This window comes from Pseudomonas sp. MWU13-3659, assembly GCF_023757525.1.
Classification (GTDB): Bacteria; Pseudomonadota; Gammaproteobacteria; order Pseudomonadales; family Pseudomonadaceae; genus Aquipseudomonas; species Aquipseudomonas entomophila_E.
In genome coordinates, this window is the sequence record NZ_JAMSHW010000004.1 from 1 (window position 1) to 115343 (window position 115343).

The following is a 115343-nucleotide window of genomic DNA, read 5'->3' on the forward strand; positions in this document are numbered from 1 at the left end:
CCTGCGTGCGCAGGGCATGACGGTGGACATCCGCGTGCTGTTCGACAAACCCACCGTGGCGGCGCTGGCCGCCACCCTTGGCCAGGTGTTCGAGGCAGAGGTGCCGGCCAACCGCATCGACGATGACTGCACCCACATCACGCCGGACTTGCTGCCACTGATCGCGCTGGAGCAACAGGCCATCGACCGCATCGTCGCCAGCGTGCCGGGGGGCGCGGCCAATGTGCAGGACATTTATCCCCTGGGGCCCCTGCAGGCAGGTATCCACTTCCACCACCTGGCCAGCGAGGGGGCCGACCCCTATGTCCAGCAGGTCACGTTCCTGCTGGATGATGCCGGACGCCTGGCGACGTTGCAGCGTGCCTTGGACCAAGTGATCGCGCGCCACGATATCCTGCGCACCTCGCTGTATTGGGAGGGCCTGGCGCAGCCGGTGCAAGTGGTCTGGCGCCAGGCGCCGCTGGAGGTTGTGGCCATCGCTGACGGCCAAGCGCCGGCCCTGCGCCTGGACCTGACCCGCGCGCCCTTGCTGCGCCTGGTTCACCACCAGGCCCAGGGCAACGGTGCCATCGAGGCGACCTTGCTGTTCCACCACATGGTCATGGACCACGTTGCCCAGGACGTGCTGCGCGCCGAACTGCAGGCCTGCCTGCTCGGCGAAGCCCATCGGCTGCCCGCGCCGGTGCCGTACCGCAACTACATCGCCCAGGTGCTGCAAGGCGCGGACGAGGCCCAGCATGAGGCCTACTTCCGCGAACAACTGGGCGACATCGACGAGCCGACCTTGGCCTACGGCGCCCATCCACACCCACACCCGGATGCCGAGGCCGAGGTCCGGCAAATGCTCGACAATACGCTGTCACGCCAGCTGCGCGAGCAGGCCCGCCAGCTTGGCGTCGGCGCCGCCAGCCTGCTGCACCTGGCCTGGGGGCTGGTGCTGGGGCAGCTGTCGGGGCGCGACAGCGTGGTCTTCGGCACGGTGTTACTGGGCCGGCTGCAGGGTGGCGAGGGCGTGGAGCGGGCGCTGGGGATGTTCATCAACACCTTGCCGCTGCGCCTGAACGTCGGCGGCCTGCCGGTGCGCGAGGCGGTGCTCGACACCCATCGCCGCCTGACCGGGCTGTTGGTGCATGAGCATGCCCAGCTCGCCCTGGCCCAGCGTTGCAGCGCACTGCCCCCCGGGGCGCCGCTGTTCAGTACCTTGCTGAACTACCGCCACAGCGCCGTGGCAGTGCGTGCCGATGCACAGGCCGCGCAGGCCTGGGCCGGCATCCAGCTGCTGCAGGCCCATGAAGGCAGCAACTATCCGCTGGTGCTGAGCATCGACGACCTGGGCGAGGCCTTCTGCCTCAGCGCCCAGTGCGCGCCAGGCATCGACGCTCATCGTCTGTGCGGCTATCTCGAACACGCTGTGCAAGGGCTGCTGCACGCCCTGGAATCGGCTCCGGAGCAGGGCCTGGAGCAGCTCGATATTGTGCCGGCCGAGGAGCGCCAGCGCTTGCTCGTCGAGTACAACGCCAGCGACCGCGACTACCCGCGCGAAGAGCCGGTGCAGCGCCTGTTCGAACAGCGCGTGGCGCGTCATCCGCTGGCCCCTGCCGCCGTGCACGATGAACGCCAGTTGACCTACCGCGAGCTCAACGAGCAGGCCAACCAGCTGGCCCACTGGCTGATCGGCGAAGGCGTGGCGCCGTGTGACCACGTGGCGGTCCTGCTGCCGCGCTCGCTGCCGTTGCTGGTGGCCCAGCTGGCAGTACTCAAGTGCGCCGCGGTGTATGTGCCGCTGGACATCAACGCGCCCACCGAGCGCCAGGCGTTCATGGCGCAGGATTGCCAGGCGGTGGCGCTGCTGACCCTCGGCGGCATTGCCGGGGACCTGGGTGTGCGGCGCGTCGACCTCGATTGCCTGGCGCTCGACGACCAGCCCGTGCATAACCCGGGCCTGGCCGTGGACGCTACCGAGGTGGCCTACGTGATGTACACCTCCGGCTCCACCGGCACGCCGAAAGGGGTGCGTGTCGCGCACCGCGGCATCACCCGCCTGGTGCTGAACAACGGCTACGCCGACTTCAATGCCCAGGACCGTATCGCCTTCGCCGCCAACCCGGCGTTCGACGCCGCCACCATGGATGTCTGGGGGGCGCTGCTCAACGGTGGCCAGGTGCTGGTGATCGATCACCAGACGCTGCTGGAGCCGGCACGTTTCGGCGCCACTTTGCGCGATGGCGGGGCCAGCGTGCTGTTCGTCACCACCGCGCTGTTCAACCAGTATGTGCAACTGATCCCCGAAGCCCTGGCCGGGCTGCGCATCCTGCTGTGCGGCGGCGAGCGTGGCGACCCCGGCGCCTTCCGTGCCTTGCTGGCCCAGGCGCCGGCCCTGCGCCTGGTGCATTGCTACGGGCCCACGGAAACCACCACTTTCGCCACCACCCACGAAGTGCGGGCGCTGGCCGAGGACGCCGAGCATGTGCCGATCGGCCGCCCCATCGGCAACACCACGGTCTATGTGCTCGATCACCAGGGCCGGGTGCTGCCCGAAGGGGTGACCGGGGAGCTGTACATCGGCGGCGACGGTGTGGCGCTGGGGTACCTCGAACGCCCGCAACTGACCGCCGAGCGTTTCCTCGACGACCCGTTCAGCCCGGTTCCCGGCGCGCGGATGTACCGCACCGGCGACCTGGCCCGTTGGCGCCCGGACGGCCAGCTGGAATGCCTGGGGCGCAATGACGACCAGGTCAAGATCCGCGGCTTCCGCATCGAGCTGGGCGAGATCGAGCAGCACCTGGCCCTGTGCCCGGGGCTGGATGACGGGGTGGTCCAGGCCTTGCGCCTGGAACAGGGGCCGCTGCGCCTGGTGGCCTGGTTCACCCGTCACGACCCGGCGCTCGACGGCCTGAAGGTGCGGGCGTTCCTGCGCGAGCGGCTGCCGGAGTACATGCTGCCGGCGGCCTTCGTGGCACTGGAGGCGCTGCCGCTGACCAACAATGGCAAGGTCGACCGCAAGGCACTGCCGCTGCCCGGCGCACAGGACATGCTGGTGGCCGCCTTCGAAGCCCCGGCCAGCGCCCTGGAACACGCCCTGGCCGCGTTGTGGGCGCAGGTGCTGGAGGTGGAGCGGGTCGGTCGGCATGACAACTTCTTCGAGCTCGGCGGGCATTCGCTGTTGGCGATCCGCCTGGTGAGCGAGATGGAGCGTACCGGGCTGCGTACCACCCTGGCGGAGCTTTTCCAGCATCCGAACATCGCCGCCCTGGCCGAGCGCCTGGACGAACGTGAGCCAGGCGGTGACGACGACAGCCTGGTCACCGTGCGTGCCGAGGGCAACCTGCCGCCGCTGTTCCTGCTTCACGAGTTCAGCGGCCTGGACCTCTATTTCCCGGTCCTGGGCCGGCATGTGCCGGGCGACTTCCCGATCTACGGGTTGCCCGGTGTCCCCGTCGGCCAGCCGCAGCTGTACACCCTCGAGTGCCTGGCGGCGCGCCTGGTGCGGCGGATCCGGGCGGTACAGCCCCATGGCCCGTACCACTTGGCCGGCTGGTCGTTTGGCGGGGTGCTGGCGTACGAGGTGGCCGCCCAGTTGCTGGGGGCGGACGAAGCGGTGGCCTTCGTCGGCCTGATCGACACCTATGTGCCGCGCCTGGTCGACCAGGGCAAGGCGCGCTGGCAAGGCCCGCGGCAGGCCGAGGCGCAATTGCTGCAGCACTGCCAGCTGCACTGGCAGGAACAGGGGCAGGCGGGGGCTGCGCAGCTGGCGCAAGTCGAGGCGCTGCACACCGACGACAGGGCGTTCGATGCGCTGCTCGCCCATTGCCGCGAACGCCAATTGCTGGTGCCGGGCCTGGCCCAGGCCAGCGATGCGCAACTGCGCCACTTCTTCGAGCGCCATGTCGCCCATGGGCATGCCCTGGCCCATTACCACCTGGCGCCGCTGCCGCTGCCGTTGCACCTGTTCAAGGCCGAGCAGCGCGAGAACAGCGTCCCCTGCGACAGCCCGACCCTGGGCTGGGCCGAAGCGTTGCCGGGGCAGGTGTTGCATTGCCTGACGGTACCTGGCAACCACCAGAGCCTGATCCAGGCGCCCAACGCGGCCGTGCTCGGCGAGGCCATCGCCCAGGCCATGACGGCCGCGCAAGGCCACGCGTTGCCAGTCCACCAGCCGCTGCTGGCGATCCAGAGCGGCACGCCCGGGCATGTGCCGGTGTTCTGCGTGCCGGGCGCGGGGGACAGCGTCACCAGCTTCATCGGCCTGGCCGAGGCCCTGGGCCAGGATTGGCCGGTGCATGGGCTGCAAGCCAGGGGCCTGGCCGCAGGCGAGGTGCCGCACAGCAGCGTGGAGGTCGCGGCGGATTGCCATGTACGGGCCATCGAGGCGTTCTATCCCCAGGGGCCAGTGAACCTGGTCGGGCATTCGTTTGGCGGCTGGGTCGCGCATGCCATGGCGGCGCGCTTGCAGGCCAAGGGCCGCGAGGTGCGATCGCTGACCCTGATTGACAGCGAGGCGCCGGGCGGCGGTGGCGGTTGCGGCAAGCCGCACACCTTCACCGAAGCCCTGCAGCGGCTGGTCGAGTCGTTGCAGCTGTCCACCGGCAAGTCGCTGGGCATTGCCGCCGACGCCTTCGCCGAGGCGCACGACCAGGCGCAATTGAACCAACTGCATGGGGCCATGGTACGGGTCGGGCTGTTGCCGGCGCGCTCCACGCCCCAGGCCCTGGCGGGCGTGGTGCGCACCTTCGCCAGTGCGCTGCGCACGGTCTATCGGCCACAGGCGCAGTTCGACGGCCTGGCGCGGCTGGTGCTGGTGACGGACCCGGCCCTGGATGCCACCGGCAACCAGCGCGAGCATCGGGCCATGGAGGAGGGCTGGCGGCAACTGATGCCCAAACTGGAGGTATGGCAGGGGCCAGGCAACCACTTCAGCATCCTCAAGGTGCCGGATGTGTTCAGCCTGGCGGCGTGGTGGCATGACGGCCAGGCCTTGGCCTTGAAGACGAGGTTGTCGTGAAGCCAGGCGAAGGATTGTCTGTGGGAGCGGCCTTGTGTCGCGAAAGGGCCGCAGCGCGGCCCCTCTCTGATCAGTAGTGGGCACTCATGGAAAAGTCGAAGTTTCGCAAGATCACGCTGGGCGCCGCGGTGGCCCTGGTCGCCGGTATCGTGCTGTACGCGGTGCAGGCGCCGGCCAAGCCGCCGCAATACATCACCGCCACGGTCGAACGTGGCGACATCGAGAACGCGGTATTGGCCACCGGCACCCTGGAGGGCATCCGCCAGGTGGATGTCGGTGCCCAGGTGTCCGGGCAGCTCAAGTCGCTGAAGGTCAAGCTGGGCGACAAGGTCACCGAGGGCCAATGGCTGGCCGAGATCGACCCGCTGGTGCTGCGCAACACCCTGCGCCAGGCCGAAGTGGACGCGGAAAAGCTGCAGGCCGAACGCCGCTCGACCCAGGCCAAGCTCAAGCAGGCCAAGCGGGTCTATGAGCGCTATGAAGTGCTGCAGGAGGACGAATCGATCTCGCGCCAGGATTTCGACAACGCCGAATCGGAATACGAGGTGCAGCAGGCCAACCTGTTGTCGCTGGACGCGCAGATCAAGAGCGCCCAGGTGCAGGTCGACACGGCCAGGGTCAACCTGGGCTACACCCGCATCGTCGCGCCGATCAACGGCCATGTGGTGGGGGTCGTCACCCAGGAAGGCCAGACCGTGATCGCCAACCAGCTGGCACCGATACTGCTCAAGCTCGCCGACCTGGACACCATGACCATCAAGGCGCAGGTGTCCGAGGCCGACGTGATCCATATCAGCCCCGGCCAGCAGGTGTACTTCACCATCCTCGGTGACGACCAGCGTTACTACGCCAAGCTGCGTGGCACCGAGCCCGCGCCGCAGAACTACCTGGAGAGCAGCGACAAGAGCAGCGGTGCTTCCCGCCAGGCCAGCGCGGTGTTCTACAACGCGCTGTTCGAGGTACCCAACCCCGAGCACCGCCTGCGCATCTCGATGACCGCCCAGGTGCGCATCGTCCTCGACACCGCGCAAGGGGTGCTGACCGTGCCGGTGGCGGCGTTGGGCCCGCGCGACAAGGACGGCAGCTTCGCGGTGCGGGTGCTCGACGCCAAGGGCTTCGCCCAGGTGCGCAAGGTGCAGGCCGGGATCAACAACAACGTCAAGGTGCAGGTCAAGGCCGGCCTGGACGAGGGTGATCGGGTGGTGATCGGCGAACCTGTTACCGGTGAGTCGGGGGCGTGACCATGAACATGACTGTCGAGTTGTCGCCGCAGCGAACGCGGGCGACGGAGCAAGGCCAGGCGCTGTTGCGCCTGACAGGCGTGAGCCGGCGCTTCATGGCCGGCGACCGCGAGTTCCTGGCGCTCAAGGACATCGACCTGCAGATCCGTGCCGGCGAGCTGGTGGCGATCATCGGCGCCTCGGGCTCGGGCAAATCGACGCTGATGAACATCCTCGGTTGCCTGGACCACGCCAGCAGCGGCAGCTACCAGGTCAATGGCCAGGAGACCCGGGACCTGGACGACGACGCCCTGGCCGCGCTGCGGCGTGACCATTTCGGATTCATCTTCCAGCGCTACCACCTGTTGCCGCACCTGGACGCCCTGCGCAACGTGGAGATCCCCGCTGTGTATGCCGGCGTGCCCCAGGCCGGGCGCCATCAAAGGGCCCGTGAACTGTTGACGCGCCTGGGCCTGGCCGGGCACCTGGCGAACCGCCCCAGCCAGCTGTCCGGTGGCCAGCAGCAGCGGGTGAGCATCTGCCGGGCGTTGATGAACGGCGGCGAGGTGATCCTTGCCGACGAGCCCACCGGGGCCCTGGACACCGCCAGCGGCAAGGAGGTGATGAACATCCTGCTGGAGCTGCACGCCGCCGGGCATACGGTGATCCTGGTGACCCACGACCCCAAGGTGGCCGCCCATGCCGAGCGCATCATCGAGGTCAGCGACGGGCAGATCGTCGATGACCGGCGCACGGTGCGCGAAGCTGCTAAGCCGGTTGATGAGGTGCAGCCGGCCGCCGAACGGGCGCCACGGCGGTTGGTGGCGAGCCTGGGGCTGTTCCGCGAGGCCTTCAAGATGGCCTGGATCGCCTTGATTTCGCACCGCATGCGCACCTTGCTGACCATGCTCGGGATCATCATCGGCATCACCTCGGTGGTGTCGATCTCGGCGATCGGCGAGGGCGCCAAGGGCTATGTGCTCAAGGATATCCAGGCGATCGGCAGCAACACCATCGACATCTACTCGGGCAAGAGTTTCGGCGACAGCCGCGCCAAGGCCATCGAGACCCTGTCGCCGGCCGACGTCACCGCGCTCAACGAGCTGTACTACGTCGACAGCGCCACCCCGGTGATCGGCCAGGGTTCACTGGTGCGCTACCGCAACATCGACGCCGACGTGCAGCTCAACGGGGTCAGCGAGCAGTACTTCCAGGTGCGCAACATCCCCCTGGCCGAGGGCATCGTGTTCAGCGCCGACGACGCCCGGCGCCAGGCGCAGGTGGTGGTGATCGACCACAACACCCGCAAGCGCCTGTTCGCGCCCGGGGTCGAGGCACTGGGGCAGGTGATTTTGGTGGGCAGCCTGCCGTGCACGGTGATCGGCGTGACCGCCGAGAACAAGAACCTGTTCGTCGCCGGCAACTCGCTGAACGTATGGATGCCCTACGAGACCGCAGCCGGGCGCGTGCTTGGCCAGCGCCACCTGGACAGCATCAGCGTGCGGATCAAGGACGGCCTGCCGAGCAAGCGGGTGGAGGAGGAAGTCAACAAGCTGATGCTGCAGCGCCATGGCACCAAGGACTTCTTCACCAACAACCTCGACAGCATCATGCAGACGGTGCAGAAGACCAGCCGTTCGCTGACCCTGTTGTTGTCGCTGATCGCGGTGATCTCGCTGGTGGTAGGGGGCATCGGGGTGATGAACATCATGCTGGTGTCGGTGACCGAGCGTACCCGCGAGATCGGTATCCGCATGGCGGTGGGGGCACGGCAGTCGGATATCCGCCAGCAGTTCCTGGTGGAGGCGGTGATGGTCTGCCTGATCGGCGGGGTGATCGGGATCGGGCTGTCGTACGGGATCGGCTACCTGTTCGCGTTGTTCGTCAAGCAGTGGGAGATGGTGTTCTCGCTGGGGTCGATCGTGACGGCGTTCGTCTGTTCGACGCTGATCGGCATCGTGTTCGGCTTCGTGCCGGCGAGGAATGCCGCGCGGTTGGACCCGATCGAGGCCCTGGCGCGGGATTGAGGCCCGTTCGCCGGCAAGCCGGCTCCTACAGGTGCAAACGCGACGCTGTACCCGTAGGAGCCGGCTTGCCGGCGAAAGCTTTTCAGCTACAGCTCGGTATAAACGCAGGCATCCGCCACCGCCCAGCGCACCTTGACCCGGTCACCCGGCTGCATGGGCATGCCGGCCGCAGACAGCGCCTTGACCGTCAACTCCGTCCCGCCCTGGGTCACTACATGGCACGTCTGGCTTTCCCCCAGGAACAGCACCTCGCCGACACGGGCATCCACCTCGTTCCACCCTCCGGGCAGCGCTTCGCGTGCCGCTTGTTCAAGCGTCAGGGCCACTGCCTTCTCCGGCCGCACCATGACCTGAGCGTCCTGCCCGTTCGCCAGCCCCGGCGTCAGGCGGATCGCCACCGGTTGCCCCTCGAAACTGCCTGCGCCATTGCCGCTGGCCGTGATCCGCAGGAAGTTGGAGTTGCCCAGGAACGAGGCGACGAAGGCATTGGGCGGGTTCTGGTAGAGGTCGTAGCCGGTGCCCAGCCCGACGATCCGCCCATGGCTGAAGATGGCGATGCGCTGTGACAGGCGCATCGCCTCTTCCTGGTCATGGGTCACGTAGACGATGGTGATCCCCAGGCGCCGATGCAGCTGGCGCAGCTCGTCCTGCAGGTCCTCGCGCAGCTTCTTGTCCAGCGCCCCGAGCGGTTCGTCCATCAGCAGGATGCGCGGCTCGTACACCAGCGCCCGGGCAATCGCCACGCGCTGCTGCTGGCCGCCGGAGAGCTGGGCCGGGCGGCGGTGGGCGAACGGCTCCAGCTGCACCAGCTTGAGCATGGCGTCCACGCGCTTGGTGATTTCGCTGGCACTGTGCTTGCGGATGGCCAGGGGGAAGGCAATGTTGTCGCGCACGTTCAGGTGCGGGAACAGCGAGTAGCGCTGGAACACCATGCCGATGCCGCGCTTGTGCGGCGGCACGTTCACCAGCGACTGGCCCTGGACCAGGATCTCGCCGCTGCTCGGGGTCTCGAAGCCGGCCAGCATCGACAGGGTGGTGGACTTGCCCGAGCCGCTGGAGCCGAGGAAGGTGAGGAACTCGCCGTCCTGGATGTCCAGGTCGATGTTGTCCACCGCGGCGAAGTCGCCGTAGTGCTTGTTCAGGTTGCGCAGGCTGACCAGGGGCAGGCCGCGCGCATCGTCTTTCATCACTGCACTCATTGTTGTTGTCTCCGGGCGCTCAGGCGCTGACTTCGTTGCGCCGGCGCAGGGCGGCGGCGATGACCATGATCAGTACCGACAGGCCGATCAGCAGCGTCGAGGCGACGGCGATGACCGGGGTCAGGTCCTGGCGCAGGGTGGTCCACATCTTCACGGGCAGGGTTTGCAGTTCGGGGCTGGCCATCATCACGCTGAGCACCACCTCGTCCCAGGACACCAGGAAGGCGAACAGGCCGCCGGCGATCATCCCCGGGCGGATGGCCGGAAAGGTCACCTTGACGATCGCCTGCAGGCGCGAGGCGCCGCAGATCACCGCAGCGTCCTCGATCGACTGGTCGAACAGCTTGAGCGAGTTGATGATCGAGATGATGGTGAAGGGCAGGGCGACGATCACGTGGCTGACCACGAAGGCCACCAGCGTGCCGGTGTAGCCCAGCTTGAGGAACAGCGCTTACACCGCCACGGCGATAATCACCAGCGGCACGATCATCGGCAGGGTGAACAGCCCGTACAGCAGCTCGCGGCCGGGGAAGCGCCCGCGCACCAGGGCGAAGGCGGTGGGCAGGCCCAGGGCCACGGCGGCGAGGGTGGTCAGCACGGCGACCTTGAGGCTGGCCAGGGCGGCGTCCATCCACTCGGGGTTGGAGAAGAACTGGCCGTACCATTTGAGTGTCCAGCCCGGTGGCGGGAACACCAGCCACTGCGATGAGCCGAACGACAGCAGGACGATGAACAGGATCGGCAGCAGCAGGAACGCCGCGATCAGCCCGGTGGTCAGGTACAGGCCCGTGCGCAGTGGACGGCCCATGGCGTTGGGGGTCAGGAGCATGGTCGCTTACCTCGCGTTGCCGACCGGGGATTCCGGTTGCAGCTTCAGGTAGAAGTAGAAGAGCACCAGGGTGATCAGCACCAGCAATGCCGCGGCGGCGCTGGCCAGGCCCCAGTTGAGGAACGACTGCACCTGCTGGACGATGAACTCCGGCAGCATCATGTTCTGCGCACCGCCGAGCAGCGCCGGGGTCACGTAGTAACCCAGCGACATGACGAACACCATCAGCGCGCCGGAGAACAACCCCGAGCGGCAAAGGGGGATGAACACCTTCCAGAAGTTGGTCCAAGGGCTGGCGCCACAGATGGCGCCGGCCTGCAGCACCATCGGGTCGATGGCCTGCATGGTCGCCTGCAGCGGCAGGACGATGAACGGCACCATGATGTAGCTCATGCCGATCACCACGCCGGTGAGGTTGTGCACCATCTCCAGCGGTGCGTCGACGATGCCCAGCGCCATCAGGAATTTGTTGATCACCCCCGAGGCCTGCAGCAGCACCAGCCAGGAGTAGGTACGCGCCAGCAGGCTGGTCCACATCGACAGCAACACGATGTTCAGCAGCCAGCGGCCCCAGCCTCGAGGTACCAGGGTAATCGCCCAGGCCAGCGGGAAACCTAGCAACACGCTGATCAGGGTGACCAGGCCAGCCACCGAGAAGGTGTTGAACAGCACCCGGGCATAGGCCGAGTTGGCGAACAGCTGCTCGTAGTTGCCCAGGCCCGGCACGGGCTCCAGCACCCCACGCAACAGCAGGCCGATCAGCGGTGCGAAGAAGAACAGCCCCAGGAACAGCAGCGCCGGCAACAGGTTGCGGCTGCCGCGCCAGCGCTGGCCCAGCGGCTGGCGGCTCTGCGCAGTCGTGGGCGCGCCGGTGCCGCTGGGGGCCCCTTGCGCGTTGTGCAGGGCGTTGATGGCGACTTTCATTTGACCAGCCACTCATTCCAGCGGGCGGCGATGGCCTGGCCGTTCTTCGCCCAGTAGGCGAAGTCCAGGGTGACCTGGTCCGGGGCATGGGCGGTGGGCAGGTCGGGGGCCAGTTCCGGGTGCAGCTGGCTGACGCTGTCGAGGTTGACCGGGGCGTAGGCGGTGAGGTTGGCGAACTCGGCCTGGCCCTTGGCGCTGCTGGCGTTGGCCAGGAACTTCATGGCCGCGTCCTTGTTCTTCGCACCCTTGGGGATGACCAGGAAATCGGCCATGACCAGGTTCTGCTTCCAGCTCACCCCGACCGGCGCGCCGTCCTGTTGCAGGGCATGCACGCGGCCGTTCCAGAACTGCCCCAGCGAGGCTTCGCCCGAGGCCAGCAATTGCTGCGACTGGGCGCCGCCGCCCCACCAGACGATGTCCTTCTTGATGCTGTCGAGTTTCTTGAAGGCGCGGTCCAGGTCCAGCGGGTAGAGCTGGTCGGCGGGCACGCCGTCGGCCAGCAGGGCCAGTTCGAGCACGCCGGGGCTCGGCCATTTGTACAGGGCGCGCTTGCCGGGGTAGGTCTTGGTGTCGAACAGCGCGCTCCAGTCCACTGGCTTGTTGGCGCCGAGCTTGCCTTCGTTGTAACCCAGCACGAAGGAGAAGAAGAACGAGCCGACACCGTGGTCGGAGACAAAACGCGGGTCAATGCGCTCGCGCTGGATGGCGCTGAAGTCGAGGGGTTCGAGCAGGCCTTCGCTGGCGGCGCGCAGGGCGAAGTCGGCTTCCACGTCGACCACGTCCCACTGCACGTTGCCGCTCTCGACCATGGCCTTGAGCTTGCCGTAGTCGGTGGGGCCGTCCTGCACGACCTTGATGTCGGTGGCCTTGGAGAAGGGCGCGGCCCATGCCTGTTTCTGCGCGTCCTGGGTGGTGCCGCCCCAGCTGACGAAGTTCAGGCTGTCGGCCGCCTGGGTGGCCTGGCAGGCCAAAGTCAGCAGGCTGGCAGCCAGCACGGTGGTTACTCGTTTGCTCAACAGCATGGTTACGCCCTCGTTGCTTTTGTTATTCGAGGCGGGCTTCTGTCGCCCGCCAAATGTGTTCGGGGAGCAGCTACAAGCGGGTGATGCGTGGCCGTTTCTGAAGTGTAGGTGTGGCCGGCAGCCATCAAGGTGTATGGGATATCATATTATGGTATTCCAAGATTTTCGCAAGAGGACGGCGTGACCGGCCATCAGCGAATTGCCCAGGTATGGCGGCAAACCCTTGTAGGAGCCGGCTTGCCGGCGAACGTGCCAGCAGCCACACCCTCGGTGCCAGCGGGTTCAAGATGTTTGGCGTCAGCGTTGCAGCGCCTCCGAGATCGAGCGCCGCTTGCGCGGCGCATCGCGGATGAATCCGCTCCTACAGGGCGGTAGCGCCAATCGATAGATCGGACAACCATGGCCTGTCAGGCATAGGCACGTTGCAACCGATGTAGAAGCGGATTTATCCGCGATGCGCCGCGCGGGCGGCGCTCGATCTCAAGAGTACTGCCAGGCCATCGCCAGGCATGTGGCCGCCGCCACTCGAACCCTTGCCTTGCGCCCAAGGGCTTGTCGCATTCACTGACCTGTCCCGCGATTGCAGGCACCACAACTATCAGTTGCCCTCGAACGGAATACTCTGCACCACTTCCAGCTCATACCCCGCCAGGCCCGCGTATTTCAGCGGTGGCCCGAGGTGGCGCAACTTGCCCACGCCCAAGTCCTGGAGAATCTGCGCGCCGGTGCCGACTTCCGAATACACCTTCGACTGCCCGCGCTGGTAGGGCCGCATCGGCTGGGTGAGCTGCGGCACCCGTTCGAGCAGGGCTTGCGAAGACTCATGGTTGGCCAAAATCACCACCACCCCGGCGCCTTCCTCGGCCACCTTCTGCAACGCCGCCCACAGCGTCCAGTTGGCAGGGCCGGCATACTCGGCCCCCACCAGGTCGCGCAACGGGTCGATCACGTGCACCCGCACCAGGGTTGGCTGTTCGCGGCGGATATCGCCCATCACCATGGCCATGTGCACGCCGCCTTCGATGCGGTCCTCGTAGGTGACCAGGCGAAAGGTGCCGTGCACGGTGGGGAGTTCGCGTTCGCCGATGCGTTTGATGGTCTGTTCGGTGCTCAGGCGGTAGTGGATCAGGTCGGCGATGGTGCCGATCTTGATGCCGTGGCGGGCGGCGAACACTTCCAGGTCCGGGCGCCGGGCCATGGTGCCGTCGTCGTTGAGCACCTCGACGATGACCGACGCCGGGCTGAAGCCGGCCAGGCGCGCCAGGTCGCAACCGGCCTCGGTGTGGCCGGCGCGGGTCAGCACGCCGCCTTCGCGGGCGCGCAGGGGGAAGATATGGCCGGGCTGCACCAGGTCCTCGGGGCGGGCAGCGGGCGCCATGGCGGCGGCCACGGTGCGCGCCCGGTCGGCGGCGGAGATGCCGGTGGTGACACCGCTGGCCGCTTCGATCGACACCGTGAAGGCGGTGCTGAACACGCTGCCATTGCTGGGCACCATCTGTTCTAGGCCCAGGCGCTGGCAGTGCTCGTCGGTCAGGGTCAGGCAGATCAGGCCCCGCGCCTCGCGGGCCATGAAGTTGATGGCCTGGGCGTCGCAGCGCTCGGCGGCGATCAGCAGGTCGCCTTCGTTTTCCCGGTCCTCGTCATCCACCAGTAGGACCATCCTGCCCTGGCGGTAGTCTTCGAGGAGTTCTTCGATGCTGTTGAAGGCCATGCTGCACGCTCACGGTGATCGGGTGAAATTATGGTATACCATAATACATAATTCACCTTGCAACAGGAGCACGACGAATGAAGGCCTACTGGATCGCCCATGTGGACGTCACCGACCCCGAGCAGTACCAGCAGTACACCCAGCGCGCGCCGGCGGCATTCGCCGCGTTTGGCGGGCGTTTCCTGGCCCGGGGTGGGCGCAGCGAGGCGATGGAAGGCGGGGCGACGCCCCAGCGTAGCGTGGTGATCGAGTTCGATTCATATGAGCAGGCCGTGGCCTGCTATCGCTCGGCGCTGTACCAGGCGGCCTGCCGCCATCGCCAGGGAGTTGCCCAGGCGCGGGTGATCATTGTCGAGGGGGTTGCGCCCTGATCCGCGGCCTGTTCGCCGGCAAGCCGGCTCCTACGGGTACAACGCAAGCCTCGGTAGGAGCCGGCTTGCCGGCGAACAGGCCGTGGATCACTTATCTGCACTGGCTGAATCGGCCCGCTGGCCACGGGTACGCAACAGCGACAACAACACCCCACCCAGCAGCAACCCGAACGTCACCCCCAGCGACAAGGCCGCCGGCACCTTGCCCACCAACCCGTGGTAGAAGATCTTGCAGCCGATGAAGATCAGCACCATTGCCAGCGCGTACTTGAGGTAGACGAACCGGTGCATCAGGGCCGCCAGGGCGAAATACAGCGAACGCAGGCCGAGGATGGCGAAGATGTTCGAGGTGTAGACGATGAACGGGTCCTGGGTGATGGCGAAGATCGCCGGCACGCTGTCGACGGCGAACACCAGGTCGGCCAGCTCGATCAGCACCAGGGCCAGGAACAGCGGCGTCGCGTAGCGAATCGCCCTGGTCGCCCCGGGAGGCGTCAGGCGCACGAAGAAGCGCGGGCCATGGATCTGCTCGGTGACCCGCATGTGCCGGCGCACGAAGCGCAGCACCGGGTTGTTGGCCAGGTCCGGGTGGGCATCGTCCTTGGCCAGCGCCATCTTGATACCGGTGAACAGCAGGAAGGCGCCGAAGATGTACAGCACCCAGGCAAAGTGCTGCACCAGCGCCGCGCCCACGCCGATCATGATCGCCCGCAGCACCACCACCCCGAGGATGCCCCAGAACAGCACGCGGTGCTGGTAGCGGCGGGGGATGGCGAAGAAGCTGAAGATCATCGCCATGACGAACACGTTGTCCATCGACAGCGACTGCTCGACCAGAAAACCCGTGTAGAACTCCAGCGCCGACTGGGCGCCCAGTTCATGCCAGACCCATGCGCCAAACAGCACGCCCACGCTGAAATAGCCGGCATATAGCAGCAGGCTTTCGCGCATCTCGATCTCGCGCTCCTGGCGGTGCAGCACGCCCAGGTCGAGCACCAGCAAGCCGATGACGATGACGATGAACACCAGCCACAACCAAGTGCTGGTGCCGAGGAACGAATCGGTGAGAAATGTGTGCAGAGCTGTCATGAGCCCCTCCTTGATTGTCGACGTTGCAGGGCAACAGTGATTCCGACATGGCGGCGCAAACCGTCAGAGGGGCCCGGCATCACATGGCGTTGATACTAGATGTGAATGCAGGAGGTGCCTGGGCGAGGCTGTTACATTTCTTTGCTTCGGGGGCGGTCGGTTATCGGTAGTTCGCCGCGTAGGCCTGGCGCAAGCCGACTGCCCAACCATCGAGCACGGCCTTGACGTTGTCGGCGGTCATCGCCTGCGCATCGTTTTCCAGCGGCGTACCGGTGCCGCTGAGCATGGCTTCGGCGATGATCCGGCCACTGGTACCCGCCTCGAAGATCAGCTCGGTGGCGATGTCGCTGTCGCGGTCACGCATGCCCGTGGCGCTGCTGATCCCCGCCGCCACCAGGGTGACCGGCAACCATTCGTAGAAGCGCAGGCCCTGGGTATCGGCACTGACGCGGGTGATGGCCGGCCTGACCACCAAGGTGTTGGGGCCGGGCTTGTCGACCACGGTCATCACCTTGCCCAGCTCGCTGCGCAGCGTCGCGTCGTAGTAGTGGCTGATGGCACTGAGGGTGGCCTGGGGAATGCGCGTGCTGGGTGTCGGCGCGGGGTAGTACTGGCTCGGTTGCAGGTAGACCTCGATGTAGCGGCCCCGTGGCCATCTCGGGTCGACCCAGCTGAGCACGGTCTGGCCCGATGACGCCTGCTGCCGGGTGAGCAGGCTGTAGTCGCTGAGGAACCCGGACGGCGCCGGCTTGCTGCTGCACGCCGACAGGCCAAGGGTGCTGGTCAGCACCATGGCCAGCAGATGGCGGCGGCTCATGGGCGCGCGCCTTCTTGCGGCGTTGCCTGCCCGGCCTGAAGCGGGGCACCGTCCCGCGATTCGTGGATGTGCAGTTGCCCATGGGCCATCAGCCAGTTGACGAGGTCCCGGGTCGGCACGCTGTGACAGTACTCGACCCATTCACCCGACTCTGGGCCGTAGTGTTCGAAGTAGCGGCGCAACGTGATCCGGCTCTGATCGTCCGCAAGGTCCAGGCTCACCTGCTGCACCAGCAGCGAACCCGATTGCCCGCGATGCGTGGTGCGCGCGCTGAGCACCAGGGGGGCGATGCCCTCGTGTCGGTCGATGCGCTGGCGAGTGTCGGTGATCGTCATGATGAGCCCTCGAGTAAGTTGAAGGCCCGCAGGTTGTAGGACTATTTTTGCCAGGTGATGTCTGGAACATGTCGGGCGTGATGAAATGTTGCGTGATTGAAATATATGACCGGCGCTGTGCAATGGTTTTAGATACGCCTTTTTTCCTGGACCGGTATGACCGTGAGCAGATTGCTGATCGTCGATGACGACGTGGAAATCCTTGGCCTGTTGAAGCAGTTCTTCGTCCAGCAGGGCTATGAGGTGGACCTGGCCACCGAGGGCCAGTCGATGTGGGCGGCGATCGAGCGGCAGTGCCCGGACGCGATCATCCTCGACCTGATGACGCCGGGCGAGGGCGGCCTGAGCCTGTGCCAGAAGCTGCGGGCGCAGGTCGGGGTGCCGCTCATCATGCTCACGGCCATGGCGGAGCTGAGCGACCGTATCATCGGCCTGGAGCTGGGCGCCGATGACTATGTGACCAAGCCCTTCGACCCCCGCGAGCTGCTGGCCCGCCTGCGCGCCGTGCAGCGTCGTGCCGGTGAGCAGCTGCCGCGAGGCGAGGCCGCCCGGCCGGTGATCGGTTTCGCCGGGTGGCGCCTGGATATCACCTGCCGCGAGCTGCGCTCGCCCGAGAACGTGATGATTCCGTTGTCGGGTGCGGAGTTCGACCTGCTGGTGGTGTTTCTGGAGCACCCCCAGCGCATCCTCACCCGCGAGCAACTGATCGACCTGACCCGCGGCCAGGGCCATGACGCTTTCGATCGCAGCATCGACGTGCAGGTCAGCCGGCTGCGGCGCAAGATCGAGCCCGACAGCAAGCGCCCGGACCTGATCCGCACCGTGCGCAACGGCGGCTACCTGTTCACCGCCAAGGTGACCCGTTCGTGATCTGGCGCCTGCTCGGCCGCGACACGCTCAGGCGGCGGATCGCCCTGACCATCTTCATCGCGCTGCTGGCCTCGCTGGCGCTCAACGCCCTGTTCGTCCAGGTGGCCGGCAGCTGGGCGCGGCCGCCCATCGAACGCACCGGCCTGCTCGAGCAGATCGCCGTGACCACCCGGGTGATCGAGACCGCGCCGCCGTCATTGCGCCTGCAACTGGCACAGGCGGCGAGCACACCGACGCTGCAGGTGCGCTGGAGTACAGAGCGTGGTGAGCTCGGCTTGCCTGGCCCGGGCACGCAGCTCTATTCGCGGGAGGTGCCGGCCATGGCGCAATTACTGGGGCCTGAGCGCGCCATCGCGGTGTACAACCCGGGTGACTGGCCAGCGGGCAGCGCCGAGGCGCACTACGCGGCGCTGGTCGCGCTGGCCGACGGCAGCTGGCTGTCGTTCGTGCCGCCGGAGCGCAGCTGGGGCCTGAGCGTGACGGCGCGGCTGGCGGTGGTCATCGGCCTGGGGCTGGTGGCGACCCTGCTGGTCGCCTGGTGGGCCACCCGCCAGCTGGCCAACCCGCTGCAGCGTTTCGCCAGCGCGGCGCGGCGTTTCGGTGGCGACCTGCAGGCGCCGCCCATCGCGGTCGAAGGCCCCGAGGAGATCCGCCAGGCAATCATCGCCTTCAACACCATGCAGGCGCAGATCCAGCACTTCCTGCGCGAGCGCACCCACCTGCTCGCAGCCATCTCCCATGACCTGCGCGCGCCGTTGACGCGCATGCGCCTGCGCAGCGAATTCATGGAGGACACCGACCATCAACGCAAGCTGGTACGCGATGTCGACGAGATGCAGACGATGATCAACGCGGCCCTGGCGTTTTTCCGCGAGGGCACGCAACTGGAGCAGCGCACCGCCTACGACCTGGCCGAGCTGTTGCAGACCCTCGTCGACGACTACCGCGACCAGCAGGTTGCCGTCGAGTACAACGGCCCTGCGCACCTGGTGCATGACGGCCGCCCGCTGGCGACCAAGCGGGTAATCGTCAACCTGCTGGAAAATGCCATGAAGTATGCGCGTGAACCCCAGATCGCGTTGAGCCGTGGCCCGCACCAGATCGTGATCGAAGTCAGCGACCGGGGGCCGGGTATTCCCGAAGACGCGCTGGAGCGTGTGTTCGATCCGTTCTACCGGCTGGAGGGGTCGCGCAACCGCGACACCGGTGGCGTTGGCCTCGGCTTGTCGGCCGCCCGGGCCAGCGTGCGTGAACAGGGGGGCGAGCTGACCTTGCGCAATCGCAGTGGCGCGGGGTTGGTGGCCCGGGTCGAACTGCCCGATGACCGCTGAGGGGTCAGTACACCCAGACCTCGACACGCCGGTTGCGCAAGCGCCCCTGTTCCAGGTCGTTACCGGCCACCGGCAGCTCATCGCCCATGCCTGCCACGTCCTTGACCTCCACGCCGGCCCGCGCCAGTTCACGGCGCACCGCCATGGCCCGCAGGCGCGAGAGCAGGGCGGCGCGGCCCGGGGTTTCCTTGGGGTCGCCGAAACCCACCAGCACCGCCTGCTCGTGCAGCTTGCCCGCATGGCGCAGGTAGTCGCCGACCCGCTGCACATCACGCAGGGCCTTGTTGTCGAGGCTGGCGCTGCCTTCCTGGAAGCGGAAGTTCACGGTCAGGCGCCGGGCTTCACTGGCCAGGGCGCGATAGCGTGGTGGCATGCCGGGTTGGACGGGGACGGGCAGCGCCTTGATCTGCTGGGCGACGAAACCCTGCTCGGCGACGATGGCCTGGCCGGCGGGGCTCTGGGCGAATTCGGCCAGCGCCCGGGCCAGGGGCTTGGCGTTGCCGGGCAGGTAGAAAAACAGCCGGCGCGACACCGGGTAATCCTCGCTCGCCACCAGGGCGAGGCTGGGGGGCAGGGCGGGCGCATCGCCCTCGGCCACCGCCAGCACCTTGGCGCCGTGCACCGTGGCCAGGCCGCTGAAGCCGATGGCCTGGCGGTCGGCCAGGACCTGCCCGGCCAGCGCGTCGGCCGACTCGAAGCGCCGCGCCTGGGGCGACAGCTCGCCGTGCTGAGGGTCGAGCACCCGCGCCTTGAACGTCTCGAAGGTGCCGGAGCGGTCGTCACGGGCATACAGGTGGATGGCGCCGCCGGGCACGCCCAGTTGTTCCCAACGCTGAACCTGCCCGGAAAAGACCTGCGCCAGTTGCGTGGTGTTCAGCTGTGACAGCGGGTTGTCGGGGTGGACGATCACCGCCACGCCGTCCAGGCCGATGACCTGTTCGCTACGGGCGCCGCGCATGTCCCCCAAGGCCTGCAGTTGTTGCGCTTCGGCATTGCTGATCGGCCGCGAGGCGGTCGCCAGGTCGGCCTCGCCGCTGGCCAGGGCGGCAAAGCCGGTGCTGGTGCCATGGGCCGCGATGGCGATACGCAGCGGTTGGTTGTCGCGGTCCCGGGCGCTGACCAGCGTCTCGTTGGGCGCAGGCCCGGGCGTCACCTCGATCGCGCTGGCACCCTGGGCCTTCAGCAGGCCGCCGACCAGTGCCGGGGCCAGCGCGGTACCGATGGTGTTTGAGCCCTGGATGCGCAGTTGCAGGGGGGCGGCCATGGCCAGCACCGGGAGCAGGCAGAGCAGCAGTGGAATCAGGCGAGGCATGCCGGGGACCTTTGGCACGAAGTTGCGCCGCAGATTACGACAGTTGAGTGACGGTCAGATGACAGGCCTGCTGGTATCACGCCCGCAACAGGTGGACTGCCAGCCCGGTCAGGGCGCAGGCAAGCAACACTTGAATCACACCCCGCTTGAAGCGGAACAAGGCAATGGCTGCGGCAACTGCGATCATCGCCGAAGGCCAGTCGAATGCCCCACTGAAACCGTCCGGCCAAAGCACGTGGTAGCCGAAGAACAGGGCGAGGTTCAGGATCACGCCCACTACAGCGGCCGTGATCCCCGTCAGCGGTGCGGTGAATTTCATCTCGTTGTGAGTCGACTCCACCAATGGGCCACCGGCAAGGATGAAGAGGAACGACGGCAAGAAGGTGAACCAGGTGACGAGACTCGCCGCGACTGCGCCGGCAAGGAATGGGTGTTCCACACCGAACATCGGATGCACATACCCCCCCACGAAGCCGACGAAGGCGACCACCATGATCAGTGGTCCTGGCGTGGTTTCCCCCAAGGCGAGGCCATCGATCATCTGGGTCGGCGTCAGCCAGCCGTAATGCCCGACAGCGCCCTGGTAGACGTAGGGCAGCACCGCGTAAGCACCACCAAAGGTCAGCAGTGCGGCCTTGGTGAAGAACCAGCCCATCTGCGTCAGGGTTGCGCCCCAGCCAAACGACAGCGTCAGCAGCCCCATGGGCAGGACCCAGAGCGCAGCACCGACCAGCAGCAAGCGCACTAAGTGACCCCAGCTGAATCGGGCATGCTCGGGAGCCGGAGTGTCGTCATCAATCAGCGCCGGGCCATAGTTGCTCTTTGCGGCTCCATGACTGCCACCGATCACGAACTTGCCTGGGGCAAAGCGCCCTCCCACATAGCCGATGATGGCGGCAACCAGCACGATCAGCGGGAACGGCACATCAAGGGCGAAGATGGCCACGAACGAGGCGCCGGCCATGGCCCACAGCCAGCCATTCTTCAACGCGCGCGAGCCGATCCGATGGGCCGCGTGGACGACAATGGCCGTGACCGCTGGCTTGATGCCATAGAAAATCCCCGCGACGACCGGGACCTCACCGAAGGCGACGTAGACCCAGGACAAACCGATCAGGATGAACAGCGAAGGCAGCACGAACAAGGCGCCAGCAATCACACCGCCCCAGGAACGGTGCATGAGCCAGCCGATGTAGGTGGCGAGCTGCTGGGCCTCGGGGCCAGGCAACAACATGCAGTAGTTCAGCGCGTGCAGAAAGCGTTTCTCGCTGATCCACCGCCGGCGCTCGACCAGCTCCTGGTGCATGATCGCGATCTGGCCGGCGGGCCCGCCAAAGCTGATGAACCCCAACTTGAGCCAGAACAGGAAGGCTTCGAACAAGCCGATCGGCCGTTGGGCCGCCCGCGAGGGTGGCTGTTCGCTCACTGTGGAGGTGGTATCAATCATTTCTCGGGACGCCTCATTTGCATTGGGATCTCATGGCGCATTCTGAACAACCTGGCGTCGCGTTGAACAGCGGACGCCGCTGTCGGTGCATCAACGCCGATTGACATAATGTGACCAATTTCAGAAGCTCACAATTTTTGTAACCGAAGGCTACCTTGTTGGCCTGAGACCGAAGTAACCTGACCAGGCGCGGGCAACCGCCTCTGATTCGATAGGGCCGCACACTTGCGGCCGAACAATGCTGTGCACACAGGTCGACCAGGAACGGTCGACCCGACAACAAAAACAAGAGAAGTCATCGACATGGATGTGAGATGTGATCAGCTCAAGACGCTGACGGGCACCCTGTGCCTGGCGTTCGCCACCGGGCTGCCGCTGTCGGCTGCGGCGGCCTATCAGGAAACCGGCCGCCCAGGCGACCCCGCCAGCTGGCGTTCGGCCGAGTATCAGCAGGACTGGGGCCTGGAGCGCATGCAGGCGAGCCAGGCCTACGCCGCCGGCATCACCGGCGCCGGGGTCCGCATCGGTGCCCTGGACTCGGGGTTCGATGCCGCCCATCCCGAGGCCAGCCCCGGACGTTTTCACGCGGTGACCGCCACCGGCCAATATCTGGACGGCACCCCGTTCAGTGTGTCCGGGGTGCTCAATGGCGCCAACGACAACCATGGCACCCATGTCACCGGCACCATGGGCGCGGCCCGTGATGGCCTTGGCATGCATGGCGTGGCCTTCAATGCCCAGGTCTACGTGGGCAACACCAACAAGAACGACAGTTTCCTGTTCGGCCCCGGCCCCGACCCGAAGTATTTCAAGGCGGTCTACGATGCCCTGGTGGATGCCGGGGCGCGGGCCATCAACAACAGCTGGGGCAGCCAGCCCAAGGATGTCAGCTACCAGACCCTGGGTGGCCTGCGCGCGGCCTACGCCCAGCATTTCCAGCAGGACACCTGGCTCGACGCCGCCGGCGACGTGGCGCGCCGTGGCGTGGTCAATGTGTTCAGTGCCGGCAACAGCGGCTATGCCAATGCCAGCGTGCGCTCGGCGCTGCCGTACTTCCAGCCGGAGCTGGAAGGCCACTGGCTGGCGGTGTCGGGCCTGGACAAGAACAACCAGCAGAAATACAACCAGTGCGGCATCGCCAAGTACTGGTGCCTGGCGACCCCCGGTGCGGCGATCACCAGTACCATTGCCGGAGGCGGCTACGCCACCTACAACGGCACCTCGATGGCCGCGCCCCATGCCACCGGCGCCTTGGCCTTGGTCATGGAACGTTATCCCTACCTGAACAACCAGCAGGCCCTGCAGGTGCTGCTGACCACCTCGCGTCAGCTTGATGGCACGCCGACCCAGGGGCCCAGCGACCGGGTGGGTTGGGGCGTTCCGGATCTGGGCCGGGCGTTGAACGGCCCCGGGCAGTTATTGGGTGAGTTCGATGTCAACCTGGGGCGCGGGCAGGGCGATAGCTGGAGCAACGGCATCTCCGACCAGGCCCTGGTGCAGCGTCAGGCCGAGGACGCCGCGGAACGCCAAGCCTGGCAGCAGACCCTCAAGGATCGCGGCTGGGAGCATGGCCTGGCAGCGGGAGCCAGCCAGCAGGATCGCAGCGACTATGCCGTGGGCATGGCCCGCGACGCGGCTGCCGCGCAGCGGGCCTACCAGGGCAGCCTGGTCAAGTCCGGGGCCGGCTGGCTCGAGCTCACGGGGGACAGCAGCTACCGCGGCCCAACCCGGGTCGATGGCGGGTTGCTGGTGGTCAATGGCAGCCTGCAATCGGCGGTGACGGTCAACACAGGCGCTACCCTGGGCGGCAACGGGCGCATCGGTGCCCTGACCGCCAGCGCCGGGGGCGTGGTGGCACCAGGCAACTCCATCGGGACCTTGAATGTTGCCGGCAACCTGGACTTGCAGCCGGGCTCGACCTACCGGGTGGAGCTGTCGCCCACGGCCAGTGATCGGCTCATCGTGGGCGGCCAGGCCAGTGTCGCTGGCGCCAATCTGAGCCTGGAACCCCAGGCGCGGCCGAACCTGTTGGCCGGTGGCCCGGTAGCCAGCCTGGTAGGGCGCCAGTTCGACATCCTGCAGGCGGCGGGTGGCGTCAACGGACGCTTCGCCCAGGTCCAGCCCGCTTACCTGTTTCTGGGGACCGTCCTCGATTATTCGGCCAACGCCGTGCAGCTGGACATAACGCGCAGCGGCACGACATTCGACAGCGTCGGTGTCACGGCCAACCAGCGCGCCAGCGGCGGCGCCGTGGAGCGGCTGGGGCCGGGCAATCCCGTGTATGAAAGCCTGCTGCTCTCGACCTCGCCGGACCAGGTCCGGGACGGCTTGCGACAGCTGGCCGGGGAAATCTACCCGGCGCTGGACTCGATGCTGCTCAGCCAGGGTTCGGTCTTGCGCGATGCCTTTGGCGAGCGTGTGCAAGGTTCTGCGCTGAATGCCAATGCGTCCGGAACGTCTGCGGGCGGGCCAGGCTCGACCCAGCTCTGGCTCAAGGGCCTGGGCAGCTGGGGCCGCATCGAGGGCGTGCAGGGTACCGAGTCCTATACCAGCTCCCTGGGCGGCATGCTGCTGGGCCTGGATCGTGACTTCGACGAGCAGACCCGGGCCGGCCTGGCCGCCGGCTACAGCGACAGTTCCCTGGGCATGGGCGGCAGCCACTCCCGGGCCACGGTCGACAGCTACCACCTGGGCGCCTATGCCCGCCACGACTTGGACCAACTGCGCTTGAGCCTGGGTGCCAGCTACAGCTGGCACCGCGCCGAGGTCCGGCGCGACCTGGCCTATGGCGAAGTGTCCGGCCGCCAGCGCGGGCGGGTCGATGCCCGCAGCCAGCAGTTGTTCGCCGAAGCGGCCTATCGCCTGCCGTTGTCGACGGTGCAGTTGGAGCCCTTCGCCAACCTGACCTTCCAGCATCTGGACCGCGACAGTTTTCATGAGAAGGGCGACGCCGCGGCGCTGCATGCCGGTGACGAACAGCGTGATGCCTGGCTCAGCACCTTGGGCCTGCGCGGGCGCCAGCAATGGCAAATGGGCCCGCAGCAGGATGTGCAACTGGCGGCAAGCCTGGGCTGGCAGCACCGCCTGAGCGGCACCCAGGATCGCGAGCACCTGGCCTTCGCCGGCAGCGACCAAGCGTTCCGGGTGGAGACTGCGCCAGCCTTGCGCGATGCCGCGCTGGTGGGGCTCCAGGCACGGGTGGGGCTGACCCGCGACCTGGACCTGAGCCTGGACTACCAGGGGCGCCTGGCCAGTCGTGAGCAACAGCATGGCGCGGGGCTCAACCTGCAATGGCGTTTCTGAAGCGCCATGGCACGGGGGGTGCCAGGCGTTGCATTACGGAGTTTTACCAACGCGGTTTTTCATCAATGCAACTAAGGAAGGTCGTAGTGAAGCAAGTCAGAAAGGATGACAGCGCGTTCGCGCAGGGCTGGGCCCTGGCCCCGCTGGGTCGGGCACTGGTGGGCTGGGTGGCGCTGATGGGCACGGCCCAGGCCGCGCCCTACGTGGAGAGTGGCCGCCTCGGCGATGCCGGCAGCTGGCGCAGCGACGAATTCAAGGCCGACTGGGGGCTGGGGGCGATTCACGCCGACAGCGCCTATGCCGCCGGCTTCAGCGGCAAGGGGGTGAAACTGGGGATCTTCGACCAGCCGGTCTACGCCCCGCACCCCGAGTTCGCCGGCAAGGACAAGATCGTGACCCTGGTCACCAGCGGCATCCGCCAGTATACCGACCCCTATATCCCGGTGAAGGCCGGCGATGCGTTCCGCTATGACGGCAGCCCGTCGGTGGGCTCGGACGGCAAGCTCGGCTCCCATGGCACCCACGTCGGCGGGATCGCCGCCGGCAACCGTGACGGCGTATCGATGCACGGCGTGGCCTACGCCGCGCAGATCATCAGCGCCGACAACGGCGACCCCGGCCCCGAGGACGGTATCGTCCTGGGCAACGATGGCGCGGTGTACAAGGCCGGCTGGGACAGCCTGGTGACCAGCGGCGCGCGGATCATCAACAACAGCTGGGGCATCGGCATCACCGATCGCTTCGCCAAGGGCGGCCGCAACCCGGATTTCCCGCATTTCACCGTGGACGATGCCCGGGCGCAGTTCGCGCAGATCCAGCCGCTGTTGGGCACGCTGCCCGGTGGCGCCTATGACGGAGCCATCGCCGCCGCTCGCAGCGGGGTCCTGACGATCTTCGCCGCCGGCAACGACTACAACCTGAACAACCCTGATGCGATTGCCGGCCTGGGCTATTTCGTCCCGGACATCGCGCCGAACTGGATGACCGTGGCGGCGTTGCAGCAAAACCCCGACACCAGCAGCGCCAACCCGTACCTGGCCAGCACGTTCTCTTCCCGTTGCGGCTATACCGCGAGCTTCTGCGTATCGGCCCCCGGCACCCGGATCTACAGCGCGGTGATCGGTGGTACCAGCCTGGCAGACCTGACCCAGGGCTACGCCAACAAGAACGGGACCTCCATGGCCGCGCCCCATGCCGCCGGCGCGGCGGCGGTGCTGATGGAGCGCTTCCCCTACATGAGCGGCGCACAGATCGCCAGCGTGCTGCGCACCACCGCCACCGACATGGGCGCGCCCGGCATCGATGCCTTGTACGGCTGGGGCATGATCAACCTGGACAAAGGGATCCGTGGCCCGGGCATGCTGGTCACCGAGCAGGACATTCCCGAGGAGTTCCGCATCGCCGGTGGCTACGGCCCGAGCCAGTTCGTGGTCGACCTGCCGGGTATCGGCGCCGTGGTGGATGCCGGCAAGCCGACCCAGCGGCTCTGCAACGGCCTGGGTTGCGGGCTGGACCTGTGGAGCAACGACATCTCAGGCCATGGCGGCCTGACCAAGCAGGGCATCGGCACCCTGGTGCTCAGCGGCAACAACACCTACTCCGGCCCGACCCTGGTCAACCAGGGGCGCCTGGCGGTCAATGGTTCGCTGCAGTCGACGGTGGCGGTCAATGCCGGCGGCGTACTGGGCGGCAATGGCCGGATCGGCGCGCTGGTGGTCAACCCCGGTGGCGTGGTGGCGCCAGGCAACTCCATCGGCACCTTGCAGGTGAGTTCCGACGTGACCTTCCAGCCGGGTTCGACCTATGCCGTGGAGGTGGATGCCACGGGCAGCGACCGGCTGGTCAGCGGTGGCAAGGTCTCTCTGGGCGGGGCGAACCTGGCCCTGGACCTGCAGAACCCCGGGGTTTCGCTGCAATCCCAGCAGGCGCCGAGCCTGCTGGGGCGTCAGTTCGACATCCTGGATGCCGCGGGCGGCGTGCAGGGCAGTTTCGCCAGCGTGCAGTCCAACTTGCTGTTCCTCGGTGGCGGCTTGGCCTATGGCGGCAACGGGGTGCAACTGGCGGTGCAACGTAGCGCCAGCTTTGCCAGTGTTGGCTTGACCGCCAACCAGCGTTCAGTGGCCGCGGCCGCCGATCGACTCGGCGCGGGCAACCCGGTCTACGAGAGCCTGCTGTTGTCGACCGATGCCGCCAGCGCCCGGCAGGCGTTCGATCAATTGTCCGGGGAAATCCACCCGGCGGTAGGCAACCTGCTGCTCAACGACAGCCGCCAGCTGCGCGACGCCATGGGCGAGCGTACCCGTCTCGCCGCGCCGACCGTGGATGGCCAGGGCAACGGCCTGTGGGTCAAGGCCCTGGGTGCCTGGGGCAAGGCCGACGGTGATTCTGGTCGGGCGCGCTACAGCACCTCCATTGGCGGCCTTCTGCTGGGGGCCGACGGGCAGGTGAGCGAGGACACCCGCATCGGCGTCTTCACAGGCTACAGCGACAGCTCGCTGAGCATGGGCGATGGTCGTCATTCCTCGGCCAGTGTCGACAGCTACCACCTGGGTGCCTATGCCGGCAAGGAACTGGAGCAGGTGCGCCTGAGCCTGGGCGGCAGCCACAGCTGGCACCGCATCGATACCAAGCGCGAGCTGCAGTACAACGAGGTCAGCGATCGCCTGAAGAGCAAGCGTGATGCCCAGAGCACCCAGGTGTTCGGCGAAGCCGCCTGGAAGGTCGCCGTACCGGGTATGGCGTTGGAGCCGTTCGCCAACCTGGCCTATGTGCATATCGACAGCGACAGCTTCAAGGAACATGGCGGTGCTGCCGCGCTCAAGGGCGGGCAGGATAACCGCGATGCCTGGCTCTCGACCCTGGGCATGCGTGCCGGCAAGCAACTGCAACTGTCCGGCGGCCAGGCGGTGGAGCTTTCCGCTACCCTGGGCTGGCAGCACAACCTGAGTTCCACCGGATCTGACCAGCACCTGGCCTTCGCAGGCCAGGGCGATACCTACAAGGTGCAGGCGCTGTCCCTGGATCGTGATGCGGCGGTGGTCGGCTTGCGGGCGGGGGTTGCCTTGGGGCGTCAGGCCCGGGTCAACCTGGACTACAACGGGCTGCTGGGTAGCCGCGACAACAGCCATGGGGTCGGCCTGACCCTGGATTGGGCGTTCTAAGGCCCTGGCAACCGATAGACAAGGTGTTGCACCCGCCCCACGAACCTGGCAACAGGGTCGTGGGCGCGGTCAAGTCGACGGAGTGCGTTCAGCGCCATGAGCGAGAGGCACCCCATCGCTTCTACAAGTGATCAGCGTGCCTCAGGCACGATGATGTGCGACGGCGCCTCGCCGGCGCGACGCCGAGCCACGCAGTAGTACAGCACGCTCGGCACCACCAGCCCGATCAGCCACGACACATCCACGCCGCCCAGGTGCGCGACCATGGGCCCGGTGTACAGCTTGGTGTCGATGAAGGGCATCTGCACCAGCACGCCAAAGGTGTAAACCGTGATACCCGGCCAGTTCCAGCGCCCGTAGCGGCCGTTGGGGTCGGCCAGCGCCGGAATGTCGTAGCGCTCTTTGGTGATGAAGTAGTAATCCACCAGGTTGACCGCGCTCCAGGGCACGAAGAAGGTCAGCAGGAACAGGATGAACGACTTGAACGCACTGAGGAACGAATGCTGGCCGAGCAGGGCGACCAGGGTGGCTGCGCCGACGATCGCCAGCACGAACACCAGGCGCTGCAGGCGGCTGATCTGCAGGTGGCCACGCAAACCGCTGATGATCGTGGCGATGCACATGAAGCTGCCGTAGCTGTTGAGGGTGGAGATGGTCACCTTGCCGAAGGCGATGCAGAAATACAGCAGCGCCGCGGTGGTGCCGGCACCGCCCAGGCCGACGATATAGGCCACTTCGCGTCCTGAGAACTGGCCGCCGGCAATGGCGGCGGCGAACACCCCGAGGATCATCGAAGCCTGGGCGCCGATCACCGAGCCCAGGCCGGCGGCGAGGAAGGTCTTCACCGGCGACGTGCTGCTGGGCAGGTACCGCGAGTAGTCGGCCACGTAGGGGCCGAAGGCGATCTGCCAGGACGCCGCCAGCGACACCGCGAGCAGGAAGCTGCCCCAGCTGAAATGGCGGTTGGCGAGCAACTGGCCGATGTCGGCGAGCATCAGGATGCGGCTGAACAGGTAGATGAAGGCGATGATCCCCAGCACGCTGGCCAGGCGCCCGATCCAGTGGATCACCCGGTAGCCGGCCAACGTGGCCAGCACGATCACCCCGGCGAAGATCAGGATGCCGGTGCTGTCGCTGACACTGAGCAACTGGCCGATGGCCTGGCCGGACAGCACCGTGCCGGTGGCGGTGAAGCCCAGGTACATCAGGCACACCAGGGCCATGGGTATGGCCGCGCCATAGACACCGAACTGCACCCGGCTGGAAATCATCTGCGGCAGCCCCAGGCGCGGCCCTTGGGCGGCGTGCAGGGCCATCACCGTACCACCGGCCAGTTGCCCGATCAGCAGGCCGATCAGCGACCAGAACACATCGCCGCCCAACACCACGGCCAGGGCGCCGGTGACGATCGCGGTGATCTGCAGGTTGGCTCCCAGCCACAAGGTGAATTGGCTGTACACCCGTCCATGGCGTTCAGACTCAGGGATGTAGTCGATCGAGCGCCGCTCGATTACAGGTTTGCTGGACATTGGGGGAGGGCTCCGCTTCGTTGTTTTTGTGAGGGGCGGCGGCCATCGGCGCAACGCAGGGCGGATGACCGAGGTTTGATATGAGCATGTATATACAAGTCAGGTCAAGTGAAGGATTACACCCATTTCAGCCCCGTTTCCGGGGCCATGACAGCCGACTGTTGCGCAAGGCTGAAGGCCAACTGTGCTGGTCCATGGCAGGTGAATGACCTTATGCTGTTACGAAATATTTCTATAACAGCCTGTAGAAGGAATGCGTGCAATGCCACTCAAGGACCTGCTGATCGCCCTGGTGGTGATCATCGCCTGGGGCGTCAACTTCGTGGTCATCAAGGTTGGCCTCGATGGCCTGCCACCCATGTTGCTGGGGGCATTGCGCTTTCTGCTGGTGGCTTTCCCGGCGGTCTTGCTGGTCAAGCGGCCGAACCTGCCCTGGCGTTGGTTGATCGCTTATGGCGCGACGATCTCCCTGGGCCAGTTCGCCTTCCTTTTCCAGGCGATGTACAGCGGCATGCCACCGGGGCTGGCCTCGCTGGTGCTGCAATCCCAGGCGTTCTTCACCCTCGGTTTCGCCGCGTTGTTCCTCGGTGAGCGGCTGCGCCTGGCCAGTGTGCTGGGGTTGCTGGTGGCGGCCAGCGGGCTGGCGGTGATCGGTAGCGAGAACAGCAGCCACGTGCCAGTGATCGCCTTGCTGCTGACCCTGTGCGGCGGCGCCATGTGGGGCATGGGCAACATCATCACCCGGCGCTTCGGCAAGGTCGACCTGGTGGCCCTGGTGATCTGGGGCGGGTTGATTCCACCCTTGCCATTCCTGGCGTTGTCCTGGTGGCTGGAGGGGCCGGAGCGGATTGGCCATGCCCTGGTGAATATCAGTTGGAGCTCGGTGCTGGCGCTGCTCTACCTGGCCTTTGTCGCCACCATGGTCGGCTACAGCCTGTGGAGCACGCTGCTGTCACGCCACCCGGCGGGCAAGGTGGCGCCGTTCTCGTTGCTGGTGCCGGTGATCGGCCTGAGTTCTTCCGCCGTGCTGCTGGGGGAACGCCTGAGCACGGCGCAGTGCTGGGGGGCGTTGCTAGTGATGCTGGGGTTGCTGATCAACGTGTTCGGGCCGCGCCTGGGGCAGCGACTGCGCGCCGCTACCGCCCATTAAAAGACGCCACAGTTCCTGTAGGAGCCAGCCTTGCTGGCGAACCCAGTCGCCGCGGTTCGCCAGCAAGGCTGGCTCCTACGTGCGTTTAATTTGTTAGCATCGCCTTCTTTTTGTAAGGAGCAACCCCATGATCATCAGCACCACCAGCCAGCTTGAAGGCCGCCCCGTCGCCGAGTACCTCGGCGTGGTCAGCGCCGAATCGGTGCAGGGGATCAACTTCGTGCGCGATTTCTTCGCACGCTTTCGCGACTTCTTCGGCGGCCGTTCGCAGACCCTGGAGAGCGCACTGAAGGAGGCCCGCGAGCAGGCCACCGAGGAACTCAAGGCGCGGGCACGGCAGTTGCAAGCCGACGCAGTGGTGGGGGTGGACTTCGAGATCAGCATGCCGTCGGTGCAGGGTGGCATGGTCGTGGTCTTCGCCACCGGCACGGCGGTGCGCTTGAAGTGATGTAAGTTTGCCATCGGTCGGGGAATGCCGGATTGTCCGACAGGTCTGCAAATGACCAACTAGTCTCACTTCATCGGACCGCTGTTTATCTAGGCAAACGAGCTGTTTGCCGGCACGGTCACCGCTTGAGGGAGTCTGGGCATGAGCGAATCCTATTTCGAAGACCTGAACGATGCTTTCCCGATCAACAACCAGGTGCGCTGCGGGCAGTCGTTCCTGCGCCTGGGCTTCGCCAACATGACCCTGGACGAGACCGAGCAGTTGCCACCCGCGCACCTGCAGCGCGCCAAGAAAGGCCGCTTCACGCCTCGCTTCCCCGCCAGGAAGTAGGCCGGCACACACAGCGCCCCGCCCAACGGCGGGGTTTTTTTTGCATTCCTTGATCCTGCTCATGGTATCGGTGTGTCGCCCTCGCCGCAGGCTTGCGACTGTGCTTTTCTTGCGCGGCATTTGACCAAACGGAGTATTGATTTCAATGCGAATCAGGGAAGAGACCTACTGGCAGTGGGCCGATGCGCAACTGCACAGCCGCAGCCACGACGAAGAACTGAGCGATGGCACCAGCCTGGATGTGCAGGTGCGCTTGTCGCGTCTTGGCGCCACGCAGTTGTTTCTCGGGCTGTATGCCAGTAACGGCAAGGCCTTGCTGGAGGAGTACTACCCTGCGCGCCCCGGCGAGACCATGACCCGTGCGCTGGTCTGGGGTGTGGACCGCGCCCGTGCGCTGGCCACCGGCGCCGTACCGTTGCCGGAGCGGGTGCCGCACCGGCTTCAGGCCTGAGCGTGGCGGTTGCGGCTGGCCTGGACGATGCGCTCGGCAGGCACCCGCAGCTGGCGCAGCAGGTACTCGGCGAACTCGCCTGACCAGGGTTGCAGGGCAATGGCCTGGGCCATGCAGTCGAGCCAGATGGCGCTGTGGGCCTCGCTGATCGGCCATTGCGCGTGGAACGAAGGGATGGCGATCGAACCGTAGCGTTCGCTGTACAGGCGCGGCCCGCCCAGCCAGCCGCTGAGAAAGCACGCCAGCTTGTCACGCGAGCCGGACAGGTCGTCCGGGTGCATGCGGCGCACGCTGGCGGCTGTTGGGCTTTGTTCCATCAGCCGGTAGAAGTCATCGACCAGCCGGCGCAGGCCATCGATGCCGCCAGCGGCCTGGTAGGAGGCGTCATCGGTGCCGAAGGCAGGGGTGTTCATCGGGCGCTCCAGGTGAAAAGAGCTGCATTCTAGCAGGCATGAAAAAGCCCGGCGGTTCAGGCCGGGCTCAAGAAGCGGCGTACTACTGGTTGAACCTGTTTCAGTTCAGCGAGTCGATCACCTTGATTGCCTGCCGCTCACGGGCCGCAGGCCATTCTTGTTGCAGGGTCTCGAGCACGCGGCCGACGAAGGTGATGTCGGCGGCGGCCTTCTTGCCGACGTAGCCCTGGCCACGGCGGTAGACCTTGAAGCGGGCGCGCATGCTGGGCATGTGCGATTCGAATTCGGCTTCGACCGTGTTGGGCGGCAGGCGGTCCAGGCGGACCTCGCCGGACTGGCTGACCCACAGCAGGTGGTCATCGAGGCTGTCCTTGCGCGCGGCGAACAGCTGGGCCAGTTGGTGGATGGTCGGATTGTTGTTCAGGTTCATCATATCAAAGCCCCCATTACTCTATTCGTCGGTGAATTTCGCAGGTGAAGTTCACATTCGGCGCTACACCATGTAGCGCACTAACCAAGGCTGCTACAGCAGCATCGCAACAGGGGCTTTCTCACGCTGCCTTCTGGGCAGTTTCCCTCTCCACGGACGGCCTGCGTTACCGCGCAGGCCGTCTGGAACACCCTTGCCACCGCTCCCGATCGGGGAGACGGCCTCATCATGCACAAGGGCCGGGAAGGGCGTCAACAGTTTTGTAGTGAATATTTTTTAGCACTACATCTTGTCGGACAATCCTGCTTTTAGTTCATGGGGTTCCATTGTCGCCGTGCTCAAGGAAGCCCGCGCGCAGGCGCAGGCGCGCGTGATACGCCTCCAGCGCCGGCAGGGGCGGGTGCTCCAGCGGCGTGCGGCGCCAGCGGTTGAGCGACAGGCCGATGGCCACGTCGGCCAGGCTGAAGTCGCTACCAGCCACGTACGCGTTGGTGGCTTGCAGGCGCTGTTCGAGCAGGCGCATCCGCGCGGTCCACTGGGCGCTCGCTGCGGCCAGCAATGCAGGGTCCTGGTGCGCGGGGGATTGGCGCACCAGGGACATGAACGGGTAGCGCCAGGCGTCGTTGAGGTCGGTGGCCTGCCAGTCCAGCCATTGGTCGACGGCCGCGCGGGCGCGCGGCGCGGCAGGGTAGAGATGGGCGCCGCCATGCTGGTTGACCAGGTAGCGCAGGATGCTGTTGGACTCCCACAGCACGAAGTCGCCATCAACGATCACCGGCACCATGGCGTTGGGGTTCAGGGCCAGGAACTCCGGCGTGTCGGTGGCCTGGAAGCCGCTGCCCCAGTCTTCGCGTTGATAGGGCAGGCCCAGCTCGGTGCAAGTCCACAGCACCTTGCGCACATTGATCGATGACGCCTTGCCGAGGATTCTCAACATGTTTCAGCGCTCCAGGCTGGCGAGGATGCGTTGGGCGGCGCGCACGCGTTCCTCGTTGGGGTAGTTGCGGTTGGCGAGCAGGACGATGCCCATCTGCTTGGAGGGCACGAAGGCGAGATAGGCGCCGAAGCCGTTGGTGGCGCCGGTCTTGTTGTACCAGGCGGCGGGCTCGGCGGGAAGGCTGGGGACCAGGGCCTTGGTGGCCTGGGGCTCGCGGATCATGTTGGCGCCATTGCCCGCCAGCAAGGTGTCCAGGGCCACCGGATACGGGTAGCGCTCCCAGCCCAGGCCCTGAGTCATGGCGCCGACCTGGAAGTAGCCACCGTGGGTGATGGCAATGGCCTTGCGCAGCGCCGGGTCGAGTTCGTCCGGCCGCACCTGCAACTGGACGTAGCGCAGCATGTCGCTGGCGCTGGTCTTGATGCCATAGGCCTCGTCGGCGAAGGGGCCGGGGCCGACCCGCACCGGCTTGTCGGCGGCGTCGTAGCCCTGGGCATACAGCCCGCGAGCGCTGGCCGGCACCTCCAGGTAGGTGTGGTGCAGGCCCAGCCGTGGCAGCACGTCCTGGGTCATCACTTCGGCAAACGGACGTTGCTGCGAGCGCGCCGCCAGGTTGCCGAACAGGCCCAGGCTGGGGTTCGAGTAGCAGCGCATGGTGCCGTGTTCGAAGCGGCGCTGCCATTGCTGGTAGAAGGCCAGGACCTGTTTGTCGGTCTGCACCTCGTCCGGGAACTGCAATGGCAGGCAGTCGCCGCTGTAGGCCCCCAGCTCCAGCACGCTGGCGCTGCCGATCGCAGTGCCGGCCAGGGCCGGCTGGTAGCGGCTGGCGGGCGCGGCGAGGTCGAGCTTGCCTTCGGCGCTGGCCAGGGCGGCGAGGGTGGCGGTGTAGGTCTTGCTCACCGAGCCGACCTCGAACAGGGTGTCGCGGGTCACGGCCTGTTTTTCCTGCTTGTTCGCGTAGCCGTAGTTGAAGTAGTGCGACTCGCCATTGACGTAAACGGCCACGGCCATGCCGGCGATGCCTTGTTCGCGCATCAGCGGCTGGATGACGCCATCGACTGTTGACTGCAGGTTGTCGGCCAGGGTCGGCAGGCTGACCAGCGCCAGGGTGGCGGTGAGGCAGAGGTGGCGGGTGTGTTTCATGGGAAAGCAGTCCTTGTCGAATTGCGCTGCGGGAAAATGCCGGACACCGGCGGCCTGTGGCCTGCCCCGGTGTCCGTTGGGCGACATTGCCAGGGGTTCCGGCGTTAGCGCGGGAAAAGCGCAGACCTTATCGTCCGGGCTTGCACAATGACAAGACGGAATACGTGATGAAGTATTTGCGCATGCTTTTCGACAACTTCACCCTGGCGTTGCTCGGGGTGGTGTTCATTGCCACCGTGCTGCCCTGTTCCGGCGAAGGGGCGGTGTTGTTCGGCTGGCTGACCAACCTGGCCATTGGCCTGCTGTTCTTCCTGCATGGCGCCAAGCTGTCGCGCGAGGCCATCATCGCCGGCGCCGGGCACTGGCGCCTGCACCTGCTGGTATTCGCCTGCACCTTCGTGCTGTTCCCCTTGCTCGGCATGGCGTTCAAGCCGCTGTTCGTGCCATTGGTGGGCAACGAGCTGTACCTGGGGGTGCTGTACCTGTGCGCACTGCCAGCCACGGTGCAGTCGGCGATCGCCTTCACCTCGCTGGCCCGTGGCAACGTGCCGGCGGCCATCTGCAGCGCCGCAGCGTCGAGCCTGCAGGGGATCTTCCTCACACCGCTGCTGGTGATGATGCTGCTCGGTGCCTCCGGCGATACCGGCTCGGGGCTGGACGCCGTGCTCAAGATCACCCTCCAGCTGCTGGTGCCTTTCGTCGCCGGGCAGATCGCCCGCCGCTGGATCGGCGACTGGGTCCGACGCAATGCCCGCTGGTTGAAAATGGTCGACCAGGGTTCGATCCTGCTGGTGGTCTACACCGCTTTCAGCGAAGCGGTGGTCACCGGGCTGTGGCACAGCGTCTCGGCGCAGCACCTGGCGGGGCTGTTCGCCGTGTGCGGCATCCTGCTGGCGGTGGTGCTGCTGGGCACGCGCCTGCTCGGGCGCGTGTTCGGGTTCAACGTCGAGGACCGCATCACCATTCTGTTCGCCGGCTCCAAGAAAAGCCTGGCCACCGGCGTGCCGATGGCGCAGGTGTTGTTCGTCGGCGGGGGCATCGGGGCGATGATCCTGCCATTGATGCTGTTCCACCAGATCCAGCTGATGGTCTGCGCGGTGTTGGCCCAGCGCTACGCGGCGCGGGACCAGGCCAGCAACGAGGCAGTGGCATCCTGACTCATTTCGCGCAGCAGTGCGGCTTGGCGTCGGCGCCTTCGTAGCGGTCGTGGTGGCGCACCCAGTCCATCGTGCCCGCCTCGTTGCGCCCCAGCGGGGCCAGGTCGAGGAAGTTGTAGGCGTTGACCAGGATGTCCAGGCCGCGGGCGTAGGTGGAGTAGGTGTGATAGAGGCTGCCGTCCTGGTCGCGGTAGAAAGCGCTCAGCCCGGGCAGCTCGTTTTCGCTGCCCGTGTAGGGCTCGAAGTTGTACTGGGCCGTGCCATCGGTGGCGACGCTGACGCCGAAGTCCTGGTTGAATTGGCTGCCATGGGACGAGAACCAGGGGAAGTGCCAGCCCATGCGCTGGCGAAACGCCTGGAACTCGGCGTAGGGCGCGCGGGATACCGCCACCAGCGATACGTCATGGTGCGCCAGGTGCAGGTTGGCGCCGTCGAAATGGTCGGCCAGGAACGAACAACCCGGGCAGCCCTCCTGCCAGCCTTCGGCGAACATGAAATGGTAGACCAGCAACTGGCTGCGGCCGGCGAACAACCCGTCAAGGCCAAGCTCGCCGTCAGGGCCGTGGAAGCGGTAGTCCTGTTCGACGTTGACCCAGGGCAAGGCGCGACGGGCAGCGGCCAGTTCGTCGCGTTGGTGGGTGAAGGCCTTTTCGTGCAGCCACAGTTGTTGCCGGGCGGCGAGCCATTGGCTGCGCGAGACCACGGCGTGCTTTGGGTGGGTCATGGGGGCGACTCCAGGCTGAGGGGTTCAACCTGTGGTCGAATGGGATGGCGATGGAATCGACAGTGGCCTGTACGTGGCCGACGAATGGCGAGGGCCCGTTGGCCTGATACGACCGTTGCAGGAGCGGCTTCAGCCGCGATCACCCGCACAGCGGGTGACAGGCACCGCATCGCGGCTGAAGCCGCTCCTACATCTGCTCGATCAGCGCCCACAGGCGCGGATCATCGTAGTCCTCGATCACCAGCCGCGCCCCGGCCTCCAGCAGCCGCTCGGCAGGTTGCGTGGTCGCCAGCCCCACGGTGAAGATCCCGGCATCGACGGCCGCCTTGACGCCCGGCAGCGAGTCCTCGAAGGCCAGGGCCTGGCCAGCATTGGCCCCCAGGCGTTGCAGGCCGGTGAGGTAGGGCAGCGGGTCGGGCTTGGGGCGTTCCAGTTCGTCCGCGACCAGCACGTGCTTGAAGCGCTCGTCCAGGCCCATGGCACCCAGCATGTGCTCGGCATTCAGGCGCGGCGCATTGGTCACCACGCACATGCCGATGCCGTGCTGTTCGGCGTGCGCCAGCAGGTCGAGCAGGCCGGGCAGCGGCGACAGGCTGGGTGACAGCTCGCGAAACAGCGCCTCCTTGCGCTCCGCCAGCCTCTGGCGTTCGGCGGAGTCCGCGTGCGGGAACAGATCAGCGAACAGCAAGCTGTTGGAGCGCCCGCTCACCTGTGTGTCGAACTGCGCCTGGGTCAGCGCGCGGCCATCATGGTCGTGCAGCAGCTTGCGGAAGGCCTGCAGGTGCAGGGTGTCGGTGTCGGTGAGGGTCCCATCGAGGTCGAACAGCAGGGCGGTCAGCATCGGGTATCCTGGCGAAACGGTTGCGGATGGAGGGTCTGCGGGATTCTAGCCGCAACCGTTGGCCGCATGTGAAACGATTCAGTGGTAACTGTCGCCGATTCGAGCGATAGAGTCGGCTTATGGGGTGGTGGGTACTATCGATTGGACGCCGGCGGTACAGATCTCTAGTTTCGCCAGCGTGTAATCGACTGCTTGAGCGCCAACGATGAATACCCGACCCGATGCCGTATTTGTTCCACTGAATATCGCCGTGCTGACCGTCAGCGATACCCGCACCTTCGAAACCGACACCTCCGGCGAGCTGCTGGCCAGCCGCGCGGTGGGCATGGGCCATCGGCTGGTGGCCAGGGTGCTGCTCAAGGACGACCTGTACAAGATTCGCGCCCAGGTGGCAGGTTGGATCGCCGATGATGACGTGCAGGTAGTGCTGATCACCGGCGGCACCGGCTTCACCGGGCGCGACAGCACCCCCGAGGCGGTTGCTTGCCTGCTGGACAAGCAGATCGATGGTTTCGGCGAGTTGTTCCGTGCGTTGTCGATCCTCGACATCGGCACCTCGACGGTGCAGAGCCGTGCCCTGGCCGGCCTGGCCAACGGCACCCTGGTGTGCTGCCTGCCGGGCTCCACCGGCGCCTGCCGTACCGCCTGGGAAGGCATCCTGGTGGAGCAGCTGGATGCGCGTCACCGCCCGTGCAACTTCGTGCCGCACCTGAAGGCGGCCAACCTGTGCGGGTCGCGCTCGTGAGCGCCTTGATGTCGGTCGACGAGGCGCTGCGCCAACTGCTGGCGCTGGCCAGGGCGACGCCGTTCACGGCCGTCGAGCCAGTCGCCCTGCGTCAGGCCGATGGTCGTGTGCTGGCCGAGGACCTGCTGGCGACTATCGACCTGCCGCCCTGGGCCAACAGCGCCATGGACGGTTATGCGCTGCGCCTCGACGATCTGCCGGGGCAACCCTTGCCGGTGTCGCAGGCCGTATTCGCCGGGCAGGCGCCGGGCCCTTTGCAGGCGAGGACCTGCGCTCGGGTATTTACTGGCGCGCCCGTTCCCGACGGTACCGACTGTGTGCAGTTGCAGGAGAATTGCGTGCTCGACGCGCAAGGGCGGGTGAGTTCGCTGACCCCGCTGCGTCGGGGGGACAACGTTCGTCCACAGGGCAACGAGATTCGGGCGGATGCGCCCTTGCTGGCTGCGGGCACGGTACTGAACCCGATTTCTTTGGGGGTGCTGGCCTCGCAAGGTATCAGCCAGGTGCCTGTGCTGCGCCGACCTCGCGTTGCACTGCTGTCCAGTGGTGATGAGCTGGCAGGTGAGGGCGCGGTGCTGGGGCCGGGGCAGATCTTCGACAGCAATCGCGTGGTGCTGGCCACGTTGCTCGAACGGTTGGGTTGTGACGTGATCGACCTGGGCTGTGTACCGGACGATCCGCTCCGGCTGCGCACGGCCTTGGTCGAGGCCGAAGGCGCCGAGTTGATCATCAGCAGCGCCGGGGTTTCGGTGGGTGATGCCGACTGCATCGGCGCGCTGCTGCGCGAGGGTGGGGAGGTGAAACTGTGGAAGCTGGCGATCAAGCCTGGCAAGCCGTTCACCTTCGGGCATGTGGGGGCGGTGCCGTTATTGGGGTTGCCGGGGAACCCGGGGTCGGCGCTGGTGACCTTCCTGCTGACGGCGCGACCCTACCTGCTGGCGCGGATGGGTGTCGTGCAGGTGGAGCCGGTGCGCGTGCCGGTAGTGGCGGGGTTCGCCTGGCCCAAGGCCGGCAAGCGCCAGGAGTACCTGCGGGTGCGGCTCGATGGCGGGCGGGCGCGGTTACTGGAGAACCAGAGTTCCGCGACCTTGCTCAGCGCGGTGCAGGGGGATGGGTTGCTGGAGGTGCCGGCGGGGGAGACATTCGAGGCCGGGGATGTGCTGGACTTCATTGCGTTTGCGGGCGTTGGGGTTTATTGACCTGTTGGATCGCGTTGTAGGAGCGGCTTCAGCCGCGATGACGGCAGCGCGGTGGCTGGCACCCGCTTCACGGGTGATCGCGGCTGAAGCCGCTCCTACAGGGCACGTATCAGATTCAGTCCCCCTGTGCGTACATCCAGCGCATCAACGAATTGCGCCCACTGATCCCCAGCTTGATCGCCGCCCGCCGCAGGTAGCTTTCGACGGTGTTGACCTTCAGGTGCAGGTGCTCGGCCTGCTGCGGCGCCGTGCGCCCGGCAAGCAGCCCCCTGCACACCTGCATCTCCCGCTCCGACAAGGTGATGTCGGCCTGGCGCAGGCGTTCGATGAAACGCTGCTCCAGGCTCTCCGGCTCGCTCGGCTCAGGTAGCGCGGGCTGCAGGGCACTGATGTGTTTCTCGAGCATGGGCAGCAACAGTGGGGAAATATCCTCCAGCCGACTGCGTTCGACGGCGGAGAACCCATAGCGCGGATCCGCGCGCAAGACCGTGATCTCATAGCGGTAGCCATCCTTGCGCCGCGCCAGGTGCAGGCGCGCCGGGTCGTCGAAGGCATCGCCCGGCTCGCCTGTGCTGAACACCGTCTCGCTGAGCAAGGTGGCGTCGGGGCGGGAAGAGCAGGTACCCGCCACCCGCATCTGGCGAATGAGGGTGGCGTCGATGGTCAAGTGGGTCTGGATCAGGTCGTGCAGCCGCTGGGGGAAGTGACGGCTGCCGGTACTGGCTATGACTTTGCCGATCTGCGGAAAAAGCAGGTGCGAATTCATCGTGTCATCCATGATGTGCTGTGGAACGAAGGCCCGTGCACGCCAGTAACCAGCATCCTTGGTTGGCGGCACGGCCGTTGGAGCTGCTTGCTATCCTAGTACAACGATTCAGTGACGGTTGAATGAAGCGCCAATAATGGCATGACAACATCGGTTGTTGCCGTGCCGCTTCGGTTCCACTGGCAGTCGGGTATGATGCAAGCCCTTTGCATACAACGAGGCCCGTTCCATGTCCCTGAGCGCAGAACAGATTGGCGAATTCCGCGGCTTCGCCGAACAGTTGGCCGATGCCGCTGCCGCCGCGATCCAGCCGTATTTTCGTGCAAGCCTGGAGGTCGAGGACAAGGGCGGGCGCCTGTACGACCCCGTGACCGTGGCCGACAAAGCCGCCGAGGACGCCATGCGCGCGCAGATCCAGGCGCGCTACCCGGAACATGGCATTCTCGGTGAAGAGCAGGGCGCGGCCGTTGGCAGCAGCCCGCTGACCTGGGTGCTCGACCCGATCGACGGCACCCGTGCCTTCATCACCGGCCTGCCGCTGTGGGGCACGCTGATTGCCCTCAACGACGGTACCCGCCCGGTGATCGGTGTGATGAACCAGCCGTTCACCGGCGAACGGTTCGTCGGTACGCCTGACGGCGCCTGGCGCAGTGGCACCCCCCTGAAGACCCGCGCCTGCACCGAGCTGGCCTCGGCCACGTTGATGTGCACCACCCCCGACATGTTCGACACCGGGGCGCGCCAGGCGGCCTTCCACAAGGTGGCTGGCCAGGCTCGGCTGATGCGCTACGGCGGCGACTGCTACGCCTACTGCATGCTGGCGTCGGGCTTCGTCGACGTGATCGTCGAGGCGAGCCTGCAGCCCTATGACGTGCAGGCACTGATGCCGATCATCGAAGGGGCGGGCGGGGTGATCACGGCATGGGACGGTAGTTCGGCGCAGCATGGCGGCTGCGTGGTGGCTTGTGGTGACAAGGCGCTGCATGCGCAGGTGGTGGAGATGCTGCGTCACGCCATGTGATGCTGGCCTCCTGAGCACCATCCAGCAAGCGGCCCAGGCCCTGTTCGATAATCGAACTTCGTGATCTGGGCCGCTGTTCGCTATCCGCCCATCGTTTGCCCCGGCCGCATTGCCTACAACCGGGCTTTTTGCTTAGTGTGGGCGCTATCAGCCGGCTGTCGACTGCGCCGACACACCCGTGGCGGCTGGATAGAATGACCGTGACCGACCGCGTCCGCAGCCCGCCCGGGCCGCAGCATACGGCGCCCATAACAATAACGATGGCGAGTGCCTTGCCCATGGAAAGCCGCCTGTTGAGCGAGCAAAGCTGCGTGTTCCACCGCGCCGACCCTTATGCGGTGTCCGACTACGTCAACCAGCATGTGGGCCAGCATCATATTGGCCTGTCCCGCACCACCCACCCCCAGGCCAGCCTGAGCCACCGCAAGTTCGCCGAACTGGACCTGTGCCGCATCAGTTATGGCGGCAGCGTGCGCGTCACTTCGCCGGCGCTGGAAACCATCTACCACCTGCAGGTGCTGCTCAACGGCAACTGCCTCTGGCGCGGGCACCAGCGCGAGCATCACCTGGTGCCGGGCGAGTTGCTGCTGATCAATCCGGACGACCCGGTGGACCTGACCTACTCCGAAGACTGCGAGAAGTTCATCCTCAAGGTGCCGGTGCATCTGCTCGACTCGATCTGCGACGAGCAGCGCTGGCAGCGACCCAGTGGCGGCGTGCGCTTCCTGCGTAACCATTATCGGCTGGAGGAGCTGGACGGCTTCCTCGGCCTGTTGGGGATGGTCTGCAACGAAGCCGAGGTCTGCGATTCGCTGCCTCGGGTGCAGGGGTACTACAGCCAGATCGTCGCCAGCAAGCTGCTGACCCTGATGAGCACCAATGTGCGCAGGGAATCGTTGGGCGGGGCGGGCCTGGAAAGGATCCTGGGGTACATCGAAGACAACCTGAAATCCGAGCTGAGCGCTGAAACCCTGGCCGAGCAGGCGAACCTGAGCCTGCGGTCGCTGTATGGATTGTTCGATCGACACTTGGCAACCACACCCAAGCAGTACGTTCGTCAGCGCAAGCTGGAGCGAGTAAGGGCATGCCTGGGCGATGCCAGTTGCGGCGTGCGCAGTGTGACCGAGCTGGCGCTGGATTATGGCTTCCTGCACCTGGGGCGGTTCTCGGAAAGCTATCGGCAGCAGTTTGGCGAGCTGCCGTCGGAGACCTTCAGGCGTCGGGAATGACGCGTGCTCGCCGGGACCCCTGTAGGAGCGGCTTCAGCCGCGACGCAGGCACCGCAGGGCCCGGATCGCGGCTGAAGCCGCTCCTACAAAGGGCGTGCCGTCAGGCCACGTCCACCAGCACGATCTCGCTGTCCTCGAGCGCGGTCACCGTCAACACGCTTTCCTGCTCGATCGCCACGCCATCGCGGGCCTTGGCCTGCAACCCATTCACCTCGATCAAACCTTTGGCTGGCACCAGGTAACCACGGCGCCCGGCGTCGAAGCGGTACTCGGCGCTTTCCCCGGCACGCAAAGTGGCGGCCACCAGTCGGGCATCGGTGCGGATGCGCAGGCTCTCTTCATCGCCCTCGCGGCCGCTGGCCAGAGTGACGAAACCTTCGCCACGCTCACCTTTGGGGAATGGCCGGGTACCCCAGGACGGCGCGTCGCCGACCTTCTCCGGAATGATCCAGATCTGGAAGATGCGCGTATCGACCTTCTCCAGGTTGTACTCGCTGTGGACGATGCCGCTGCCGGCACTCATCACCTGCACGTCACCCGCTTCGGTGCGGCCCTTGTTGCCAAGGCTGTCCTGGTGGGTGATGGCGCCTTCACGGACATAGGTGATGATCTCCATGTCGCGGTGCGGGTGCGGCGGGAAGCCACTGCCTGCAGCGATCAGGTCGTCGTTCCACACCCGCAGGTTGCCCCAGTGCACCCGTGCCGGGTCGTGGTACTCGGCGAACGAGAAGTGGTGGTGGGCATCGAGCCAGCCATGGTTGGCATGGCCCAGGCTTTCGAACGGTCGCAGTTGCAGCATGATGATGCTCCTCTGATTCGGTGGAATGGGGCCATGATGCGCGGCTTAAAGATCGAAAAAAAGCGTAAATATCGGCTAAATATGATCAATTAAACTGATGTTAAAAACGCTATACCACATGCGATTCATCGCCTAATTCACTGATCCATAAGCATTCGCTGGCGCTTTGCTGCGGATGAGGCGAACATGCCTGCTGTTTCGATTTTCAATGGAGTGACCGTGTCTCACGAGCATCCCCAGGCTCCGGCCGACCTGACCCCGCCCGCCCAACTGCCCTGGCTGCGCCGCCTCGCCGCACGCTTGCTGGGGCGCGGCCTGAGCCGGCTGCGGGCACAGCACCGCGACTCGTGGTTCCTCGGCCATGCCGACGGCTTGCGCAATGGCCATGCCGATGGCCTGCGTGACGGCTACGAGCGTGGGCGCGTGGAGGGCTACGAAGCCGGGCGCCAGGTGCTGGTGATCCGTGATAGCCGGCCCGACGGTTCGGCAGTGCCGGGCCGGGATGACAACCTGTTCGACGACTGGCGCCTGCCGTTGACGGCCGAGCTGAAGAAGCGCTTCAAGGCCGACGTGGCCCAGCGCCTGCCAGCCTCGGCCCAGCCCAGCGCCGCGCAGTGGAAGCTGATCTTCAGCGACACGCCGTCCACCTGCGTGGTGGCGGGAGCCGGGGCCGGCAAGTCGACTTCGCTGGTGCTGCGGATCTTGCTGTTGCGCCATTACCTGGGCTTCGAACTGGACGCCATGACCGTGGTGACTTTCACCCGCGAGTCACGCAAGGACTTCATCCAGCGCCTGCTGCAGGTGTTCGCGTTGTGGCAGGTCGAGCTGTCGCCCGCCCAAGGCCGTGAGCTGGTGCGCACCTTCCATTCACGCATCCTGCCGCTGGTGCGCAGCCTGCCGGGGTTCGCCCAGGTGCGTGCGTTCGAGACCCTGGGCAACGAGATGCCGGCGGGGGGTGAAGCCAATGCCGAGAGCAACCCGTTCGACCTGCGGCTGAACGATGCCCAGCGTCAGCAGCTCAACCTCTGCTACAGCGCGTTGCTGGCCGAAAGCCCTCGTTTCGCCGGGTTGATCGGCGTGCTGCGCCAGGAAGCCCTGTTGCTCAAGCCGCTGGACCCTGACCACCCGGATGTGCAGAAGCGCGCGCAGGTCACGCAACTGGCGGCCCAGCGCGACGAGGAACTGTGCGATGTGATCGAGGACCTGTGGTTCGCCGCAGGCGCCTGGCCGATCAAGGGCATCGAGCCCTGCCGCGACACGGTGCAGATTCGCGGCAGTCGTTTCCATGTGCAAGGTCGCCTGGAAGGGTTGGAGGCCTGGGTGGTCCTGGGTTTCGACCCGTCAGAGAGCGCCCAGTACCAGCGCCCCGGCGCCAAGCTGACGGTGCGGGCGGAGTGGGCGGTGAAGCGCACACTGCTTCAAGCTTTCTGTGATAAGCCTTTGATATGGCTAGACAATTATGCTTCGGCAAAACGCTTGGCGGCATCGCTCGCCGGCGATGCCATGGCCGGGCCGGGCTTCGAGTACAAGGTCAAGGGTGAACTGGCACCGGCCCCGTTGCTCGATGCCTTCGTCACCGCCGCCAGCTTCATCGAGAACCTGGGCCTGGATGTCAACGCCGCCGTGGCTGCCATGAACTTCCCCACGGGGGATAGCGATGCGGCATTCTTCGAGGCCCTGGCACTCTTCTGTAAAGCCCTGGAGGCGCACCTGATGGCCCAGTCGCCACCGGTGATGACCTACAACCGCATGTTCGCCTTGTTCGGCGAAAACAATCCGGAGAACCTGGCGCTGTTGCCCGACCCGCTGCTGCGCCCGCTGGCGCACCTGATGATCGACGAGTTCCAGGATGTCTCGCCGCAGATCGTCAGCTGGCTGCGCGCCAGCCTGGCGGAGATTCGTCGTCGTGGCCCGGGCATGTACACCGGACGCGTGGCCCAGCATTCGTCATTGATGTGCGTAGGGGACGACTGGCAGTCGATCTATGGCTGGCGTGGCAGTTCGCCGAAGTATTTCATGGAGTTCACCAAGGCGTTCCCGTCGCCTTCCAACACCCGAGTGATGCTGGTGGAGAACTACCGTAGCCAGCAGCACATCATCGATGCCGCGGAACACCTGGTGAAGGGCGCACCGGCGATTGCCGGCAAGAAGGCCCGGGCGAGCGGGCTGGCGGCCACGTTGCCGTTGTCGCCGGTGAAGGTCTTCGAACGGGACGAGGCGGCGTTGGCGCAGACCGTGATCGAGCATTACGAACGCGGTGAAACAGTGATGATGCTGTTTCGAAAAAGCAGTGATAAGTTATTGATTGAAAAAGAATTAATGCCGGTACTTAAAGTTGATTCTAGCTTGCCTTCAGCGCAGCGCCGCTTTCGTCAGCTGACCTACCACAGTGCCAAGGGGTTGCAGGCCGATGCCGTGTTCATGCTAGGCGACTGCCAATACCTGACCAGCTCGCCCTACAAGAACCAGGTGTACCGCTTGGCCGGCCTGGGTAAACCAGGGGATGCGCAGGCGTTCGACACGGCGCAGAAGGAGGAGGTGCAGCGCCTGGCCTATGTCGCGGTCACACGAGCGATCAGGCACTGCTACTGGCACGTGGAGAAGCCCAGCGGCGAGGCGGCGGGCCAGCCTCGCGCCTCGAGCCAGGTAGAGGCGCGGCAGGCCTTCTTCGAAGACCTGCGCGGCCAGTAGGTCAGTCGTTCGGGTCGCGGCGCGCGGTCAGGCGCAGGTAGAGGGCGTCCTCGTCCTCTTCCAGGCCCAGGGCCATGCGGCTCATCCCGGCAATGTACGGCTCGGTCACGATCTCCTGGCGCAGCAACTGACCCTCTTCGTCAAATGGGCTGCGCCCCAGCGCCTGGGTGAGCGCCTCGACCACCGCAGGCTCGAGTGGGCCGTCCAGCTCGGCGCCGTCCAGATAGTCCACCCCCACGTCCCAGCGTTTGCGCAGGGTCGCGAAGCGGTCGCGGTATTCCTTGCGCAGCAGGCGGCGCCAGCCAGGTTGGCGCGAGATCCACTCACGGCGCGCCTGGGCATCGCCGTCCCGGGTCTCGACAGTTTCGCGGATGGCGTCCTCGGTTTCCCAGGTGATATCCGCAGTGTCCCGATACAGCATGTCCTGCTGCGGCTCGGGAAAGTCGAGGCTGCGCGAAAGGCCAGTGCGCAAGGCCAGGCGCATCTCGATCAGGTCCAGGCCTTGGCCAAGGCCGTTGCGCAGCACGTCGTCCGACAATGTGTCGGCGCTGTGCAAGGCGGGTACCCGAGGGCGGGTGCCGCGCTCGGCCAGCGGCAGGGCATTCCAGGTGTCCAGGGCCTGCAAGGCGTTGCGCCGGGCCAGGCGGGCATTGAACAACGCTTGCGCCAGTTCGTTGACCTGGTCGCGGCGGAACAGGCGGCGGAAGAACTGGAACAGCACAGGCGATGCCACTTCGGCGCCACCGGCTTCGTCATGGGCCATGACCTCGACTTGCAAGGTGCCGAAGCCATCGGCACCGGCATCGCCACAGGTCGTTGGAAAACCACTGGCGACTTCGTCCAGGCGTTTTCGTAGCCGGGTGCTCGCTGCGGCCCGGTCGAGCAGTGTCCACACCTGGCGGGCGAACACCTTGGGCTGACGCCGTGCGCTGGCGGACATGCCGACCTGTTCGACGACTTCACGCAGGCTGGCGTTCTCGTCCTTGCCGAACAACGCGTCCCAGGTGGCTTTCTGCTCGTCGTTGGCAGTGCTCAGCCAGTTCACCCGCTGTGGGGTTGCTGGGGCTGGGTCTGTGACGGTGACCTCGGGCAGTGGCTCGACAGATACGCCGACGAGCTCCAGGCTTTGACGGACGTTCTCTGGCAGTGGGTTGTAGTTGAAGCGCCAACGGTACTGGGAACGCCGGGCCAGCAACCCCTCGAAGTAGGGAGATGCCAGTAGCGGACGCATGGCGGGCAGATGCTCGATCCGGTTCATGCTCAGGTCGAGTTCGCGCAGCATGCAGGGGCTGCGTTGCATCAGGCTTGTCAGCCCGGTGGGCCAGTGCGCCAGCTGGCAATTGTCCAGATGCAGGGTTGCCACGTTGTACAGGCCGGTCAGATCAGGGGCGAGGCCGAGGGGGTTGTTGCTCAGCCGCAGGTGGCGCAGTTCACGCATCGAACGGAATTGGTCAGCCATGTCAGCGTCCAGCCTGATGCGGTTGACGCGCAGGTCGAGGGTGTCCAGGTGTAGTCCAGCCAGCATCTGCAGGTCTTGCGTGGTGAGTGTCAGCCTGTTGCGGGGCAGGGCGAGGCTGCGCAGGTGGGCCAGTTGCGTCAGCGCCTCGCCGGCCTCGGCAGGCAGCGGCCCCAGACGCGCGCCGCTCAGGCGCAGCTCGCGCAGCCTTGGGGCATGGCGCAGGGCGCGCAGCACCGAGGTGCCGTTCATTTGCGGGCTGCTCCTGACATCCAAGCGCTGCAACGATGGAAATGCTTGCAGGAAGTCCGCGGGCATTTCGGTCACGTTGATGTTTTCCAGGACCAGGTCGGTGATGTGGTCGAAACGTGCGGTGAGCGACGGCAATGCATCGAGGGCCAGGTTGGACAGGCTCAGGGTGTCGCCTTCCATGCGTTGCCAGGCGCGTACCAGGTCATCGGCAGCCCTGGTGTAGAACCGACCGACTTCCTCCCCCCAGTCGTTGGCGCCTGCGCTGGCCCAGCCGGTTAGCTGCTGGCGCAGTACGTCCAGTTGCGTGCGCAAGGCCTGGATCTGCTCGGTCACGTTGCCCCGGGCACGCAGGGAGGTAAGCAGTTGACGGATCTCGCGGTCGGCCAGGCCTGGGTACAACGCGTGGAGGTCACGCTCGGCGCGGGATGCGAATATGCCAGGGCTCAGCGGGTAACCATAACGTCCATCGCTCAGGCGCATTGGCGAACGAAAACCGGTGCTTGGCGGCTGTTGGCCTAGCAGGCGGGCGGCACGGGAGCGATCGGCCAACGCCGCGTGATAGACCTGCTCCGCCGTCCAGCCTGGGTGGTTGGCGCGCAAGCTTTGACTGATGCGCTGGCTGTCGGCATTGCCCAGCGTGTCTCGGTACAAGCCCAGCAGGGCTCGGTCGAGGCGCACGCGGGCTTGCATCAGGCGGGCCTCCTCGGCAATGCGCAGGGGGACGCGGCCATCGAGCAAGGTTTCCCGCTCTGTGGTGCTGGCGTGACTGGCCAGCTCCTCCAGTGCCCGTTCAGGCAGTGTTGGGAACTGCCGGCCAATGGCGACGGCCGAGGGCCAGGTGGAAGGGAGCGGGCGGGTGTAGAGGCTGGTGAACAGCGCCGGGCGCTTGGCCAGCAACTGGTCAGCCATCAGCGTTCGCAGTGCCTGTTGGCGCTGCGCAGCGTCGGTGCCGGCAGGCAGCAGTGCGCTGATCGTGTCTTCGTCGAGGTGCTCGAGGATGATGCGGGCGAGGTCACCGTTGTCCAGGTCGCTGCGGGTCAGCTGGATCACGCTGTCACCGAGCTGGTTGCGCCCGTAGCGTGTCGCGCTGCCCATCGGCTCGCTGCCGTCGAACACCTCCAGCACGACATCCTCGGGCCAGCCGGGGAGTTCGCCAAGCACGCTGGCGGCGAACTGCTTGTAGGCGGCAAGGGGGCTGCCCGTGCGGGTACGGTTGATGATGTCGTCGGCGGTCACGTCGGCTTGCAACCTTTGCAAGGCATCCACGAGCAGCGCAGGGGCGCGCCTGCCGTCGCTGTGTACCTGCTCCAGCACGCCGCGATCGAGGGCCGTGCAGTCCAGCGCGGCGAGCAGGTCTTCGTCCTCCAGCCCCTTGCTGATCGGGCCGAGGCGGCGCAGCAGCGTGGCGCGGCTCCAGTCTTGCACGCGCTCGTGTTCCATGCGCCAGGCGCCGCTGCCATTGCTGGTGATTCGAGGTCGATAGGCTTGAGGATCACTTGGGTGAACGATCTGCCAAGCGCCGTCGGTTGCTTGGTGAACTTCGTGTGTACGGCCGTCCAGTTCCACGAAACAGCGGTCGGCGTGGCGCAGGATACCTTCGTCGTCTGCTTGCAGGCCTGTCGGCAGTTCGACAGGGCTGCGGTAGTGATCGAGTCGTGGGAGCCACAGCCGTTTCTCACCCTCGAGCGTGATGCTTTCCAAACCGTCGACGAAGCCGGACGCCTTGACCAGCTTGGCCGCGCCAGCAACGGCGGCAACGCCGCCGAGGTTGACGAGCAGCGCTTCGACCTGTGCCGTCGCTTCGGCATTGTCACCTTCGGACCAGGCCTCGAAACCGTGGAAGATGCTGGCCATGATCTGTGCGGCGCCCACGGCCAGCATGACCGCGTCGAGGCCTGGAACCAACATGGCGGCGACGTTGAGTAGTGTCAGGCCATGTTCCGCCCAATGCTCCAGGCGCTCAGCCCTTGCCTTGGCATCCATGTTCGCCGTCGGCACTGCGACGGCTTGGGCATCAGCCTTCAGGCGCTGGACATGCGCGTTGAAAAGTTTGGGCCAGACGGGGAAGGCGACAGGCACCTCATGCACCGCCAGCGCCGGAAAGCGCACGGGGCGGGGGGCGTCCTGATCCTGTTGCGCCTCGTCGGCCACCAGCCCCTGCCAGGGATGCATGCCGGGTTCGGTTTCGCCAAAGGCGGGTGAAGGGGGCTCGAGGGGGATCACATCGGGGCGGGTGCTTTCGTACAGCCTGGCCATCAGCTTCCTGGACAGCTCCGGGCGATCCTCCAGCGCGACATGCTCCAGGAAGCGCTCACGGTAGGCTGGCTCCAGCAAACGCCCGCGGATGTACCTGCCCAGCGCCAGCAAGTTGGCAAACTCTTGCACAGGGTGCTCGTCGTCGAAGGGCAGATAGGCGATATAGGGTGGCAGGGTCATGCCTTCGGGCGTCAACAGGAGCACGTCGTGCAACTGGAAACCGAGCATGGTGAGGGTCTTCGCCACGACAGGGTGGCTGCCGTAGCGAGGGGCGGTATCCGCGACACAGAACTGACGGAGTGCCTGGTGGCCTGCGTCGGTGAGTTTGCCGCGCAGGTGCGCGATGAGACACTTCATGGTCAGTTCATCGCGCTGCGCCTGGATCCATGACGGTTTTACCTGGGCCTCGCGGTCGCCGCCGTACACGCTTTGCAGATGCGCCTGGTAGCGCTTGCCCAGGTCCAGCGCGCGGCAGTGGGTGACGAACTGGCTGGTACTCAGCCCAGGCAGCTCGGCGCTGTCCGTGGCGCTGGCCTGAAGGGTGCTGAACGGACCGACTTCGGCCATGCCCTCGAAGTTGTGCAGGGCGGCCTCCAGCAAGCTGGTGAGGGTCGCGCTGCCGATCGGTTGCTCGGTCAATAATGGCGGGCGAGGGCTGTCATGGGAGGCATCGGGGTCGGGAAACTCGCCTTCCAGGCCTGAGGTGAAGGGCTGGAAGCGAAATTGTGCTTGTGTCAGGGAGGCCGTAACGCCGAGTCGGGCCTGCAGCAGGGGTTCGCAGAACTCGGTGATGCCGCGCAGGTCTTTCAGCGCCTTGGCCAATGCCTTGTGGCTGGTGGCCCGGCGGCTGATGGCATCGCGCAGGTTGGCTTGCTGATCGGCAGTGGCCTGGGTGAACCAGTCCGGGAACTGGCCTTCTTCGTCGACAGGTACCCCGTGGGCGTGCCCCAGCAGTCTGCTGGCCTGCGTGTGGTGAAGGTGTTTGGTCCAGCCGGGCAAGCTGTCCAGGATCTGCTGCTGATGATAGGGGGGATCAATGCTGTGCATGGTCGAACTCCAATAGAGGTGGGCGGCCATTCAACGGCAGCAGGTCCTGGCTGGGGTGGTACATATTCGAACCCGGCGCAGAGCCCCTCTGTGGCAATGATCGATGGGCTTGTACGCTGCTTGCGGTTTAGGATGGCGGCTCGTCCATCACCCGGCGCGGGAGCCCGAATGACCGACATCACTGTGCAGCAACACTGGATCGACCTGCCTGAAGGGCGGCTGTATGCCCAGCGCTGGCTACCGGCGGTGGCGCAGGGCGCGCCCATCATCCTGTTGCACGATTCACTCGGTTGCGTGGCCCTCTGGCGTGACTTCCCCGCCTGCCTTGCCCAGGCCTCCGGCCGCAGCGTCATCGCCTATGACCGCTTGGGCTTCGGCCGCTCCGACGCTCACCCGGGGCAATTGCGCGCGGGGTTCGTCGAGGCAGAGGCTTGCCGGGGGTTCGCCGCGGTATGCCGGCAGTTGGGCATCGAGCAGTTCCTGGTGTTTGGCCACAGTGTCGGTGGCGGCATGGCCATCGCGTGTGCCGCGGCCCATGCCGAGCAGTGTCTGGGCCTGATCACCGAGTCAGCCCAGGCGTTCGCCGAGGCGCGCACGCTCGAAGGTATTCGCGCGGCTGAACGGCAGTTCGCCGAGCCTGGACAGCTGCAGCGGTTGCAGCGCTACCACGGCGACAAGGCCGAATGGGTGCTGCGTGCCTGGGTCGACAACTGGCTGTCGGCGGACTTTGCCAGCTGGAACCTCGACGGCGTGCTGGCGCGGGTGCGCTGCCCGTTGCTCTGCCTGCATGGCGACAACGACGAGTTCGGCAGCCTTGCCCATCCCGAACGTTTCATTCGATTGACCGCAGGTCCAACTCGCAAGACGATCCTGGAGGGTTGCGGGCATGTACCGCACCGCGAGCAGATGCCGCGTGTGCTTGACGAGGTCGTCCGTTTTCTGGCGTGAAAATGGGGGCGCTGGCTATCCCGACAAAGCCGATTATGCTTCAGGTGACCTTGCCGCGATCCGAGGCCTGCCTCGTCGTGCTTCGCGCAACCGGTAAAGCCCAGGGGCCTGGGTGCGTGCGCTTCATCTGATAGGGACACTCCGGCCCGCGACAACCAGACGGAGGCGACCCATGGCGGTCCTCGACAGCGCATCCACGGGCAGTAGCGCGCCCCAACGTGGCATCACCCGGGAGGAGCGCAAGGTCATCTTCGCCTCTTCGCTGGGGACCGTGTTCGAATGGTATGACTTCTACTTGTACGGCTCGCTGGCGGCGATCATCGCCAAGCACTTCTTCGCCGGCGTCAACGAGACCACTGCGTTCATCTTCGCCTTGCTCGCGTTCGCCGCGGGCTTTGCGGTGCGGCCGTTCGGCGCCATCGTATTTGGCCGCCTGGGGGACATGATCGGGCGCAAGTACACCTTCCTCATCACCATCGTGATCATGGGCCTGTCCACCGCAGTGGTGGGCATCTTGCCCAGCTATGCGGCCATTGGTGTGGCCGCACCGGTGATCCTCATCACCTTGCGCCTGCTACAAGGGCTGGCGCTGGGCGGCGAGTATGGCGGCGCGGCCACCTATGTGGCCGAACATGCGCCGAAGGGCCGGCGTGGGTTCTTCACCGCGTGGATCCAGACCACCGCCACACTCGGGCTGTTCCTGTGATTGCTGGTGATCCTGGCCTGCCGCACGGCGATGGGCACCGAGGCGTTCGAGGCTTGGGGCTGGCGCATTCCGTTCCTGCTGTCGATCCTGCTGCTGGCCATCTCGGTGTACATCCGCATGCAGCTCAACGAGTCGCCGGTATTCATGAAGATGAAGGCCGAAGGCAAGGCGTCGAAAGCGCCGCTGACCGAGTCGTTCGCCCGCTGGGACAACCTGAAGGTAGTGATCATGTCACTGCTGGGCGGCACCGCCGGGCAGGCGGTGGTGTGGTACACGGGGCAGTTCTACGCGCTGTTCTTCCTGCTGCAGATGCTCAAGATCGACCCGCAGACCGCCAACCTGCTGATTGCCGGCTCGCTGTTGATCGGCACCCCGTTCTTCATCATCTTCGGCAGCCTGTCCGACCGTATCGGGCGCAAGCCGATCATCATGGCCGGCTGCATTATCGCAGCGCTGACCTACTTCCCGATCTTCAAGGGGCTCACCGAGTACGGCAACCCGGACGTGTTCGTCGCCCAGGAACAGAACCCGGTGGTGGTAGTGGCCGACCCCGGGCAATGCGCATTCCAGTTCGATCCGGTGGGCAAGGCCCGCTTCACCAGCTCCTGCGACATCGCCAAGAGCCTGCTGGCCAAGCGCGCCATTCCCTACGAGAACCAGGCGGCCGAGCCCGGCAGCGTGGCCCAGGTGCGCATCGGTGAGCGGGTGTTGCCCAGTTTCGATGGTCGCAGCCTGGCGGCGGCGGACTTCAAGGCGCAGAGCGATGCCTTCACGGCCAGTCTCGGGGCTGCGTTGAAGGAAGCCGGTTACCCGGAAAAAGCCGACCCGGCGAAGATCCACTACCCGATGGTGCTGTTGCTGCTGACCCTCCTGGTGATCTACGTGACCATGGTCTACGGCCCGATCGCCGCCTGGCTGGTGGAGTTGTTCCCGGCACGGATCCGCTACACCTCGATGTCGTTGCCGTACCACATCGGCAACGGCTGGTTCGGCGGCTTCCTGCCCACCGTGGCGTTCGCCATGGTGGCGGCGACCGGGGATATCTACTACGGCTTGTGGTACCCGATCGTGATCGCGGTGATGACGGCGGTGCTGGGGATCTTCTTCCTGCCGGAGACCAAGGACAGGGATATCCATTGATTTGGCAGGACAGTAGGAGCGGCTTCAGCCGCGATCACCCGCAAGGCGGGTGCCAGGCACCGCGTCGTCTGCATCGCGGCTAAAGCCGCTCCTACGTCCCTGTACTCAGTCGAAGTACCCACGCAGGCCATAGCGGTAACCGGTGTCGGCCTCGGCCTCGGCCTCGGCGCGAGGACCGAGGGTTTTCGTCAACACGAACTCGAATGCCGGCTCGTACAGCCCGTCCCGTACCAAGGCACCCGCCAGCACCTCGACTTGGTACCAGCCATTGTCCAGCTCGATGATCGGCCGGCCCGGCTCCTGGTAGCGCGCCAGCAGGTCGCCCATGGTCTTGCGGGTGAAATGCTGCAGCACGCGCCAGGTGAACAGCATCAGGGCGCGGTTCTCGACCCGCAGCACATGGCCTTTGCGATGGTGCTTGAGGCGGCTGCCGGGCTCGAGCAGGGCCGGGGTGCCACTGCCGAGGCTGAAAACGATGCGGTAGGGCAGGTTGTCGACACCGGCCAGGGGCAGGATCACGCCTTCACGCACCGCCTGGTCACCGCTGTCGCCCTGGGTGAAGGCCCGGGCCAGGTCGTCGGGAAGGTCGTGCTCGTCCTTGAAGTGTTCGAGCAGTTGGATGTCACCGAGAAGAAAGTAGTCGACCAGGTCGTTGAGAACTTCGCTGAACTCGTAGCGCATGGGTTTTCCTTGTTGTGACTGCGCTGGGTGAAGTCAGCAATGTAGAGGGCGCGCACGTGCGCCGCCAGCCATTTTCTCAGTGGCGCTGGGCGATCTGGATCAGGTTGCCACAGGTGTCATCGAATACAGCTACCGTCACCGGTCCCGCCGGCGTCGGTGGCTGAGTGAAGTGTACGCCCGCAGCACACAGGCGGATGTATTCGGCCTGGATGTCGCGGACGCTGAACGAGGTGGCGGGAATGCCGTCCTGCTTGAGGGCGGTCTTGTAGGCTTTTGCTGCGGGGTGAACATCCGGCTCGAGCACCAGTTCGACGCCGTTGGGGTCATTGGGGGAGGTGAAGGTGAGCCAGCGGTGCTTGCCCATCGGAATATCGTGCTTGGGCTGGAAGCCCAATACGTGGTGGTAGAACGCCTGGGCCTTGGCCTGGTCGTCGACGAGAATGCTGGTCACCACGATCTTCATAGGCTCACACCAGGGTGAGGGGGCGTAACAGCAAGTAAAGACGTTGCCAGGTTTTTGGCCAGCGGGATACCACGGCCGTTCCGGTCGTTCGCAAGTGGGGGATTGAGGTCAGACTGCGTCGTGCAGCGCGTTGCCGACCAGGTCGAAGGTTTCCAGCTCGGCTTCCACGGCCTCGATGATGCGCTCGACATCGGCGGCGGCCATGATCGCCGTGCAGGGGATGCCGGCGATGGCCAGCAGTGTCACGCCCGTAGCCCGGTCGAAGAGCCGGGCAACCATGCTGCGAGGTGCGTCCATGCTGGCTTCGAACCCCAGTGGGTGGAAATGCCAGCGCATCACCTGGCAGGCGTTGGGGAACGTCATCTTGTTCATGCCAGCCTCCTTGTTCGTACCTGAACGCGGTGATTGAAATGGCCGTGCCTGGCCGTCGGGAATTAACCTTAGCACCTGCCATGGCAGTGTTCCCTGGAAAATATGGCAAATGTGCTAATGCATGACGGTGGTCACACTGCTGTCATCGTGACCGGTCGGCGGGCGTTGGCCGGGGCAAACGTTTGTCCTGTGGGCCGGGCGCTGGCGAGGCGCCCGGCTCTGCTATGTTTACTGGCAGCAATTTCGGACCAGCGGTGCGGGTCGGGCAGACAGGGAGGTAGCCATGCGATTTTCCACGCTCACCCAACGCATCGCCGGCGAGGCGGCCGCCGCCTGGGATATCCACTACCAGGCCCTGGCCCTGCGCCGTCAGGGGCGCGAGATCTTCCTGCTGTCGATGGGCGACCCGGATTTCGACACACCGCCCGCGGTGGTCGAGGCGGCCGTGGCCAGCTTGCGCCAGGGTGAAACCCACTACAGCGATGTGCGCGGCAGCCTGGCCTTGCGTGAGGCGATCGTACGCGACCGCCAGTTGCCCCTCGACCCGGATCAAGTGGTCGTCACCGCCGGCGCCCAGTGCGCCTTGTACGCGACGTTCCAGTGCCTGTTCGAGGCCGGCGACGAGGTGATCGTCGCTGAGCCGATGTATGTCACCTACCACGGTGTGTTCGGTGCTTGTGGCGCGCAGGCGGTACCCGTGGCGGTAAGCTCGGAAGCAGGCTTTCGGCTTGACCCTGGCGCTGTGGCCCAGGCCATCACCCCGCGCACCCGTGGCGTGCTGCTCAACAGCCCGCACAACCCCACTGGCGCAACCATCGATGCGGCCGACATGGCGAGCCTTGCACAGCTGTGCCGCGAGCATGACCTGTGGCTGGTGTGCGACGAGGTGTATCGCAACCTGAGTTATGACAGCCCGGCGCCAAGCCCGCTCAACCTGCCGGGCATGGCCGAGCGCTGCGTGGTGATTGACAGCCTGTCCAAGTCCCATGCCATGAGCGGCTGGCGCGTGGGTTGGGTGATCGGGCCCAAGACCTTGGCGACGCATCTGGGCAACCTGGCCATGGCCATGCTGTTCGGCCTGCCGGAGTTCGTCATGCGGGCCACCTGCCTGGCACTGGAGCGCGATTTGCCGGAGGTACGGCGGATGCGTGAGGCCTACCGTCAGCGGCGTGACCGGGTCTGCGCGGCGCTGGAGGGCTGCCCGGGGGTGCGTGTGCATCGCCCGGCGGGTGGCATGTTCGTGATGCTCGATATTCGTGGCAGCGGGCTCAGCGCCCAGATCTTCGCCCAGCGCCTGCTGCTGGAGGAGGGGGTGACGCTGTTGCCGGGGGATGCCTTCGGCCCAAGCGCGGCGGGGCATGTGCGGCTGGGGCTGGTGCTGGATACCGAGGCGCTGGAGGAAGCGTGCCGGCGCATCGTCGCCTGTGCCCGGCGGGTGCTAGCCGAGCAGGCCGGCGGCGATGTTGATGGTGAAGCCCAGGATCGCCGTGTTGAACACGAAGCCTACCAGTGAGTGGGCCAGCACCGCCTTGCGCATGGCGCGCCCTCCGACACCGATATCCGACGTCTGCACGGCGACGCTGATGGTGAACGAGAAGTAGTGGAAGTCCCAGTAGTCCGGATTGCGCTCGTTGTCAGGGAAGCGCAGCGGCGGCTCGTGGCGATCGCCGGTGTAGAACAGCCGTGCGTAGTGCAGGCTGAAGATGCAGCCGATCAGCAGCCAGGAACCGGCCACGGTCAGGCCGGTGTACAGGTAGTGCAGGGCCAGCGCGCTGCCTTCCAGGCCACGGCTGGATACCAGTTGCAGGGTGACTGCGGCGAGGCTGGCAATGGCCGCCACGATGACGGTCACCAGCACCAGGCCGGCGTTCTCGTCTTCGATGCTGGCCACTTGGCGGACCTTCTGCGCCGTCGCCCGCAGGCTGAGCCACAGGACCATCAGCAAGTACAGCCACACGCCGAGGTTCCAGCCCGCGAGGATGCGCTGCACGGTGTCGTCGGCGGGGATCAGCCAGGCGCCAAGAAGGCCGGCCAGGATGGCGATGCTGAGGCGGGGATGGGTGCGGGTGAGGTGGTGGAAGGCCATGCTGTCTCGCAGTTGGAGGGGCGCGCTGCAACTGTAGACCACGCGACGTTGCCGGGCGAGCAGCAGTTGATTTGCCAGGAACTCTGTAGGAGCGGCTTTAGCCGCGATACAGACAACGCGGTGTCTGGCACCCGCTTCGCGGGTGATCGCGGCTAAAGCCGCTCCTACAGGTCGCAACCAGTGCAGGCGTTACGTTATCCCGGCATGCCATCCACCCTGGGGCGCGTCAGGACCGGCAGGTAATGCCACAGGAACAGCAGCAATGCGGCACACCCCAAGATCACCGACAGGCCCAGCCCCAGCGACGAGAACGGCACCAGTGCCACCCGTGCCAGCGCCGCGAACTGGATCAGCGCGAAGGCCCAACCGACGCTGCGCGGCACCTGCAAAGGCCGCCCGGTGTGCCCAAGGCTGACCCGTGCCATCATGGCCACGATCAGCCCGGTCATGGCGCCGACCGTGAGTGCATGGGCCGCCAGGCTCGGGTTGATATCCACCCCGGCATGCCATGCCGCCAGCCCCAGGCAGGCCGGCACCAGCCAGGCATAGGCCAGGTGCAGCGACCACAGCAGCGGCACGCGCCAGATGCCGCGGTCGTGCCAGAGCACCAGCCGGATGCCGTGCAACACGGCCAAGGCGCCGAACAGCAGGGCCATCAGCGGCTGTGGCGTATCGTTGGCCCCTGCCAGGTAGCTGATGGGCAGCGCCACGCTGGCCGCCAGGCAGGCGCGATCAAGCCAGGGACGCGTCGGCGACGGGGTCATGTTGCCCAGGCCGCGGCGGGTGAAGAAGGGGATCACCCGGCCGCCGATCACGCTCATCATCGCCGCCACCAACCAGAGCCCGGCGAGTACGCCACGCCGTTGCCAGCGTTCGTCGTGGTTGAGCCAGCCGGCCAGTGTCAGCCATTGGCAGGCCGACAACAGCAGGATCAGGACCACGATGGGGTAATTGTTACGCAGGCGGCGCTGGATGATCGGCCGTGCCAACGCGACAGCCACCAGGGGCAGGAAGGCGCCTTGGAGCACGATCAGCAATGCTGGCGGCAAGGGCAGGAACCAGCTTGCCCGCGCCAGCAGCCAGAGCAGGAACAAGCCCGCCAGGGGGCGGCCGCTCAGGCCGGGGATACCGCTCCAATTCTGCACGGCTGTCAGCAGGAAGCCGGCTACGATGGCCGCGGCAAAGCCATAGAGCATTTCATGACGGTGCCAGGCCAGCATGCCTCCTGAAGGTGAAAGTTGAAGCGTGCCGGTCAATGTGCCGGCCCATAGCAACAGGGCGAGGAAGGCGAACAGGCTGCCGCCAAGGAAGAACGGGCGAAAACCCAGGGCCCAGAGGGCCTGGCGTGGGCGAGCGGTGATCGGCTGGATGAGCATGGGAAAGTGCCTTGGTTCGATCAGCGTAAGTGAATGGGGTACCATCACGATCCGTGCCATCGCTGAAACCCTTGAATATCAAGGTGATGGCAGTTTTCATGGTCATAATGACATCGTGCGTTTGTTGTCATATTGACTTTAGTCATGGTCATTACGACTCGTTTTTTTGCTTTACGCTGACTTCCCGCGCCGAAGCTCCGCTACAGGATCCCCATTGTGACCGACCTCCTGCGCAACCCGCTGTTGCAGTATCTCGCCCGTCTGGCGCCGTCCAGCCAGTTGACGATGCGCTACATCCTCCAGGACGCGGCCGATCGCCTGGGCTTCATTGATTGCGATATCGCCGACGTGCCCTGGCACCACCTCGAGCCCGGCCATGTAATCGCCCTGGTAGCGGCCCTGCGCGCGGACGGCTACGCCCCGAATACCTCTTCGCTCTACGTCAATGCCGTGCGCGGCGTCATGAACGAGGCCTGGCGCCAGGGCCTGATCGAACATGAGCACCTGCTGAAGATCCGTGAAATCAAGCCGGCCGGCGGCAGTCGCCTGCCGGCGGGGCGCAACCTGCGGCGCAGCTTGATCCGTGAGCTGATGGATGTCTGTGCCGCCGACCCGCGACCACAGGGCGTGCGTGATGCGGCGATCCTCGCGCTGCTGTATGGCACCGGCATGCGCAAGTCGGAATCGGTGGACGTGAACCTGGCCCAGGTCGACTTCGATGAGCGCAGCATTCAGGTGCTGGGCAAGGGTAATCGCGAACTGATCAAGTACGCCCCGGCCTGGGCATTCGACAAGCTGCAGGCCTGGCTCGACCTGCGCCGCCAGCACCTGCCGGCGGGGGAGCGCGACGATGCGTTCCTGTTCAACCGTATTCGGCGTGGCAGCCATATCACCCGTGCACGGATTACCAAGCACGCCATCTACTACATCGCCCGCCAGCGTGGCGCGCAGGTGGGTGCGAAGATCATGCCCCATGATTTTCGCCGGGCGTTCATCACCCGGGTGATCGAGGAACACGACCTTTCGATCGCCCAGAAGCTGGCGCACCACGCCAATATCCAGACCACGGCGGGGTACGATCGACGGGATGACAATGAGCGGCGGCGGGCGGTGGAGCGATTCGACTGCTGAGGGGAGAGCATGGCACCGGCTTTGCCGGTGTTCGCCAGCAAGGCTGGCTCCTACGGGGGAGCCAGCCTACCAGGAGAGGTCAGACGCGGAACTGGTCCATCAAGCCTTGCTGCTGGTTGGCCAGACTGTTGAGCGACTGGCTGACCCGCGCCGATTCGTTGGCCTGACCCGACAGCGATTCGGTGACGTCGCGGATGGTGGCGACGTTGCTGTTGATTTCCTCGGCCACCGCGCTTTGCTCTTCCGCGGCACTGGCGATCTGCAGGTTCATGTCGGTGATCACCGTCACGGCCTGGCCGATGCGTTGCAGCGCGGTGACGGCCTGGCCGACCTGTTCGACACCGCCCTGGGCCTGGCGATGGCTGCTGTCCATGGCGACTACCACCACTTGGGTGCCGGCCTGCAGGGCTTCGATCACCTGGCGGGTTTCCTCCACCGATTCCTGGGTGCGGCGCGCCAGGTTGCGCACTTCGTCGGCGACCACCGCGAAGCCACGGCCGGCTTCACCGGCGCGAGCGGCCTCGATGGCGGCGTTGAGCGCCAGCAGGTTGGTCTGTTCGGCGATCGAGCGGATCACCTCCAGCACCGAACCGATCTTCTCGCTGTTCTGCGCCAACCCTTCGACCTGAGCCATGGCGCTGCTCATGTCGGCGGCCAGGGTGTCGATGCTGGTGGTGGTGCGGTCGATCACCGCCAGGCCTTCGCGGGTGGCCTGGTCGGCCTCACGCGCAGCCTGGGCGGCCTGGGCCGCGCTGCGGGCGACGTCCTGGGCGGTGGCGCTCATTTCATGGGAGGCGGTGGCCACCTGGTCGACCTGGCGGTACTGCTGTTCCATGCCGGCGCTGGTCTCGGCGGCGATGGCCGCCGACTGATCGGCGGTGCCGCGGGCGGCCTGTACCGAGCGTTTTACTTCGGCGATGGTTGGTTGCAGCTTGTCGAGGAAACGGTTGAACCAACCCGCCAGCTCGCCCAGTTCGTCCTGCTTGGCGTACTGCAGGCGGCGGGTCAGGTCGCCTTCGCCGCTGGCGATGTCCTTGAGCATGGTCGCCACGCCGAGGATCGGCCGGGTCACGCCACGGGCCATCAGCCACACCAGCAGCAGGCCGGCGATGGCGGCGGCCAGGCCCAGGCCCAGCTCCAGCAGGGTGCCACTGGTGTTGAGGGCGTCGAGTTCCACCTTGAGGGTTTCGGCCGGGCCGGTGAGGGCGCTTTCCGGGACGTCGAGCAGCACGCCCCAGGGTTTGCCGCCGGGGATCGGCTCGAACGCGGCCAGTACTTTCAGGCGTTGCTGGTCGTGGAGGATCTGCAGCTTGCCTTCACCGAGCTTGCGTACCATCTCGGCGCCCTGGGCGCGGTCGACCTGGTCGAAGCGCTGGGCCAGCTTGGTGGCGTCGGCGCTGTAGCCGGCCAGCAAACCGACCGGGCTGAGGATGCCGACCGTGGTGCGGCCTTCGTACAGGCTGCGGCTGGCCGTCTGGCTGAGGGCCTGCAGGCTGTTGAGGTTGATATCGATGGACAGCGTGGCGATCACCTTGCCGTTGGCCTTGAGCGGGAAGACGATGCTGGTCATCAGTACGCGCTGGCCGTCGATGTCATAGAAGTACGGCTCCACCACGCACACCTGGCCACTGCTGCGCGGGCACACCCACCAGGTGTTGGCCGGCTGGCCGCTGGGGCCGATCTCGGTGTTGGCCATGTCGTGCTCGGGCAGGGCCATCGAGGTCAACTGGCCGGCGCGGGGTTGCGACCAGTACAGGGCGAAACGCCCGGTTTCGTTGCTGCCCAGCTCGCCCTGGCCGGCGAACAGCTTGTCCTTGCCGTCCAGCGCGCCCGGCTCGAACACCAGCGACAGCCCCAGCAGGTCGGGGTTGGCCTGCAGGGCTGCGCGCACCTGGGCGGTCATGTCCTGGCGCAGGTCGTAGGCGTCGAGGAAGCGCTTTTCCGCCTGCTCGCGCAGGAACAGCACCTGGCGGGCGAAGCCGGCGCCGTACTGGTAGGCGTCCATGAACTGGCGGCGAATGTTCAGGGCCTGCACCTCGCCCTGGGATTCGATACGCGACTGGGCCGCCTCGGTGAGCATCTTCATGCTGCTGGCCTTGACCAGGTCCGAGCTGTGGTCCATGCGGTACAGCGAAAGGCCGACCAGCAGGGTGACGATAGCCGCCAGGCACAAGCCTGCCAGCAGGGTGATCTTCCATTGAATCGAGAGTTGTCGCAGCGAAGGCATTGGGGCAATTCCGTTCTAATAGGTTTGATGCTGCCGACTGTGTCGGCGGTCGCCGGTTTTTCTTTATTCAAACGTTCAATTTAAAGCTTCGACGTTCGTCTATAGCAAGCGAAGGGCCGCGAGGCAGACGCTTTTGACATCTGGCGGCCTGTGCTTCAGAGTGTGCGCCCTTCATAACAACATCCCATGGTCCGGCCAGCGCCTGTGTGCGGTCTGTCGCCGGAACGCTCGCTTTTTGTCTGTCGTAACGAGGTTTGCACACATGAATGCAGTGATTGCCGCGGTCGGGCTGATGCTGGTACTGAGCCTGTCCCGCGTGCATGTGGTCATCGCGCTGATCATCGGCGCCCTGGCTGGGGGCCTGGTCGGTGGGTTGGGTATCGAGGGTACGCTCAAGGCCTTCAACGGCGGCCTGGGCGGCGGCGCCACGGTGGCGCTGTCGTATGCCTTGCTTGGCGCGTTCGCCGTGGCCATTGCCAAGTCCGGGCTGGCCCATGCCCTGGCCGACCGGGCCCTGGCCATGATCGACCGGCAGGGCCATGCCGAAGGCGGCAAGGTGAAGTGGCTGTTGATCGGTTTGATGCTGGTGGTGGCGGTGTCGTCGCAGAACATCCTGCCGATCCATATCGCCTTCATCCCCTTGCTGGTGCCACCGCTGCTGTATGTGCTGACGCGCCTGCGCATCGATCGCCGGCTGATCGCCTGCGTGATGACCTTCGGCTTGATCACCCCGTACATGTTCCTGCCGGTGGGCTTTGGCAACATCTTCCTCAACGAGATCCTGCTGGCCAACGTCAGCCGCGCCGGTGTGGATGTCTCGGGGGTGAATGTCACCCATGCCATGGCCATTCCGGCCGCAGGCATGCTGGCCGGGTTGTTGCTGGCGGTGTTCTTCAGCTACCGCAAGAAGCGTGACTACGACCTGGCGCGCATCGAGCAGGTGGAGCAGGTCAGCGTGCAGTACAACCCGCTGACCCTGCTGGTAGCGGGTGTCGCCATTGCCTCGGCGTTCATCATCCAGCTGTGGCTGGACTCGATGATCATCGGTGCCATGGTCGGTTTCCTGATCTTCTCGCTGTCGGGCATCGTGCGTTGGCGGGAGACCGACGACCTGTTCACCGAAGGCATGAAGATGATGGCCATGATCGGCTTCATCATGATCGCCGCCTCCGGCTTCGCCGAGGTAATGAAAGCCACCGGCGAAGTGAAGACCCTGGTGGAGGCCTCCGCTCAGTGGATCGATCACAGCAAGGGTATCGGCGCGCTGCTGATGCTGCTGGTGGGGTTGCTGGTAACCATGGGCATCGGCTCGTCGTTCTCGACGGTACCGATCCTGGCGGCGATCTTCGTGCCGCTGTGCGTGCAGCTGGGCTTCGATCCGGTCGCCACGGTGTGCATCGTCGGTACGGCGGGTGCCCTGGGGGATGCCGGTTCGCCGGCGTCGGACTCGACCCTCGGGCCGACCTCCGGCCTGAACGTGGACGGCCAGCACCACCATATCTGGGATACCGTGGTGCCGACCTTCATTCACTACAATCTGCCATTGCTGGCTTTTGGCTGGCTGGCAGCGATGACGCTTTGATAGACGGCCTCAGCCGCGGCTGGGGACCGGCACGATGCGGTTGAGGACGGTGCTGCCGTCCTTGCTGCGGGTGAGGTAGATCGGCAGCACCTTGGGCAGGGAGTCGACCAGGCGTGCGACTTCGGCGGTGCTGTAGATACCGCTGATGCGAATGCCAGCAGTGCTGTCGTCGGCCAGCAGCAGCGGCTTGTCGAGGTAGCGGTTGATCAGAGGCAGCGCCTGGGCAAGGCTCAGGTTGTCCAGCACCAGCTTGCCGTTGCGCCAGGCCAGGTTGTTGCCGTAGTCGTCGCTCTGGGCCAGCTGGGGCTCGAAGTCGCCCTTGTCGTAGCTGGCCTGCATGCCCGGGCCAAGCCGGTAGCCACCGGAATTGCCGACACTGCTGACCAGCACCGAACCCTCCACCAGGGTCACCTTGACCTGATCCGCGTACTTCCACACGTTGAATTGAGTACCGGTCACCCGGGTCTGGCCGTTGCCGGCACGGACGATGAACGGGTGGTTGCTGTCGTGCGCGACCTTGAAGAACGCCTCGCCCTTGACCAGGGTGACACGGCGCTCATCCTTGAAGTTCAGGTAGCGCAGTTCGCTGTGCAGGTTCAGCTCGACGCTGCTGCCGTCGCTCAGGCGCACCTGTTGCAACTGGTCGGTGGTTGCGAAGTGCTGGTAGCTGTTGGGTAGCCAGCCTTGCTCCCAGCCGACCCAGCCGGCCAGGGGCAGGGCGAGCAGGGCAATCGCCGCCGCGCAAGCGAAAGGGCGCCAATGGCGCGCTGGCGCCTGCCGTGATGTCGAGGGCTTGAGCTCGACGACCGTGGCCGTGCGCGGCAGCAGGTCGGCGGTCTGCCAGATCTCCAGCATCGCCTGATATTCCTCGGCATGCCGTGGGTCAGCGGCCAGCCACTGGCTGAACGCCTGGCGCTCGGCCGCCGTGCAGTCGTCGGCGTGCAGGCGCATGCACCAGTGCGCGGCGGCATCGGTGATGGCATCGTCTTCGCTGGGAATGAGGCGGTCCTGGTTCATTGCGGCTCCCGGTTTTGCGGCATTCTACCTCCGGGCGTGCCTGTCGAGAACGTGTTAATGGCGAATGACTATCAATTGTAGGAAAAATCGTCGTATATGAGGATGGGTCGTATCTGTGCCAGGGCGGGCCCGGCACAGATACGACCCTGTTTATCAGAACTGCTCCGCCGCCATCACGTAGAGGCTGCCCGCACCGGCACGGATTGTCGCTTCCAGTGTCAGGCCCCTCGGTAGCACACGCTGGAAGAAGAACGCCGCACTGGCGAGCTTGGCATCATGGAATATCGGGTCCTCGGCGTGACGCGCCGTGGCCACATGGGCCATGCGCGCCCACATGTAGGCGTAGGCGGTCAGCCCGAACAGGTGCAGGTACTCCACCGCCGAGGCACTGACCAGGTTGCTGTCCTTGCCTGCCTGCGCCTGCAGCCAGGCGCTGGTCCGCTCCAGGCGTACCAGGGCCTCCTGCAGCGCCTCACGGTGCAGCACGGCGTCGACGCAGAAGGCGCGGATCTCGGCGGCCAGGCTGGCCAGTGCCTGGCCGCCGTCGGCCAGGACCTTGCGCCCGAGCAAGTCGAGGGCCTGGATGCCGTTGGTGCCTTCGTAGATCTGTGCAATGCGCACATCGCGAACGCGTTGCTCCTGGCCCCATTCGCGAATGTAGCCATGCCCACCGAGCACCTGCTGGCCAAGCACGCAGCTTTCCAGGCCGTTGTCAGTGAAGAACGCCTTGGCCACGGGCGTCAGCAGGGCGACCTGGCGCTGGGCGTGTTCGCGCTCGGCCGGGTCCTCGGCATAACGGGCGATGTCCAGTTGCTGGCCGACATAGACCGAGAAGGCACGGCCGCCCTCGGTCATGACCCGCATGGTCAGCAGCATGCGCCGCACATCGCCGTGGACGATGATCGGGTCGGCGACCCGCTGCGGCGCCTGTGCGCCACCGGCAGCGCGGCTCTGCAGGCGTTCGTTGGCATAGCGCGCGGCGCTCTGGTAGGAGGCCTCGGCGCAGCCGATGCCCTGGATGCCGATGGACAGGCGTTCGTAGTTCATCATGGTGAACATCGCTGCCAGGCCTTTGTTCGGTTCACCCACCAGATAGCCTTCGGCCTGGTCGAAGTTCATCACGCAGGTCGCCGAGGCCTTGATGCCCATCTTGTGCTCGATCGAGCCGCAATGCGCAGCGTTGCGCGCGCCCAGGCTGCCGTCCTGATCGAGCAGGAATTTCGGCACGAGGAACAGCGAGATCCCCTTGGGGCCGGCCGGGGCGTCGGGCAGACGGGCCAGGACCAGGTGGATGATGTTCTCGGTGAGGTCCTGCTCGCCGCCGGTAATGAAGATCTTGCTGCCGCTGACACGGTAGCTGCCATCGGCGTGGGGCTCGGCGCGGGTGCGGATCAGGCCCAGGTCGGTGCCGGCGTGGGGTTCGGTCAGGCACATGGTGCCGGCCCAGCGGCCCTCGTACAGCGGGGCGAGGTAGATGGCCTTGAGCGCTTCGCTGGCATGGGCGTCGATGGCCAGGCAACTGCCGGCGCTGAGTGCCGAGTACAGGCTGAAACTGCTGTCGGCGGCGTACATCATCTCTTCGAACAGCACCCCGAGCATCTTCGGCATGCCCATGCCGCCGTGCTTGGGGTTGCCGCCCAGGCCCACCCAGCCGCCTTCGCGGTAGGTGCGCCAGGCGTCGCGGAAACCGTCGGGGGTGTGGACCTGACCGTTTTCGAACTGCACGCCTTGTTCATCACCGACCCGGCTGAGCGGAGCGATCAGTTGGCTGGTGAGTTTGGCGGCTTCCTCGAGGATGGCGTCGGCTGTGTCGGCGTCGACCCGTTCGGCAAGGGTGGGCAGGCGGGCCCAGAGGGCAGGGCCGTGGAACACGTCCTTGAGGACGAAGCGCATGTCGCGCAAGGGGGCGGTGTAGTCGGTCATCTGAGGCCTTTGTCTGGTGAATGGCGTTTTCTGTGTGCTTGTAGGAACGGCTTCAGCCGCGATGCGGGCATCACGGTGCCTGGCACCCGCTTTGCGGGTGATCGCGGCTGAAGCCGCTCCTACAGGACAGTCAGGGTGATTACAGCGCCTTGGCCCGATCGCGCAGCACGTACTTCTGGATCTTGCCGGTGCTGGTCTTGGGCAACTCGCCGAACACCACGGTCTTGGGCACCTTGAAGCCGGCCAGGTGCTCGCGGCACCAGGCGACGATCTCGGCTTCGCGAGTGGCGCCATGGCCAGTCTTGAGGGTCACGAAGGCGCAGGGTGTCTCCCCCCATTTCTCGTCTGGGCGGGCGACCACGGCGGCCTCGAGCACGGCGGGGTGCTTGTACAGGGCGTCCTCCACCTCGATGGTGGAGATGTTCTCGCCACCGGAGATGATGATGTCCTTGAGCCGGTCCTTGATCTCGACATAGCCGTCGGGATGCCGCACGGCCAGGTCGCCGGTGTGGAACCAGCCGCCACGGAAAGCCTCGGCGGTGGCCTCGGGGTTCTTCAGGTAGCCTTTCATCACGGTGTTGCCGCGCATGAAGATCTCGCCCAGGGTCTCGCCATCCTGCGGCACCGGTTCGAGGGTCCGCGGGTCGGCCACCATCAGGCCGTCCAGGGTGGGGTAGCGCACACCTTGGCGCGATTTGATCGCCGCCCGAGCCTCCAGTGTCAGATCGTCCCACTCGGCATGCCAGGCGCACACCGTCACCGGGCCGTAGACTTCGGTCAACCCGTAGGTGTGGGTGATGCGGATGCCCATCGCTTCCACGGCGCCGATCACCTTGGCCGGCGGCGCGGCGCCAGCGACCATGGCGTGCACCGGGTGGTCGATGGCCGCCTTGGCGCTGTCGGGCATGTTGACCAGGGCGTTGAGCACGATGGGCGCGCCGCACAGGTGGCTGACCTGGTGCTCGCGGATCAGGGTGAGGATCTTCTGCGGGTCGACCCGGCGCAGGAACACATGGGTGCCGGCCAGGGCGGTGATGGTCCAGGGGTAGCACCAGCCGTTGCAGTGGAACATCGGCAGGGTCCACAGGTACACCGGGTGCTGGCCCATGGACCAGGTCATCTGGTTGCCCAGGGCGTTGAGGTAGGCGCCGCGGTGGTGGTAGACCACGCCCTTGGGGTTGCCGGTGGTGCCGGAGGTGTAATTGAGCGAGATCGCCTGCCATTCGTCATCGGGCCATGCCCAGGCGAACTCAGGGTCGCCCTCGGCGAGCAGCGCTTCGTAGTCCAGCTCGCTGATGGGCTGGCCTTCGCCGTACTCCGGATCGTCCACGTCGATCACCAGCGGTGGGTATTCGAGCAGCGCCAGGGCTTCGCGGATCACGCCGTGGAACTCACGGTCGCCGATCAGCACCTTGGCCTCGCCATGGCGCAGCATGAAGGCGATGGCCTCGGCGTCCAGGCGCACATTGAGGGTGTTGAGCACCGCGCCGATCATGGGTATGCCGAAGTGCGCCTCGAGCATGGCCGGAATGTTCGGCAGCATCACCGCCACCGTGTCGCCGTGGCCGATGCCTCGGCCCTGGAGGGCGCTGGCCAGGCGTCGGCAGCGGGCGTAGGTCTCGCGCCAGTCGCGGCGGATGGCGCCGTGGATCACGGCGGGGTAGTGGCCGTAGACCGAGGCGGTGCGCTCGATGAAGCTCAAAGGCGTGAGGGCTACATGATTGACGGGCGCAGGCATCAGGCCCTGGGAGAAGATCGACATGCGGTGGTCCTGTGAAGGAGGCGAGCGCATCCTGTGCGCCTGGCCCCCGGTGGCTGATTGTTAGCTCTGATCAGGGTGTGGGAGGGCGATGCCTCCCTGTCGCTTTTTTACGCGAGCCGTTATCGTATATGGAAGATCGACTATAGCAATATGGTAAAACTACTATAAAAGAGCCGCTGCCCGTGAATGCCATGCCTACTTCCTTGCTTGCCAAGGACCCCCAGCCCGGTGTGCTGCTGGCCCCCGATGCCCGCCCGTTGCAGTTGAACCTCGCCATGCAGGCGCTGATTGGCGGCAATGCCGAAGTCGGGCGCTGGTTGCCCTCCAACCATGCGGCCTTGGTGCGCGCCTGCCTGCGCCAGGGGCGGGCGATCAGCGAGGTCGAGGCCGAGGTGGGTGAGCGCATACTGCTCTGGACCTTCATTCCCGACGACCAGGGCCAGCACGTAATGGCCCGTTGTCGTGACGCGAGCGATGAGCGCCGAGCCGTCCGCGACGCCAGCAGGGCCCGGCGGCTCTACCGCTTGATTACCGAAAACACCACGGACCTGATTTCCCGGCACAGCCCCGATGGGCGCTTTCTCGACGCCACGCCGGCCGCATTCCGCCTGCTGGGGGTATGGCCGGAGCAATTGCGCGGCAGCGCCGTGCGTCCCTTCCTGCACCCGCGCGAGCGGCGCCAGGTGCTGTTGCAGGCCGCCGCCGCCCTGGACGAGGATGGCTACCACACCCTGACCTGCCGAGTGCGTCACGCCGATGGCCACTACCGCTGGTTCGAGATTGCCAGCCGCGCGATCCGCGAGACCTACACCGGCGCAGTAGTGGAGATCGTCGCGGTGTCTCGCGATATCACCCTGCGTATCGAGGCCCAGGAAAGCCTGGCCCACAGCGCTCGGGTCGCGACATTGGGCGAACTGGCCTCGGGCATCGCCCACGAAATCAACCAGCCCTTGGCGGCGATCCTCAATTACACCAATGCGAGCCTGCGTTACCTGCACATGCTCGACCATGACCCGCACGCCCGTGAGCGAGTCGGTCAGGGCCTGCAGCGCATCAGCGCGCAGGCCACCCATGCCGCCGAGGTGATCCGCCGGCTGCGCGCGTTCCTGCGCAAGGGGCCACGGCAGTTGCAAGCCCTCGATGTCGCCGAGGTGGCCAGCGAAGCGCAACGCCTGTGCGCCTGGGAGGCCGCAGGGGCACAGGTCCGTATCGAGCAGCGGTTGAGCGGGGTGCTGCCAACCGTATACGCCGACCGTGTATTGCTGGAGCAGGTGCTGCTCAACGTGTTGCGCAACGCCATCGACGCCAACCGAGAGCAGCACCCCGGGCAGTCGTCACGTATCCTGCTCAGCGCCTCGCGCCACGACGATGGGGTACTGGTGGAGGTGGCTGACCAAGGGCCCGGCGTCGCGCCCGAGCGACTGGACGAGATCTTCACCCCGTTCACTACCAGCAAGGCCGACGGCCTGGGCCTGGGGTTGAGCATGAGCCGCAGCATCGTCGAGGGCTTTGGCGGCAGCCTCTGGGCGCGGGTGGGCGAGGCGGGCGGGTTGGTACTCTGCTGCCGCCTGGTGGTGAATCGCGGATGAGGAGGGAGGCAGTGGTGCAAGCGAAGGTGTATGTGGTGGACGACGACCCGGGCATGCTCGATTCGACGGTATGGCTGCTCGAGTCGGTGGGGTTGCGGGCATTGCCGTTCACCAGTGGCCAGGCGTTTCTGGATGCCTGCGTGGACGAGGGGCCGGCGTGCGTGCTGCTGGATGTGCGCATGCCGGGGTTGGGTGGCCTGGCCGTGCAGCAGGCGCTGCGCGAGCGGGGGCTTCAGATCCCGCTGATCTTCGTCAGTGGCCACGCCGACGTGCCGATCGTGGTGCGGGCGTTCAAGGCCGGCGCCATCGACTTCATCGAGAAGCCCTACAACGACCAGTTGCTGCTCGACAGCGTGCAGGCTGCGCTCAGCCGCGCCGACGTGGTCCGGGCGGGCAGTGGCGAAGTGGCGCAGGTACAGACACGGATCGACAGTCTGACCCCACGTGAGCGTGATGTGTTCATTCCACTGGTGCAGGGGCTGGGCAATCGTGAGATTGCCGAGCGCCTGGGGGTGAGTGTGAAGACCATCGACTTGTACCGGGGGCGGGTGATGAAGCGCATGCAGGCCGCGAGCCTGCCCGAGCTGGTCGGGATGGCGATCGCTTGTGGCCAGGTCGAAGCGTTGGGGTTGCGGACGCAATCCGGACTGTAGGAGCGGCTTCAGCCGCGATGCAAGCGACACGGTCTTTCGCACCCGCTTCGCGGGTGATCGCGGCTAAAAGCCGCTCCTACAGAGGCCGCGTCAAACCGCGGGTTTTGTTTCATTCATGAATTTTTTGTTAGCCAGCTAATCAAGGCTTTGACATTCACTGCCTAAGCAGTAATATTTTAATACAATTGCCCGAGCAGACCCCGATGTCCCATTTCACCCCGGAAAATTTCCAGACCTGCACCATCGGCATGCTGCTTGGTCGTGCGGCGATGCTGAAGGATCGCATCCTCGACTGGCACCTCGAAGCCGATGGTGTCACGGCAGCGCAGTTCAAGGTGCTGATCATCGTCACCCAGTACCAGGTCGATACCCCCGCGGAACTGTGCCGCTACCTGGGCCTGGACAGCGGCTCGATGACCCGCATGCTCGACCGCCTCGAGCAGAAGGGCCTGCTCCTGCGCCATCGCTGCGCGGACGACCGTCGCCAGGTGCGCCTGGCCCTGACCGCCGACGGCCAGCGCCTGGCAGACCGCCTGCCGCTGGTGGGCGCGGCGGCGATGAACGAGCTGGTCGGGGTGCTGCAGCCTGAAGAACTCAAGACCCTCGAAGGCTTGCTGGCCAAGGTGCTGATCAGTGCCGGCGACCCCCTGACGATCCGCCGCTTCGGCGATCGTTGATCCCTGTCACGCATTCTCCAAGGTACCGCCATGGCCACTCCCGCAGACACCTCCACACCCGCCGACGCGCCCGGCAACACGCGCAAGCGCAAGGCCTGGCTACTCGCCCTGTTGCTGTTGCTGATTATTGCCGGTGCCGGCACCTGGGCCTGGTACAGCCTGGTCGGGCGCTGGCACGAAAGCACCGATGACGCCTACGTGAATGGCAACGTGGTGGAAATCACCCCGCTGATCACCGGCACCGTCACCAGCATCGGTGCCGATGACGGCGACCTGGTGCACGTCGGCCAGGTGCTGCTGCAGTTCGACCCGGCAGACAGCGAGGTTGTCCTGCAGGCTGCCGAGGCCAAGCTGGCGCGCACCGTGCGCCAGGTGCGCGGGCTGTACAGCAACGTCGATTCGCTCAAGGCCCAGCTGGAAACCCGCCAGGCCGAACTGCAGAAGGCCCAGCAGAACTACAACCGACGCAAGGTGCTGGCCGACAGCGGCGCCATCGCCCAGGAAGAAATCGCCCATTCCCGCGACGACCTGGCCGTGGCCCAGGCTGCCGTCAATGGTGCGCGGCAGCAGCTCAACACCAGCACCGCGCTGGTCGACGACACCGTGGTGTCCTCGCACCCGGAAGTGATGGCCGCCGCCGCCGACCTGCGCCAGGCCTACCTCGACCATGCCCGCACCACCCTGGTGGCGCCGGTCACCGGCTACGTGGCCAAGCGCACCGTGCAACTGGGCCAGCGCCTGCAACCGGGCACCGCGACCATGGCGGTGATCCCGCTGGACGAGGTATGGATCGACGCCAACTTCAAGGAAACCCAGCTGCGCGACATGCGCATCGGCCAACCGGTGGAAGTCACTGCCGACCTGTACGGCAGCGAAGTGAAGTACAACGGCACCGTCGACAGCCTGGGGGCCGGCACCGGCAGCGCCTTCGCCCTGCTGCCGGCGCAGAACGCCACCGGCAACTGGATCAAGATCGTCCAGCGTGTGCCGGTGCGTATCCACCTGAACCCTGACCAGTTGAAAGACCACCCCCTGCGCATCGGCCTGTCGACCATCGCCGAAGTCGATCTGCACGACCAGAGCGGCCCGGCCCTGGCCCAGCAGCCACCCCAACAGGCCAGCTACACCACCCAGGTGTATGACCGCCAACTGGTCGAGGCCGACAACCTGATCGCCCGGCTGATCCACGAGAACAGCGCCACCGGCAAGACGGCCCAGCGATGAGCCAGGCGGCCCCTGCGCAGTTCACCCCGCCGAGCCTGCTGCTGACCACCATCGGCCTGTCGCTGGCGACCTTCATGCAGGTGCTCGACACCACCATCGCCAACGTCGCCTTGCCGACCATCTCCGGCAATCTGGGGGTCAGCTACGAGCAGGGCACCTGGGTGATCACCTCGTTCGCGGTGAGCAACGCCATCGCCTTGCCGCTGACCGGCTGGCTGAGCCGGCGCTTCGGCGAGGTGAAACTGTTCATCTGGGCCACGTTGCTGTTCGTGTTGGCCTCGTTCCTCTGCGGCGTTGCCCAGTCGATGCCCGAGCTGGTCGGTTTCCGGGTGCTGCAGGGGGTGGTGGCCGGACCTTTGTACCCGATGACGCAAACCCTGCTCATCGCCGTGTACCCGCCGGCGAAACGAGGCATGGCCCTGGCGTTGCTGGCGATGGTTACGGTGGTGGCGCCGATCGCCGGGCCGATCCTGGGCGGCTGGATCACCGACAGCTACAGTTGGCCGTGGATCTTTTTCATCAACATTCCTATCGGCCTGTTCGCCGCCGCCGTGGTGCGCCAGCAGATGCGAGCGCGGCCGGTGGTCACCAGCCGCCAGCCGATGGACTACATCGGCCTGTTGACCCTGATCGTCGGTGTCGGCGCATTGCAGGTGGTGCTGGACAAGGGCAATGACCTGGACTGGTTCGAGTCGTCGTTCATCGTCGTCGGCACGTTGATCTCGGTGGTGTTCCTGGCGATCTTCATCATCTGGGAACTCACCGACCGCCATCCGGTGGTCAACCTGCGCTTGTTCGTGCACCGCAATTTCCGTATCGGCACGCTGGTGCTGGTGGGCGGTTATGCCGGGTTCTTCGGTATCAACCTGATCCTGCCCCAGTGGCTGCAGACGCAGATGGGCTACACGGCGACCTGGGCGGGCCTGGCGGTGGCGCCGATCGGCTTGTTGCCGGTGCTGATGTCGCCCTTCGTCGGCAAGTATGCACACCGCTTCGACCTGCGCGTGCTGGCCGGCATCGCGTTCCTCGCCATCGGTGCCAGCTGCTACATGCGCGCCGGTTTCACCAGCGAGGTGGACTTCACCCATATCGCCCTGGTGCAGTTGTTCATGGGCATTGGTGTGGCGCTGTTCTTCATGCCGACCCTGAGCATCCTGCTGTCCGACCTGCCGCCGCACCAGATCGCCGATGGTTCGGGGCTGGCCACTTTCCTGCGCACGCTGGGCGGCAGCTTCGCCGCATCGTTGACCACCTGGATCTGGATTCGCCGCGCCGACCAGCACCATGCCTACCTGAGCGAGCACATCAGCACCTTCGACCCGGCCACCCGGCATTCCCTGGAGCAGTTGGGCGGGGCCAGCCCGCAAAGCTATGCGAAGCTGGAGCAGGTCCTCAACAGCCAGGCCTACATGATGTCGACGGTGGATTATTTCACCTTGCTGACTTGGGTGTTCGCTGGGTTGATCCTGTTGGTGTGGCTGGCCAAGCCGCCTTTCACCGCCAAGGCCGGGCCCGCGTCGGCAGGGCACTGACATAAAAAGCTGTAGGAGCCAGTTGCTGGCGAACCAGGCCACACGGTGGTGAGGCGGTTCGCCAGCAAGCTGGCTCCTACAGGGGGCGGCATGGCATTGATCAGGCTGGGGTGTTTCCCCTAATCTTGTAAGTCTTTTCCGGGCAATTTGGCAGATCCATGGACAAGGTCATCGTCATCACCGGCGCCAGCCGGGGCATCGGCGCCGCCACCGCGTTGCTGGCGGCGCAACAGGGTTATCGCATCTGCATCAATTACCACGCCAACGACGAGGCCGCCGAAACGGTGCTGGCCCAGGTTCGCGAGCTGGGTGCCACGGCCATCGCCGTGCGCGCTGATGCCAGCGTCGAGGACGAGGTGGTGCAGTTGTTCCAGCGTGTCGACCATGAGCTGGGGCCGGTCACCGCGTTGGTCAACAATGCTGGCACCATCGGCCAGCAGAGCCGGGTGGAAGAGATGTCGGAGTTCCGCCTGCTCAAGGTCATGAAGACCAACGTGGTCGGCCCGATGCTTTGCGCCAAGCACGCCCTGCTGCGCATGGCGCGGCGCCATGGCGGGCAGGGTGGGGCGATCGTCAACGTTTCGTCCATGGCCGCGCGCCTGGGCTCGCCCAACGAGTATGTCGACTACGCCGCCTCCAAGGGGGCACTGGATACCTTCACCATTGGTTTGGCCAAGGAAGTGGCGAGCGAGGGCGTGCGCGTCAATGGCGTACGGCCGGGCTATATCCATACCGGCTTCCACGCCTTGAGCGGTGACCCCGAGCGCGTCGCCAAGCTCGAGCCAGGCCTGCCCATGGGACGCGGTGGGCGCCCCGAGGAAGTGGCCGAGGCGATCCTTTGGCTGCTGTCGGACAAGGCGTCCTACTCGACAGGCACCTTCATCGACCTGAGTGGCGGGCGCTGACGCCGGTTACCCGGTGGTCAGCAACTGCGCGACCAGGTCGGCGATGGCGGGCAGCTCGAACGGTTTGCGCAGCACGGCGGTGCGCGCCGGTAACTGGCCGTCGCTGAGCGCGGCGCTCTCGTCATAGCCGGTGATGAACAGCACCGGCAGGCCAGGGTGCCGGGCTCTGCAGGCCTCGGCGACCTGGCGCCCGTTGAGGCCGCCCGGCAGGCCGATATCGCTGATCAGCAGGTCCGGCACGAAGCCGTGTTCCAATAGCGCCAGTGCGGCCGGGCCGTGTTCAACGCCTTCCACGTCGTGCCCGAATTCATCGAGTACCTCGCCAATGATCAGGCGTAGCGCGGCCTGGTCCTCGACCAGCAGGATCCGCGCCCGGCCAGGGTGCGCCAGCCTTTCTGCCATCGAGTGGACTTCCGGTGCCTTGGGCATTTCATGGTGGCGAGGCAGGTAGAGATCGATCCGAGTGCCCACTCCCGGCGTCGACTGGATCTGCAACTGGCCACCCGACTGGCGCACGAAACCGAAGGCCATCGACAACCCGAGCCCCGTGCCCTGGCCGAGCGGCTTGGTGGTGAAGAACGGGTCGATGGCCCGCTCGACTACCTCTGCTGGCATCCCGCGACCGTTGTCTTCGACGCTCAGTTGCAGGTACTCGCCCGCCGTGAGGTCCAATGCAGTGGCGCGTTCTGTGTCGAGCGACAGGTTTTCACAACGGATCTCGATTCGCCCTCCGTCGGGCAAGGCGTCGCGGGCGTTGATGCACAGGTTGAGCAGGGCACTTTCCAGCTGCGGTGGGTCGATGAACGTCGCCCACAGGTCAGGGGCGCAACTGACCTGGACGGCGATGGCCGGGCCCACGCTGCGGCGGATCAGTTCCTCGATGTCGAGGATCAGCGCGCTGACCGAGGTGGCCTGTGGCAACAGGGTCTGGCGGCGAGAGAACGCCAGCAACCGATGCACCAGGGCTGCGGCCCGTCGCGCAGAATCGCCAGCCGTGTCGAGCAAGGCTGGAATATCGTCCAGGCGTGCCTGTTCCAAGCGTTGGCGAATCAGCTCCTGGGCGCCCAGGATGCCCCCGAGCAGGTTGTTGAAGTCGTGGGCAATACCACCGGTAAGCTGGCCGACAGCCTCCATCTTCTGCGCCTGGCGCAATGCATCCTCGGCCTCCAGCAGACGTTGCTGCTCGCTGACTTGGCGACTGATGTCGTAGACGAACAGGTAGGCACCCACAATCGCGCCGTTGGCATCGCGCAGTGGGTTGAAGCGCAGCTCGAAATGCCGCTGTCGTTCTGCCCTGCCGAACTGGATCACTTCGTTGAAGCTTTCTCCGGACAGTGCCCGCCGCCAGAGCGCCACCGAGCGTTCGCACTCCTCGGGAAAACCGGCCAGGCGTTCGACCAGGCTGTCACCTGCCTTGATACTGCGACCGAACAGGAACTCGAAGTCCTTTACCGCCCGCGCATTGACTGCCAGGAAGCGCAGCGAAGTGTCCAGCACCTGCACACGCGCCACGCTTCGTTCAACCAGTTCGGCGAACAGGCTGCGCTCAGCCAGCGCTGCGACGACCCGTTGCTCGAGGTGGTCGTTGAGTTGTTGCAGGGCAGTTTCGGCGCGACGTCGCTCGGTGACATCCTTGAACAGCACGGCGACCTGGTTTTTTTCGGCGGGCTCGATGCGGAAGGTGGTGACCGACAGTACCCGCCCGGTGGCTACCAGTTCCTGTTCGAACTGCAACGGTTGGCCGGTACGTAGCACCTCACCGTACCGAGCCACCCAGTCGTCGGCCTCGTCGGGCACCATTTCCCGCAATTTTTGCCCGACCACGTTGGGAATGCCGGCATGGCGGGCGTAGGCGGCGTTGGCAATGACATGGATGTAGTCGCTGAGCGGGCCATGGGGGCCATCGAAGAACTCGATGACACAGAACCCTTCGTCCATGGTGTCGAACAAGAAACGGTACAGGCTGTTGTCGATACCTTGCAGCTGCGCCAGCTGAGCCTCAAGCTCGGCATTGCGCTGGCGCAGCTCTTGGAGTTCACGTTCGGGCATGCGAGTGTCCGCAGGAGGGCGAGGCCCCACTGTAGCCTGACCGCCCGTCGGCGGCTAGAACGAACGCACGATCCGCCCGAGGGTTTCCATGGCCTGCTCGGGGCCATCGCCCCAGGGGCTGCCGTAGTTCAGGCGGATGCAGTTACCGAAGCGTCGGGTCGGCGAGAAGATCGGCCCCGGCGCGATGCTGATGCCCTGGGCCAGGGCCATGTGGAACAGCTTCAACGCATCCATTTGCTCGGGCAGTTCGAGCCACAGGAAGTAGCCGCCGGAAGGTTGGCTGACACGGGTCTGCGCCGGGAAGTGGCGGGCAATGGCGGCGAGCATGTTGGCCTGCTGGCCTTCCAGCGCATAACGCAGCTTGCGCAGGTGGCGGTCATAGCCGCCGTGTTGCAGGTAGTCGGCGATGGCTGCCTGGGCCGGCATCGAGGCGCAGAGCGAGGTCATCAGCTTGAGCCGTTCGATCTTCTGCGCGAAGCGGCCGGCGGCGACCCAGCCGATGCGATAGCCCGGGGCCAGGCTCTTGGCGAACGAGCCGCAGTGCATCACCAGCCCTTCGGTATCGAAGGCCTTGGCCGGCTTCGGTGCCTGCTGCGAGTAGTACAGCTCGGCGTAGACGTCGTCTTCGATCAGCGGCACCTGATGGCGGCGCAGCAGCTCGACCAGCTGCTGCTTCTTCGCCTCCGGCATGCTGGCGCCCACCGGGTTCTGGAAATTGGTCATGCACCACACGGCCTTGACCGGGTGCTTGTCCAGGGTTTTGGCGAGCACGCCAAGGTCCATGCCTTCGCGCGGATGCACCGGGATTTCCACGGCCTTGAGCTTGAGGCGCTCGAGCACCTGCAGGCAGGCATAGAAGGCCGGCGCCTCGATGGCCACCAGGTCGCCGGGCTGGGTTACCGCCTGCAGGCACAGGTTCAGCGCTTCCAGCGCACCGTTGGTGATCAGCAGCTCTTCCATCGGCAGCATCAGCCCGCCGACCATGTAGCGCAGGGCGATCTGCCGGCGCAGTTGCGGGTTGCCCGGCGACAGGTCGGTGACCACCATGCGCGGGTCCATCGCCCGGCTGGCGCTGGCCAGCGAGCGCGACAGGCGTTGCAGGGGGAACAGCGTGGGGCTGGGGAAGGCCGAGCCGAACGGCACGGTGTGCGGGTCCTTGATCGAGTCGAGGATGGAGAACACCAGGCCGCTGACATCCACGTCGGTGGATTCGCTGGCCGGCGCCTGCGCCTGGGGCTCGTTGAACGGGCGTGGGGCGTGGGCATTGACGAAGTAGCCCGAGCGTGGCCGGGCGCGGATCAGGCCACGGCGCTCCAGCAGGTAATAGGCCTGGAACACCGTGGACGGGCTGACGCCGTGGGTCTGGCTGGCATAACGTACCGAGGGCACGCGCTGGCCGGGGCCGAGCACCCCGGAGCGGATCAGTTCGGCAATGTCGTCGGCGAATCGTTCGTAGCGTTTCATTGTAATGATCTGTCGCAACCTGCAGGCAAGGTGAGGGCAGTGTAAGGGATCAGCGGTTCATCGGTGCCACGAAGCGGCTCGTCGCGACGCTGCGTATTCCGGGCTGGTCGCTGTCCTGGATTTCGAAGGCCAGCTCCTGGGAACTGCTGGCCGGGCGGTCGGCGAGCATCGCCACCGACACTGGCAGTTCGCTCATCTCGCCGGGCGCGATAGTGAACTCGGTGCGTCCGTGCAGCTCGAAGCCGTCGGCATCCACCAGGCGCAGGCGATAGTGCTGGGTTTCCGGGGTCTTGTTGATGATCTTGAGCAGGTAGATGTTCTCGATCTGGCCCAGGGCGTTTTCACGGAACAGGCCTCGGTCCTTGATCACATCCATCGACACCATCGGGCGCATCTGCAGGGCCACCACCAGCGCGCCGATCATCACCACCAGGGCGGTGGCGTAGCCCAGCAGGCGAGGGCGCAGCCAGTGGGTCTTGCCGCCCTGCAGGTTGTGTTCGGACTTGTAGCCGACCAGGCCCCGGGCATAGCCCATCTTGTCCATCACCCCGTCACAGGCGTCGATACAGGCGGCGCAGCCGATACAGGCCATCTGCAGGCCGTCGCGGATGTCGATGCCAGTAGGGCAGACCTGCACGCACAAGGTGCAGTCGATGCAATCGCCCAGGCCCTGGCTGCGCGGGTCGCTGCCTTTCTTGCGCGGGCCGCGGGATTCGCCACGGCTGGGGTCGTAGGCCACTGCCAGGGTGTCCTTGTCGAACATCACGCTCTGGAAGCGGGCATAGGGGCACATGTGCATGCACACCGCCTCGCGCATCCAGCCGGCATTGATGTAAGTGGCGCCAGTGAAGAACAGCACCCAGAACAGCGCCACGCCACTGAGCTCGAAGGTGAACAGTTCCTGCGCCAGCGGGCGGATCGGGGTGAAGTAGCCGACGAAGGTCAGCCCAGTCGCCACGCCGATCGCCAGCCACAACCCATGCTTGAGGGTTCGTCGGGCCAGCTTGTTCACCCCCCAGGGGGCGGCGGCCAGTTTGATGCGCTGGTTACGATCGCCTTCGGCGACTTTTTCGCACCACATGAACAGCCAGGTCCAGGTGCTCTGTGGGCAGCTATAGCCACACCAGACACGGCCGGCGAATACGGTGATGGCGAACAGGCCGAATGCGCAGATGATCAGCAGCGCCGAGAGCAGGATGAAATCCTGGGGCCAGAACGTTGCGCCGAAGATATGGAACTTGCTTTCGGCCAGGTCCCAGAGCACGGCCTGACGGCCATTCCACTGCAACCACGCCGTGCCGAAGAACAGGGCGAACAACAGGCCCGCGAAGGCGACCCGCAGGGTGCGGTAGAAGCCGGTGAAGCTACGGGTGTGAATGCTGCCGTCCGCTTGGCTTTTGCTCTTGTTGGCGGCGGCGGGGGCAATCTCGATGACTCGGAAGGGAATTCTATCGCTCATGGTTCATCGCTCATCAGGCCTCGATCAGGCCTGGGCACTATGGCGCCCGATCTGTTTGCAGCACAGACTCAGGTATGTCGATAAAAACCATATCAGATGCGCGTCGCCCAGCGTCAACCCCTCGAATTACGCAACCTTGAGGGTTTACCAGCAGGTACCTGCGGCTATCTACCGCACCTGCGCCGGTCACTGGGGTCTACTGCAGCATGAACGCTCCTTGTAGGAGCCGGCCTTGCCGGCGAACACCGGCATGGCCGGTGCCAGACCCCGCGTTGCCTGCTTCGCCGGCAAGCCGGCTCCTACAGGGGCTGGGTAAGCCAAAGAGCCGGAGGTGTGGCCATGCAGACCTGGGAGGCCATCTGGACGACGGTGCAAGCCGAGTTCGCTGATATCACCGATGAGCGCGAAGTGACCCAAGTGCTCCTGCGCCTGCTGATGGCCGCATTGCTGGGCGCGGTACTGGGTTTCGAGCGTGAGAGCAAGGGCAAGGCGGCCGGGGTGCGCACGCACATGCTGGTCTGCATGGGCGCGGCACTGTTCGTGCTTGCCCCTGGCATGGCCGGCGCGGACGAACAGGCACTGAGCCGGATCATCCAGGGCATTGTCGCCGGCATTGGCTTCCTGGGGGCCGGTACCATTCTCAAGGGGCATGGCCAGGACACCAGCCATGTGAAAGGCCTGACCACCGCGGCCGGGCTCTGGATGACCGCCGCCATCGGCACAGCCGCAGGCATGGGGCGTGAGGCCACGGCATTGATCAGCACGGTATTGGCACTGCTGGTGCTGTGCAGCATGCCGGTGCTGGTGGAGAAGGTGGAGGGTGGGAGCGAGGAGAGGAAAAACGAAGACGAGGAGGGCAGGAAGCACTGAGGGGAGCCGAAGCTCCCCTCAAAGCGTTGTTGCCTGCTCTTTTATTATTATTGGAGACGGGCCTGTTGTTGTTTTTGTCAGCCGTTGCCTCGGTACCGCAGGGCCCCTACCCGGGGCCAAGAGCAAACGTATTTTTTTGAGCGCTGACCTGCGTTCATCCAACGTGATCCAACCGTGACTGCCGCTACCTTGCAGGTAGTTTTATTGTTCTGTGTCCGGTCGCGGGGCGAGCCCCTGAAAAGCACGTCGACTCCAAAAAAATCTGCTTGCTACGCCTCTGCCGTGTTGTTCTTGTTATGTCAGAGTCGTTCTCTATTGTTCTTATTGGGTGTCGCGTTTTTTGTTCTTGTTATGCCAGAGATAAAGCAGATGGCGTGCCAACTTTTTAAAATCCCTTAAAATCAAAGGCTTGATAAAAATCCCAAGAAATCATCAGGGTAAAATTCTGTCGAATTGTTTCCCTGTTACCCGATTTTTTCCTGCGTGCCCCGTGGGCGGTAACACTCCACCCACATTTGCGTGACATTCGTATGACTCAGCGCGCCCCACGCGCCCGCGCCACCCGTGATCCCGTGGCACGCCCGAGCACTTCACTGATTCGCAACCCTGCGCCGATCAGGCGGTCGAGGTCGATGCCGGTGTCGATACCCAATCCTTGCATCAGGTACACCACATCTTCGGTCGCCACGTTACCGGTAGCGCCCTTGGCGTAGGGGCAGCCACCCAGGCCGGCCACCGAACTGTCGAATACCGCGATCCCTTCGAGCAGGCTGGCATAGACGTTGGCCAGGGCCTGGCCGTAGGTGTCGTGGAAGTGTCCGGCCAGTTGCCCACGGGGGACCAGGGCCGCGACCACCTCGAACAGGCGGCGGGTAGCACCGGCGGTGCCGGTACCGATGGTGTCGCCGAGCGACACCTCGTAGCAGCCCATGTCGTGCAGGGCGCGAGCCACCGGGGCGACCTGCTCCGCCTTGACGGTGCCCTCGTATGGGCAACCCAGCACGCAGGAAACATAGCCGCGCACCCGCACACCGTGATTGCGCGCCGCTTCCATGATCGGCTCGAAGCGTTTGAGGCTGTCGCTGATCGAACAGTTGATATTGCGCTGGGAGAACGCCTCGGAGGCGGCGGCGAACACCGCCACTTCCTTCACGCCAGCCGCCAACGCATCCTCGAAACCGCGCAGGTTGGGCGCCAGCGCCGCATAGGTAACACCTGGACGTTGCTGGATACCGGCGAACACCTCGGCGGAACCGGCCATCTGCGGCACCCACTTGGGTGAAACGAAGCTGCCCACTTCTATATAGCCAAGACCCGCTTCGGTAAGGTCATCCACCAGCCGCACCTTGTCGGCGACGCTGATGGGCTGGGCTTCGTTCTGCAGGCCGTCGCGCGGGCCGACTTCGACCAGGCGGACTTTTTCTGGCAATGACATGGCGGGGTTCCTGTGGCGGATCAACGGTTGGGGTGCTGCTGGTTCAGGGTGGCGGCCAGCGCCTGCTCGCAGCGCTCCTGGGCGGTGTCCAGCTCCAGGTGCATCTGCTGGATGTCGAGCATCTGCTGCTCCAGCTGGGCGCGGCGTTCGGCGATCTTGGCGAGCATGCTGTTGAGCTGCTTGAGGTTGCCGCCGCTGGGGTCGTACAGGCCGATCAGCTCGCGGCACTCGGCCAGCGAGAAGCCGATGCGCTTGCCGCGCAGGATCAGCTTGAGGGTGACTTTGTCGCGGGCCGAATAGATGCGTTCCAGGCCTCGGCGCTCGGGGCTGAGCAGGCCCTGCTCCTCGTAGAAGCGAATGGCGCGGGTGGTGATGTCCAGTTCGCGGGAGAGGTCGGAGATGCTGTAGGTCTGGCTGGTCATGCTGGGGCTCGGCGGGTGGAATGGGGATAACCTAAAGCCAGGTTTACGTATACGTCAAGCTCGAGATCGAATCGCACGAATCCAGCGGCTTTGGTAATGAGCGCGGGCATCGGCCAAGGGCTTTGATCTATCGCCTTTGCACCACTCGCCTATGCTGTTTCGACGGGTGTGATACACCCATTTTCCAGCCATGCCACCTTACGAGGGAATGCCTTCATGAGCAGCAAGCCCACAGTCGTTCTGGTACACGGTTTCTGGGGCGGTGCCGCCCATTGGGGGCGGGTCATCGTCGAGCTGGACCGCAAGGGCCACACAGGCCTGCGGGCCGTGGAAATGCCACTGACGTCGCTGGCCGACGATGTCGAGCGCACCCGCAAGGTGGTGGCGCAGGTCAAGGGGCCGGTGCTGCTGGTGGGGCACTCCTATGGCGGTGCGGTGATCACCCAGGCAGGCAATGCGGACAATGTGAAGGGGCTGGTCTACATCGCCGCGTTCGCACCGGACGCAGGTGAAAGCCCTGGCGCTATCACCCAAGTACACCTGCCAGCCGCAGCACCAAACCTGGAGCCGGACAGCGATGGCTATCTATGGCTCAAGCCTGACAAATTCCACGAAAGCTTCTGCCAGGATCTGCCGAAGGATGAAGGACTGGTCATGGGGGTAACACAGAAGGCGCCACTGGCCAGCACCTTTGGCGACACCATCAGCAACCCGGCGTGGAAGCACAAGCCGTCCTGGTACCAGATCTCCAGCGCCGACCACATGATCCACCCGGACAACCAGCGCAAGATGGCTGATCGATTGAAAGCGAAAAAGATCATCACGCTGGATGCCAGCCATGCCTCCCTGGCGTCAAGGGCGACTGATGTGGCGAACCTGATCGACGAGGCGGTGAAGGCGCTGAGCTAGCGCTTGCATTGGGCGAGCACCACCTGGCAAGTGCCAGGCGTGCCGCCGGAGCGGCCGGCGTAGCGGATGCAACTGTCCATGGACTTCTTGCGGGCCATGGCCAGGGTGTTACCGAAGGCCAGGCCACCTTCACCATTGCTGGGCATGGCCTTGGCATAGCAGTTGGAGCCGGCATTGGCGGTTGCGTAACGGGCTTTGCTGGAGCAGCCCGCGCCGATGGCCAAGCCCAGGGCGAGGGTGCAAAGCAATAGCCAGGAGGCAGGTCTGTCGGTCATGTAGAAACCCTTGCTGGACAGGCCCTGAGCCTGTGTGAAGTTGGCCTGTTCAGCTTAGCCGTTTCGCCTGCGCGGCGCAGCGTGACGATGTACCGCAGCACTGAGGCTCCAGTGGGGAGTGGCTAGTGGCCATTTGTCGTGCAGAATGTGCCATTTGTGCCCTGAGAGGCACTGGACCCCGTCCACTCACTTCCACCGAATGTCCAATGAGCCGAGGGTCGCAAATGAGCGGACGTAATGTGTGCCAGTCCTTGTGCCTGGTCCTGGCGCTGACGGCCATGGGCGTGCAGGCGGCGGATGACTGCCGGCACCTGAAGGCGACGGGCAACCCCGAGTACCCCCCGTATCTCTGGCGAGATCCGCATAATCCCGAACAACTGATCGGTGCCAACGCCGACTTGCTCAAGCACCTGGCAGAAGAACTGGGGCTGGTGGTCGATGTGGTGTATGCCGGCCCCTGGTCACGCGCCCAGGAAGAGGTGCGCACCGGGCGCATCGACATGCTGGCCGGGTACTTTCTGACCCGGGCGCGGCAGCAGGCCATGGATTTCATCAAGCCGGCCTTCCTGAACACCCCCAGTGTGGTCTGGGTGCGCCAGGGCGATGGCTTTAACTATTCGGGGTGGGCGGACCTGAAAGGGCGTAGCGGCGGCACGCTGGTCAACAACAGCTATGGCCAGCAGTTCGATGACTACGCCCGGGCCAACCTCAACCTCGAGGCGGTGCCCAGCGCGGCGCAGGCGTTCCAGAAGCTGCTGCTCAAGCGCAACGACTATGTGATCTACGAGCGATACCCTGGCATGGCGCTGGCCGAGACCCAGGGCATGGAAAAGCGCCTGGAAGTACTGGACCCGCCGGTTTCCAGCGAGGGCCTGTACCTGGCGTTGTCGCGCAATGCGCCCTGTAACCAGCCGGCGTTGCGCAAGCAGATGGCGGAAAAGATGCAGGAGATCGTCGCCAGCCCGTTGCCCGAGCAGTGGCTGGCGCAGAACCTGGCGTTGTGGAAGCAACAGCAGCATCAGGAGTGAGCCTCGGTAGGCGGTTGGCAGAGGGCGCTTTTGATCCAGTTGCCAGGCGAGCATCATGCAGCGGTCTCGAAATCGAGCGCCGCTCGCGCGACGCATCGCGGATGAATCCGCTCCTACACCGGTTGCAACATACCGCCATGGTTGCGCGCCTTCGGTACCCTGTAGGAGCGGATTCATCCGCGATGCGCCGCGCAGCGGCGCTGGATCGCATGGACAACGCGGATTCAGAGCTTGATCAGCACCGACTTCAACTCGGTGTAATGCTCGATCGCTGCCGCCCCCATTTCGCGCCCTACGCCAGACAACTTGTAGCCACCGAACGGCAGCGCCGGATCCAGCGCGCTATGGCAGTTGACCCACACCGAGCCGGACTTGATACGCGGAATCATCCGGTGCACCGCCGCCAGGTCGTTGGACCAGATGCTCGCACCCAGGCCATAGGGGTTGTCATTGGCCATGCGCAGTACCTCGTCGATATCGTCGAACGGCATGGCCACCAGCACCGGGCCGAAGATCTCTTCCTGCACCAGGCGGTGGCGCTGGTCGACATCGACGATCACCGTCGGCTTGACGAAGTAGCCCGGGCCGTAGCCCTCGCCACCACAGGCAATGGTGGCGCCCAGTTCCCGGCCCAGGTCGATGTAGCCGGTAACCCGCTCCTGCTGCCTGGCCGAGATCAGCGGCCCCATCTGCACCGAGGGGTCCAGGCCATTGCCCAGTTTCATGCCGTTGGCAATGCCGGCGATATCGGCGACCACGTTGTCGAAATGCTTGCGGTGCACGTATAGCCGGGACCCCGCGCAGCACACCTGGCCCTGGTTGAAGAAGATCGCCGTGGCGGCGCCGGCGGCGGCCTCCTGCAGGTTGGCGTCGGGCAGGACGATGGTCGGCGACTTGCCGCCCAGTTCGAGGGTGACGCGGGTCATGTTGTCCATGGCCGCCTTGCCGATCAGCTTGCCGACCTCGGTGGAGCCGGTGAAGGTCAGCTTGTCGACACCAGGATGGCGGCTGAGGGCGGCGCCGGCTTCGAGGCCGGTGCCGGTGACCACGTTGAACACACCGGCCGGGTAGCCGGCTTCGTCGATCAGCTCGGCCAGCTTGAGGGCGGTCAGCGGCGTCTCGTCGGCGGGCTTGAGGACCAGGGTGCAACCGGTGGCCAGGGCCGGGCCGAGCTTCCAGCAGGCCAGCAGCAGGGGGAAGTTCCAGGCGACGATGGCACCGACCACGCCCACGGCTTCGCGGCGGATGAAACCGTGGAATTCGTCGTTGGGCATCAGCGGCAGCGACGGCTCGACGGTGCTGCCCTCGAGCTTGGTCGCCCAGCCGGCCATGTAGCGCAGGAAATCGATGGCCAGCTGCACGTCCATCACCTGGGCCACGGCAGCGCTCTTGCCGTTGTTCAGGCATTCGAGTTCGGCCAGTTCCTGGGCGTCGCGCTGCATCAGGTCGGCGAGGCGCCACAGCAGGTTCTGCCGCTCCCGCGGGCGCAGGCGGCTCCAGGGCGAGGCATCGAAGGCCTGGCGGGCGGCCTGCACCGCCCGGTCCACATCCTCGGCGGCGGCGGCGGGCACCTCGCCAAGCACCTCGCCGGTGGCCGGGTTGCGGAAGGTCATGGTGCGTCCGCTGGCGGCGTCCTGCCAGTCGGCGCCGATGCGCATCTGCAATTTGCGCGCGAGGAAGGCGCGGGTGGCGGGGAGGATGGGCAGTTCGGAGTGCATGGGGCGGTGCCTCTTGTCATTGGGTGTGCACAGCCATCGGCAATGGCCGTGCCAACCCCCGGCGATTCACCCAACACTTTGATAGTTAGACATTTTCAGGGCTGGGGTGGCGTTCGTGAGACAAGCAGCCTGTTGCACATTGAGACGCGGTTGAGACAGCGATGGAACAGTTGACCGTGGCGTCTATTTCACCGGCAAGATCGGCTCTCGCTACTCTGTGGGAGCCGGCTTTGCCGGCGATGGCCTGCACCGCAGGCCCGGTGTCTCAAGGTGAAACACTCAGTCGCGAAATGGAACGTTCATCGGCGCCCCATGGCGGGTAGAAATGTTCCTTGAATCTATCCAAATGCTTGATCCGAAACATCTTTGTCCCTATTGGCACACTTCCTGTATCGCCACTGTCACATGCACACCGCAGTACCCAAGCGTGCGAAAAACGATAAGAACAACACCGTGGAGGTCTGACCTTGAAGACGACTCGACTCCGGCGGCGGGCGGGCACACTGGCGCTGGTCGCCACCGCACTGCTGTCCGCCCAGGCCATGGCGGCCGAGCAGGGCCCGAGCCTGTTGCAGAACAAGTGCATGGGGTGCCATATCCCCGAGGGCAACGACAGCTACAGCCGCATCAGCCACCAGCGCAAGACCCCGGAAGGCTGGCTGATGAGCATCGCCCGCATGCAGGTGATGCACGGCCTGTCGATCAGCGACGACGACCGCCGCACCCTGGTCAAGTACCTGGCCGACAAACAGGGCCTGGCCCCCAGCGAGACCGAGGGTGTGCGCTACGCCATGGAGCGTCGGCTGAACACCGTCGAACACTTCGACGACCAGCTCAGCCAGATGTGCGGGCGCTGCCACTCCGGTGCCCGGGTCGCCTTGCAACGGCGCCCGGCCCAGGAGTGGGAGCACCTGGTCAACTTCCATCTCAGCCAGTGGCCGTCCCTCGAATACCAGGCCCAGGCCCGCGACCGTGACTGGCTGGATATCGCCCTCAAGCAGATGGTGCCGGACCTGGCCAAGCGCTTCCCCCTCGACAACCCGGCCTGGGCCGAATGGCTCAAGGACCGGCCCAAGGCCGAGGCCCTGGCCGGGCAGTGGGCGTTCAGCGGCCATATGCTGGCCAAGGGCGATGTGCGTGGGGTGATGAGCGTCAGCGCCGACCAAGGCGACACCTTCAAGGTCGAGGTCAAGGGCACTTATGCCGACGGCACGCCGTTCAACGGCAGTGGTTCGGCGATCCTCTACAACGGCTATGAGTGGCGCGGCAACGTCAAGGTCGGCGAAGCCAACCTGCGCCAGGTGTTCGCCGCCATCGACGGGCAGATGAAAGGCCGCATGTTCGAGGCCGAGCACGACGAACGCGGCCTGGACTTCAGTGCCGCCAAGGCCGGCCAGGCCCGCTTGCTGGCGGTGCAGCCCGCGTTCATCAAAGCCGGTGGCGACAGCGAGATCACCCTGGTGGGCAGCGACCTGTCGGGCACGCCGGTGCTGGGGGCGGGCGTGGAGGTGACCGAGGTGCTGGAGTCGACCCCGACACTCATCCGGGTCAAGGCGCGCGCCGCACAGGATGCCGCTGTTGGCCTGCGCGAAGTGGCGGTGGGCGCGCTCAAGGGCGTGCAGTTGGCGGTGTACGACAAGGTCGATGAGGTCAAGGTGGTGCCGGCATTCTCCATCGCCCGCATCGGCGAGAACGGCGCCTCGGTGCCCAAGGTCCAGGGCCGCTTCGAGGCCGAGGCCTGGGGCAAGGACGCCAGTGGCCAGCCATTGCGTATTGGCTACCTGCCTGCCACCTGGAAGGTCGAGCCGTTCAATGAACGGGCTGTGGAGGACGAAGACCTCAAGTTCGCCGGGCAGATGCAACCAGATGGCGTGTTCGTGCCAGGCGGCGCGGGGCCGAACCCCGAGCGCAAGATGATGACCAACAACGCCGGCAACCTGAAGGTGATCGCCACGCTCGCCGATGGCGGCCAGCAGGGCGAGGGGCACCTGATTGTCACCGTGCAGCGCTGGAACAATCCGCCGCTGCCATAGGCATCAACCTGACGAATCGATTACCGGGAGGTCGCCATGGGCGCACTACTGAACCTGGTCGAACGCAACCTGCATGAAGTGCAGGTGGATGCCGACCGCATGCTGTTCCATATCCCCAGCAGCTCGCTGTTCGCCGCCGACGCGGTGACCGGCGGCATCATCGACACCCTGCGTCGCCAGGGCTGCTCCGCCGAGGCGCTGATGCAGCAGCTCGGCCAGCAGTTCAGCGGGCAGGACATCGAGGAAACCCTGCGCGAGCTGATCGCCCTCGAGGTGGTCAGCGACGGCTCGCCGCTGACCCCGGAGATCGCGCTCAAGCAGGTCGAGCGCACGGCGTTGAACACCGTGGTGCTCAACGTCAACACCGGTTGCAACCTGAGCTGCACCTACTGCTACAAGGAAGACCTCGATAAGCCTTCGGCCGGGCGCAAGATGAACAGCGCCACCGCCGAGGCCTCGGTGGAGATGCTGCTCAAGGAGTCACCCGATGAAGTGCGCTACAGCGTAGTGTTCTTCGGCGGCGAACCACTCTCCAACCGGGCGCTGATCGAGCACATGGTCGCCTACTGCGAGCGGCGCTTCGCCGAGGCGGGCAAGCAGGTCGAGTTCATCATGACCACCAACGCCACGCTGCTCACCGAGGAGATCGTCGACTGGCTCGACGCCCATCGCTTCGGCTTGTCCGTCAGCATCGACGGGCCGAAGACCGTGCACGACCGCAACCGCATTACCGTGGGCGGGCAGGGCACCTACGACGTGGTGCGGCGCAAGGCCGACATGCTGCTGTCGCGCTACCGCAGCCGGCCGGTGGGCGCGCGAGTGACGCTGACCCGCGGCATCACCGATGTCGAGACCATCTGGCACCACCTGTTCAACGAGCTGGGCTTCGCCGAGGTGGGCTTCGCCCCGGTGACGTCCGGCGACATGGCCGACTTCAACCTCACCGGCGAAGAGCTGGTGCAGGTGTTCGCCAACATGAAGGCCCTGGGGCGGCGTTACCTGGAGGCGGCACTGGAACACCGCAACATCGGTTTCTCCAACCTGCACCAACTGATCACCGACATCCACGAAGGCCACAAGAAGGCGTTGCCGTGCGGCGCGGGCCTGAAGATGCTGGCCGTGGACCACGAAGGCGAGCTGAACCTCTGCCATCGCTTCACCGGCTCCAGCCTGCCAACCTTCGGCAATGTGCACCAGGGCGTGAAACAGGCGCAGCTCAACGACTTCCTCTCGCAACGCCTGGACCGCAGCGGCACCGGCTGCGACAGCTGTCGCATCCGCAACCTGTGTTCCGGCGGCTGCTACCACGAGAGCTACGCCCGCTACGGCGACCCGCAGCACCCGACCTACCACTACTGCGAGCTGATGCGCGACTGGGTCGATTTCGGCATTGAGGTCTACAGCCGCATCATGGCCCATAACCCGGCCTTCATCGATCGCTACATCACTCCCCGGAAGGCGCATTGACATGAAGCACCTCAAACCGCTGAACAACAAGGCGCGCATCCTCGAGCAGGCCGCCGCCGAAGACCGCGTCGACGAAGTGCTGGCCATGAGCGCCGTGGCCGGCTGCACCGCCACCACCGACCCGGGCTGGGAGGTGGATGCCTTCGGTGGCGTCAGCTCGCTGTGCCAGCCGATGGAAGCCGACCTGTACGGCTGCTCCGACCCCTGCTGGTGGCCGGCCCAGGTGCCGGACATGATGAGCACCTACCAGGACTGGAACGCCCAGGCGACCAACTCCCAGGAAGACTGGCGCAACCTGGGCACCGTATTCCCGAAAGACAAATAGAACGACAAGGGGAAACCGCATGAAACCTGGATTTTGCGCGCAGCTTGCGCTCACCGTCGCCGCCACGGCCTGCACCTGGGCGGCCCAGGCCGACGACGCCGGCAAGGCCTTGAAGGCCGGCGATGAATACCTGATCGCCACCAACTACCCGAACAACCTGCACGTGGTCGAGGTGGCCAGCGACACGCTGTACAAGACCTGCCGCATGCCCGATGCGTTCGGCCCAGGCACGGCGATGATGGCGCCGGACAACCGCACCGCCTACGTGCTCAACAACCATTTCGCCGATATCTACGGCATCGACCTGGACACCTGCAAAACCACCTTCCATGCCAACTTGTCCAGCGTGCCGGGCGAGGTGGGCAAGGCGATGTACTCGTTCGCCATCAGCCCCGACGGCAAAGAGGTGTATGCCACAGTCAACCCCAGCCAGCGCCTGAACGACCACTATGTGGTCAAGCCACCGCGCCTGGAGGTGTTCAATACCGCGGATGGGCTGGAGGCCAAGCCCGTACGCACCTTCCCCATGCCGCGCCAGGTCTACCTGATGCGTGCCGCCGATGACGGTAGCCTGTACGTGGCCGGGCCGGACATCTACAAGATGGACGTGAAGACCGGCCAGTACAGCGTGGCACTGCCGTTGCGCACCTGGAACCGCCCCGGCTACAGCGCGCCGGACGTGCTGTACTTCTGGCCGCACCAGAGCGCCCGGCACGAGTTCTCGATGCTCTATACCATTGCCAAGTTCAAGGATGCCAAGCAGGACCCTGCCACCGCCGAGCCGCAGTATGGCTACCTGAGCATCGACCTGAAGACCGGCAAGGCGCACACCCAGGAGTTCGCCGAACTCACCGAGCTGTACTTCACCGGCCTGCGTTCGCCGAAGGACCCGAACCAGATGTACGGGGTGCTCAACCGCCTGGCCCGCTACGACATCCAGCAGAAGAAGCTGGTCAAGGCCGCCAACCTGGACCATACCTACTACTGCGTGACCTTCGACAAGGCCGGCGACAAGTTGTACCTGGGCGGCACGTTCAACGACCTGGCGGTGTTCAACCCGAATACGTTGGAGAAAGTGGGGAACATCAAGCTGCCGGGTGGCGACATGTCGACCACCACGCCGCAGGTGTTCGTCCGTTAGTTCGGTGTCGCGGCCTTCCCTGTAGGAGCGGCTTCAGCCGCGATGCGGTGTCGCGGGTGATCGCGGCTAAAGCCGCTCCTACAGAGGGCGCGTCAAATCAATGGGTTATGTCCGCATCACCCACCACAAGAACAACAAGAGCACCCCATGACCCAGCCAAGCCACACCCAGGGCAACCCGGACAAACCGCTGCTCAATCAGTGCATCGGCGACGCCTTCGACACCACCGTCGCCCGTTTCCCCGACCGCGAGGCGCTGGTGGTCCGCCATCAGCACCTGCGCTTCACCTGGCGGCAATTGGCCGAGGCCGTCGATCGCCATGCGCGCGCCCTGATGGCCTTGGGTATAAAAGCCGGTGAGCGCCTGGGCATCTGGGCGCCGAACGGCGCCGAGTGGTGCATCACCCAGTTCGCCAGCGCCAAGGTCGGCGCGATCCTGGTCAACATCAATCCGGCCTACCGCTCCAGCGAGCTGGAATATGCCCTCAGCCAGTCGGGTTGCAAGTGGCTGATCTGCGCCGACGCGTTCAAAACCTCCGACTACCATGCCATGGTGCTGGAACTGGCACCCACGCTTGTCGACAGCGGCTGCGGGGAACTCGCCTGCGCGCGCCTTCCCGAATTGCGCGGGGTGGTGAGCCTGGCCGCCGAGCCGCCCAAGGGCTTCCTGGCCTGGACCGCGCTTCAGGCCCGGGCCGATGCGGTCACCCCGCAGGCTCTGGCCTCACGCCAGGCCAGCCTGCACCGCCACGAGCCGATCAACATCCAGTACACCTCCGGCACCACCGGCTTCCCCAAGGGCGCGACGCTGAGCCACCACAACATCCTCAACAACGGCTACATGGTCGGCGAGAGCCTGGGCCTCACTGAGCACGACCGCCTTGTAGTACCGGTGCCGTTGTACCACTGTTTCGGCATGGTCATGGCCAACCTCGGCTGCATGACCCATGGCAGCACCCTGATCTACCCCAATGACGCCTTCGACCCGCTGCTCACGTTACAGGCGGTCGCCGAGGAACGCGCCACCGCGCTCTACGGTGTGCCGACGATGTTCATCGCCGAGCTGGACCACCCGCGCCGGGGCGAATTCGACCTGTCCAGCCTGCGCACCGGGATCATGGCCGGCGCCACCTGCCCGATCGAAGTGATGCGCCGGGTGATCGACGAGATGCACATGGGGGAGGTGCAGATCGCCTATGGCATGACCGAGACCAGCCCGGTATCGCTGCAAACGGGCGCCGCAGATGACCTTGAGCGCCGCGTGACCAGCGTCGGCCGCACCCAGCCGCGCCTGGAAACCAAGGTCATCGACAGCGAGGGCGCCACGCTGCCACGCGGTGAGGTTGGTGAACTGTGCACCCGGGGCTACAGCGTGATGATCGGCTACTGGAACAACCCCAAGGCCACGGCCGAAAGCATCGACGGCGACGGATGGATGCACACCGGCGACCTGGCAGTGATGGACGAGCAGGGTTACGTGCGCATCGTCGGGCGCAGCAAGGACATGATCATCCGGGGCGGGGAGAACATCTACCCGCGCGAACTCGAGGAGTTCTTCTTCACCCACCCGGCGGTGGCCGATGTGCAGGTGATCGGCGTGCCCTGCAGCAAGTACGGCGAAGAGATCGTCGCCTGGGTGCGGCTGCACCCCGGGCATGCCGCCAGCGAGGATGAGCTGCGTGAGTGGGCGAGGGCAAGGATCGCGCACTTCAAGGTGCCGCGGCATTTCCGCTTCGTCGACGAGTTCCCGATGACGGTGACGGGGAAAGTGCAGAAGTTCAGGATGCGCGAGATCAGTATCGCCGAGCTTGCGTGTTAAGGCCGACACAGTCCCGTAGGAGCCGGCTTGCCGGCGAAAGGGCCGTTACAGGCAACCGACGTGTCATGGCTTGTTCGCCGGCAAGCCGGCTCCTACGGGTTCGTGTTGGCCATGGTGGTGATCACTGCAAAAGCTCTGGGCTGTTGAAGTTGCTCAGGCGTTGGTCATTTTCCGCGCACTCCAGTGCCTGTACCGGCACCGCCCCCAACAAGGCTTTCTGCAGGCTGCGCTCACCGGCTGCCCACGCTTGCTCCAGCATCGGCAGCACCCGGCGCGGCAGCACACTGAACATCGGCTGCCAGTACCCCCCCTGGCGCACCATGGCCGCGCCGTCTTGCTCGACAGCCAACGTCAACAGATCCTCGATCAACACAGCGTCAATCAGCGGCGCATCGCATGCCAGCATCACCACCCACTCATGCCGCGCCACCTTCAGCCCGGCGATCACCCCGGCCAGTGGCCCGGGGAAGTCTGCCTCGGCATCTGACACCAACTGGTCTGCGTAGGTGGCGTAGCGCTCGTGATTGCGGTTGCAGGAAATCACCACATCGTCGGAGAACTCGCGCACCACATGTTGCACATGGGCCACAAGTGGTTCGCCGTGCCAGGGCACCAGGCCCTTGTCGCGGCCGCCCATGCGCTGGCCACGGCCACCGGCGAGGATGAGGATGGAGCAGGGGGGCAGGGCTGTGGGCATGAGCAGGGATTCCGGGCAGAGTGATCGGTAATGGGTATAGAGTTGTTGGATAGCCGGATCGTCCAGGTTGCCGTAGGCAATGTTTTCCTTGTCCAGCCCATCGAGTCCCTTGATCCCGACAATCATCTCTGGCCATTGATCACGGTGCAGGATGCTGACCGTGAATGGCAGCAGGTAGTTATCAAGATGTCCTTTGGAGGGTGCACGAATTTCGTCGCTCAAGGCCTGCAGATAGTCATCCTTGGTCGTTTTGGACCAATCAATCGCAAAACCGGCGCGGTAGCAAAGCTCCATGAACAGCAGAAGGATTGTGCGTCCGTTCCCATCGAGAAAGGGGTGGGCGTCGGCAAGCATGCCAAGTATTTCGCCGGGGTGCGCCTTGAGGTACTGCACATCGGCGCTCAGGGTCAGCGCATGGCTTACAAGTCGCTGGATTTCGGAGGGTGGGCAGAAAACAGTGTGGTGCGGGTCGCTGGCGGTACCCTTGAAAACTGCGAGCTTCGGCGTCAATTCGGCGCGATCTTTACCTGCCCAGGGATAGAATTCACTGAACAGTAGCGCGTGGACCTGGAGCAGCGTTCCATAGGTGATGGGTTCACTGTGTTCAAGCAATTGAAGTGCATCCTCGAGGCTGGACTCGAAGGAAAGATGCTCCAGTTTCTTGATCTCGTCAGGGGCTTTGAGTTTGAACCTGTTGCGCAGATACCCTGCTGTTGCGTAATCGTTGAACGGGTCGAAAATCATGCGCTGATCTTGCGGGGCTTGGTGTGCTTCGATTGTTCGCGTAAATATTGCAGTTCGAGCTTCAATGCTTCGCTTTTGCTCAAAACCCCAAGTTTCTTCAGGGAAACGATCATGCGTTCGGTGCGATCCAGCTCGATGTCGTCGCCAGAAAGCAGGGTGATGGTTTTGGCAAGGGCGCTGAAACGGTCTGTTTCCCCGTCTATATGGTGCTTGCAGGCCAACGCCTCGACCGTGCTTTCAGCGCTGGCCCGGGCAGCAGTTTTCATCTAGAAGATCTCCATCCACGAAGCAAAAGATTAGCACAGCGGCTAAGGCCATGATGAGCGTACTGCGCTCACTCAGAAGACGCCTGGCATGAAAAAGGGTTCCGGGCAGTTGATGCCGGGAACCCTTTCACTCATCAGAATGTCCGTCCAATCAGGCTTCGCGTGTGGCCACCGCACTGCTTTTGGCCGCTTTGCGCCCGGCAAGGCGCATCACCACCACGAAGAACACCGGCACGAACACCACGGCAAAGGTGGCGCTGAGCATGCCGCCGATCACTCCGGTGCCGATCGCCTGCTGGCTGGCCGAGCTGGCGCCGCTGGCGATGGCCAGGGGCACCACGCCGAGGATGAACGCCAGTGAGGTCATGACGATGGGGCGCAGGCGCAGGCGCGCGGCCTGGATCGCGGCGTCCACCGCGTCGTGCCTCTGGTCCACCAGGTCCTTGGCGAACTCGATGATCAGGATCGCGTTCTTCGCCGACAGGCCGATCAGGGTGATCAGGCCGACCTTGAAGAACACGTCGTTGGGCAGGCCGCGCAGGGTCACCGCCAGCACCGCGCCCAGCACACCCAAGGGCACCACCAGCAACACCGCGGTGGGGATCGACCAGCTCTCGTACAGCGCTGCCAGGCACAGGAACACCACCAGCAGCGACAACGCCATCAGCAGTGGCGCCTGGCTGCCGGACAGGCGCTCCTGCAGCGACAGGCCGGTCCATTCCAGGCCCGCGCCGGCCGGCAACTGCGCCACCAGGCGCTCGATTTCGGCCATCGCCTCGCCCGAGCTGTGGCCCGCCGCCGGTTCGCCGGAGATCGACACCGCCGGGTAGCCGTTGTAGCGGGTCAGTTGCACCGGGCCGCTGCGCCAGTGGGCGCTGACGAAAGCGCCCAGCGGGACCATCTTGCCGCTGCTGTTGCGCACATGGATCTTCAACAGGTCCTCGACCTGGCTGCGCTGGTCGCCCTCGGCCTGCACCACCACCCGCTGCATGCGCCCCTGGTTGGGGAAGTCGTTGACGTAGTTGGAGCCCACGGCGGTGTCCAGCACCGCACCGATGTCGGCGAACGACACCCCCAGCGCATTGGCCTGGCGACGGTCGACCTCCAGTTCCACCTGCGGGCTCTCCGCCAGCGAAGCTTCGCGCACGTTGACCAGCACCTTGCTCTTGCGCGCCTGCTCCAGCAGTTGGTCGCGGGCCGCCATCAGCGCCGTATGGCCCATGCCGCCACGGTCTTGCAGGCGGAACTCGAAACCGGTCGACTCGCCCAGGCCATCCACCGGCGGTGGCAGCACCGCATAGGCGATGGCGTCCTTCAACTGGGTGAACGCCATCGTGGCCCGGTCGGCGATGGATTGGGCGCTGTCGTCGCTACCACGCTCGGACCAATCCTTGAGCGTGGTGAAGGCCAGGGCCGCGTTCTGCCCGCTGCCGGAGAAGCTGAAACCGAGGATCAGCGTGGTGTTGGCCACACCCGGCTCCTCTGAGTTGTGCGCTTCGATCTGCTGCGCCACCTCGATGGTGCGCGCCTGGCTGGCGCCTGGCGGCAGCTGGATGTCGGTGATGGTGTAGCCCTGGTCCTCGGTGGGCAGGAAGGCGGTGGGCAGCTGGCTGAAGCCGTAGCCCAGCACCGCGACCAATGCGGCGTAGACCAGCAGGTAGCGACCGCTGCGGGCCAGGGCGTGGGTCACCCAGCGCTGGTAGCCGTTGCTCATGCCTTCGAAGCGGCGGTTGAACCAGCCGAAGAAGCCCTTGCGCTCATGGTGCTCGCCTTTCTCCAGCGGCTTGAGCAGGGTGGCGCACAAGGCTGGCGTGAGGCTCAGGGCGAGGAACGCCGAGAACAGGATCGACACCGCCATCGACACCGAGAACTGCTGGTAGATCACCCCCACCGAGCCTTGCATGAAGGCCATCGGCAGGAACACCGCCACCAGCACCAGGGTGATACCGACGATGGCGCCGCTGATCTGGCCCATGGCCTTGCGCGTGGCTTCCTTCGGCGGCAGGCCTTCCTCGGCCATGATCCGCTCGACGTTCTCCACGACGACGATGGCGTCGTCCACCAGGATGCCGATGGCCAGCACCATGCCGAACAGGGTCAGTACGTTGATCGAGAAGCCCAGCGCGTTCATTACCGCGAAGGTGCCCATCAGCGCCACCGGCACCACCAGGGTCGGGATCAGGGTGTAACGGAAGTTCTGCAGGAACAGGAACATCACCGCGAACACCAGCACCATGGCCTCGACCAGGGTGCTGATCACCTGCTTGATCGACACCTTGACGAACGGCGAGGTGTCGTAAGGGATGTCGTACTTCACGCCGGCCGGGAAGTAGCGCGACAGCTCGTCGAGCTTCTGCTTGACCAGGGCCGCGGTCTCCATGGCGTTGGCGCCGGGCGACAGCTTGACGCTGAAGGCACTGGTGGCCTTGCCATTGAGGCGGGTGCCGTACTGGTATTCCTGGGCGCCGATCTCGACCCGGGCGACATCGCCGACGGTGACCGTCGAGCCGTCGGCGTTGGCACGCAGGACGATGGCGGCAAATTCTTCAGGGGTGCTCAGTTGGCCCTTGACCACCACGTTGGCGGTGATTTCCTGGGTCGGGCGACTGGGCAGGTCGCCGATGCTGCCGGGGGCGACCTGGGCGTTCTGCGCGGCGATGGCCTCGGCCACGTCGTTGGGGGTGAGCTTGAACCCGACCAGTTTCGCCGGGTCGATCCAGATGCGCATGGCGCGTTCCGAACCATACAACTGCGCCTTGCCGACGCCCTTGATACGGCGGATCTCGTTCATCACGTTGCGCGCGAGGATGTCCGACAGGGCGATCTCATCAAGGCTGCCGTCCTCGGAGGTGAGGGTGGCCAGCAGCAGGAAACCGGTGGACACCTTCTCCACCTGCAGGCCCTGTTGCGTCACCGGGCGCGGCAGACGCGACTCGATGACCTTCAGGCGGTTCTGCACATCCACCTGTGCCATGTCCGGGTTGGTCCCGGGCTGGAAGCTGGCGGTGATGGTGGCGCTGCCCAGGCTGCTCTGCGACTCGAAGTAGAGCAGGTTGTCGGCACCGTTGAGCTCTTGCTCGATGATGCTGACTACGCTCTCGTCCATGGTCGCCGCCGAGGCGCCAGGGTACACGGCATAGATTTCCACCTGCGGCGGCGCCACGTCGGGGTACTGGGCCACCGGCAATTGCGGGATGGCCAGGGCGCCGACCAGGAGGATGAACAGGGCGACCACCCAGGCGAACACCGGGCGGTCGATGAAGAACTGCGGCATGGCTCAGGCCCTCATTGGCCGTTGTGTTGGGCGACGGCGGTGGCGCCCGGTTGCTCGTCGACCTGCACCTGGTCGCCGGCCTTGACGTGTTGCAGGCCCTCGACCACCACGCGATCGCCCGGGGCCAGGCCTTCGCTGACGATCCAGCGGTCGCCCTGGGCGCTGCCCAGGGTCACCGGGCGCTCGCTGACGCGGTCCTGGTGATCGACCACCAGCACCTTGGGCACGCCGGCGCTGTCGCGCAGGATGGCCCGCTGCGGCACGCTGATGCCCTGGGGCTGCACGGCCTGTTCCAGGCGCACGCGCACGTAGCTGCCTGGCAGCAGGTCGAGGTCGGGGTTGGGGAACTCGCTGCGCAGGGTGATCTGGTTGGTGCTCGGGTCGACGCTGATGTCGGAGAACAGCAGCTTGCCGGGCAGCGGGTAGGCGCTGCCGTCATCCTGCACCAGGGTGGCCTTGACCTGGTCCTGGCCGACCTGTTTCAGCTCGCCGGCGCGCAGGGCGCGACGCAGGGCGTTGAGCTCGCGGGTCGACTGGCTGACGTCGGCGTGGATCGGGTTCAACTGCTGGATGGTCGCCAGCGGCGTGGTCTCGCTCTGGCCGACCAGCGCACCCTCGGTCACCAGCGCACGGCCGATACGCCCGGAAATCGGTGCGGTCACGGTGGCATAGCCAAGGTTCAGACGTGCGCGTTCCAAGGCGGCCTTGGACTCGGCGACCGCGGCATCGGCCTGGAGGAAGGCGGCGCGGGCGTTGTCGTACTCCTGGCGGCTGACCGCCTTGTCGTCGACCAGCTCGCGGTAGCGCTGCTCCTGCAGGCGTGCCTGGTACACGGTTGCCTCGGCCTTGGCCAGGGTGGCGCGGGCGCTGTCGAAGTCGGCCTTGAACGGCGCCGGGTCGATCAGGAACAGCACATCGCCCTGCTTGACGTCGCTGCCTTCGCGGTACACCCGCTTGAGCACGACGCCGGCCACCCGGGCGCGGACTTCGGCGGTGCGTGGCGCGAGGATGCGGCCGCTGAGCTCGGTGCTGATGGCCAGCGGCTGGACAGCGAGGGTTTCGACCCGGACCTGGGGGGCGGGGGCCTGTTCTTCCTGTTCGGTGGCGTCATTGCAGCCGGCCAGGGAAAGGGTCATCAGCGCCAGCAGCGCCAAGGGGCGCAGGCGCAGGGAGCATGGAATGGACATACAGATCTTCCGGAATTGATCGAGCGTATGTTAAGGCAGCCGTTCGCGTGGCCGCTGTTAAGCTGTGTAGGCGGTATGTGAAAAAGTGTGAAGCATTGGCGGTGCCTGGCGCAGGATTCTATATCCTGGCTGACTTCAATCTTTCGTCAAATTCACTTTATGCCCAACATTCTCCTGGTCGAAGACGACAGCGCGCTGTCCGAGCTGATCGCCAGCTACCTGCAACGCAACGATTTCCATGTCCGGGTGATTGCCCGGGGCGACCATGTGCTGGACGAATTTCGCCGGCAGAAACCGGACCTGGTGATCCTCGATCTCATGCTTCCCGGCCTGGATGGCCTGCAGGTGTGCCGCTTGTTGCGCCAGGAGACGCAGTGCCTGCCGATTCTGATGCTGACCGCCCGCGACGACAGCCACGACCAGGTGCTGGGCCTGGAAATGGGTGCCGACGACTACGTCACCAAGCCCTGCGAGCCTCGGGTGCTGCTGGCCCGCGTGCGTACCCTGCTGCGCCGCAGCAGCGTCAACGAGCCGCGCCTGGACAGCGACCTGATCCAGGTCGGCGGCCTGCGCATTGACCTGGCCGAGCGTAGCGTGAGCTGGCGCGGCGAGGAGGTGGAGTTGTCCAGCGGCGAGTACAACCTGCTGGTGGTGCTGGCGCGCAATGCCGGCGAGGTGATGAGCCGCGACCGCATCCTCCAGCAATTGCGCGGCATCGAGTTCAACGGCACCGACCGCTCGGTGGACGTGGCCATCTCCAAGCTGCGCCGGCGCTTCGACGACAACGCCGGCGAGGCGCGCAAGATCAAGACCGTGTGGGGCAAGGGCTACCTGTTCAGCCGGGTCGAGTGGGAGTACTGACAGGCCATGCTCAAGATCCTGGTGCGGCTGTACCTGGTGATCATCGTCGCCTATGCCGGCGCGATCGCGCTGATTCCCGACACCATCGTCGGTTTGTTCCATGAGCGCTTCCTGGCCTACAACCTTGAACAGGCCAAAGGCGTGCAGACCCTGATCGTGCGCCAGTTCCAACAGGCGCCGCGGGAGCAGTGGCCGACGGTGGAAAAGGACCTGGCCACGGTGTTCAAGCCGCTGGAAGTGCGCTTGCAGCGCATTGCCGATGCCGACTTGAGCGCGGAGGAGAAAGCCCGGCTCGAACATGGCCTGTTCGTGGTGCGGCTGGCCGACTGGGGCTATTACGAAACGGCGCTGGCGGCACTGGACGGGGAGTGGATGGTGCGCCTGCATTCGCCGGACGATCCGCTGGATATCAACGTACTGTCCTGGGGCGTGACCGTGCTGATCGGCGCGGCGATGCTTGGTTGCCTGTTGTTGTGGGTATGGCCGCACTGGCGCGACCTGGAGCGCCTGAAGGAAACCGCCCGGCGCCTGGGGCATGGCGAAATGTCGGAGCGCACGCACATCTCGCCGCGTTCGAACATCGGCGAATTGGCCGGGGTGTTCGACACCATGGCCAGCGACCTGGAGCGGCATGTGAATCAACAGCGTGAACTGCTCAATGCCGTGTCCCATGAGCTGCGAACCCCATTGACCCGCCTGGATTTCGGTCTGGTGCTGCTGTTCGACGAAGTGCCGCCGCCCAGCCGCAAGCGCCTGCTGGAGCTGGTGGGGCATGTGCGAGAGCTGGATGAACTGGTGCTTGAGTTGTTGTCCTACAGCCGCATGGAAAGCCTCGACCAGGCCCGCGAGCGGGTCGAGGTGTCTTTGCTGGAGTTGGTGGACAGTGTGCTGGGAGGGTTCGCCGAAGAACTCGACAGCCGCGGCATCCAGTGGGAGGTGCGTGCCGACGCGAACCTGCCGCGCTTCGTGCTCGACCCACGCCTGACCGCGCGCGCGGTGCAGAACCTGGTACGCAATGCCATGCGCTATTGCGACGAGAGCCTGTTGCTGCGCTTGCGCCTGGAAGAGGATGGCGCCTGCCTGCTGACGGTGGAGGACGATGGTATCGGTATTCCGACCGAAGAACGCGAGCGGATCTTCCAGCCGTTCTACCGCTTGGACCGAAGCCGCGATCGCAATACCGGCGGGTTCGGGTTGGGGTTGGCGATCAGCCGCCGGGCCATCGAAGGGCAGGGCGGGACGCTGACCGTGGCGCAATCGGCGCTGGGCGGGGCGCAGTTCAGGATTCGGTTGCCGGCGGGCTAGTACCGGTTAGCCCGCACCCGTAGGAGCCAGCTTGCTGGCGAACAGCGCACGTCAGGCATCCACAAGACCGTGGTCCCACACCACGAACCGGTCCTTGCCGGTGTGCTTGGCCGCATACAACGCCTGGTCGGCGCGAATCAACGCCAAGGTCAGAGTATCCCCGCTGTCGACCCGGGTCAGCCCAATGCTGATGGTCACCGGATGCTCCGCAGCGTCCTCGCGCACCCGCCGACACAGGGCTCCGACCTGCTCCTCAGCCCCTTGCTCATTCAGCCCCTGGAAAAAGATCGCGAACTCCTCGCCGCCCAACCGAGCGATTTCGAAACCGACCATCGCCGCCTTGATATGCCCCGCCACGCGCTTGAGCACCTCGTCGCCGATGTCATGGCCAAAACGGTCATTGACCTTCTTGAAATTGTCGATATCGATCATCGCCAGGAACTGCCCAGGGCCCGCTTGCTGTAGCTGCTTCTCGGCCTTGGCCATGAACGAGCGGCGGTTGGGGATTTCGGTCAGGGCATCGACATAGGCCTGTTCCAGCAGCACCTTGGTCAGGTAGAAGTTGTGCAGCTTGGCCTCTCGCAAGCGCAGGTAGCTGTAGGCTACCAGGCCACTGAGGCACAGCGCATAGCTGAGCAGCATCGCCCCTTCGAGCTCCAGCAGCGCGATGCGCGTGTGGTAGAAGGGGTTGAGCATGAGCCAGGTGATGGCCATGGCGCAGAAGAACGACCAGCGTCGCACCGGCAGCACCGACACGGTGTACAGCACGGTCGAGACGCCCAGCACCAGCCACACCGGGCGCAGGGCGATGGGGATGCCCTCGATCACCAGGCGCATGGCCAGGGTGATCACCGCCACGAACAACAGGTTGAGCACGTCGAAGTGCGGGCTTTTGCGGGTGAAACCCAGGACCACGGTGAGGCTGCACAACAGGGCGATGAACAGGCCCGACAGCCAGGTGAAACCCTGGCCGCCCAGGTAGCTGACGATCAGGTCGAAGACCAGCCAGATGGCGATGCCGATGCAGAAGATCAGTTGGCAGAAGCGGCGCATCGCCTCGAATTCGTGCTGGCGGAACTCGGCGCGCAGGGCGGCGGGGGCGACCTGCTGGCGGATGTGGGCTTCTAGGGTCTTGTACATGGCGGGCCGGCAAGGTCCTTCAGGTTTATTGTCGTCTCCACAGTTCCTGCGGAGTCGACGGTTTGTTGTTGACGGCGCTGGCCCTTTCGCAGGCTTTGCCGGCTCCTACAGGTACGGTGCCGATCCCGACGACCGTGCGGCCCCTGTAGGAGCGGGTTTACCCGCGAACACCGGCAGAGCCGGTGCCATATATCGCAGTGCCTAGGGATAGGAAAGCACGCCCTTGGCCCAAGGCCTGTATCTAAGGGCAAACACCGTCTCGGCATGGCACCCCCCGCTCAAGGCGGGCTGTGCCGGTTCGGCACGGAAGGGCTGGCCGGGCTTGCTGACCTGGCGGAACGCTTCGCGCACGATCCCCACCCGGCAGGGCAGCGCCTGTTCATAGCCCTGGCGCACCATCGGTGCCAAGCGCCCGGTCCCGGCGCCATCCTGCCACCACACATTCAAACCACGGCTCGCCAGTTGATCGAGCCATTCACCATTGACCCGTGGCGACAGCTGGCCAGCGCTGAAGGCACTGATGTGCAGGGGCTTGTCCAACTGCCGGTTGAATGCCTGCAACTGGGCGTACAGCGCATCGCGCCTGGCTGGATCGCGAAAATGCAGGTCGTCCAGCTCCAGTGGCAGGTACCAGCCGCTCACCGGCAATGCCCAATTGGCGCGCAGCTGTTGGTACTGGGTGAGCGAGCGGCCCAGTTGGGCTTTGAAGTAGCTGTTCAGTCCCGCGCCATCGAGTTCTTCAAGGCGCTGATAGTACGCAGGGTCCATGTACAACCCGAGCACCAACTCCAGGCCCTGGGCACGCGCCTCGCGCAGGCTGCTGGCCAGCCAGCCTCGGGCACCGCCAAAGTCGCTGTCGCCATAGGCGCTCCACTGTACGATCACGGTCTTGCCACCTTGGGCCACGGTGGCGCGCCACAGTTGTTGCCATTGCGCGGGGGTGACGCTCGCGTCGCGGTTGAGCGGCTGGTAGAACAGGCGTTGGTCGGCCTGGGCGGGCAGGCACAGGGCGAGCAGGCAGATGGCCAGGAAGGTACGCATCAGAAGTTCATCTCCACACCCAGCAGCACACCGTTGGCGCGTTCATAGAGGTTGCCGCCCAGCGCCTGCTGGTACTCGGCGCGCACTTTCAGCGAACCGCGGTAGGCGTTGTAGCGGTCGTCGTCGAACCACCATTGCCAGCGCACGCCAACCCCGGCGCGGGCGTCCTGGCGCCAGTCGTTGCTTGGGTCCTGGCTGGAGAACTCGAGGAACCCGTAGGGCATGATCGTCTGCGGCGACTGGCTGGGCAGCTTCCAGGCGTGGCCCTGCTGGAAGCGCGACAGCCAGGCATGGTCACCGGCGCGGGTCCACCAGGCGGCGTCCAGATAAAGGAAGCGTTCGTCCCAGTCGTCCTCGTCGATGCGCCAATCGTTGCGGTAGCGGCCCTGGTCGAGGAACGAAGCGGTAGCGCGCAGCAGCAGATCGTTGCTCGATTCGGCATGGTGACGCAGGTCGCCCCAGTTGCCGCCGACCTTGGCCGGGCTGAGCAACTCGCCCAGGCTCAGGCCGCTGTAGTGGTCGCTGTCGATCTGGCGTTGGTGGTAGAGCTCGGCATACAGGTTGAGGTTGGCCTGGCCGAGCGGCTTGTAGCGCAAGCCGATGCCGGTGCCCATGCTCTGGGCGTAGTCGGTGCGGCTCTGGCCGCCGAACAACACCCGGCCGTAGACCGACAAGGTGCTGCCGTTGCGGCTGGGCTCCTCGCCCAGGGCGTGGTCCCACATCGCCAGTTGCACGTTCTGCGACTGCGCCTTGCGCGAGCTGCCGCTGCGGGTGCCGTTGTCGAGGAAGCGGTCATTGGTCGAGGTGCCGGCGGGCGACCAGGTGCTGGCCAGGGTGACGCTGTCGCGCCGCGACAAGGTCTCGTGGGCGCGGCGCTGGCGGTACTTGCGTGCTTCCAGGCTGCCGTACTCGTCGTCGCCATCAACCAGGTTCTGCTCCACATCCAGCACCCGGCGCAGCTCGCGGCGGGCGGCAGCGCTGTCCTCGAACTCGTCGTAGCGCAAGGCCAGGGTTTCACCGAGGCGGTAGTCCTCGGGGAAGTCGCGGGTGGCCTGCTCCAGATAGGGGATCGACTGACGGCGCTGGGCTTTGTCCTCGGCGCCGGCCAGGCGCATGCCGTAGTCGGCGCGGTAGCGCGGCTGGTCAGGCGCCAGGCGTACGGCTTCAGCCAGCCAGGCCGTGCTCTGCGCGGTGTCGCCGGCCTGTTGCGCGGTGCCTGCGGCGGCGTAGTAGTGATCGGCGCGCGGGGCATGGCGCAGGGCCTCGCGCTGGAAGACCAGTGCCTGTGGCAGGTCGCCCTGGCGTTGGGCGATGGCGGCGCCCAGTGCCCAGTCGTCGGCGTTGTTGTGCGCGGCGGCGTCCCAATGACGGCGGGCGCTGGTGGCGTCTCCGGTGTTCAGCGCACCGCGTGCGGCAGTCATACGCGCATTGTCGGTCCAGGCGCTGGCGGGCAGGCTGTTCCAGATCGGCAGGGCTGCCTGCGAGTCGCCGGAGGCCTCCAGGGCGTAGGCCAGGGGCAGGCGGCTGCCCGAGTCGCCCAGGCGTTCGGCGGCCTGGTAGTAGACCACCGCTTCACCGGGCTGGTCGGGCATCGCGCAGCGGCCCAGTGCACGGTACTGGCCGGCTTCGGTCGGGTTGGCCGGTATCGCGCCACGCACGGCCTCGCACTGGCCGGCCTCGGCCAGGCGGCCGAGCAGCAGGCCACGGGTGGCGGCATCTACCCGAGGCACCAGGGCAAGCATGCGTTGGCTGTCCAGCGGGCTGTCGTTGCGCGCATAGAGATTGCCCAGGCGCTGCAGCAGCGAGGGCGTCAGGCGGCCCTGGCGGCGGTCATAGGCTTGCTCCAGCAGTTGGCGGGCGCGCTCGCCTTGGCCCTGGTCGAGCAGCATGAAGCTGGCCTGTTCCAAGGCGGCGAGGTCGCCGGTCTGGCGGTAGTGCTGCTCCCACTGCGCTGCCGTGCGTGGTTGCGCAGGTTGGGGCGGGTCGCCATACAGGCGTTGCTTGAGAATGGCGTACGAACGAGGGTTGTCGCTGGCCTGGCAGCCCTTGAGCTGTTCGCGGGCCAAGGCCAGGTCCTTGCGTGACAGCCAGTCGACGGTTTCCAGGCAAGGGCGCTGCAATTCATTGCTCAGGTGTTGCACCAGCGGCGCGTCGTCGCCCTCGCGAGCGAGCTCCCACAACTGCCGGCGTTGTTCGGGCTGCTGCAGTTGATCGGCCGGCACGCTGTGCAGCCAGCGTTCGGCCTGCTGGTTGTGGCCCATGGCGATGGCGCGGTCGGCCATGGCCAGCCGGGCGCGGGTGGCGGCCTCTTGCGACGGCGCACTGGCCAGCAGCTTGTTCAGGCCTTTTTCGTCGACCCGCTGGATATAGGCGTTGGCCAGGCGCTGCCAGTCCTCCGGCGGCAACTGGCCCTTGTCGGCCAGCGGTTGCAACTGGTCGATGGTTTCGCCCCAGTTGCGTAATTGTTCGGAGAAGTTGCCCCGGGCCAGGCGCAGCACCATGCCGTCGTCGCGCGGCGGCAGCTGGTTGAGCCAGTCCAGGGCGCGGCGCGCACCGCCGAACTTGGCCAGGCTCAGGCTGTAGGCCTGCCACAGGCGGATACGCTGATTGCTGTTGCTGCTGGCGATCCAGCCTTCGACCTGGCTGGCGGGCGGCGGATCCTGTTCGATCCAGGTCAGGCGCAGCTCAAGCAGGGCGTCGGCGTGCTCGGGGTTGTCGTCGAGCACCTCGGCGATCGCCTCGGCCTCCTTGTAGCGGCGCTGGTGGGCAAGGGACTCGGCCAGCAGGGCGCGGGCCTCGTTGTTGTTGGGCACACGCTTGAGCACATGGCGAGTCAGGCGCTCGACTTCGGGCCAGTTGTCCTTCTGCGCCTCGCGGTACCCGCGTTCCATGAACGGGAAGCTGGTGAAACGCTGGAAGTCGGTCATCGGTGCCGTCGGGGCGGCGAGGGCGGAGGAACACAGCAGCAGGCTGGCGAACGTCAGGGAAACACGGGGCTTCATGCCACCTCCCGGGTCAGGTCATAGGCGGCCTGCTGTTCGCTGGCCTGTTCGGCGAGGGCCTGCTGCAGGATCTCTTCGGTGATGATGCCGCGGCTGATCAGGTGTTCGCCCAGGCTCTGCCGCTCGGGGTCGAAGTCGATCAGCGCCTGGTTGAACAGGGTCGCCGGCACCATGCCACGCACCTGTAGCAGGGTGCCGAGCATGACCTGGTGGGTGCTGACGTCTTCCAGCAGCCTGGCGTCATCCTGGCGGCGCTCGAGCACCGCGAGCATCTCGCGGGTTTCGGGCTTCTGCCATTCGCTCGGGTAGTGGTAGCGCAGGCCGAGTGTCACCCGGCCTTGGGGCGCCAGGCGAGCGCGCACCGGGCGTTTGAGCTGGCGGCTGATGACCCCCAGTGACACCTGGCTTACCGGGCTTTCGCTGGCCAACACCAGGGTCTCGCCGTCTTCATCTACTGGCAGCACCCCGTAGTGGGTGGCGAGCTTGCGCGGCAGCTTGGCAATCAGCGCGGGCGCGATCTTGAACGGGTTGAGCGGCGCCCATGGCAAGTCCAGCTGTTCGGCCAGGGCTTCGACCAACTGTTCGCTGTTCAGCCAGCCGCGCAGCAGCAGCTCGCGGCCCAGGCGTCGGCGCACCGGGCTGGTGATCGCCTGGTGCAGCTGCTCTTCGCTGATCAGGCCTTTCTCCACCAGGCGCTGGCCCAGGGGCGTGCGCGCAGGCGAGGCGAGGGCGGGGAACTCGTGGGTGGTCTTGTCCCAGGCCACCCGGCGCGAGTCGCCCATCTCCATGACCTGGCGCAGGGCGCGCAGGTTGGCGAAGAAATTGACGAAGTTGCTCCACATCATCCGCGGCGCCGACAGCAGCCCCTCGAAGATGCCGTAGTAGCGGGTGACGAACCAGCCGCGCTGGAACAGGCGGTTGACCAGCAGCAGGCCGTTGAGCCACAGGAGGGTGGAGAGCAGCTTGCTGTCGCCGAGGATCGACATGAAGCGCCATGACTCTGGCGCGATCACCGTGACCAGCCACATGGCCAGCAGCACCAGCAGCAACAGGTTGACCAGAAAACTCAGCAGGTAGGCGAACAACCCGCGGCGGTCGCGCCAAAGGAAGTAGTTGAGCGCGCCCTTGCGGCTCCAGCCGAGGTTGCTGGTGCCCTGGAACACGATGCCGACGATCCACCGCGACTTCTGCCGGATGGCGTGCTGCCAGTCGCGTGGGAAGTGTTCGCGCACGCAGATCACCTGGGAGAACTCGCGGCTCATGCCAGGGCGCCAGTCCTGCTTGAGGGCCAACGCAGGGTCGGTGATCGAGTAACGGGCGAAGATGCACTTCATGCCTTTCTGTTTAAGGCGAAAACCGATGTCGTAGTCCTCGGTAAGGCTCTGCACGTCGAAGGCGATGCCGTCGCCGTCCTCGAGCAGCGCGCTGATCGCCCGACGGCTGAAGCAGGTGCCGACCCCGGCGCTGGGCACCTGGCCGGTGAGCGCCTCGCGCACGATGACATCCTTGCCGTGGTTCTCGGCGAACTCGTCGACATAATGCCCGGCGGTGAAGCCCTTCCATTCCGGTGCGTAGGGGTACACCGGGATCTGGATCATGTCCTTGTTGGGCAGCAGGTAGTTGAACAGGCGCAGTTCCATGGGCGAGATGACGTCTTCGGCGTCATGCAGGATGAACCCGGCGAACTCGATGCGCGCGTCCTGCTGGAAGCGCAGGATGGCGTCGATGATGTTGTTCAGGCAGTCGGCCTTGCTGGTGGGGCCGGGGCGGGCGCAGACCACCTTGTGCACGTTGGGGTAGTGCAGGCACACGGCGTCGACGTCGGCTTGGGTCTGCGGGTCGTTGGGGTAGGTGCCGACGAAGATCTGGTAGTTCTCGTAGTCGATGGTCGAGGCCGCCAGGCGCGCCATCTCGCCGACCACGCCCACCTCGTTCCAGGCCGGGACCATGATCGCCAGGGGTTTTTCCGGCACCTCGAACAGGCGCTTCTCGTCGGCCTTCTCGAACTTGTCGTAGATGCGGAAGCGCCGGATCAGCTTGCGGCCCCAGTAGCACAGGTCGATGAACAGGTCGTCCAGGCCCAGCACGAACATCAGCGTGGCCAGGACGATGGCGAGGATCTTCAGGCCGAACAGGACATAGGTGAGGAAGTCGATGAAAGCCAGGCTCATGCGTTGTCTCGGGCGGCGGATTGTTCGGCGAACCAGCGGGTCAGGCGCTCGGCGATGCGCTCGCTGGCGTGGCCGTCGCCGAACGGGGTGAACACCCGCGCCATGCGCTCATAGGCGGCCGGGTCGTCGAGCAACTGGCTGGTTTCGTGGACGATGCGTTCGGTCAGGGTGCCGACCAGCTTGACCGTGCCGCCCTTGAGCACGGCGGGGCGCTCGGTGACCTTGCGCAGCACCAGCACCGGTTTGCCCAGCGCGGGCGCTTCTTCCTGCACGCCACCGGAGTCGGTGAGGATCACGTGGGCACGGTTCATCAACCAGACGAAGTGCGGGTAGTCCTGGGGGGCGACAAGGTGAATGTTCTCGCGGCCGGAAAGCACGCTGTAGACGGCGTGTTGCACCTGCGGGTTGAGGTGCACGGGGTAGAGGAACTGCACGTCCGGATAGCGCAGGGCCAGTTCGGCCAGGGCCAGGCAGATGCGCTCGAAGCCGCTGCCGAAGTTCTCGCGGCGGTGGCCGGTGATCAGCACCATGCGCTGGTCGTCGCGCAGCACATTGAGCGGCGAATCGGCGGCGGGCCGCCAGTTGTCGTGCTTGAGCTTGTCGCGCATCCACAGCAGGGCATCGATCACCGTGTTGCCGGTGACTTCGATGTGCTCGGGCGGCACGCCTTCGCGGATCAGGTTGGCGTCGGAGTCGCGGGTGGGGGTGAAGTGCAGGTCGGCGAGCACCCCGGTCAGGCGCCGGTTGGCCTCCTCGGGCCAGGGCTGCTGCAGGTTGCCGGTGCGCAGGCCGGCCTCGACATGGCCGATGGGGATGTGCCGGTGGAAGGCGGCCAGCGAGGCGATGAAGCTGGTGGTGGTGTCGCCGTGCACCAGCACGATCTCGGGCTTGACCCGCTCGTAGGCCTGGTCGAGTTTGTCCAGCAGGTCGCGGGACAGGCCGTTGAGGGTCTGGTTCTGGGTCATCACCTGCAGGTCCTGGTCGACCTTCAGGCCAAACGCGGTGAGCACCTGCTCGAGCATTTCCCGGTGCTGGCCGGTGGAGCAGATGTGCAGGTCGATCCCTGGCCAGGTGCGCAACACACGGGCCAGTGGGGCCATCTTGATTGCTTCAGGGCGGGTACCGAATACCATCATGACGGTGTGAGCCATCGTCTAATTCCTCGTACGATTCCCTGGACGAAGTGGTAAGACTTGCCGCTGCTTGCAAGTCATAGATACAAGCAGCCGAATGCGGGGTTGTCCAATGCGGGGGCCGTCGCGGATCGTGGCGACAGGCCATTGCCGAACGGGTCTGAAGGCCAGGGCCGAAGAGGCCCGGCGACCGTTCGTGTGCCAGGGAGAAGGGTGATGCTGAAACGTTTATGCTAGCGAATCTTGACTGAATGATCAGTTAACAAAGTATTTCAGGCTTTTTCCTACAGGCTGCTTCTAGTAACTTTGTAGGTCTTTTCTTCCGGGAGTCGCACATGCAAGGCAAGGCACGCAAGGTCGTCCAGGCCATCCTCTACGAAGCCATCGCCGTGGCCTGCGTGGCACCGGCGCTGGAGCTGGCGTTCGGCGCCGGCATGGCCCAGTCGACGGTGCTGTCGATCCTCATGTCGGCCATCGCCATGAGCTGGAACATGGCTTACAACTGGCTCTTCGAGCGCTGGGAAGCACGCCAGCACAAACGCAGCCGCACCTTCATGCGCCGCCTGTTGCATGCCCTGGGCTTCGAGGGCGGGCTGGTAGTGATCCTGCTGCCGTTGGTGGCCTACTGGCTGGATATCAGCCTGTGGGCGGCGCTGGTGACCAACCTGGCGCTGTTCGTGTTCTTCTTCGTCTATGCCTTTGTGTTCCAGTGGGGCTTCGACAAAGTGTTCGACGTGCCGGTTTCGGCGCAGGAAGCGGCGAAAGGGTGTTGACGCGCCGGCTTCGCCCACGCTAAGTTCCCGACCCATGAACACATTCCCGCACCCATTCGCCGCCAGCATTATTATTACCGCCATTATCGGTTTGGCGGGCTAGCGCGTACGTGCACCGAACCCGCCCTGGAGGCGGGTTTCTTCTCTCTGACTCCTGGGCACTTCAAACAAGAACCAGGAGTCATCGATGACCAATCTGAACGTCAGCCCCCGTACCCCCGCAACGCCCCAGCAACTGCTGTCCGAGCAGGTGCGCCGCATTCTTGGTGCGCCCGTGTACGACCTGGCCATCGAGACACCCCTGCAAGTCGCCCCCGCGCTGTCCGCGGCGCTGGGTAATCAGGTGCTGCTAAAGCGCGAAGACCTGCAACCGACGTTCTCGTTCAAGATCCGCGGCGCCTACACCCGCCTGTCACGCCTGACGCCCGCCCAGCGCGAGCGCGGGGTCATCACCGCCTCGGCCGGCAACCACGCCCAGGGCGTGGCACTGGCGGCCGCGCACCTGGGCATCAAGGCCACCATTGTCATGCCCACCACCACGCCATCACTCAAGGTCGAGGGCGTTCGCTCCCGTGGCGGGCACGTGGTGCTGCATGGCGAGAGCTTCCCCCATGCCCTGGCCCATGCGCTGGCGTTGGCCGACAGTGACGGTGCGACCTTTGTACCGCCGTTCGACGACCCGGACGTGATCGCCGGTCAGGGCACCGTGGCCATGGAGATCCTGCGCCAGCACCCCGGCGCGCTGCACGCGGTCTTCGTGCCGGTCGGTGGCGGCGGGTTGATCGCCGGCATTGCCGCCTACGTCAAGTACCTGCGGCCCGAGGTGAAGGTGATCGGTGTCGAACCGGAAGACTCCAACTGCCTGCAGGCTGCCATGGCGGCGGGCGAACGGGTGATCCTGCCACAGGTCGGCACCTTTGCCGACGGTGTGGCGGTGGCCCAGATCGGCGCCCATTGCTTCGAGCTGTGCCGACACTTCGTCGACGAGGTGGTGACGGTCAGCAGCGACGAGCTGTGCGCGGCGATCAAGGACATCTACGACGACACCCGCTCGATCACCGAGCCGTCCGGCGCCATGGCGGTGGCCGGGATCAAGAAGTACGTGGCTCGGGAGGGTGTGCAGGGACAGGCGCTGGTGGCCATCGACTCCGGTGCCAACGTCAACTTCGATCGCTTGCGCCATGTCGCCGAGCGCGCCGAGCTGGGCGAGCAGCGCGAAGCGGTGATCGCCGTGACCATCCCCGAGCAGCCCGGCAGCTTCCGCGCGTTCTGCCAGGCCCTGGGCAAGCGCCAGATCACCGAGTTCAACTACCGCTATTACCCAGGCAAGGAGGCGCGGTTGTTTGTCGGGGTGCAGACCCATCCGCAACACGATCCGCGCCAACAGTTGCTGGCCAGCCTGGGCGAGCAGGGCTATCAGGTTCTGGACCTGACCGACAACGAACTGGCCAAGCTGCACGTGCGCCACACGGTGGGCGGGCACGCGGCGCCAGGCGTCAATGAGCGGGTGCTGCGCTTCGAGTTTCCGGAGCGGCCGGGTGCTTTGCTCGGTTTCCTTGAACGGCTGGGCAAGCGTTGGAACATCAGCTTGTTCCATTACCGCAACCATGGCGCGGCCGAGGCGCGGGTGTTTGCTGCGCTGGAGGTGCCGGATGATGAACTGGACGGGCTGCCCAAGGCGCTGGATGAGATGGGGTATCGGTATTGGGATGAGACGCAGAATCCGGCGTACCAGTTGTTCCTGGGATGATGTGGAGGGTGCCGTTCGCCGGCAAGCCGGCTCCTACAAAGAGCCATACGTGCCGGACCGGCGTGGCCATTGTCCTGGGTCAAGATGCTCGCTGCGGTCCAGGTAGATGCTCAAGGCAAACCGTCAGCGTGAGAGGACCCGGCCATGAGCAGTACCTTCTTCATCCCCGCCGTGAACATCATGGGCATCGACTGCCTGGACGAGGCGATGACCGCCATCGCCGGCTACGGCCTGCGCAAGGCCCTGATCGTCACCGACCAGGGCCTGGCCAAGGCCGGCGTGGCCGAGCGTATCGCCGGCATGCTGGCGATGCGTGATATCGACTCGGTGGTATTCGATGGCGCCAAGCCCAACCCGAGCATCGCCAACGTCGAGGCGGGCCTAACCCTGCTTCGGCAATCGCGCTGCGACTGCGTGGTTTCGCTGGGCGGCGGCTCGCCCCACGATTGCGCCAAGGGCATCGCCTTGTGCGCCACCAACGGCGGCCATATCAGCGATTACGAAGGTGTGGATCGCTCCAGCAAGCCGCAGCTGCCGCTGATCGCCATCAACACCACCGCCGGCACGGCCAGCGAGATGACGCGCTTCTGCATCATCACCGACGAGTCACGCCATGTGAAAATGGCCATCGTCGACCGCAACGTCACACCGATTCTCTCGGTCAACGACCCAGCGCTGATGGTCGGCATGCCCAAGGGGCTGACCGCCGCCACCGGTATGGATGCCCTGACTCACGCCATCGAAGCGTATGTCTCGACGGCGGCCACGCCGATCACCGACGCCTGCGCGCTCAAGGCCATCAGCCTGATCAGCGACAACCTGCGCCAGGCGGTGGCGGACGGCAGCGACCTGCAGGCGCGGGAGAACATGGCCTATGCGCAGTTCCTGGCGGGCATGGCGTTCAACAACGCCTCGCTGGGCTATGTGCACGCCATGGCGCACCAATTGGGTGGTTTCTACGACCTGCCCCATGGCGTGTGCAACGCTGTGCTGCTGCCCCATGTGCAGCGCTTCAACGCCAAGGTCAGCGCGGCGCGCCTGCGCGATGTGGCCAAAGCGATGGGCACCAAGGTGTGCGGGTTGGATGCGGAGCAGGGCGCCGGTGCGGCGATTTCGGCCATTGAACACCTGGCGGCGGCGATTGGTATCCCGGATGGGTTGGCGGAGCTGGGTGTGAAGGTCGAGGATGTGCCGGTGCTGGCGGCCAATGCGCTGAAAGATGCCTGCGGGTTGACCAACCCACGGGTGGCGAGCCAGGTGGAGATCGAAGCGATCTTCAAGGCGGCGTTCTAACCTGTAGGAGCGGCTTTAGCCGCGATGCGGGCACCGCGGTGTCCACCACCTGCTTCGCGGGTAATCGCGGCTGAAGCCGCTCCTACAGGCCGGCACCCTATCGCTCGCGCATGAAGAACCCCGCCACGTACTTGCGGAAGGTCTCCAGGCTCTTGAAGTCGGCGTAGCGCTTGAAGTTCTCGGCATCGGGCTCCGGCCCCAGCGGCTTTTCCAGCAACGACACCGACAGCACGCGGTCCTGGTCCGAGGTCAGCACCAGCTCATCCATCACCTGGCCACCGATCACCGGCCGGCGCATCAACACCTTCACGCCTTTGCCCGCCATCCAGTCGATCAACGACACCAGTGCCTTGAGCGGCTCGCGTTCTTCGTCGCGGTAGATCGGGAACAGATGCGCCCGTGACAGCACGGGCACGCTGGCCACATGAATCAATTCGTAGAAGTGGCTGCCCGCAGTGGCAGGCGAGTACAGCGCCAGCGCCAGCAATGGGCCGTCGGTCCGGTTGCCCCCCCAGTACTGGTGATTACCCTGGAAATCGAAGCCGTCCTCGCTACGGGCGTTGATGACCTTGCGCCCCTTGACCTGCTCGATGCAGTCAAGCAACAGCCCATGGCGGCGGTGGGTGCCGAACACCGTGGCTTCGCGCAACCGGGCTTTGAGCATCATCATGTGCTTCATGTCCAGGCGGGTTTCCAGGTAGTTGCTGGCCGGCACCCGCTCCAGCAACGGATAACGGCTGGCAACACCGCGCAGTTCGGCGAACTGTGCGGTGAGGTCCTTTTTCAAGTGGGTGGCGTAGACGTTGAGGCCACTGGCCTCGATCCAGGTCAACAGCAAAGACAGCAGGCGTTGCTGTTCCCGGCGCTCTCCCGGTTCGCGCGCGCGCGCGGGCGCATCGTTATCACTGGCGCGGCTATAGTCGCCGAGCAGGCGCAAGGGTGTATCCGGCGTCAGCCAGGCGGCAGGTTGAGCGAGTTCGTCACTATGCTCGCTGGCCTCCCGCGGATCCTTGGTGAACGGGCAACCCGTGGCGTGCTCCGGGGTGTCGGGGTTGTTGCGCAGGAACAGCGTGCCGGTATTGCCGTTGAGGGTGACGTTGAGCACCGGCAGGGCATCCTTGCGGCAGTCGCAGGCCAGCCACTGGTTGGCGCCGCGCACCTTCATGAGCAGTTGGTTGGCTTGCAGCAGGCGGGGGCCGGACAGGGTGCCGGCGGAAAAACCGGCCAGCAGTTCCTCTTCGGCCAGGGTCAGGCTGCGCACCTGCACGCCGGATTTTTCGATGATACGCATTGAGAAGCAGCTCCAAGCTACGAG

86 protein-coding genes and 3 pseudogenes are annotated in these 115343 nt (G+C 65.5%); 42 read left to right on the forward strand and 47 right to left on the reverse strand.

Annotated features, from left to right (window positions below):
* The 3 genes from NGM28_RS07015 to NGM28_RS07025 all read left to right on the forward strand — a co-directional run.
* Positions 1 to 5002 (forward strand): non-ribosomal peptide synthetase (locus NGM28_RS07015; RefSeq protein WP_252089390.1); only part of this gene is annotated, 5002 nt, incomplete at its 5' end.
* Positions 5003 to 5088: 86 nt separating this feature from the next.
* Positions 5089 to 6243 (forward strand): macrolide transporter subunit MacA, encoded by a 1155-nt coding sequence (gene macA, locus NGM28_RS07020; protein WP_252089392.1) that lies wholly within the window; start codon positions 5089 to 5091, stop codon positions 6241 to 6243.
* 2 nt (positions 6244 to 6245) lie between these two features.
* The gene (locus NGM28_RS07025) at positions 6246 to 8249 is read left to right on the forward strand and encodes a MacB family efflux pump subunit (RefSeq protein ID WP_240063148.1); all 2004 of its coding nucleotides are present in this window, start codon (positions 6246 to 6248) and stop codon (positions 8247 to 8249) included.
* An 86-nt stretch (positions 8250 to 8335) separates the two neighbouring features.
* On the opposite strand, the gene NGM28_RS07030 is transcribed toward NGM28_RS07025, so the two are convergent.
* The 5 genes and pseudogenes from NGM28_RS07030 to ribBA all read right to left on the reverse strand — a co-directional run bounded on the left by NGM28_RS07030 (position 8336) and on the right by ribBA (position 13934).
* Positions 8336 to 9448 carry an ABC transporter ATP-binding protein gene (locus tag NGM28_RS07030; RefSeq protein ID WP_252089394.1) on the reverse strand — a complete coding sequence of 371 codons (1113 nt, stop codon included), beginning with the start codon at positions 9446 to 9448 and terminating at the stop codon, positions 8336 to 8338.
* Between the two features lie 19 nt (positions 9449 to 9467).
* A pseudogene (locus NGM28_RS07035) lies at positions 9468 to 10277 on the reverse strand (ABC transporter permease).
* 6 nt (positions 10278 to 10283) lie between these two features.
* Entirely contained in the window at positions 10284 to 11201 is a 918-nt protein-coding gene (locus tag NGM28_RS07040; RefSeq protein ID WP_240063146.1) for an ABC transporter permease, read from the reverse strand.
* Positions 11198 to 12223 (reverse strand): polyamine ABC transporter substrate-binding protein, encoded by a 1026-nt coding sequence (locus NGM28_RS07045; protein ID WP_240063145.1) that lies wholly within the window; start codon positions 12221 to 12223, stop codon positions 11198 to 11200. The genes NGM28_RS07040 and NGM28_RS07045 overlap by 4 nt, the downstream gene beginning before the upstream one ends.
* A 598-nt stretch (positions 12224 to 12821) precedes the next feature.
* The gene (gene ribBA / locus NGM28_RS07050; RefSeq protein WP_240063144.1) at positions 12822 to 13934 is read right to left on the reverse strand and encodes a bifunctional 3,4-dihydroxy-2-butanone-4-phosphate synthase/GTP cyclohydrolase II; all 1113 of its coding nucleotides are present in this window, start codon (positions 13932 to 13934) and stop codon (positions 12822 to 12824) included.
* A gap of 77 nt (positions 13935 to 14011) precedes the next feature.
* Here ribBA and NGM28_RS07055 point away from each other — a divergent pair, with 77 nt between their 5' ends.
* Positions 14012 to 14305 (forward strand): DUF1330 domain-containing protein, encoded by a 294-nt coding sequence (locus NGM28_RS07055; protein WP_240063143.1) that lies wholly within the window; start codon positions 14012 to 14014, stop codon positions 14303 to 14305.
* 87 nt (positions 14306 to 14392) lie between these two features.
* Here NGM28_RS07055 and NGM28_RS07060 read toward each other — a convergent pair whose 3' ends face one another.
* The 3 genes from NGM28_RS07060 to NGM28_RS07070 all read right to left on the reverse strand — a co-directional run bounded on the left by NGM28_RS07060 (position 14393) and on the right by NGM28_RS07070 (position 16546).
* Positions 14393 to 15394 carry a TerC family protein gene (locus NGM28_RS07060; RefSeq protein ID WP_252089396.1) on the reverse strand — a complete coding sequence of 334 codons (1002 nt, stop codon included), beginning with the start codon at positions 15392 to 15394 and terminating at the stop codon, positions 14393 to 14395.
* A 160-nt stretch (positions 15395 to 15554) separates the two neighbouring features.
* Positions 15555 to 16211 (reverse strand): DUF3313 domain-containing protein, encoded by a 657-nt coding sequence (locus NGM28_RS07065; RefSeq protein ID WP_252089399.1) that lies wholly within the window; start codon positions 16209 to 16211, stop codon positions 15555 to 15557.
* The gene (locus NGM28_RS07070; RefSeq protein ID WP_252089400.1) at positions 16208 to 16546 is read right to left on the reverse strand and encodes a hypothetical protein; all 339 of its coding nucleotides are present in this window, start codon (positions 16544 to 16546) and stop codon (positions 16208 to 16210) included. The genes NGM28_RS07065 and NGM28_RS07070 overlap by 4 nt, the downstream gene beginning before the upstream one ends.
* 162 nt (positions 16547 to 16708) lie before the next feature.
* On the opposite strand from NGM28_RS07070, the gene NGM28_RS07075 reads away from it, so the two are divergent.
* Together NGM28_RS07075 and NGM28_RS07080 are read left to right on the forward strand one after the other, a co-directional pair.
* Positions 16709 to 17416, forward strand: a complete 708-nt coding sequence (locus tag NGM28_RS07075; protein ID WP_502943835.1) for a response regulator — start codon at positions 16709 to 16711, stop codon at positions 17414 to 17416.
* Positions 17413 to 18747, forward strand: coding sequence for an ATP-binding protein (locus tag NGM28_RS07080; RefSeq protein ID WP_252089403.1), 1335 nt, complete (start codon positions 17413 to 17415; stop codon positions 18745 to 18747). Before NGM28_RS07075 ends, NGM28_RS07080 begins: the two co-directional genes overlap by 4 nt.
* 4 nt (positions 18748 to 18751) lie before the next feature.
* Here the strand turns inward: NGM28_RS07080 and NGM28_RS07085 are convergent, their stop codons facing one another.
* Together NGM28_RS07085 and chrA are read right to left on the reverse strand one after the other, a co-directional pair.
* Positions 18752 to 20059 carry a substrate-binding domain-containing protein gene (locus tag NGM28_RS07085; RefSeq protein WP_240063137.1) on the reverse strand — a complete coding sequence of 436 codons (1308 nt, stop codon included), beginning with the start codon at positions 20057 to 20059 and terminating at the stop codon, positions 18752 to 18754.
* A gap of 76 nt (positions 20060 to 20135) precedes the next feature.
* Entirely contained in the window at positions 20136 to 21506 is a 1371-nt protein-coding gene (gene chrA, locus NGM28_RS07090; RefSeq protein WP_252089404.1) for a chromate efflux transporter, read from the reverse strand.
* A gap of 303 nt (positions 21507 to 21809) precedes the next feature.
* Between chrA and eprS the strand changes: the two genes are divergently transcribed.
* Together eprS and NGM28_RS07100 are read left to right on the forward strand one after the other, a co-directional pair.
* Positions 21810 to 24809, forward strand: coding sequence for an autotransporter serine peptidase EprS (gene eprS / locus NGM28_RS07095; protein ID WP_252089406.1), 3000 nt, complete (start codon positions 21810 to 21812; stop codon positions 24807 to 24809).
* A gap of 176 nt (positions 24810 to 24985) precedes the next feature.
* Positions 24986 to 27970: an autotransporter outer membrane beta-barrel domain-containing protein gene (locus tag NGM28_RS07100; protein WP_252089724.1), complete on the forward strand. Its 2985-nt coding sequence runs from the start codon at positions 24986 to 24988 to the stop codon at positions 27968 to 27970.
* Between the two features lie 131 nt (positions 27971 to 28101).
* On the opposite strand, the gene NGM28_RS07105 is transcribed toward NGM28_RS07100, so the two are convergent.
* Positions 28102 to 29499 (reverse strand): purine-cytosine permease family protein, encoded by a 1398-nt coding sequence (locus NGM28_RS07105; protein WP_252089408.1) that lies wholly within the window; start codon positions 29497 to 29499, stop codon positions 28102 to 28104.
* 262 nt (positions 29500 to 29761) lie between these two features.
* Here NGM28_RS07105 and NGM28_RS07110 point away from each other — a divergent pair, with 262 nt between their 5' ends.
* The 4 genes from NGM28_RS07110 (at position 29762) to NGM28_RS07125 (ending at position 31878) form a co-directional block, all read left to right on the forward strand.
* Positions 29762 to 30649 (forward strand): EamA family transporter, encoded by an 888-nt coding sequence (locus NGM28_RS07110; protein WP_240063133.1) that lies wholly within the window; start codon positions 29762 to 29764, stop codon positions 30647 to 30649.
* A gap of 127 nt (positions 30650 to 30776) precedes the next feature.
* A complete protein-coding gene (locus tag NGM28_RS07115) occupies positions 30777 to 31097 on the forward strand; it encodes a YbjQ family protein (protein ID WP_011534182.1) in 321 nt (106 codons plus the stop codon).
* 141 nt (positions 31098 to 31238) lie between these two features.
* Complete coding sequence (locus tag NGM28_RS07120; protein ID WP_011534181.1) at positions 31239 to 31427, forward strand: hypothetical protein; 189 nt, start codon at positions 31239 to 31241, stop codon at positions 31425 to 31427.
* A gap of 145 nt (positions 31428 to 31572) precedes the next feature.
* Positions 31573 to 31878 (forward strand): hypothetical protein, encoded by a 306-nt coding sequence (locus NGM28_RS07125; protein WP_252089410.1) that lies wholly within the window; start codon positions 31573 to 31575, stop codon positions 31876 to 31878.
* On the opposite strand, the gene NGM28_RS07130 is transcribed toward NGM28_RS07125, so the two are convergent.
* The 4 genes from NGM28_RS07130 to ampC form a co-directional block, all read right to left on the reverse strand.
* Positions 31869 to 32291 carry a group II truncated hemoglobin gene (locus tag NGM28_RS07130; protein ID WP_240063132.1) on the reverse strand — a complete coding sequence of 141 codons (423 nt, stop codon included), beginning with the start codon at positions 32289 to 32291 and terminating at the stop codon, positions 31869 to 31871. The two genes, NGM28_RS07125 and NGM28_RS07130, sit on opposite strands and share 10 nt — an antisense overlap.
* A 100-nt stretch (positions 32292 to 32391) precedes the next feature.
* A complete protein-coding gene (locus NGM28_RS07135; RefSeq protein WP_213657101.1) occupies positions 32392 to 32724 on the reverse strand; it encodes a hypothetical protein in 333 nt (110 codons plus the stop codon).
* Between the two features lie 310 nt (positions 32725 to 33034).
* The gene (locus tag NGM28_RS07140; RefSeq protein ID WP_252089411.1) at positions 33035 to 33658 is read right to left on the reverse strand and encodes a glutathione S-transferase family protein; all 624 of its coding nucleotides are present in this window, start codon (positions 33656 to 33658) and stop codon (positions 33035 to 33037) included.
* A gap of 3 nt (positions 33659 to 33661) precedes the next feature.
* Positions 33662 to 34801, reverse strand: coding sequence for a class C beta-lactamase (gene ampC / locus NGM28_RS07145; RefSeq protein ID WP_252089413.1), 1140 nt, complete (start codon positions 34799 to 34801; stop codon positions 33662 to 33664).
* Positions 34802 to 34968: 167 nt separating this feature from the next.
* On the opposite strand from ampC, the gene NGM28_RS07150 reads away from it, so the two are divergent.
* Positions 34969 to 35958, forward strand: coding sequence for a bile acid:sodium symporter family protein (locus NGM28_RS07150; protein ID WP_252089415.1), 990 nt, complete (start codon positions 34969 to 34971; stop codon positions 35956 to 35958).
* Position 35959: 1 nt separating this feature from the next.
* Here NGM28_RS07150 and NGM28_RS07155 read toward each other — a convergent pair whose 3' ends face one another.
* Together NGM28_RS07155 and NGM28_RS07160 are read right to left on the reverse strand one after the other, a co-directional pair.
* Complete coding sequence (locus tag NGM28_RS07155; protein WP_252089417.1) at positions 35960 to 36682, reverse strand: DUF899 domain-containing protein; 723 nt, start codon at positions 36680 to 36682, stop codon at positions 35960 to 35962.
* Between the two features lie 187 nt (positions 36683 to 36869).
* The gene (locus tag NGM28_RS07160) at positions 36870 to 37523 is read right to left on the reverse strand and encodes an HAD family hydrolase (RefSeq protein WP_252089419.1); all 654 of its coding nucleotides are present in this window, start codon (positions 37521 to 37523) and stop codon (positions 36870 to 36872) included.
* Positions 37524 to 37728: 205 nt separating this feature from the next.
* Between NGM28_RS07160 and moaB the strand changes: the two genes are divergently transcribed.
* Both moaB and NGM28_RS07170 read left to right on the forward strand, forming a co-directional pair.
* Positions 37729 to 38268, forward strand: a complete 540-nt coding sequence (gene moaB, locus NGM28_RS07165) for a molybdenum cofactor biosynthesis protein B (RefSeq protein ID WP_252089421.1) — start codon at positions 37729 to 37731, stop codon at positions 38266 to 38268.
* A gap of 8 nt (positions 38269 to 38276) precedes the next feature.
* The gene (locus NGM28_RS07170) at positions 38277 to 39467 is read left to right on the forward strand and encodes a molybdopterin molybdotransferase MoeA (RefSeq protein ID WP_252089726.1); all 1191 of its coding nucleotides are present in this window, start codon (positions 38277 to 38279) and stop codon (positions 39465 to 39467) included.
* 115 nt (positions 39468 to 39582) lie between these two features.
* Here the strand turns inward: NGM28_RS07170 and NGM28_RS07175 are convergent, their stop codons facing one another.
* On the reverse strand, positions 39583 to 40233 hold the full coding sequence (locus tag NGM28_RS07175) for a helix-turn-helix transcriptional regulator (protein ID WP_240063125.1): 651 nt from the start codon (positions 40231 to 40233) through the stop codon (positions 39583 to 39585).
* Positions 40234 to 40462: 229 nt separating this feature from the next.
* Between NGM28_RS07175 and hisN the strand changes: the two genes are divergently transcribed.
* Together hisN and NGM28_RS07185 are read left to right on the forward strand one after the other, a co-directional pair.
* A complete protein-coding gene (gene hisN, locus NGM28_RS07180) occupies positions 40463 to 41254 on the forward strand; it encodes a histidinol-phosphatase (RefSeq protein ID WP_252089423.1) in 792 nt (263 codons plus the stop codon).
* Positions 41255 to 41532: 278 nt separating this feature from the next.
* Positions 41533 to 42483 (forward strand): AraC family transcriptional regulator, encoded by a 951-nt coding sequence (locus NGM28_RS07185; RefSeq protein ID WP_252089424.1) that lies wholly within the window; start codon positions 41533 to 41535, stop codon positions 42481 to 42483.
* A 100-nt stretch (positions 42484 to 42583) separates the two neighbouring features.
* Here NGM28_RS07185 and NGM28_RS07190 read toward each other — a convergent pair whose 3' ends face one another.
* Positions 42584 to 43282 (reverse strand): pirin family protein, encoded by a 699-nt coding sequence (locus NGM28_RS07190; protein ID WP_252089425.1) that lies wholly within the window; start codon positions 43280 to 43282, stop codon positions 42584 to 42586.
* 186 nt (positions 43283 to 43468) lie between these two features.
* Between NGM28_RS07190 and NGM28_RS07195 the strand changes: the two genes are divergently transcribed.
* Complete coding sequence (locus NGM28_RS07195; RefSeq protein ID WP_252089426.1) at positions 43469 to 45973, forward strand: UvrD-helicase domain-containing protein; 2505 nt, start codon at positions 43469 to 43471, stop codon at positions 45971 to 45973.
* A 1-nt stretch (position 45974) separates the two neighbouring features.
* Here the strand turns inward: NGM28_RS07195 and NGM28_RS07200 are convergent, their stop codons facing one another.
* Positions 45975 to 50984, reverse strand: coding sequence for an NEL-type E3 ubiquitin ligase domain-containing protein (locus NGM28_RS07200; RefSeq protein ID WP_252089427.1), 5010 nt, complete (start codon positions 50982 to 50984; stop codon positions 45975 to 45977).
* Between the two features lie 168 nt (positions 50985 to 51152).
* Between NGM28_RS07200 and NGM28_RS07205 the strand changes: the two genes are divergently transcribed.
* Together NGM28_RS07205 and NGM28_RS07210 are read left to right on the forward strand one after the other, a co-directional pair.
* Positions 51153 to 51932, forward strand: a complete 780-nt coding sequence (locus NGM28_RS07205) for an alpha/beta fold hydrolase (RefSeq protein ID WP_252089428.1) — start codon at positions 51153 to 51155, stop codon at positions 51930 to 51932.
* 172 nt (positions 51933 to 52104) lie between these two features.
* Positions 52105 to 53778 (forward strand): annotated as a pseudogene (locus NGM28_RS07210) (MFS transporter).
* Between the two features lie 105 nt (positions 53779 to 53883).
* On the opposite strand, the gene NGM28_RS07215 reads toward NGM28_RS07210, so the two are convergent.
* The 3 genes from NGM28_RS07215 to NGM28_RS07225 form a co-directional block, all read right to left on the reverse strand.
* Entirely contained in the window at positions 53884 to 54459 is a 576-nt protein-coding gene (locus NGM28_RS07215) for a hypothetical protein (RefSeq protein WP_252089429.1), read from the reverse strand.
* Between the two features lie 76 nt (positions 54460 to 54535).
* Positions 54536 to 54922: a VOC family protein gene (locus tag NGM28_RS07220; RefSeq protein ID WP_240063116.1), complete on the reverse strand. Its 387-nt coding sequence runs from the start codon at positions 54920 to 54922 to the stop codon at positions 54536 to 54538.
* A 108-nt stretch (positions 54923 to 55030) separates the two neighbouring features.
* Positions 55031 to 55294: a DUF1652 domain-containing protein gene (locus NGM28_RS07225; protein ID WP_213657084.1), complete on the reverse strand. Its 264-nt coding sequence runs from the start codon at positions 55292 to 55294 to the stop codon at positions 55031 to 55033.
* 283 nt (positions 55295 to 55577) lie between these two features.
* Here NGM28_RS07225 and NGM28_RS07230 point away from each other — a divergent pair, with 283 nt between their 5' ends.
* Positions 55578 to 56807, forward strand: a complete 1230-nt coding sequence (locus NGM28_RS07230; protein WP_252089430.1) for a pyridoxal phosphate-dependent aminotransferase — start codon at positions 55578 to 55580, stop codon at positions 56805 to 56807.
* Here NGM28_RS07230 and NGM28_RS07235 read toward each other — a convergent pair.
* Positions 56733 to 57380 (reverse strand): DUF1345 domain-containing protein, encoded by a 648-nt coding sequence (locus NGM28_RS07235; RefSeq protein WP_240063114.1) that lies wholly within the window; start codon positions 57378 to 57380, stop codon positions 56733 to 56735. The genes NGM28_RS07230 and NGM28_RS07235 overlap by 75 nt on opposite strands.
* A gap of 194 nt (positions 57381 to 57574) precedes the next feature.
* On the reverse strand, positions 57575 to 58756 hold the full coding sequence (locus NGM28_RS07240) for an NnrS family protein (RefSeq protein WP_252089431.1): 1182 nt from the start codon (positions 58754 to 58756) through the stop codon (positions 57575 to 57577).
* A gap of 216 nt (positions 58757 to 58972) precedes the next feature.
* On the opposite strand from NGM28_RS07240, the gene NGM28_RS07245 reads away from it, so the two are divergent.
* The gene (locus tag NGM28_RS07245; protein WP_240063112.1) at positions 58973 to 59887 is read left to right on the forward strand and encodes a site-specific integrase; all 915 of its coding nucleotides are present in this window, start codon (positions 58973 to 58975) and stop codon (positions 59885 to 59887) included.
* 79 nt (positions 59888 to 59966) lie between these two features.
* Here NGM28_RS07245 and NGM28_RS07250 read toward each other — a convergent pair whose 3' ends face one another.
* A complete protein-coding gene (locus NGM28_RS07250; protein WP_252089432.1) occupies positions 59967 to 62114 on the reverse strand; it encodes a methyl-accepting chemotaxis protein in 2148 nt (715 codons plus the stop codon).
* Between the two features lie 262 nt (positions 62115 to 62376).
* Here NGM28_RS07250 and NGM28_RS07255 point away from each other — a divergent pair, with 262 nt between their 5' ends.
* Positions 62377 to 63696, forward strand: coding sequence for a Na+/H+ antiporter family protein (locus NGM28_RS07255; protein WP_240063110.1), 1320 nt, complete (start codon positions 62377 to 62379; stop codon positions 63694 to 63696).
* Positions 63697 to 63705: 9 nt separating this feature from the next.
* On the opposite strand, the gene NGM28_RS07260 is transcribed toward NGM28_RS07255, so the two are convergent.
* The 3 genes from NGM28_RS07260 to NGM28_RS07270 all read right to left on the reverse strand — a co-directional run bounded on the left by NGM28_RS07260 (position 63706) and on the right by NGM28_RS07270 (position 68398).
* The gene (locus NGM28_RS07260) at positions 63706 to 64713 is read right to left on the reverse strand and encodes a FecR family protein (protein WP_252089434.1); all 1008 of its coding nucleotides are present in this window, start codon (positions 64711 to 64713) and stop codon (positions 63706 to 63708) included.
* Positions 64714 to 64866: 153 nt separating this feature from the next.
* Positions 64867 to 66636: an acyl-CoA dehydrogenase C-terminal domain-containing protein gene (locus tag NGM28_RS07265; protein ID WP_252089436.1), complete on the reverse strand. Its 1770-nt coding sequence runs from the start codon at positions 66634 to 66636 to the stop codon at positions 64867 to 64869.
* Between the two features lie 139 nt (positions 66637 to 66775).
* The gene (locus NGM28_RS07270) at positions 66776 to 68398 is read right to left on the reverse strand and encodes an acyl-CoA synthetase (RefSeq protein ID WP_240063107.1); all 1623 of its coding nucleotides are present in this window, start codon (positions 68396 to 68398) and stop codon (positions 66776 to 66778) included.
* A 191-nt stretch (positions 68399 to 68589) separates the two neighbouring features.
* Between NGM28_RS07270 and NGM28_RS07275 the strand changes: the two genes are divergently transcribed.
* The 6 genes from NGM28_RS07275 (at position 68590) to NGM28_RS07300 (ending at position 74978) form a co-directional block, all read left to right on the forward strand.
* The gene (locus tag NGM28_RS07275) at positions 68590 to 69987 is read left to right on the forward strand and encodes a sensor histidine kinase (protein ID WP_240063106.1); all 1398 of its coding nucleotides are present in this window, start codon (positions 68590 to 68592) and stop codon (positions 69985 to 69987) included.
* An 11-nt stretch (positions 69988 to 69998) separates the two neighbouring features.
* A complete protein-coding gene (locus tag NGM28_RS07280; protein WP_353620516.1) occupies positions 69999 to 70640 on the forward strand; it encodes a response regulator transcription factor in 642 nt (213 codons plus the stop codon).
* 203 nt (positions 70641 to 70843) lie between these two features.
* Positions 70844 to 71317 (forward strand): MarR family winged helix-turn-helix transcriptional regulator, encoded by a 474-nt coding sequence (locus tag NGM28_RS07285; RefSeq protein ID WP_252089439.1) that lies wholly within the window; start codon positions 70844 to 70846, stop codon positions 71315 to 71317.
* A gap of 30 nt (positions 71318 to 71347) precedes the next feature.
* Positions 71348 to 72541, forward strand: coding sequence for an HlyD family secretion protein (locus NGM28_RS07290; RefSeq protein WP_252089440.1), 1194 nt, complete (start codon positions 71348 to 71350; stop codon positions 72539 to 72541).
* Positions 72538 to 74073, forward strand: coding sequence for a DHA2 family efflux MFS transporter permease subunit (locus NGM28_RS07295; RefSeq protein WP_240063102.1), 1536 nt, complete (start codon positions 72538 to 72540; stop codon positions 74071 to 74073). The genes NGM28_RS07290 and NGM28_RS07295 overlap by 4 nt, the downstream gene beginning before the upstream one ends.
* A gap of 158 nt (positions 74074 to 74231) precedes the next feature.
* Positions 74232 to 74978, forward strand: coding sequence for an SDR family oxidoreductase (locus NGM28_RS07300; protein ID WP_240063101.1), 747 nt, complete (start codon positions 74232 to 74234; stop codon positions 74976 to 74978).
* A gap of 6 nt (positions 74979 to 74984) precedes the next feature.
* Here NGM28_RS07300 and NGM28_RS07305 read toward each other — a convergent pair whose 3' ends face one another.
* The 3 genes from NGM28_RS07305 to ccoG are packed head-to-tail and all read right to left on the reverse strand — an operon-like array spanning position 74985 to position 79950.
* Complete coding sequence (locus NGM28_RS07305) at positions 74985 to 77027, reverse strand: ATP-binding protein (RefSeq protein ID WP_252089442.1); 2043 nt, start codon at positions 77025 to 77027, stop codon at positions 74985 to 74987.
* 54 nt (positions 77028 to 77081) lie between these two features.
* Positions 77082 to 78491, reverse strand: a complete 1410-nt coding sequence (mapR, locus tag NGM28_RS07310; RefSeq protein WP_240063099.1) for a GntR family transcriptional regulator MpaR — start codon at positions 78489 to 78491, stop codon at positions 77082 to 77084.
* 49 nt (positions 78492 to 78540) lie between these two features.
* A complete protein-coding gene (gene ccoG / locus NGM28_RS07315) occupies positions 78541 to 79950 on the reverse strand; it encodes a cytochrome c oxidase accessory protein CcoG (RefSeq protein WP_240063098.1) in 1410 nt (469 codons plus the stop codon).
* 339 nt (positions 79951 to 80289) lie between these two features.
* Here ccoG and NGM28_RS07320 point away from each other — a divergent pair, with 339 nt between their 5' ends.
* Complete coding sequence (locus NGM28_RS07320; RefSeq protein WP_252089443.1) at positions 80290 to 80820, forward strand: MgtC/SapB family protein; 531 nt, start codon at positions 80290 to 80292, stop codon at positions 80818 to 80820.
* Between the two features lie 535 nt (positions 80821 to 81355).
* Here the strand turns inward: NGM28_RS07320 and NGM28_RS07325 are convergent.
* Together NGM28_RS07325 and NGM28_RS07330 are read right to left on the reverse strand one after the other, a co-directional pair.
* Positions 81356 to 82255, reverse strand: coding sequence for a hydroxymethylglutaryl-CoA lyase (locus tag NGM28_RS07325; protein WP_252089444.1), 900 nt, complete (start codon positions 82253 to 82255; stop codon positions 81356 to 81358).
* Between the two features lie 20 nt (positions 82256 to 82275).
* A complete protein-coding gene (locus NGM28_RS07330) occupies positions 82276 to 82677 on the reverse strand; it encodes a MerR family transcriptional regulator (protein ID WP_240063095.1) in 402 nt (133 codons plus the stop codon).
* A 216-nt stretch (positions 82678 to 82893) separates the two neighbouring features.
* On the opposite strand from NGM28_RS07330, the gene NGM28_RS07335 reads away from it, so the two are divergent.
* Entirely contained in the window at positions 82894 to 83586 is a 693-nt protein-coding gene (locus tag NGM28_RS07335) for an alpha/beta hydrolase (protein ID WP_252089445.1), read from the forward strand.
* Here the strand turns inward: NGM28_RS07335 and NGM28_RS07340 are convergent.
* The gene (locus tag NGM28_RS07340) at positions 83583 to 83861 is read right to left on the reverse strand and encodes a hypothetical protein (protein ID WP_011534142.1); all 279 of its coding nucleotides are present in this window, start codon (positions 83859 to 83861) and stop codon (positions 83583 to 83585) included. The two genes, NGM28_RS07335 and NGM28_RS07340, sit on opposite strands and share 4 nt — an antisense overlap.
* A 224-nt stretch (positions 83862 to 84085) precedes the next feature.
* Here NGM28_RS07340 and NGM28_RS07345 point away from each other — a divergent pair, with 224 nt between their 5' ends.
* Positions 84086 to 84889: a substrate-binding periplasmic protein gene (locus NGM28_RS07345; RefSeq protein ID WP_240063093.1), complete on the forward strand. Its 804-nt coding sequence runs from the start codon at positions 84086 to 84088 to the stop codon at positions 84887 to 84889.
* A 224-nt stretch (positions 84890 to 85113) separates the two neighbouring features.
* Here the strand turns inward: NGM28_RS07345 and NGM28_RS07350 are convergent, their stop codons facing one another.
* The gene (locus NGM28_RS07350; protein ID WP_252089446.1) at positions 85114 to 86607 is read right to left on the reverse strand and encodes an aldehyde dehydrogenase family protein; all 1494 of its coding nucleotides are present in this window, start codon (positions 86605 to 86607) and stop codon (positions 85114 to 85116) included.
* Between the two features lie 467 nt (positions 86608 to 87074).
* Between NGM28_RS07350 and peaA the strand changes: the two genes are divergently transcribed.
* From peaA to NGM28_RS07375, 5 genes are all read left to right on the forward strand, one after another.
* Complete coding sequence (peaA, locus tag NGM28_RS07355) at positions 87075 to 88640, forward strand: quinohemoprotein amine dehydrogenase subunit alpha (protein ID WP_252089447.1); 1566 nt, start codon at positions 87075 to 87077, stop codon at positions 88638 to 88640.
* A 36-nt stretch (positions 88641 to 88676) separates the two neighbouring features.
* Positions 88677 to 90107 (forward strand): quinohemoprotein amine dehydrogenase maturation protein, encoded by a 1431-nt coding sequence (gene peaB, locus NGM28_RS07360; protein WP_252089448.1) that lies wholly within the window; start codon positions 88677 to 88679, stop codon positions 90105 to 90107.
* A 1-nt stretch (position 90108) separates the two neighbouring features.
* On the forward strand, positions 90109 to 90432 hold the full coding sequence (gene qhpC / locus NGM28_RS07365; RefSeq protein ID WP_248920259.1) for a quinohemoprotein amine dehydrogenase subunit gamma: 324 nt from the start codon (positions 90109 to 90111) through the stop codon (positions 90430 to 90432).
* Positions 90433 to 90451: 19 nt separating this feature from the next.
* On the forward strand, positions 90452 to 91573 hold the full coding sequence (gene peaD, locus NGM28_RS07370; RefSeq protein WP_252089449.1) for a quinohemoprotein amine dehydrogenase subunit beta: 1122 nt from the start codon (positions 90452 to 90454) through the stop codon (positions 91571 to 91573).
* 147 nt (positions 91574 to 91720) lie between these two features.
* Positions 91721 to 93391: a fatty acid CoA ligase family protein gene (locus NGM28_RS07375; protein WP_252089450.1), complete on the forward strand. Its 1671-nt coding sequence runs from the start codon at positions 91721 to 91723 to the stop codon at positions 93389 to 93391.
* 121 nt (positions 93392 to 93512) lie between these two features.
* Here NGM28_RS07375 and mobA read toward each other — a convergent pair whose 3' ends face one another.
* From mobA to NGM28_RS07400, 5 genes and pseudogenes are all read right to left on the reverse strand, one after another.
* Positions 93513 to 94088: a molybdenum cofactor guanylyltransferase MobA gene (gene mobA / locus NGM28_RS07380; protein ID WP_240063174.1), complete on the reverse strand. Its 576-nt coding sequence runs from the start codon at positions 94086 to 94088 to the stop codon at positions 93513 to 93515.
* 21 nt (positions 94089 to 94109) lie between these two features.
* Positions 94110 to 94832: pseudogene (locus tag NGM28_RS07385) on the reverse strand (Fic/DOC family protein); the annotation flags it as partial.
* On the reverse strand, positions 94829 to 95098 hold the full coding sequence (locus tag NGM28_RS07390) for a hypothetical protein (protein WP_240063086.1): 270 nt from the start codon (positions 95096 to 95098) through the stop codon (positions 94829 to 94831). The pseudogene NGM28_RS07385 and the gene NGM28_RS07390, both read right to left, overlap by 4 nt.
* Positions 95099 to 95249: 151 nt before the next feature.
* Positions 95250 to 98372, reverse strand: a complete 3123-nt coding sequence (locus tag NGM28_RS07395) for a multidrug efflux RND transporter permease subunit (protein WP_252089452.1) — start codon at positions 98370 to 98372, stop codon at positions 95250 to 95252.
* Positions 98373 to 98383: 11 nt separating this feature from the next.
* Entirely contained in the window at positions 98384 to 99559 is a 1176-nt protein-coding gene (locus NGM28_RS07400) for an efflux RND transporter periplasmic adaptor subunit (protein ID WP_240063084.1), read from the reverse strand.
* Between the two features lie 159 nt (positions 99560 to 99718).
* Between NGM28_RS07400 and NGM28_RS07405 the strand changes: the two genes are divergently transcribed.
* Positions 99719 to 100420 (forward strand): response regulator, encoded by a 702-nt coding sequence (locus NGM28_RS07405; protein WP_011534131.1) that lies wholly within the window; start codon positions 99719 to 99721, stop codon positions 100418 to 100420.
* Positions 100421 to 100426: 6 nt separating this feature from the next.
* The gene (locus NGM28_RS07410) at positions 100427 to 101725 is read left to right on the forward strand and encodes an ATP-binding protein (RefSeq protein ID WP_240063083.1); all 1299 of its coding nucleotides are present in this window, start codon (positions 100427 to 100429) and stop codon (positions 101723 to 101725) included.
* A gap of 51 nt (positions 101726 to 101776) precedes the next feature.
* Here the strand turns inward: NGM28_RS07410 and NGM28_RS07415 are convergent, their stop codons facing one another.
* The 5 genes from NGM28_RS07415 to wecB all read right to left on the reverse strand — a co-directional run bounded on the left by NGM28_RS07415 (position 101777) and on the right by wecB (position 110230).
* Positions 101777 to 102865 (reverse strand): GGDEF domain-containing protein, encoded by a 1089-nt coding sequence (locus tag NGM28_RS07415; RefSeq protein ID WP_240063082.1) that lies wholly within the window; start codon positions 102863 to 102865, stop codon positions 101777 to 101779.
* A gap of 201 nt (positions 102866 to 103066) precedes the next feature.
* Entirely contained in the window at positions 103067 to 103906 is an 840-nt protein-coding gene (locus NGM28_RS07420; RefSeq protein ID WP_252089454.1) for a DUF4434 family protein, read from the reverse strand.
* Positions 103906 to 106908, reverse strand: coding sequence for a phage receptor (locus NGM28_RS07425; RefSeq protein ID WP_252089456.1), 3003 nt, complete (start codon positions 106906 to 106908; stop codon positions 103906 to 103908). The genes NGM28_RS07420 and NGM28_RS07425 overlap by 1 nt, the downstream gene beginning before the upstream one ends.
* The gene (nfrB, locus tag NGM28_RS07430; RefSeq protein WP_252089458.1) at positions 106905 to 109079 is read right to left on the reverse strand and encodes a cyclic di-3',5'-guanylate-activated glycosyltransferase NfrB; all 2175 of its coding nucleotides are present in this window, start codon (positions 109077 to 109079) and stop codon (positions 106905 to 106907) included. The genes NGM28_RS07425 and nfrB overlap by 4 nt, the downstream gene beginning before the upstream one ends.
* Positions 109076 to 110230 (reverse strand): non-hydrolyzing UDP-N-acetylglucosamine 2-epimerase, encoded by a 1155-nt coding sequence (wecB, locus tag NGM28_RS07435; protein ID WP_252089460.1) that lies wholly within the window; start codon positions 110228 to 110230, stop codon positions 109076 to 109078. The genes nfrB and wecB overlap by 4 nt, the downstream gene beginning before the upstream one ends.
* Before the next feature lie 317 nt (positions 110231 to 110547).
* Between wecB and NGM28_RS07440 the strand changes: the two genes are divergently transcribed.
* The 3 genes from NGM28_RS07440 (at position 110548) to yiaY (ending at position 114028) form a co-directional block, all read left to right on the forward strand.
* Complete coding sequence (locus NGM28_RS07440; RefSeq protein WP_240063077.1) at positions 110548 to 110985, forward strand: PACE efflux transporter; 438 nt, start codon at positions 110548 to 110550, stop codon at positions 110983 to 110985.
* Between the two features lie 187 nt (positions 110986 to 111172).
* Complete coding sequence (gene ilvA, locus NGM28_RS07445) at positions 111173 to 112735, forward strand: threonine ammonia-lyase, biosynthetic (RefSeq protein WP_252089461.1); 1563 nt, start codon at positions 111173 to 111175, stop codon at positions 112733 to 112735.
* A 144-nt stretch (positions 112736 to 112879) separates the two neighbouring features.
* Positions 112880 to 114028 carry an L-threonine dehydrogenase gene (gene yiaY, locus NGM28_RS07450; protein WP_252089462.1) on the forward strand — a complete coding sequence of 383 codons (1149 nt, stop codon included), beginning with the start codon at positions 112880 to 112882 and terminating at the stop codon, positions 114026 to 114028.
* 97 nt (positions 114029 to 114125) lie between these two features.
* On the opposite strand, the gene NGM28_RS07455 is transcribed toward yiaY, so the two are convergent.
* Positions 114126 to 115319: a DUF8534 domain-containing protein gene (locus tag NGM28_RS07455; protein ID WP_252089463.1), complete on the reverse strand. Its 1194-nt coding sequence runs from the start codon at positions 115317 to 115319 to the stop codon at positions 114126 to 114128.
* Between the last annotated feature and the right edge of the window lie 24 nt (positions 115320 to 115343).

Bases quoted from the DNA above. Each gene is read 5' to 3' on its own strand.
- NGM28_RS07420 (WP_252089454.1), bottom strand. From the start codon at position 103,906: ATGCGTACCTTCCTGGCCATCTGCCTGCTCGCCCTGTGCCTGCCCGCC.
- NGM28_RS07220 (WP_240063116.1), bottom strand. From the start codon at position 54,922: ATGAAGATCGTGGTGACCAGCATTCTCGTCGACGACCAGGCCAAGGCC.
- NGM28_RS07040 (WP_240063146.1), bottom strand. From the start codon at position 11,201: ATGAAAGTCGCCATCAACGCCCTGCACAACGCGCAAGGGGCCCCCAGC.
- hisN (WP_252089423.1), top strand. From the start codon at position 40,463: ATGTCCCTGAGCGCAGAACAGATTGGCGAATTCCGCGGCTTCGCCGAA.
- yiaY (WP_252089462.1), top strand. From the start codon at position 112,880: ATGAGCAGTACCTTCTTCATCCCCGCCGTGAACATCATGGGCATCGAC.
- qhpC (WP_248920259.1), top strand. From the start codon at position 90,109: ATGAAGCACCTCAAACCGCTGAACAACAAGGCGCGCATCCTCGAGCAG.
- NGM28_RS07160 (WP_252089419.1), bottom strand. From the start codon at position 37,523: ATGCTGACCGCCCTGCTGTTCGACCTCGATGGGACCCTCACCGACACC.
- mapR (WP_240063099.1), bottom strand. From the start codon at position 78,491: ATGAAACGCTACGAACGATTCGCCGACGACATTGCCGAACTGATCCGC.
- NGM28_RS07070 (WP_252089400.1), bottom strand. From the start codon at position 16,546: ATGACGATCACCGACACTCGCCAGCGCATCGACCGACACGAGGGCATC.
- NGM28_RS07150 (WP_252089415.1), top strand. From the start codon at position 34,969: ATGAAGTATTTGCGCATGCTTTTCGACAACTTCACCCTGGCGTTGCTC.
- NGM28_RS07305 (WP_252089442.1), bottom strand. From the start codon at position 77,027: ATGCCCGAACGTGAACTCCAAGAGCTGCGCCAGCGCAATGCCGAGCTT.
- NGM28_RS07185 (WP_252089424.1), top strand. From the start codon at position 41,533: ATGGAAAGCCGCCTGTTGAGCGAGCAAAGCTGCGTGTTCCACCGCGCC.
- NGM28_RS07330 (WP_240063095.1), bottom strand. From the start codon at position 82,677: ATGACCAGCCAGACCTACAGCATCTCCGACCTCTCCCGCGAACTGGAC.
- NGM28_RS07345 (WP_240063093.1), top strand. From the start codon at position 84,086: ATGAGCGGACGTAATGTGTGCCAGTCCTTGTGCCTGGTCCTGGCGCTG.
- NGM28_RS07400 (WP_240063084.1), bottom strand. From the start codon at position 99,559: ATGTCCATTCCATGCTCCCTGCGCCTGCGCCCCTTGGCGCTGCTGGCG.
- NGM28_RS07325 (WP_252089444.1), bottom strand. From the start codon at position 82,255: ATGTCATTGCCAGAAAAAGTCCGCCTGGTCGAAGTCGGCCCGCGCGAC.
- NGM28_RS07025 (WP_240063148.1), top strand. From the start codon at position 6,246: ATGAACATGACTGTCGAGTTGTCGCCGCAGCGAACGCGGGCGACGGAG.
- NGM28_RS07275 (WP_240063106.1), top strand. From the start codon at position 68,590: ATGCCTACTTCCTTGCTTGCCAAGGACCCCCAGCCCGGTGTGCTGCTG.
- NGM28_RS07335 (WP_252089445.1), top strand. From the start codon at position 82,894: ATGAGCAGCAAGCCCACAGTCGTTCTGGTACACGGTTTCTGGGGCGGT.
- NGM28_RS07425 (WP_252089456.1), bottom strand. From the start codon at position 106,908: ATGAAGCCCCGTGTTTCCCTGACGTTCGCCAGCCTGCTGCTGTGTTCC.
- NGM28_RS07410 (WP_240063083.1), top strand. From the start codon at position 100,427: ATGCTCAAGATCCTGGTGCGGCTGTACCTGGTGATCATCGTCGCCTAT.
- NGM28_RS07225 (WP_213657084.1), bottom strand. From the start codon at position 55,294: ATGAACAAGATGACGTTCCCCAACGCCTGCCAGGTGATGCGCTGGCAT.
- mobA (WP_240063174.1), bottom strand. From the start codon at position 94,088: ATGCCCACAGCCCTGCCCCCCTGCTCCATCCTCATCCTCGCCGGTGGC.
- NGM28_RS07130 (WP_240063132.1), bottom strand. From the start codon at position 32,291: ATGAACACCCCTGCCTTCGGCACCGATGACGCCTCCTACCAGGCCGCT.
- NGM28_RS07115 (WP_011534182.1), top strand. From the start codon at position 30,777: ATGATCATCAGCACCACCAGCCAGCTTGAAGGCCGCCCCGTCGCCGAG.
- NGM28_RS07200 (WP_252089427.1), bottom strand. From the start codon at position 50,984: ATGCACAGCATTGATCCCCCCTATCATCAGCAGCAGATCCTGGACAGC.
- ribBA (WP_240063144.1), bottom strand. From the start codon at position 13,934: ATGGCCTTCAACAGCATCGAAGAACTCCTCGAAGACTACCGCCAGGGC.
- ilvA (WP_252089461.1), top strand. From the start codon at position 111,173: ATGACCAATCTGAACGTCAGCCCCCGTACCCCCGCAACGCCCCAGCAA.
- NGM28_RS07030 (WP_252089394.1), bottom strand. From the start codon at position 9,448: ATGAGTGCAGTGATGAAAGACGATGCGCGCGGCCTGCCCCTGGTCAGC.
- NGM28_RS07045 (WP_240063145.1), bottom strand. From the start codon at position 12,223: ATGCTGTTGAGCAAACGAGTAACCACCGTGCTGGCTGCCAGCCTGCTG.
- NGM28_RS07255 (WP_240063110.1), top strand. From the start codon at position 62,377: ATGAATGCAGTGATTGCCGCGGTCGGGCTGATGCTGGTACTGAGCCTG.
- ccoG (WP_240063098.1), bottom strand. From the start codon at position 79,950: ATGAGCGATAGAATTCCCTTCCGAGTCATCGAGATTGCCCCCGCCGCC.
- NGM28_RS07230 (WP_252089430.1), top strand. From the start codon at position 55,578: ATGCGATTTTCCACGCTCACCCAACGCATCGCCGGCGAGGCGGCCGCC.
- NGM28_RS07060 (WP_252089396.1), bottom strand. From the start codon at position 15,394: ATGACAGCTCTGCACACATTTCTCACCGATTCGTTCCTCGGCACCAGC.
- NGM28_RS07415 (WP_240063082.1), bottom strand. From the start codon at position 102,865: ATGTACAAGACCCTAGAAGCCCACATCCGCCAGCAGGTCGCCCCCGCC.
- NGM28_RS07270 (WP_240063107.1), bottom strand. From the start codon at position 68,398: ATGTCGATCTTCTCCCAGGGCCTGATGCCTGCGCCCGTCAATCATGTA.
- NGM28_RS07320 (WP_252089443.1), top strand. From the start codon at position 80,290: ATGCAGACCTGGGAGGCCATCTGGACGACGGTGCAAGCCGAGTTCGCT.
- NGM28_RS07300 (WP_240063101.1), top strand. From the start codon at position 74,232: ATGGACAAGGTCATCGTCATCACCGGCGCCAGCCGGGGCATCGGCGCC.
- NGM28_RS07260 (WP_252089434.1), bottom strand. From the start codon at position 64,713: ATGAACCAGGACCGCCTCATTCCCAGCGAAGACGATGCCATCACCGAT.
- NGM28_RS07170 (WP_252089726.1), top strand. From the start codon at position 38,277: ATGTCGGTCGACGAGGCGCTGCGCCAACTGCTGGCGCTGGCCAGGGCG.
- NGM28_RS07340 (WP_011534142.1), bottom strand. From the start codon at position 83,861: ATGACCGACAGACCTGCCTCCTGGCTATTGCTTTGCACCCTCGCCCTG.
- NGM28_RS07240 (WP_252089431.1), bottom strand. From the start codon at position 58,756: ATGCTCATCCAGCCGATCACCGCTCGCCCACGCCAGGCCCTCTGGGCC.
- NGM28_RS07215 (WP_252089429.1), bottom strand. From the start codon at position 54,459: ATGCGCTACGAGTTCAGCGAAGTTCTCAACGACCTGGTCGACTACTTT.
- NGM28_RS07290 (WP_252089440.1), top strand. From the start codon at position 71,348: ATGGCCACTCCCGCAGACACCTCCACACCCGCCGACGCGCCCGGCAAC.
- NGM28_RS07120 (WP_011534181.1), top strand. From the start codon at position 31,239: ATGAGCGAATCCTATTTCGAAGACCTGAACGATGCTTTCCCGATCAAC.
- NGM28_RS07395 (WP_252089452.1), bottom strand. From the start codon at position 98,372: ATGCCGCAGTTCTTCATCGACCGCCCGGTGTTCGCCTGGGTGGTCGCC.
- NGM28_RS07250 (WP_252089432.1), bottom strand. From the start codon at position 62,114: ATGCCTTCGCTGCGACAACTCTCGATTCAATGGAAGATCACCCTGCTG.
- NGM28_RS07065 (WP_252089399.1), bottom strand. From the start codon at position 16,211: ATGAGCCGCCGCCATCTGCTGGCCATGGTGCTGACCAGCACCCTTGGC.
- chrA (WP_252089404.1), bottom strand. From the start codon at position 21,506: ATGATTGATACCACCTCCACAGTGAGCGAACAGCCACCCTCGCGGGCG.
- macA (WP_252089392.1), top strand. From the start codon at position 5,089: ATGGAAAAGTCGAAGTTTCGCAAGATCACGCTGGGCGCCGCGGTGGCC.
- NGM28_RS07105 (WP_252089408.1), bottom strand. From the start codon at position 29,499: ATGTCCAGCAAACCTGTAATCGAGCGGCGCTCGATCGACTACATCCCT.
- NGM28_RS07110 (WP_240063133.1), top strand. From the start codon at position 29,762: ATGCCACTCAAGGACCTGCTGATCGCCCTGGTGGTGATCATCGCCTGG.
- NGM28_RS07405 (WP_011534131.1), top strand. From the start codon at position 99,719: ATGCCCAACATTCTCCTGGTCGAAGACGACAGCGCGCTGTCCGAGCTG.
- NGM28_RS07190 (WP_252089425.1), bottom strand. From the start codon at position 43,282: ATGCTGCAACTGCGACCGTTCGAAAGCCTGGGCCATGCCAACCATGGC.
- NGM28_RS07195 (WP_252089426.1), top strand. From the start codon at position 43,469: ATGCCTGCTGTTTCGATTTTCAATGGAGTGACCGTGTCTCACGAGCAT.
- moaB (WP_252089421.1), top strand. From the start codon at position 37,729: ATGAATACCCGACCCGATGCCGTATTTGTTCCACTGAATATCGCCGTG.
- NGM28_RS07135 (WP_213657101.1), bottom strand. From the start codon at position 32,724: ATGATGAACCTGAACAACAATCCGACCATCCACCAACTGGCCCAGCTG.
- NGM28_RS07205 (WP_252089428.1), top strand. From the start codon at position 51,153: ATGACCGACATCACTGTGCAGCAACACTGGATCGACCTGCCTGAAGGG.
- peaB (WP_252089448.1), top strand. From the start codon at position 88,677: ATGGGCGCACTACTGAACCTGGTCGAACGCAACCTGCATGAAGTGCAG.
- NGM28_RS07055 (WP_240063143.1), top strand. From the start codon at position 14,012: ATGAAGGCCTACTGGATCGCCCATGTGGACGTCACCGACCCCGAGCAG.
- NGM28_RS07295 (WP_240063102.1), top strand. From the start codon at position 72,538: ATGAGCCAGGCGGCCCCTGCGCAGTTCACCCCGCCGAGCCTGCTGCTG.
- NGM28_RS07140 (WP_252089411.1), bottom strand. From the start codon at position 33,658: ATGTTGAGAATCCTCGGCAAGGCGTCATCGATCAATGTGCGCAAGGTG.
- NGM28_RS07085 (WP_240063137.1), bottom strand. From the start codon at position 20,059: ATGCCTCGCCTGATTCCACTGCTGCTCTGCCTGCTCCCGGTGCTGGCC.
- nfrB (WP_252089458.1), bottom strand. From the start codon at position 109,079: ATGAGCCTGGCTTTCATCGACTTCCTCACCTATGTCCTGTTCGGCCTG.
- NGM28_RS07375 (WP_252089450.1), top strand. From the start codon at position 91,721: ATGACCCAGCCAAGCCACACCCAGGGCAACCCGGACAAACCGCTGCTC.
- NGM28_RS07100 (WP_252089724.1), top strand. From the start codon at position 24,986: ATGGGCACGGCCCAGGCCGCGCCCTACGTGGAGAGTGGCCGCCTCGGC.
- NGM28_RS07440 (WP_240063077.1), top strand. From the start codon at position 110,548: ATGCAAGGCAAGGCACGCAAGGTCGTCCAGGCCATCCTCTACGAAGCC.
- peaD (WP_252089449.1), top strand. From the start codon at position 90,452: ATGAAACCTGGATTTTGCGCGCAGCTTGCGCTCACCGTCGCCGCCACG.
- NGM28_RS07265 (WP_252089436.1), bottom strand. From the start codon at position 66,636: ATGACCGACTACACCGCCCCCTTGCGCGACATGCGCTTCGTCCTCAAG.
- NGM28_RS07455 (WP_252089463.1), bottom strand. From the start codon at position 115,319: ATGCGTATCATCGAAAAATCCGGCGTGCAGGTGCGCAGCCTGACCCTG.
- NGM28_RS07155 (WP_252089417.1), bottom strand. From the start codon at position 36,682: ATGACCCACCCAAAGCACGCCGTGGTCTCGCGCAGCCAATGGCTCGCC.
- NGM28_RS07235 (WP_240063114.1), bottom strand. From the start codon at position 57,380: ATGGCCTTCCACCACCTCACCCGCACCCATCCCCGCCTCAGCATCGCC.
- NGM28_RS07125 (WP_252089410.1), top strand. From the start codon at position 31,573: ATGCGAATCAGGGAAGAGACCTACTGGCAGTGGGCCGATGCGCAACTG.
- ampC (WP_252089413.1), bottom strand. From the start codon at position 34,801: ATGAAACACACCCGCCACCTCTGCCTCACCGCCACCCTGGCGCTGGTC.
- NGM28_RS07350 (WP_252089446.1), bottom strand. From the start codon at position 86,607: ATGCACTCCGAACTGCCCATCCTCCCCGCCACCCGCGCCTTCCTCGCG.
- NGM28_RS07390 (WP_240063086.1), bottom strand. From the start codon at position 95,098: ATGAAAACTGCTGCCCGGGCCAGCGCTGAAAGCACGGTCGAGGCGTTG.
- NGM28_RS07285 (WP_252089439.1), top strand. From the start codon at position 70,844: ATGTCCCATTTCACCCCGGAAAATTTCCAGACCTGCACCATCGGCATG.
- wecB (WP_252089460.1), bottom strand. From the start codon at position 110,230: ATGGCTCACACCGTCATGATGGTATTCGGTACCCGCCCTGAAGCAATC.
- NGM28_RS07175 (WP_240063125.1), bottom strand. From the start codon at position 40,233: ATGAATTCGCACCTGCTTTTTCCGCAGATCGGCAAAGTCATAGCCAGT.
- eprS (WP_252089406.1), top strand. From the start codon at position 21,810: ATGGATGTGAGATGTGATCAGCTCAAGACGCTGACGGGCACCCTGTGC.